Here is an 87058-nt window from a genome sequence, read left to right as displayed (position 1 = left end):
CCGATCTCGCGACCGGAACTTTATCTTACTACAACTTTCACTGTTGTTGCAAGTGAAAGTTTTTGGTAATTTGCTGACCACCTTATCGACGGCAGGAAACTTATCTTACCACTTTCATTTGCTTGTTGCAAGTGGTAATTTTTAACCGCCACCTCGCGGCGACATCTGTTATGTTAACATATTTGTTATCGTGTTGCAAGTGGTTATTTATACTTTTTATGAATGTCCTGCGTTAAAAGAAAAAATACCAACAATGTATAAGGTTTTTAAGTCTTCCTGTGCAGGTCCCAATACTGTCCCGTAGTATTGTCCCGCATATCCAAAGTTGCCAGCAGCATGTCTGCAACTTGCTGCAGTTCTTTATCAATTTCAGGAACAGGCAAATTAACGAAAAGGGCGATACGACAATTATCCATATACCTATTCCCCAAGCTTTTAATGAAATACCGGATCACTTGCAAGCCTTGTAAATTAATAAAGATGGCCCTTCCCCGATTCCGGTTCAAGGGCCATCTTAAATGCTTGATATACAGTCAATTATTTAATTAAACTAACAGCTTCTGATGGTACATAGGTTTTCACACCGTTATCTACGGTTAAGCCGCTCATTTCAACTTTTTTGCCGTCCACAATGGCGATATTGGTATTGAACGGCAGCTCGACTTTCGTGGAACCCTTTGTAACCACCAGGCTAAAGTTTCCGTTTCCGTCGTCTACTTTTTCAACCTTGGCGCCTTTGACTTCAAAGGCAGCCTTTGCATCAACAAAGAGCTTTTTCGTAACTTCGTCCAGGCTTACCCCAAGAACTTTCTCCATGTATCTTGCTACATCCGTATTTTCAATCACTCCTGTGGGACGTTCAACACTACCGGGAGCATAAACGTACAGCACCACATCTTCGCCGGTGTGACCGCCGGTGGTCCAGCCGATATGAGCGCGTTTACTGATGATAGGACCAACGGCATAATTCATGCTGCCGGCTTTTGCTTCTTTAATGGTTTTGATCTCTTCTTCCGTTAAATCGGTAATGCCGAAATAAGTGGCCATGACTTCCTTAATGTTGCTCCTGTTGGCATTAAACTTGGACTCAAGGCCTTCGCCGGTTAATTTCGCTTTCTTTAAAGGAGCGATAAAGGCGGAGAGGGGCTCTTCGTCATAGGTCTTGGTGGTGGCTCTGTCGCCGATGGAGATGCCGCCGTTGCCATGGTCTGTTACAGCGATGACAACCGTATCTCTATTTTTCTTGGCAAAATCCAATGCTGTTTTTACTGCCTTGTCAAAGGCCAGGATGTCACTGATTACACCAATGGGATCATTGGCATGGGCAGCCCAGTCAATTTTACTGCCTTCTACCATTAAGAAGAAGCCGTCTTTATCCTTGGATAGCACTTCGATAGCTTTGGCAGTCATTTCAGCCAGGCTTGGCTGCTCGGCGGGGTTGCGGTCCATATCATAGCTTAAGCTGGTGGGAGAAAACATCCCCCAGATTTTATCGGACTTTGAGTTTTTCATAGCTTCAGGGGTTGTTACATAGTCATAACCCAAGTTTTTAATAATGGAAATTAAATCAGTCTTGTCTTTTCTCCCTTCGGGGCTGAGGAATTTAGATCCGGCGCCCAGCACCACATCAATGCGGTTATAAACCTGCTGTTCACTTAAGTCATCGTAGTTTTTACGGCTGGGAAAGTGAGAAGAAAAAGCCGCAGGGGTCGCGTGCATAATCTCGGAAGTCGCCACCAAGCCGGTTGCCTTACCGGCCAGTTTTGCCGCTTCCAGGATGGTGGCCACGGGTTTCTTTTCATCCCCTTTGGCAATGGGAGCTAAACCGAGCATGTTGGCTGCATCCGGGAGAACTCCCACGTAACCGGTGTGAGATTTATGTCCGGTGGCAAAGGCGGTGCCGGCGGGAGCGGAATCTGCAATGGGCGCATCAGCGGAATAGGTTCTGACCAAACCGCAGGCCATTTCGTCCATGGCCAGGGGAGTGCCGCCTTGGTACCATCTGGCCAGGGTTGTACCGGCCACAGACATGCCATCGGGAATTAAAATAATTACGTTTTTGGCCTTTTGGCCGGCTTCGGCCGGGACCTGCCCGATCCACAGGAACATGCTGAGGAACATGCACAGGGACAGGGCCAAAGCGATACTTTTTTGAGAAATATGTTTCAAGATGAGCGACCTCCTTTTTGAAAATATCTGATATTCATTTTAAACAGCAATTGTTAAATTGTCGGTGGATTTTCTTTAGGGAATTTTTATAATCCGGTTAGAAGAATGTTAGAGATGTAAATAAAGGTTTAATGAGTTGATTGTAAAAGGACAGGGCAGAGTCGCATCCCTTATCTCAAAAGTTTAAAAATAAAACCCAGTGTGCAGTTCGGTAATCTTTTAAGCGAAAACTATGGTAAGATAATTTTCAGCAATTCTATAAATCTACGGGGGTTTGAAGCAATGTTGCTGGATCATGCGCAAGGAATGGTCTTCCGTCCGCCCAGCGAGGCCAATAGTTTTATTTTGCGGATTACGCTGGGCTGCTCGCATAACGCCTGCACTTTTTGCGCCATGTATCGCGGCATTCAATTTCGCACCCGCCCGTTGGAGAAAATTCGTTGTATTGTTGAAAATGCTGCTCAGCGTTCCCCTGATATAAGAAGGGTATTTCTGGGTGACGGCTATGCCCTAATGCTTCCACCAGAAAACTGCTGTCCATCCTAGCCGGGCTGCGAGGCTTTTCCCAAACTTACCCGCGTTACCTGCTATGGAGGTCCCAAGGACATCCTCAGCAAAACGCCTGAGGAATTAAAAGCACTTAAGGAGGCCGGACTGAAAATCATTTACCTGGGTGTGGAAAGCGGCGATGATGAAGTCCTTGCGGGGATCAATAAAGGGGTGGGTGCGGCTGAAATGGTTGCCGCCGGGAGGAATGTGCTTGCCCGGGGATCAAACTTTCTGTCTTGGTGATTCTGGGTCTCGGGGGGAAAACCGGCAGTTATCGGCACGCCACAGGCACCGCCCGGGTTATCAGCCACATCAGCCCGACTATGTTGAGTACACTTACGTTAACGTTATATGACGGTACCACGCTAAAAGAAGCTGCGGACCGCGGCGATTTTTTACCTCTGACGCCCTACGAAACGATGGTAGATTTAAAAGAATTGATTTGCCATATTCGGGTTGCAAACCCTTGTATCTTTCGCAGTGATCATATCTCAAATTTGCTTCCCTTGGCCGGTGTATTGAACAAGGACAGGGATAAAATGCTGCAAGAGATTCATGAGATTTTAGATTTCCTCAAAGATAAACACAATGGGTAAAGAAAAAGTTTTAACCCCACCGCAACGGGTGGGGTTTAGTAAGATATTCTATACGATTTACCTGCGCCAAATATTGCGAAATGAAATGTCCGCCAGTAAATTCTGGCCGGTTTCCCGGCGCTTTTTCATGATGTATCCGATGAAGGCCCCAAGAAAGCTTTCCCAGATCATGGCCACTGCTTTGGCATCCGCTTTGCGCAGTTCTGCCAGCATATTGGAGAGATGTGTTGTTATTTCATCAGTACTGGTCAATCAACCACCGCCTTTAAAATAGCCTACTGTTTATTTTGCAGGAGGTAAAAACAAGGGTCCTTGTCCACTATACCTGCTTGGATGGCTGAAAACAGACGTGACCTGGGTCACGTCTGTTTTCAAATTACAGATGTCGTTCTAAGTTTTCCTTAATTCTTTGAACCTGTTCCACCATTTGGGGGCTGACTTCAAACAGAGATTTCCCGTTCAGGTCAGCGTAAACCGCCTTAGGCTCATAGGGAAGTACACCCAGAATAGGAAGAAAATCTAAAGCCTGCCGGATGCTTTCTTCCTGCCCCGGACGGACCTTGTTGGCCACCGCAAAAACCCTTTGTACGCCCAGGTCTTTGGCCAGTTTGACCGTGGCTTTCGCCGTCTGAAAACTTCGCTGCCCCGGCTCCACCACCACCACAAAGGCATCCACTCCCCGGGCAGTGCCTCGGCTCATATGTTCCAGTCCGGCTTCCATATCTACAATTACGGTGTCGTTTTCTTCCAGAACCAGGTGATTCAGCAAAGTTTTTACGAAGGTATTTTCGGGGCAGTAACAACCGCTGCCACCGGTGGCAGTAAGCCCTAACTGGAGAAGTTTAACCCCTCCCCTTTGTACAACATATTTTTCAGGAATGTCATCCACTTTTGGATTTAGGGTAAACCACTGGCCGCTGGTACCCGGCTCTGCCCCTGTTCTTTCCTTAATAAGTTTTCTGTCTTGAGTAATGGTGGTTACCTGTTCTAATTCCTGCGGCGTAAAACCAAGAGCCATACCCAGGTTGGCATCTGGATCAGCGTCTACAGCCAGGACTTTTTTTCCTTCTTTAGAATAGAGGTGACACAGTAGGGCTGATACGGTAGTCTTGCCTACCCCTCCCTTACCTGAGATTGCAATTTTAAGACCGCATTGTGCTGACATTCATATATCACCTTCTGTGATGTTAGTTTAGACCTAGAGCCTGTCGCTTCATTTTAATTCTATTTAAAATAATTTCGGCTGCTTTAACGGGGTCTTCCTCGTAGATTAACTTACCCCCAAACAGGCCGTCGGTCGTAACCGGGAAGTTCTCCTTATCAGAGGTAAGCACGTTTACCACTAGTGCCGAACCGCTGACCTGTGGATCCACACCGACGTGAACATCCACCCCGTTGGCGATAAAGAACGTGCCAATGGATAATGCCTTGGGGTGATGTGTTTCTGGACAGGAACCGGCTACGGGCAGGTCTTTTATCGCTACGCCAAGGTAATTAGCGAGGGCGGTTAACAAATCCGCCACCCGAGAGTTGTCAACACAGCTGCCCATATGGAGCGCTGGGGGTAGAGCAGGCAAACCATTGGCCTGACCGATGACAGTTAAGATATTTCTCAGGCTATCCCCAGCATACTTTAATCCATCCGGAGATAACAACCCAAATTTCCCCAGGGAGTGGGCTGCACAGCCGGTAGCTACCACCAGAACATTGTTTTTGATAAGTTCCTTCACCAATGCAACGTTTCCACTGTCCTGTTTTACCCGGGGGTTCGTACATCCCACCAGAGCCACAGCCCCGAGAATTTCACCGTTTGCGATTGCCTCTACCAGGGGCTTAAGGGGGTCAACAGCATTCACTGCTTTGAGGGCTTCTACGATTTGTTCAACAGAGAAACCGGCGTATGCTTCGGTAACTTCCTGCGGGATGTTAATTTTCTTTGGGTCTCGCTTCTTAAAGTTGTTAATGGCCCGCATCACAATCTCTCTGGCCGCCTCATCGGCCCTCTCGGTGGTAAACTCCACATGGGTAGCACCGGCAATTTTAGCGTAGGGCAAGGTGGTAATAATTTCCGTGTGATAACAGCTTGCTACTGTCTGTATTCCAGGCATAATACACTGGATATCCACCACCATGGCTTCTAATGCTCCAGTTAAAATGGGCATTTCCTGACTAGCATAGTTCGTAGCTACCGGTACGCCTTTTCTCATAAGCAGTTCATTGCCGCTGCAGCACACGCCAACTACGTTAATTCCCTGGGCCCCTGCTTCCTTGGCTTTATCTGTAAGTTTCCCCGCCCATTCAACCACCTTTTCTGCCAGTAGCGGAATATGTCCGTGTACCGAGAGGTTCACCATTTCTTCTCTAATGACACCAAGACGATACTTAGCCTTCACCGCCCGGGGTGTGCCAAACAGTACATCCTGCAAGTCAGTGGACATATGCAGACCGGCAAATCCATCCACCAACCCCATGGTTACCGCGCCCAGTAAAAGGTTAGCGGGGTCCGCATCACCACCCATAACGGTCCGGGCCATTGCTTTGGCAATTTCCAGGTGAGCATTGACGGGCAGTAACCCCAGCTTCTCCCAGTTTTCAATAGATTTTGCTTGACCCCTTAATTTTAACCAGTTCATGGTTCCATGCTGTTTTTGAAAATCCTCCAACGCCTTGTGAGCTACTTCTCTAGCTAACTGATTAATGTTTTTACCTTCAGTGACCAGCCCCAGTCCTTCCGCAATTGACTTAAGTTTTTCCTCATCTTGTATGGTGTAAGGAGCTTTACCCTCCGCAACTTCCAGGATGGCATGGGCCACTTCCCTAGCGTGTTCGGCATGGCTGGCAGCACCCTCTGTAATGTTGACAAGAAAATTTCTAGCTACAATAGTATCAACATTACTACCACATATACCTGCCTGTGGTCCTTTTCCACCAGGGGCAATGCGACAGGGCCCCTCCAAGCAGTGTTTACAACAGACACCGGTGGAACCAAAACCGCAACGGGTCATTTTAGATGCCCTGTCAAAGGCCGTGTCGATTCCCTCATTACGAGCTTTGACCAGCATTTGCTGAACACCGGTATCCATTGACAAATCCTTGACATCACGAAGTTCTTTCATTAGAAAATCCCCCATTTTTTCTTTGAATATACACCAGGAGATGGCGGGATTTCTGTAAAGTATTTTACGTTTTTATGAAATGTTTTGAATTTTGAAATATTTATTTTGAGACTTACATTATCAAAAACTTTGGTTTTGTTATTTCTCCCTCACTAAGGCCTGGTAGTTTTTAAGTCCCTGAATATCTTTGATAAGAATATTTTTATGTTGAATCTCAAGGAACCCCTGACTGGTCAGATCTTTAAAGAGATTCGCAAGTGTTTGACGTGTGCTGCCTATAATGCTGGCAATTTCCTCCCTGGTAAGATCAAGCTTAATAACGATCCCTTCACGGGTTGAAACTCCATGCTCCCTGGCCCAATCGATTAGCAATGAGGTTAATCTGACACGGGCCTCTTCAAAGACCAAACGCTCAATTACGTCCATAGATCCTTTTAGTGCATCTCCCAATACAGCAGCTAAACCAAACACCAGGTTTGGTATTTTCTTTAGCATATCTTTAAAAACATTCATAGGAATGGCCAACACTTTGACTGGTTCCATGGCCTGTCCAAAGGTACGGGTATGCCCGCTGTAAACATCGCCTGGGTTTAGAATCGTTAACGTAAATTCCTTCCCCATTGGGTAGCTTAAATAAACACGTATCCTTCCTTCAAGTACCAGGAGAATGAATTGGTTATATTTGTCAGGATAAAAAACAACTTCTTTACGGGCAAATGAATATTCCGTAAAGTAGTGTTGGTATTCCTGAAGATCTTCAAGCTGTATACTGCCAAACAACTCTGTATCTCTTAATCCCTTTAAACTCTTTATTATTATCACCTCTGGTTCATAATTGCAGTTTGTTATTCGGTTTCGCCGATTTTAATTCCGCCGTTTTCTGGTTTTCTCAGTTCGGCACTGATCCTTTTTAGGCCATAGGATGGGTGTTCCTGGACAAAAGCCAGGATAGCTTCTTCTCTATCAGGCGGCGTTTGATTAGGCCGGATACCTGGTACACGTTCTTTATCGTGCAATCCGACCTCGCCTTGTTCCTTATATCTAGCCCCCTTGTAACCGGGAAGATAATATTTCTTATTACAATTCGTTGTATTTCTATAATTTTCCTCTTTGGTAGGCAGAATATTCCATGTTTATATTTATGCCCTAAAATTATTAGTACCCATGGGTATAAAAAATAAACTACAAAAACAGAAAACCGGTCACGTGACCGGCAATCAAAGCAACAATTATTAACCAATACTGTTACATATTAACAATTGGGCGAAATCGTTGATACATGTATTCATTCATCTACAATATCATTGTTATTACTAAAAACCTATTCCTTCACATAACAGGCCACAATCTCGCCATAGTACATGACATGATAATCTCCTTTGGAGTAGGCCAGTTTTTTGATGCTTTCCGCCACTAAAGCAGGTTCCATGGACTGCTGGTAAATTACCTTGCATTCATAGTGTAAATCACATTCACCGATAACAGGAGTATTGACCACTTTACCGGGTTCCGGGGTGAGGTTGCATTCTTTAAATTTGTCAAACTCCCGGCCCGATTTGGTGCCGCAGAAAGCCAGCGCTTGCTTCAGGTCCTTGTTAACCGGGATACTTACGGTAAATTCTTTGGCGTTTTCTAACAGTTGATAGGTATACCTGGACTTTCGAACCATCACTACAAAGACCGGCTTTTGCCAGATGAAGCCGATAGTACCCCAGCCGATGGTCATGGTGTTGAGTTTATCTCCGTCTTTTACGGTCAGGAATGCGCCTTTGGGTAGTTGCTCCAGCAGTTCCTTCAGGTGGTCGTTGTACTTGACATCTTCTTTCATTTTCTTCAACTCCTCCTCTATAACTGGACAGGCAGGTAATTCTTTAGCTTGACAGCATTCCGGGTGATTGCACAGGCCAGCGCATAGACTTCAACACCGGCTGCGGCGGCCTGGCGGAGGGATTGGGCAAAGGGCGGGTCGGTGGCATGGTTGGGGGAAAAGAGGACGGCATCATCCCGTTGCACCACAAAAATTACCGCTGCCCGGAAGCCCTCTCCCGCCGCACGGGCCAGTTCCAGCAGGTGTTTGGCGCCCCGTTCCGAAGGGGCGTCCGGAAATTTGGCTATGCCTTTATCAACCAGGGTGACGGATTTTATTTCGATCAGACACCTGCCGGTATCCCCTTTCAGGTAGAGATCAAAACGACTTTCACCGTAGCCCACTTCTTTTTTAATTTCGGAATAGCCGGTGAATTCTCCCAGGGCCCCGCTGGCCAGAGCCTGATACATGAGCCGGTTGGGCAGCAGGGAATCCACTGAAACCAGTGTTTCTCCGCAGCAGGCCAGGTGAATACGGTATTGGGTACGCTTGCCCTGGGGCATAGGGCTCACATAAACAGTATTGCCAGGAAAAAGCATTTCCTTCATTCTACCGGAACTTGGCACATGGGCGGCATAACTTTGCCCTGCCACTTCCACCATTCCTACAAAACGGTTTATTCTCTCCAGGAATGTCCCTTGCACCAGCTCCGGCAGCGGGATGCCGATCTCTCTGGCCTGGTTACTGAGTCCACTCAAATTCCCAGTTTCCAATGCGGACAATGTCGCCTTCTTTCACCCCGGCATCCACCAGTCCTTGCTCAAGGCCCATCAATTTCATAATCCTCTGCAGGCGTTCCACCGCTTCTTCCTCTTCCAGGTAGGTCATGGCCACGTGCCGTTCAATTTCTTTACCCGTGACACGCCAGTTGCCGTCCATATCCCGTTTAATGTTAAACCGCCCCTCCGGCTTAAAGACCGTCACCCGTTCCTCCTCCGGCTGTTCCGGTTCAATTTTGGGCAGTTCCTCCAGCAACTCAGCTACCCTTTGTATTACCGCATGCAACCCCTGGCCGGTGGCTGCCGAAACGGGAAAAATTTCATATTGCCCGCCGAATGCTTCTCTGATACGGGCCAGATTTTCCTCCGCCTGGGGGATTATGTCCATTTTATTGGCGGCAATGATTTGCGGCCTTTGGGCTAACCGGGGATCGTAAAGCTCCAACTCCCGGTTGATAATTTTAATATCTTCCACCGGGTCCCGTCCTTCGGTGCCGGCAGTATCCACCACGTGAATAAGCAGGCGGGTGCGTTCGGTATGACGTAAAAATTCATGGCCCAGGCCAACCCCCTGAGAGGCCCCTTCTATCAGCCCCGGTATATCGGCCAGCACAAAACTGCGGTCTTCCCCAGCTGAGACCACACCCAGATTGGGCACCAGCGTGGTAAAGGGATAGTCGGCAATTTTGGGCTTGGCTGCGGAAACCCTCGAAATAAACGTGGATTTCCCGGCATTGGGGAAACCAATGAGGCCCACATCGGCAATGAGCTTTAATTCCAGCTCAACCCAAAGTTCTTCCCCCGGTTCACCCTTTTCGGCAATTCTGGGCGCCTTGTTGGTACCCGAGGCGAAGTGTACATTTCCCCGGCCCCCCCGGCCTCCCCTGGCGATGACAACTCGCTGCCCGTCTTCCACCAGGTCGGCAATGAGACGGCCGGTCTCAGCTTCACGCACCACTGTGCCGGCCGGCACTTTAACAATCAGGTCTTCTCCGGCGGGACCGTTCATGTTTTTTCCCATGCCGTGTCCGCCGCGCTGGGCCTTAAAGTGTTTCTTGTACCGGAAATCTTGCAGTGTATTGAGTCCTTCGTCAGCTACAAAAATAACATCTCCCCCGCGGCCGCCGTCGCCGCCCCAGGGGCCTCCGAAGGGAACGTATTTTTCGCGGCGCATAGCAATGCAACCATTGCCGCCGTCACCGCCTTTGACATAAATTTTCGCCCTGTCATAAAACATTGTTTTGCATCACCCAGTAGTATTATTTACCGTCTTTTCCTTCCTAAGCCTATTCTTTTCAGAAAGTCTCTCTTTTCCTTTATGCAGCTTACGGGTTATTTGAGGAACGCCGTGGAAAGACCATATAGATTTCTACTTCTTTGTCTGTCACAGCCAGCCTGGCGCTGCTGTTGTAGGGCGCCAGTGACTGGGACAGGGCCATTTGTTCTTCAGCATCTTTGACCACTTCCGCCGGAATCCCCGGAAATCCCAGTTTTATGGTAATTTTTCTTTCTCCTTCGCTGATGGTCAGCTTCATACGACGGTCTGTCACTTCAGGCGGCGCCAGAAATTTCAGAGCTTGCTTAAAGCAGCAATCCAGAGCAGCGCCAACCACCTGGCCCGGCACATCCAGGGAGGCCATGTTGGTTTCAATGTCCATTTTGAAATCCACCTGGCATTTGGCGGCTTCGTTATTGGCAATCAGCAAAACAGCCTTGACCTCCGGGGGCTTGAGCCGGGTAATCCTGCTCAGTCGCTCATATTCACCGCAGACCTGGTTGATATAATCCCTTACCCGTTCCCCTTTATTCAGCTGGAGCAGACCGGATATCACCTGCAAATGATTCAAAAAGTCATGCCTTTGAACCTGTATCACTTCCAAAAGACCTTTGATTTCCATTGGTCATACTTCCTTTCAAGACTGTTTGCCAAGATATTCGACAATTGGGTTTATTTCCCTCCTGACGAAGGCATTAAAAAACCAGCCTGTACCTGCAGGCTGGTTTTAAAATTTACTGAGCAATAACTTCAGGAACCACGATGCTTACTTGCTTCTTGTCCCGACCTTTACGCTCAAACTTAACAATACCGTCTACTTTGGCAAACAGGGTGTCGTCGCCGCCGCGACCGACATTGGCACCGGGGTAAATTTTAGTGCCCCGCTGTCTTACCAGGATGCTGCCGGCGGTAACAAATTTACCGTCGCCTTCTTTTACCCCAAGTCGTTTGGCTTCTGAGTCACGACCGTTACGTGAACTGCCTACGCCTTTCTTATGAGCCATAAAGTCTCACCTCCCTATCGGTGACCGGATAAAAACTAAGCTTCAATCTTTTCAACAACCACCTGGGTGAAAGGCTGGCGATGGCCTTTCTTACGGCGGTAATTTTTCTTGGGCTTATATTTGAATACAATGATCTTCTTGCCTTTGCCGTGGCGTACAACATCCAGAATTACTTTGGCGCCTTCCACTTTGGGAGTGCCAATCTTCACCTGGCCGTCCTTTTCCACCAGCAGAACATCGGTTAATTCAACCTTCTGACCTGCCTCGGCATCCAGTTTTTCAATGTACAGGGTGTCGCCTTCCTGAACCTTGTACTGCTTACCACCGGTAACTATAACTGCGTACATACCTACACCTCCCCCTCTATTAGGACTCGCCATCAAGGTACCTGCTTGAGCCGGGTTTAAATGACCTCTGCTGAGCGGTATGCAGGCAAAAAGACACCTACAGCTCTATATTCTATCACATTTGAGATATTTGTCAATCTAATCAATTCTTAAATTAATCTGGCCTTCGCATAGGTTCGGTGCACCTTGACGATTTCCACTGAAACAATTTCCCCCACCAGGGCGCCGCCGCCCTCAACATCGATAATAAAGCCGTCCAGCCTGGCAATGCCGTCGCTGGGGTTTGATATATGGGGTTCTTCCACCTTCAACTCGATAATCTCGCCGGCCTTTACGGGTACGGTCTGGGAAGAGATTTCTTCCTGGTCGGACAGGGGCTTGATGGTGACCTGTTCTAAATGATGGGTGGCAGACCCGCGGATGTAAAGATTTTTGCCGGTTTTTTGCTCCAGTTCTCTCAAATTTACCCCACCGGCCCCGATTAACCTGGCTGCCACAACGGGGTTGGCTTCTACCAGAATGGTATCGGCCGCCGTCTGGCGGGCCAGTTGGTAAATTTGGGTTTTTAACTGGATGCTCACCGTCTCCTCGGAAAGAACCTTTCCCCTGCCTTCACAATAGGGACAGGGTTTCTGCACCACCTCTGCCAGGGAGGGCCGGACCTTTTTGCGGGTCATTTCCACCAGCCCCAACTGGGTAATGCCAAGAATATTGGTTTTGGTTTTATCCTTTTTGATTTCTTCCTCCAGGGTGGCCAGCACCTGATTGCGGTGTTCTTCTTCCGCCATATCTATAAAATCAACGATAATGATGCCGCCGATGTTTCTCAGGCGAAGCTGCCGGGCGATTTCCACCGCCGCGTCCAGGTTGGTCTTTAAGACCGTGTCCTCCAGGGTGGTGCTGCCCACATACTTGCCGGTGTTGACATCCACCGCCGTCAGGGCTTCCGCCTGGTCGATCACCAGGTAGGCGCCGCACTTTAGCCAAACCTTTCGTTTCAGGGCCTTTTCCAGTTCCGCGGCAATGCCGTAATCCTCAAAAATATTTTCTCGTTCATCCAGGAATACCTTCTGCTTAAGTTTGGGATCAATCATGTCCAAAATTTCCAGCGTTTTTTCATATTCACTGCGGGAATCCAGAGTGAGACGATCCACATCTTCGCTGAAAATATCCCTTAGCATCCGCTGGACCAGTTCTAAATCCCTGTGCAGCAGGTTAGGGGCGGAGCTGTTGGCTGCCCGGCTCTGGATTTTGCGCCAGAGTTTGCTTAACAGCAGGATATCCTGTCGAAATTCTTCTTCATCCACCCCTTCGGCCACCGTACGGACAATGACGCCCATCCCTTCCGGTTTTACCCGGGCGGCCAGCTCCTTCAGCCTTTCACGCTCTTTTTCCGATTCAATGCGGCGGGAAATACCGATATAGTCAACGGTCGGCATTAAAACCAGATACCTGCCGGGCAGCGTAATATGAGTGGTAACCCGGGGCCCTTTGGTGCCAATGGGCTCCTTTACGATCTGAACAATGATTTCCTGTCCCTGCTTGAGAATGTCGCCGATGTTTACATGCAAACCCGGCTGATTGGCTGCTTCCGGATTGCGGGCCGGCTGCGCGTCTTCTACATAAAGAAAGGCATTCTTTTCCAATCCGATATCCACAAAGGCTGCCTGCATGCCTGGCAGGACATTCTCCACTTTTCCTTTATAGATATTGCCCACCAGTCGCTGGTTGTGGGAACGTTCTATGTATACTTCCATGAGAACTCTGTCTTCCAGCACGGCAACCCGGGTTTCTTCTTCCTGCACATTAATAACAATTTCTTTTAACATAGCGATTTCCTCTCCTGCCCCGGCGCCTAGACCTCCCAGAGAGAGACAAGCCCGGCGTCACCCTCGGCATACAGGGCGGTACGGCGAATGCGGAAATCCTCCGGATCCACGGGTACCCCCCCGTCCCTGGACAGCTTAAGTAAAACTTCTTCGGGACGAACATTCCCTGTACTGCCGATTAAAAGTTCCATATTTATTTCTAGTATATGCCCTTTTACTCCACCTGCCAGCCTAAAAATTCCCGGGCGAATGTCAACTTCTTTCCTTTTGCCTTTAACTTCCCTGATCACCGTAATTTCCTGTTTATCCATCAGGCCATCAATGGCTGCCTTCAGTTCTACCTCCGAATACCCGGCGGGCAGCGTCGCCGTGGCCCGGTAGGCAGCCCTTGAGACCCGGGACATTAAGGCAGGAGCATGGTCGGCCACTTCTTTGATATCCAAAATCGTATACCCCTCGGGGAGATTGACCTCCAGCCGGCGGGCAATCTCAGCCGGTTCCAGATACTCCTTCAGCTCCATGTCCATGTATTCCTCCAGTCCCGCCACCCCAACGGGCAGCGGGGCGGCAAAACTAAACTTGGGGTGGGGGTTAAAGCCCTCGGAAAAGGCCACCGGGATCCCTGCCCGCCTGGTGGAACGGTCAAAAAAACGAACCATATCCAGGTGGGAGCTGTAGCGGGCCGGGCCGTCTTTGCTAAACTTCACCCTGTATCGGGGCAATCTCCGCACCTCCCAGAATAGTTGGTTTAATTTCTAAGGTCGGGCACAGGCCGCAGCCAGGACATCTGCCGCTGCGGCAGTCCACCGTTGGCTGGCCGGCCATGGCTTTCTTATGTTCTCTGATTAAAAACCGCTTGCTGACTCCCGCTTCGATATGATCCCAGGGCAAAACTTCATCGTAGCTGATTCTTCTGTAAGCATACCACCTGGGGTCAATCTTTTCTTCCGCAAATGCTTCCATCCACAGGCCGTAGTCAAAATGCTCGGACCAGCCGTCGAAGCGGGCGCCTTTGGTCCAAGCGCTCTCCAGCACCGCACCCAGGCGCCGGTCACCCTTGGCAAAAACAGCCTCCAGGAAACTGGTCTCCGGGTCGTGCCAGTTATAGGTGATGCTTTTATCCCTCAATTTTTCCTTGAGGTATTTTTGTTTATCTCTCAGTTCCTGCAAAGTGTTCTGGGGTTCCCACTGAAAAGCGGTATGAGACTTGGGTACGAAGGAGGAAGTGCTGACCGTTACCTTCAGCCGTCCCCTGGGCACACCGCATTCCCGGCCGATCTGAACCACTTTTTTGGCCATATCCGCAATACCGTCCAAATCTTCATAAGTTTCGGTGGGCAGGCCGATCATGAAGTACAATTTCACCGATGACCAGCCGTTTTTAAAGGCTGAACTGACGGCATCCACCAGGTTTTGCTCGGTCACATTTTTATTGATGACATCCCGCAAACGCTGGGTGCCGGCCTCCGGAGCGAAGGTCAGGCCGCTTTTTCTCACCTTTTGCACCTCTTTGGCCAGGTCAATGGAAAAGGCATCCAGTCTGAGGGAGGGCAGCGATACATTAACTCCCCGCTCCCCGTAAATGTCCAACAGGTTCTTCACCAGCGGAGCCACCCCGGTATAATCCGCGGTGCTTAATGAGGTCAGGGAAATCTCGTCGTGACCGGTGCTGGAGATCATTTCTTCCACCTGGCGGATCAGGGTCTCGGGTTTTTTCTCCCGGACAGGCCGGTATAAAACCCCTGCCTGGCAGAAGCGACATCCTCTGGTGCAGCCCCGCAACACCTCCACCATAGCCCGGTCGTGAACGACACCCATAGAGGGTACGATGGGGTTGGTAGGAAAGTCCACATTATCAAAATCCCGCACAACTCTCTTACCAATCCTGCCGGGAACCCCTTCTTTCATGGGGGTTACCGATGCAACGGTGTTGTCATTGTTGTATTTCACCTCATAGAGAGACGGGACATAGATGCCCGGAATGGTTTGGGCAAACTTCAGCAGCATTTCCCGGCGGTTCGCGCCCCGCTGCTTCATTTCTTTATAAGCATCAATCAATTCGTGGATGACCTCTTCCCCTTCGCCGATGACGAACAGGTCAATAAAATCAGCAAGGGGTTCCGGGTTAAAGGCGCAGGGACCCCCGGCAATCACCAGGGGCATGGTATTGTCCCGGTGGGCTGAGCGCACCGGCAGCCCGGCCAAATCCATCATGTTTAAGATGTTGCTGAAGCTCATTTCGTACTGTAAAGTGAAGCCCAAAATATCGAAATCTGCCAGGGGACGTTGGGATTCCAGGCTGAATAATAAAAGCTTCTCCTTACGGAGTTGTTCTTCCATGTCAACCCAGGGGGCAAAAACCCTTTCCATCAGGGCGTCTTTTCTTTTGTTCACCACATGGTAAAGAATCTGCAGGCCCAGGTGGGACATACCCACCTCGTACACATCGGGAAAGGCAAATGCCATCTTAACGGCCACCTGATCCCAGTCTTTTTTTACCGCATTCCACTCGCCGCCGACGTAACGGCCGGGTTTTTCAACCCGGGCAAGGATTTTCTCCAATTTATTCATGATCTACTGCCTCCGTTTATGCACGTCCGTTAGAACACTCATCTCTATTATTACCATTTATGTTCGGAAAAATATTCCTTTTTTATTTTTCTACGCTCATATAGGTAAATCCTTCAAAGCTTGTGGGTATTCCTTTGAGACAGGTTGTTGGCCCTTAGCCATTAGCCTTTAGCCATTGGCTTTTAGCGAACAGCGAAGAGCCAATGACTAACTGCCAGTACAGGCATGTAGGCAAGTATCAATATACTTACTCTCCTTTTGGCTTAAGAATGGCGCCCAGGGGATAGTCCATTCCATAGGTAAATAAGGCGTCAACCACCTGTACTTCACTGATTTGACCCAGGGTTTCCATCTGACGGTCTAACAACAGAATCAAATGAAACTTCTGGGGTACAAACAAACGCACAATTTCTTTCAAGGGAACGTCTTCCCGGGCCGCCAACTGCTCTGCCGGCAACACACCCGCCCTGGACAGTTCCTCTTTCTTTTGGGCCAGGTGGCGGATAAACAGGTAAGGCGCCAGGTTTTTTTCTTTGGTGGCCGCATACAGGACGAACAGAGCGATGATTACCACGTCCAGTCCCACAAATCTGTGGAGCGCTCCCACAATGCCAAGGCAGGCCACCCCCACTGCTATAACCTGTCCCATTCTGGCCGCCATCAAAGTGGCCTCGGATAACCCCACATGGACAGACAGAAGGGAGCGGAGGATTCTGCCCCCGTCCAGAGGAAGGGCGGGCAAGAGGTTAAAGAAGGCCAGCATAAGGTTGGTTTGTAGAAAAAAGGGGCCCAATTCTTCTGACCATATGCCATAATTTTTCAGTCCCATGGCCAGCCCCATCAACAGCAGGTTGGAAGCCGGCCCCGCCAGGGCCACCGCAATCTCTTTGCCAGGTTCCACACTCATTTCCCCGCCCATCCTGGCCATGCCGCCAAAGGGTAAAATTTCAACGTCAATGACCCGAACTCCCATGAGCCTGGCCGCCAAGGTGTGGGCCAGTTCATGAAACAATACCAGGGAGAAGATAATCAGGCCCTTTTCCAGAACGCCTGCCACAAAGTATAACCCCAGGAGAAACAGAAACAGCAGGTTGAAATGCAGATCGATGCCCCAGAGGCGACCCACTCTCATTGCTTAGAACTCTCCTGATCCTGCTGATCCGGTGTCAAGTGAATCTTCTTAAGCGGATCAACCAGTTTATCATTTTCCCTCACTTCGAAATGCAAAACGGGTTCTCCTTCAGTTGGTTCCGCCACTTTGCCTATGACCTGCCCCGCCTGTACCCGGTGGCCCTCCCTGACAGAAATCTCGGTTAACCCGGCATACAGGGCATATTCTCCTTTACGGTGCTCAATGAGCACAAACTCCCCGTAGGTGCGATCATGGCCAAGGCGGCTGACTGTACCGGGTTGTACCGCTTTTACCGGCGCCCCTGCTGCAGCGCTGATATCAATGCCGGGGCTGAACCGTTCCAGATTGTCCTCCGGACTTTTCACCCAGCCAAATTCCTGCACCACCCGTCCGGACACGGGGACGGCCCAGGCATCCCCCTTTGCCGGGTCAGCCGTGGTTGGTAATACCGGGCCGGTTAATTCGTTATTAAACATAGGCCAGTCCATATTCACGGTTTGCAGGCCGATGGCAATGGCCTTATCCAGCACGGGCGTTACGTCCCACTCGGTGGTTAAGGCCACTCGCAAACCCTCCCTAGCCTGTTGACTCCAGGGATGGGACGATTCTTTAATCAACAGTAACACCGCCAGAATTCCCAGTGCTGCCACAACACGATAGAAGGTTTTCCAACCTTTACTGCCCGGTTTTTTGCGTTTCCACCGGCTGCCGGATTGATAAATGCTGCTCCAATCATCAGGTCCGTAATTATAATAGCCGCTTAAAGGGTCCCTGCTTTTCTTTTTAAACCGGTCTAAGCTAATCCTTCCTATCTTCATTTTTAAATCCCTCCCAAGGGTATTTCTTTATAGGTCCCGGTACGACTAGTACAGTATATTTTTCGGGAGGGACAAATATGACAAGCCCTGGTTGGCTTGCGGGTATTTCTTTTAGGTCAGGCCGTCAGCCATCAGCCATCGGCCTTCAGCCTTTTGGGGTTTGTTTATGGCTGTTAGCTATTAGCTGTTGGTCATTGGCTTTTTGGTGGTACTAACCTTTTGTGTAACCTATAAAACAACAAAAACAGTCCAGTCAGTGAGACCGGACCCATAAGGAATACATTCAATAAAGCTGAAGGCTGATGGCTGATGGCCAGACCCCAAAGGAATACCCCAAAGCTAAAACAAAATCTTCTGCCTGCGCATATACACGTTCAGCAGAACTCCTATAGCAATCATGTTGGTCATCATGCTGCTGCCGCCGTAGCTGAAGAGGGGCAGGGGTACACCAGTTACCGGCATGATACCGGAAACCATCCCCACGTTAATGAGAATATGAAAGGCAAACATGGCCACTACGCCGGTGGACAGTAAGGCGCCGTTTAAATCCCTGGCCTGGGAGGCAATGCGAATGCCGCGATACAGCAAAATGAAAAACAGGAGCAGCAGGGCGCTGACGCCGATAAAACCCATCTCCTCGCCGACCACCGAGAAAATGAAGTCTGTATGCTGTTCCGGTAAAAAGTTTAGCTGGTTTTGGCTGCCGTTATAGATACCTTTGCCTTCCAAACCGCCGGATCCGATGGCAATTTGGGATTGTACCACGTGATAACCGGCGCCGTGCCACTGTTTCCAGGGGTCGATAAAGACCAGCAGGCGGTCCAATTGATATTCCTTCAGGGGAATCCACAGGCCAAACTTAAAATGTGCCCAGACCCAGCCAATGGCAAAAGCCCAGCCTCCCACAAACAGGCCTGCCACCAATTTGGGATTGGCGCCGGCCACATACAGCATGGCAAACATAATCCCAATAAATACCAGGGATGTCCCCAAATCCGGCTGTTTGAGAATGAGCAGCATGGGAACCCCGACATGGATAAAGCACGGGATTAAATCCTTAAAGGTATTTAATTTTCCCTCCCGTCGGGTTAAAAAATCTGCAAAGGTGACAATGATAAAAATTTTGGCAAACTCCGAAGGCTGCAACAGAAAGGGCCCTAAATTAATCCACCTGGTAGCGCCCTTGGCGCTGTGGCCGAGGGGAGACAAAACAACCAGCAGCAACAATATGTTCAGGATATAAATTGTTTTCCGGTGCCGCCGAAAGTCCTCATAGGGTACTGACAAGATAAATGCCATTATAATTAAACTGAGGATAACGAAAAAAATCTGTTTTTTTACAAAGGTACTAAAAAACAATTTCGTGTATTTAAGAAATGACGTTCCTATCGGTTCACTTGCAGCTTCACCGTTTAGTCCCGGCGCATCTTTGTTCCAGATTTCCTGCTGCTGCCGGAAATCCATGGGACTGTTCACAAGGGTAGCGCTGCTGATAATCACCAGACTGAAGCAGATAATTAAAAAAACGGCAATTAATAATGTATAATCAAGGTTTTTTAGAAACCGTTTGTCTACCATTTGATGAGTTCACCCCCTGTCAATACCCTAACCTTATAGATTATATAATACTTCTGATTGAAATAAAAGGCCCGGAATTTGACTATGGGGTATTCCTTTGGGGTCGGGCTGTTGGCTGTTGGCCGTCAGCCGTCAGCCATAAACAAACCCCAAAAGGCTGACGGCTGGACCCGAAAGAAATACCTGTAAGACAAAAAAGAGACGCTGTTTGCATCTCCTTTACTTAAGCCAGGCTTTTAGCCCGTTTCATTCGTTTTACCGGAATATTGGCAACCAGAGCAACCTGCTGGTCGTTGCTGTCCAGGCTGACCTCCAGCGCTTGTTCGTCAATTTCCATATAATTCGAAATGACTTTAATGAGGTCGTTCTTCAGGGACGAAAGTAGATCGGGTGAAACATTGGCCCGGTCGTGTACCAGCACCAGCCTTAATCTTTCTTTTGCCACGTTTTTGCTGCCCGTAGACTCACGACCAAAAACCCTGCTTAGAAATTCTAACACTCCGGTACCCCCTTTCCTACTTAAGTCCGATCATTTTCCTTAAGGCACTGAACAGACCGCTTTGCTCCTCCAGATTCATTAAAGGTACGTTTTCTCCCAGGATACGACGGGTAATGTTGCGGTAAGCCTGACCGCTCTGGGATTTTTCATCCCTTACGACGGTCTCCCCTTTGTTGGTGGTTACAACAACCTGCTCATCTTCCGGCACCACACCCAGCAGGTCAATGGCCAGGATTTCATTCATATCGTCAATGCTCATCATATCGCCACGGTTTACCATCTTGGGACGGTACCGGTTGATGATGAGTTTTGGTTCCCGCAGTTCGGCCGCTTCTAAAAGCCCGATAATACGGTCGGCGTCCCGCACGGCGGACACTTCCGGGGTCGTCACTACAATGGCTTTATCCGCCCCGGCAATGGCGTTTTTAAAACCCTGTTCTATGCCTGCCGGGCAGTCAATAATTACATAGTCAAATTCCTTTCTCAGTTCCTCACAAAGTTCCTTCATTTGGTCGGGGTTTACCGCTGTCTTGTCTTTGGTCTGGGCGGCAGGCAACAGGTGCAGGCCCTCGCAACGTTTGTCTTTGATCAAAGCCTGACGAATACGGCAAACACCGCTGGTAACATCCACAATATCAAAAACAATGCGGTTTTCCAGTCCCAGTACAACATCCAGGTTGCGCAAACCGATATCGGCATCCACCAGACACACCTTTTTTCCGTGGGAGGCCAGTCCCATCCCCAGGTTTGCGGTGGTGGTGGTTTTGCCCACGCCACCCTTGCCGGAAGTGACTACGATGACTTCACCCATATTTTTAAGTCCTCCTTACTATGCCAAGCATTTTGCACCGAATGAAGCTGCTAGCCGAATTACAGTGTCCCGTTACCTGATTACAGAATTAAAGGTTTCTATCGTCACGACACCGTTTTTTATCCGGGCCAATTCCGGGTAATCCGGGTCGGATGATTCATCCTCCGGCGGTCGGGTGATGTGGTTGCCGATTCTTAACTGAGTTGGCCTGAGTCTAAAGGCCAAAATAATGGCATTGGTGTCTCCTTTGGCGCCGGCATGGACAACTCCTCTCAGTGAGCCCATGACGATGATATTGCCGGAGGCAACAACTTCCGCTCCGGGGTTTACATCTCCCAGTATCACCACGTTTCCGTCATGATAAATGCTCTGTCCGGAACGCAGGGTTCTTTGAACTAAAACGGTATTCTCATCCACCAGTCCTTCTAATTCCACCGGAAAACTGCCAGGGGATGGATTGCTTGCAGTGGAATTAAACAGTGTCTCTTTAGTCAAAATAATTCCCTCCCGCTTACCCTATACTTCAATTCTACGCTGAAGTACCAAATCCTTCTAAAGATGGATAAAAAAAAGAGGCGGTTAGCCCCAATATTATGAGATAATTAGACAATATAGTTTATTCCGGGCTGTAGGCCGTTCTTTGCGGCACATTCTGCACGCCGAAATAGGCAGCAAACAAATCTCTGGCCACCGGGCCCGCCGCTGACCCTCCGTGGCCGCCATAGTCAATGACGGTGGCCACCGCCACCTCCGGTTTGTCGTAAGGGGCAAAGGCCACAAACAAGGCATGGTTATCATGACCGAAAACCTCACCGGTTCCGGTTTTGCCCGCCACTTCTACCGGAAAACCACTGAAAATGCCGGCAGCGGTACCCACGGTGGTAACCATCCGCATACCCTCCCGGGCCACCTGCAAGGCCTCCGGCTTAACACCCACCTGCCCTATTTTTTGTGGTTTGAATTCCTTGATCACTTTACCGTCCGGGCTGACAATCTTTTCTACCAGGTAAGGCTTCCAGCGGGTCCCATTGTTGGCGATGGCAGCTATATAGTTTACAAGTTGGAGAGGCGTATACAGGTTGTAACCCTGGCCAATGGACATATTCAAGGTATCATAGACCTGCCAGTCCAGATCCCACTTGTACTGGTCGTACTGGTTTTGCACCGCCCGCAGTTCCCTTTGTTTGGCCTTTTCCAGTTTTTCTCTTTCCGCCGGATCTGTGGCGCTGGCCAGCAAGGGTTTGTATTTTTCTTCTATGGCTTTAAATTTGGGGCCATAAATGGCGTCCAAATAAGCTTTGTTGCGTTTGTATTTGTATTCCGGTGTCGGAACAATGCCGGCGGGTTCACCGGGAATTTCTATGCCTGTCCGCTCACCGAAACCAAACTTCCGGGCATACTTGCCGATCAAATCTACACCCAGCAGCCGGTGTCCCAGATACCAGAAGTAGGTGTCACAGGATTCCGAAATGGCCTTGCGCATATCCACCCTGCCATGACCTCCGGGTTTCCAGTCGTTGAAGGCCCGGTTGCCGAAAAGATAATGGCCCGGGTCAGCAATGGACCAGGAAGGGTCCACTTTTCCGGTGTCTACACCGGCGATGGCCAGAATCATCTTAAAGGTGGAGGCCGGTGGATAGAGCTGCAGGACACGGTTGGGCAGCGCGCCGCTTTTTTGTAAATCCTCCCATTGTTTCTGGCTTAAACCTTTAATCCAAATGGATGGTTCGTAGGTGGGATAACTGGCCATGGCCCGAATGGCCCCGGTCCTTACATCCATCATCACTGTAGCGCCGCCCCTGGCCTCATACCCCTGCTTGCGCATCTCCAGCACCTGTCTTTCCAGGGAGGCCTCGGCGGTTTTCTGCAATTCCGCGTCTATGGTCAAAACCAGGTTGTTGCCGGGAACCGGTTCCTTGATGCCAAGGTCCCTGACCGGGCGGGCCTGGGCATCCACTTCCACCTGCCTGGCCCCGTCTTGTCCCCTCAGGTAGGGTTCAAAGGCATTTTCCAGCCCGTCCTGCCCGTACATGTCCCCCAGCCGGTAGCCTTTATCCTGGTTTCTCTTTAATTGTTCCTGTTTAATCTCCTGCACATAACCCAGCACGTGGGAAAGCATCGATTTAAAGGGGTAACTCCTCACCGGCTCCACATCAATAACCACCCCGGGTAAATCCAACCGCTGCTCTTCCAGGACGGTAATGGTCTCCAGCGGAACGTCCGTGGCCAGTCGCACCGGCTGGTACATCCTGAGCTGCTGTTCCTCCAATTTTTTCATTATTTCCTTAGGATCCATGCCCAGTATGCTTGCCACCCTGTTGACCACCCGGTCGGTATCCTTTAAGCCCAGATAGACCAGGGAAACCGTATAAACGGGCTTGTTGCCCACAATTTTTACTCCCTTGCGATCGTAAATCTCACCCCTGGGAGCGATAATGGGGTTTAACCGCATGTGGTTTTGCTTGGCTAGGGTTTCAAAGCGTTCCGTTTCCAGAAGCTGCATATAAGCCAAACGACTAATCAAAACCGTAAAGATGAAGATAATAAGATAGAGGAGCACACGGGTCTTTTTTTCAATAATCTTCCTTTCCATTAAACTCCTCCCAAACAAATTGTATATTAAGGTTCTCTTTCCCTCAGCCAACCCTTTTCATAGGAGCTGTAAAACTTCCAGTAGGTCAGGGGGACCATAAGGCCCGTGTAAATGGCGGATGGCATAATCACCTGGCCCAGGGCAAAGAAAGGGGCCACTTCAATATTCAGGTAAAACAACAAAACATAGCAGGCAAGCTGATTGAGAATCCCCACCATAAAGGTTACCAGGGATACGATGATCACGCTCTCCTTATAAAACCGGGCCTCTGCCAGCCCCACCAGGTAACCCGCCAGCATTTTGGTGAGGGCGTTTAACCCGATATAACTGCCGGAAAAAATATCCTGAGCAAGACCTGCCAGAAAACCCAAAAAAGCCCCCTCCCGAGAGCCCCGGAGGAAGCCATTGAACACAACCAGCATTAAAATCAGGTCGGGTTTTACCCCTGCCACCTGAAGAAAGGTAAATATGGTAGATTGTAACAGCAGCGCTATGATTATTAACAATAAAAAAACAATAGAACGCATTAATTACCCTCCGTGGGAGGAAGAATATCCGGGTTATAGATGGTCGTAATCACCAGCACTTCCTCCAGACGGTGGAGGTCCGCAAAGGGCACCACGGTGGCGGTCTTAAACAACCCCGTTGGCTCATTGGAAACACCGGTAATTTTGCCAATGGGGATCCCCTTGGGAAAGGTGCCGCCAATGCCTGAGGTAATAATGGTTTGACCATCAAACAACTGGGTATCCTTGGGCACGTGGATCAGTCTGGTCTCTCCGGTACCGGCGGTTGTCCCCTCCAGCACCCCGGGAACACGGGTTTCCTGAACCATTGCCCCCACCCCGCTGCGGGGGTCGGAAATTAACATCAGTTGGGAGGTATTTTGGGATACCGCCACAATCTTACCCACCAGGCCCGAAGGTGTTACCACCGGCATATTTTTTACTATACCATCCTTACTCCCCTTGTTCAAGGTGACAATACCAAACCAGTTTCCGGGGTCGCGACCAATGACTGCTGCGGTCCTGACGCTGAAATTTTGCTTGTACCGGTCCTGGTATTGCAGAAGTTCCTTGAGACGTTTGTTTTCTTGCTTTAACTCTTCCTGCAAATAGAGCTGCCCCTTTAAAAGAGACACTTGTTCCTTCAATGCTTTATTTTCTTCAGACAGCCTGCCCAGGGAAGAAATGAATTCTGTCCCATTGCGAAAGGTCTCAGCAATTCTTACCAGCGCTCCCTGGACCGGGGCCAGGCTGTCTTTGATGGCTGCTTCCATCGGTGTAAGCTGGGGACGCTCCAGGTGGGTAAAACGCATCACCAGCAGGGTGATCCCCACCAGAACAGACAGCAGAAAAAAATTCTTATACGATACAAACCGGGGCAAACCTTCTCACACCCTTAGGCCAACTTTTTCGGTTGGATTAATACACGTCTTAGGACATCAATATTTTCCAGTACCCTGCCTGACCCGTAGGCCACTGCCAGCAAGGGTTCTTCGGCCAGATGAACAGGCATACCCGTTTGATCGCTGACCAAGCGGTCCAGACCCCGGAGTAAGGAGCCACCGCCGGCCATCACAATACCCCTGTCCATAATATCCGCTGCCAATTCCGGAGGCGTCTTTTCCAGGGTAACCTTAATGGCTTCCAGGATGGCCGCCACGGGTTCGGACAGGGCCTTATAAATTTCCGTCGAGGTGATTTGCAGGGTTTTCGGCAAACCAGTGACCAGGTCACGCCCTCTTATTTCTTCAGTTTCCTCCACTTCCAGCGGGTAAGCGGTACCAATATTAATTTTAATTTGCTCGGCGGTACGTTCACCGATCATTAAGTTGTAAGTCCGTTTTACGTGCTGGATAATGGCATCGTCCATTTCATCACCGGCGATGCGGATGGACTTGCTGGTGACAATGCCGCCCAGGGAGATGACCGCCACTTCGGTGGTGCCGCCACCGATGTCAACGATCATATTTCCCGTGGGTTCATGAACCGGCAGCCCGGCGCCAATGGCCGCCGCCATGGGCTCTTCAATGAGATAAGCCTCCCTGGCCCCGGCCTGCAGGGCAGCCTCCCGGACAGCTCTTTCTTCAACGGCGGTCACGCCGGAGGGCACACTGACAACCACCCGGGGCTTGACGATAAAGGAGCGTCCCCGGAGGGCCTTGTTAATAAAGTACTTTATCATGCTCTGGGTAACGTCGAAATCAGCAATGACCCCGTCCTTCATGGGGCGGATGGCCACAATGTTCCCCGGGGTACGGCCGATCATTTGCTTGGCTTCCTCCCCCACTGCCAGAACATGGCCTGTTTCTCTTTGAATGGCCACCACCGACGGCTCCCTTAGGACAATGCCTTTGCCCTTCACATAAACCAGAGAGTTGGCGGTGCCTAAATCTATTCCCATATCCTTGGAAAACATACCAAGTCTCATTATTTCGTCCTCCTTAGGGTTTGTTAAATAAGTCCTTTGGATTTCATGCTGGCAAATCTATTATCTCCAATTACGATGTGGTCTAGGACATCGATCCCAATAATTTGTCCCGCTTCAACCAATCTTTTGGTGAGGGCGATATCCTCCCTGCTGGGTGTGGGATCACCGCTGGGATGATTGTGTACCAAAATCAAGGAAGCTGCACTGCGGCGGATGGCGGTTTTAAACAATTCCCTGGGATGTACCATGGAAGAATTCAAAGTCCCAATGGAAATGGTCTCCCTGGCAAGCACCTGGTTTTTGGTGTTCAGGAGCAGGGCTTGAAAATACTCCCGGTCCTTATCCCTTAAATCTTCCATCACCAGAAAACACACATCCTCGGGACACCGGATCACCGGTCTTTCTTCGGCAGGCAGGGCTGCCAGTCTCTTACCAAGTTCAAGGGCAGCCTTTACCTGGACGGCCTTGACCGGACCCACTCCTTTAATTTCGCTTAATTCCTCAATGGTGGCTTGAGCAAGGGCCCGCAAGTCCTTAAAACGGCTAAAAATTTCGGCCGCCAGTTCCATGGCAGAAGCCCTGGCCGTACCGGTGCGCAGCATAATGGCTAGTAAATCAATATCAGAAAGGTTTGCCGCCCCCTCTTTAAGCATACGCTCCCTGGGACGCTGTTCCGGGGGTAATTCACGCATTACGGGATAAGTCATACAATTTCGACTCCAAACATTTTTAAAATATCTGCCAGTTTAGCAACAGGCAAGCCAACCACATTAAAATAACAGCCCCGGATGCCTTCAATAAAAACCGCGGCCTTCCCCTGCACGGCGTACGCGCCGGCTTTATCCATCGGCTCGCCGGTGTCCACATAACGCTCAATTTGTTCTAACGTCAATGGTTTGAACCGCACAGCGGTAACCTGGTGGGTCACCACCGATTGGCCGGTGGTGGCATCTATGACCGCCAAACCCGTATATACCTCGTGGCTTCTACCCTGTAAGCTTTTCAACATCTGCACGGCTTCCTCGCGGTTCGCCGGTTTTCCCAGGGGTTTGTCCCCCAGAACCACAATGGTATCGGCGCCGATAACCAATCCCCTGGTGCATTGGGCAGCCACCGCCGAAGCCTTTCGTTCCGCCAATTTTTCTACTAGCTGGGCTGCAGGCATATTTTCAGCCAGTGTCTCGTCCACTTCACTGACCCTTACCTCAAATTCCAGCCCCAGGTTGGCAAGAAGCTCCTGGCGCCGGGGAGATGCAGATGCAAGAATGATGGGCCGCACAAGGTTAACCCCCTATGAATCCAATCAATCATCTATAACTTCCGATAGGCTAAAAATCCTAATATCATTCCCAGCCCGGTAACAGGCCCCAGGGACATTGTAATGCCGAAAGATACCTGCAGAAAATGCAAGTTAAAGGTGGTATTGTTTAATCCTATGGTTGTAAAATTTTTTAAAACAGGCAAGTAGTGCGCCATTGCCTGTCCCAGCGCACTGCCGATTACACCGCCCGCAAGAAGCAAGATGATTAAAGTAACCGGACCTTTGCCCGTTCTAAAAGTCTTACCCATGCTTTCACCTGTCAGGAAAGGATTGGAATTACTTCTTATAAGTTTATCATCCACCCTTTTATCTGACAAGCAATTACAGATACTTTAGTTGTCCCCGGTAAACGGAGAAATATCCGTTAAAATGTTGAAGGTGGGCAAAGCCCACCAATTATAAAATCCTTTTACTTTTCTCTCAGCGCCAGGTTAAAGGTTAAAATTTCCAGCTTAACCGAGAGGTCAACATTCCGAACTTCTACATGGTCGGGTACGTTGAGAGATATCGGTGCAAAGTTCAGGATTGCCTCCAAGCCGGCCTTCACCATAATGTCGGCAATTTCCTGGGCTGCTTTGGCCGGAACGGCAATAATTCCGATACGAACATTATTCTCTTTTACCACCCTTGGCAGGTCTTCCAGGGGAAGCACCTCCAAATCAGCGATACGCTTGCCGATCTTGGTCAGGTCATTATCAAAGACCCCCACAATGGTAAAACCCCTGTCTTTAAATTCCCTGTACGTTACCAGGGCGGAGCCGAGGTTACCAGCCCCCACCATGACCAGGTTCCACGGCTCGGATAAACCCAGAATTTTTACGGTGTAGCGGATTAAGTCCTTAACGTTATAGCCCACACCCCGGGTTCCGAACTCGCCAAAATAGGCCAGGTCTTTACGAACCTGGGCCGGACTTACGCCGACACCCTCGGCGATGTCACCGGAAGATACTGTGGTAATCCCTTTTTTGTCTAATCTTTTTAAAAACCTGGAGTATATCGATAACCTAGTTATGGTTGCTTCCGGAATCTTTAGCGCTTTCACCAGATCCCCTCCCTTTTATCCGAAGATATTATTGTATTTTTTCATCCCTGTTAATTTTTTAATTAATTTATATTTTATATTATAGTAGCAAAAGTTCAGGTTGCAAAGGGCATTTGTGAATCTTATGACATTACTTTTTTATGCAAAGTTCAAACTTTGTCGCTTATATGACAAATATGTGTTGCTTTTCAAGACAGTTTTCGACATTATTGCATATATTATAACACTTTTGTAGTATTTTTTACTTAAGATAATTTTCATATTGACTTGTGCCTGATTGTTTTTTCACATATTTTATTTTGATAGAGATTTTGACTTTATACATCCTTTTGCCTGCCGGTTTAAAACAAATAATCACTCCGGTTTACCTGTCCGAAGTGATCATACAGAAGAAAGTCCCAAAACTGAGCGGGCTTCCGCCACCATGTATAAAGAACCGGTGATACAAAGAATGTCATCCTGACGGGCTTTATCCAGAACCGTTTTTACTGCTTGCCGCACATCTTCTATGATCATTACATCCTCAAGGTATTTTTTTACATAATCCGCCAGTTTGGTCCAATCCCCGGCCCTGGGGTGATTGGAGCGGGTCACGACCACCGCTTTGGCCAGCGGGGCCAATTCCGCCACCACCTTGGACCTTTCTTTGTCTGCCAGCATACCCAGGACAAAGATCAATTGACGATCGGGAAAGTATTCCAGCAAAGCCTGCCTCAATGCCCGGGCTCCGGCATGGTTATGGGCGCCGTCCAATAGCACCGTGGGATTTTTTCTTACAACCTCCAGCCGTCCGGGCCAATGAACCCTTTGCAATCCTTCAACCACGGCAGCGGCAGGGACCGGGTGCCCGCCATTGGAAAAAAGCATTTCCACTGCTGCCACCGCGGTGGCGGCATTGATTCGCTGGTGCGACCCAAGCAGGGGAAGCTGAATGTGGTAGTGGTTGTGCAATCCTTTTATTTTAAATTGTTGGTATCCGCCGTTGTTGTCCCGCGGTTGAACAGAGGACCAGGTTACGTCCTTGCCCACCAGGATCAGTCTGCTTTGATTGGCTTTTGCCGCCTGCCAAATCACTTCCAGGGCAACCCCTTCGGCAGCGGTGACCACCGGGACACCCTTTTTGATGATGCCGGACTTCACCCGGGCAATTTCCTCAACGGTGCTGCCCAGGTGGTCCATGTGATCCAGGGTTACATTGGTGATGACCGAAACCAGCGGGGTTACCACGTTGGTTGAATCGATGGCTCCCCCCAGCCCCACTTCCAGGGCTACGTAGTCTGTTTCTTCCATGGCAAAATAAAGGAGGGCCAGGGCGGTGCTGACTTCAAATTCGGTGGGATGTTCGAACCCTTCGGCCACCATGTTGTCCATGTGCGGGCGGATCTCTGTGAGGAGTTGAGCCAATTTGGCTTCAGCAATTGGCCGGCCGTTGATGAGGAACCGCTCGGTGTAGCTGTGCAGGTGCGGGGAGGTGAACATGCCGGTCTTGTAGCCTGCCGCCCTTAGGATGCCGGCAATCATGGCGGTGGTGGAGCCTTTGCCGTTGGTGCCGCCGACATGGATGATGTTCAGGCGCCGGTGGGGATTGCCCAGCCGCCGCAGCAGTTCCTGGATACGGCCTAAGCCCAGGTTCATACCGAATTTGGTCAGGCCTTTAAGGTAGGTGATTGCTTCGTCGTAGGTCAATGGGGGTGGGTCCTTTCCTTTGTTCTGGTTGGTTGTCTATTTCTATTTATGAATACAGTGTCCCTTTCCTTTTGGGTACGCCGCTCTAAAGAGTTAGTGTCCGTCATTCTCGATCAGGAAAAACTTAATGGCTTCCTTAAAATTCTCCACGGCCTCTTCCATGGTTGCCCCCCGGGAAGCACAGCCCGGCACATCCGGGGTTACGGCATAGAAACCACCGTCCTCATGGTCTTCATGCACCTGTACCCGAATCCGCACCTTGATCTCGCCTTCCAATCCACCCTTGGGCAAGGGGGACAGGATTTCCTCAAATTGAAGTGGTATCTTAATCACCTCTCCCTACTGGGCTTATAGGCTGTTCTTTTGGGTTAGCCCATAAGTCTAACTTAACATCGCCAGGCGGTCTTGCAAAGCATTGGCTTTCATGGTGAGCTCCTGCTCCTTGGCCCTTTCCTTTTCAATGACGTCCGCCGGGGCTTTGGCCAGGAAGCCCTGGTTGTTCAGTTTGCCTTGCACCCGGGCAAGGTCGGCTTGGACAGCTTTCAGTTCTTTGTTTAAGCGGGCCATTTCTTTGTCCAGGTCAATGAGCCCCTTGAGGGGTACGAAGATCTCAACGCCACGGGTTACGGCACTGGCGGACTGGTCCGGTTTTTGCTGCAGTTCAGCCAGCACCTTCACTTCGGCATTGGCCAGCCCCTGGATATAGGCGGTGTTTCTTTCCAGAATGCCGCGGCATCCTGCATCACCGGATACCAGCACGGCCTCGGCCCTTTTGCCGGGAGGCACGTTCATCTCGCCCCGGATGCGGCGAATGGCGGTGATTACTTCAATCAGCACGGCCATTGCCGCCTCGGCGGTTTCATCCTGCAGGCTTTCATCCGGGGTAGGCCATTGGGCCAGCATGATGCTTTCCCCCCGGTGGGGCAGTTTCTGCCAGATTTCCTCGGTGATGAAGGGCATGAAGGGATGGAGCAGTTCCAGGGTCTCCCTTAATACCTGCACCAGTACCTGCTGGGCGGTGACCCGGTCCTCCGGTGTGGTTTTGCCAAACAGACGGGGTTTCGCCAGTTCAATGTACCAGTCGCAGAACTCGCTCCAAATGAACTCGTACAGCACACGGGCTGCTTCACCCAGTTCGTAACGCTCCAGGTAGTCGGTTACCTGGGAAACAGCGCTCTGCAGGCGGCTTAAAATCCAGCGGTCCGCCAGGGTATAGGGGCCGCCTTGGGCGGCAGGGTCGTAATCCCCCAGGTTCATCATAACAAAGCGGGAAGCGTTCCATAACTTGTTGGCAAAATTACGGGCGCCGTCCAGCCGTTCGAAATGGAAGCGCAGGTCGTTGCCGGGGGTGTTGCCGGTGATCAGCATAAACCGCAGGGAATCGGCGCCGTGGCTTTCAATAACATCCAGGGGGTCCACCCCATTGCCCAGGGACTTGCTCATCTTGCGTCCCAGGGAGTCCAACACCAGTCCGTGGATAAAGACTTCCTTAAAGGGTTCCTGATCCATGAAGCGGAGCCCGGAGAAAATCATGCGGGCCACCCAGAAGAAAATAATGTCGCGCCCGGTGACCAGCACCGAAGTGGGGTAAAAATGTTCCAGCTCGGGCGTCTTGTCAGGCCAGCCCAGGGTGGAAAAGGGCCACAGGGCAGAGGAGAACCAGGTGTCCAGCACATCGGGGTCCTGCTCCATCTTACCGCCGCATTTGCTGCAACCGGTTACCGGGGTAATGGAGGCCACTGTTTCATCACAATCCTGGCAGTAGTAAACGGGTATGCGGTGCCCCCACCAGAGCTGGCGGGAAATACACCAGTCACGGATGTTCTCCATCCAATTCAAATAAATCTTGGTGAAGCGTTCCGGAATAAAGGTAATACGTCCGTCTTTAACAGCCTCAATGGCCGGCTCGGCCAGGGGTTTCATTTTTACGAACCACTGTTTGGACAGCATGGGTTCAATGGCAGTGCTGCAACGGTAGCAGTGGCCCACAGCGTGGCTGATGTCTTCCACTTTCACCAGGGCGCCCATGGCTTCCAGATCACGGACAATTTGCTTGCGGCATTCCCAGCGGTCCATGCCCTGGTATTTACCGGCATTTTCATTCATTTTGCCGTATTTGTCAATGACCACCACCTCGGGCAACCCGTGCCGGCGGCCGATTTCAAAGTCGTTGGGGTCGTGGGCCGGCGTCATCTTCACAGCGCCGGTGCCGAAGGTGGGGTCGCAGTAGGCATCGGCGATCACCGGCAGTTCCCGTCCCACAATCGGCAGGATCAGGGTTTTGCCCACCAGGTGCAGGTAGCGGTCATCCTCGGGGTTGACAGCGACAGCCACGTCTCCCAGCATGGTTTCCGGGCGGGTGGTGGCAATCACGATATATTCTTCGGGATTGTCCTTGGCGGGGTATTTAATGTAATAAAGCTGGCCGGGCCTGTCCAAGTGCTCCACTTCAATGTCGGAGATGGTGGTCTGGCAATGGGGGCACCAGTTGGTAATATAGTAATCCCGGTAAATCAGCCCCTGCTCGTACAGGCGAACAAACACTTCCAGCACCGCCTTGGAGCATCCTTCATCCATGGTAAAGCGCTCCCGGTCCCAGTCGCAGGAGGCGCCTAGGCGGCGCAGCTGGGTGGTAATGCGGTTGCCATACTGTTCCTTCCAGTTCCAAACCCGCTCCAGGAATTTTTCTCGGCCCAGGTCATATTTTGACAGGCCCTCTTTGGCCAGTTGTTCTTCCACTTTGGCCTGGGTGGCGATACCCGCGTGGTCGGTGCCCGGAACCCACAGGGTGTTGTAGCCCTGCATGCGGCGCCAGCGGGTCAAGATGTCCTGCAGTGTATTGTCCAGGGCATGGCCCATGTGCAGTTGTCCGGTGACGTTCGGCGGCGGCATCACAATGCAGAAGGGAGTCTTATCCTTCTCTACTTCCGCGTGAAAATACTTGTTGTTTTCCCAGTGACGGTACCACTTGCCTTCCACCTCCCTGGGATTGTACACGGTTGGAATGTTGTTCTCGGTCACGTAGAATCACTACTCCTTTTTGGCGGTTGGTTGTTGGCTATTGGCTGTTGGCTTTTGGCCTTTAGCCATTGGCTTTTGACAAAAGGTAGTATTCAGAATAAAAAACACTCCTTAATACTATGCTTAAAGCCAATAACCAAAAGCCAATGGCCAATACTAACGGCCAATAGCATTAAAAAAGCTCCCGTCCAAATCAAGGACGGAAGCTGCTTTCCGCGGTACCACCTTGTTTCCACCCACAACAAAGCAAAACATTGATCGGGTGGCAACTCACAGGGCTGTAACGGGCCTGCCCGTCCAGGCCTACTGGTGGTTCAGCCTGGCGTCTCCGGGGCGACATCCTGGGGTTTTGGACAGAAGGCCTTGCAGCCACGGGCCTTCCTCTCTGCGACCAAAGGGTCCCGGAACTCCCCTTCTTCGACTTTGCCTACCCAATAGTTTAATAATTTTCAGAGTCTGTGTCAACCAAACCTACTTGCGAGAGCTCAGGTATCTTCTGCGGACAGCACGCTTTCTTACAGCAGGCAGGTTGACCCCGATAACACCGCCTACCGCTCCCAGCACGGCCATGGCCAGGTTTATTAATACCGGGTCCAAAACCGGTAACCCCGTCAGAGCCCCTGCCGCCACAAAGAGCATGCCGTAAATCAACCCGGTCATGCCCCCGTGCTGCCAGCCCCGGATACCTGCCGCAGCCCCGGCTCCCATTCCCCCGACGGCTGCGGAAACCAGAATGGTGAGCAAGACAGCCGGGGAAAAATGATAGACCGGTTGGTTGGTGACCACCACCACAAACCCCATCATTAAAAATACCGACAGGGTGACACTAAAGGCCTGTACCAGGCCTGTCCCCACTGCCCCCCTTTTAAAGGGCCTGTCCCCTTTTACACCATGCTTATGCCACTGCACAAAGGTTAATCTGCCCATCTTTTCCGGACCCCCTTAAAAAAATTCTCTTACATATGTATGCCCGCTTCCCAAAATTATGCCCATCAAACCAAAATATGGTTATTAAATTGAATCACTTAAATAAACATAGTAGTGGATTGGATTGCTTGGGTTGAAAGGGGTTGATCTTTCTTGAGAAGGCCTTGGAAATGGTTTTTGCTTGTGCTGCTGGCAGCCATTGCAGCGGGTTTAGGAACACACGGGGTCAGGACCTATCTCCTGTACAGTAAAGAGCCGGCAAAACCGGACATCGTGAAGGTCGCAGAAACAGAGCGTTCCTTGCTGGCGCTGCCGCATTATATCGCCCTGGCCCAAGGTTTTTACCGGGAGCAAGATCTCCGGGTGGAATCCTCTGTGCTGAAGGAGGCGGCGCAGGAAGAGTTGAAGCTGAACGATCAGGCAGATGTGTTGTTGGGTAACCTCAGCCAGGCATTATTCACCCGTCCGCTGGGAACCGGGGCGGACCTGGTGGCCTTTGCAGGGTTAGCCCGCAAAGAGGGCTCCTTTCTGTTGGGACGTGAGGAAACCCAGCCCTTTTCCTGGGACCGGGTGAAGAAGAAAAGTATCCTGGGGGATGCGCCGGATACCCAGTCCAACATCATTTTGGAAGAAGCCCTCAAACAAAACAAATTGATCCTGCAGCACCAGGTCATTATCATTCAAAACCTGCCGCCGAATTTAAAAGAAGGCGCCTTTCAGGCCGGTTTAGGACATTTTGTCCAGATGTCAGAACCACAGGCCACCTTGATCGAGCAGAACGGTTTTGGCAAAACCGCTGTCTTCCTGGGGACAGCCGTGGGTCCTGTGCCTGCCCTGGCCCTTATGGCGCCGGCATCTTACCTGAAGGGGCACAGCAGGCAATGCCAGAAGCTGGTCAACGGCCTGTGCAAGGGGATGCTCTGGCTGGATTATCATACCCCGGTGGAAGCGGCCAGAGTGGTGGCCCCCTATTTCCCCGACCTGGACCGTCAGACCTTGACCAAAATTATTGAGCGTTACAAAAAGTTGGGCCTTTGGGATAAAAGTCCGGTGATCCCGCAAGAGGACTATGAAAATTTACAGAATTATGTTAAAAGAGCCGGCGAATTGACCAACCCGGTGAACTATAAAGACGGGGTCTATACAAAGTTTGCCAGGAAGGCCGCCCGGACGGTGGAATATGTCCCGCCGGAAAAGGAAAAGGAAAAGACCTGGTGGGAGAAGATTAAGACGCTGGACTTTAAGTAGTTGGCGGAAAAAGGATTCTACCGCATAATAAATAATCGAAAAGATGCCGGGTACACTATAAGGGAACCTGGTTTCCTGGCGGAGGTGCTTCCCTTGCGTGTTGCCATCATCGGCGCCGGAGTATCGGGTCTGGCCTGCGCCCATGAGTTAGAACGCCTAGGCATATACCCGGATATTTTTGAAGAGCGCCCCCGTTGCGGGGAACTCTTTCCCCATGTGGCAGGCATCCTGCAGCTGATGAACCGGCCTGTGCGGGACCAATTGGAGTGGTTAAAAAAAGAATATCATTTAGAGATCCATCCCCTGGCCACCTGGAAGAAAATCACGATGAATGCTCCCAGGGTCAAAAGGGTTGTCCGGTCGGGCAATTTTGGCTATTTCTTGGAACGGGGGCAGGGACCGCGTTCCCTGGAGACCCAGTTGGTCAACAGCCTGAAAAGCCGGGTCAATTATAACTGCCGGGGTGATTACTCGGCATTGGCCGGGGAATATGACTATGTGGTGGTGGCCACCGGCAACCGGCAGGTTGCCGCAACCCTCGGTATTTGGAAAGATATCTTTAGCACCATGGTTCGGGGGGCTGTTGTTCAAGGTAAGTTTGACCCGGAAGAACTGATTATGTGGGTGAATACCGATTATGCCCTGGGGGCCTATGCTTATTTAACCGCCTTTAGCCCCACCAGGGCCAGCCTGGTGTTAATCCACGCCAATGCCAAACCTGGGGAAACGGAGAGGCACTGGGTTACTTTTTTAAAGAAGGAGAAACTTGATTATCACATCGAAGAAAACTTTTTGCTGGAACACGTCGCAGGTACCGCTTACCCGCACCAGGTAGGAAACATTCTTTTGGTGGGGGCTGCCGGTGGTTTTATGGAGTCTTTTTTAGGCTTTGGCACGGTATCCTCCCTGCGCAGCGGTGTCCTGGCGGCCCGGGCCATTAGGGGAAACCGGTGCTTTACAAAACTGGCCGATAAGTTGGACCAGGAAATGAGAAGGTCTGTTCGTTTGCGGGAAATTATCAATACAATGGAAAATAAAGATTATGACCGCTTGGTGACAACCGCCACTTCTCCTATTATTAAACAGTTATTCTATAACACAAATTTCCCTGTACTAAAATACGCCGGTGATATTTTAGAACTGGTGCGAGCTTCCGTGAACTGGGAGAAAAAAAGCATCTTACCCACCAAACGTTCCAAATAGGGGGTCAGACCCCCCGTAAAAAATGTCGAAAAAACCGCTGGCGTTTGACCAGCGGTTACTCTTTTTCTACCGACCTTTGACTGACCGTGTTATGTATCCAATTTTTTATAACTCCCAGCAGTTCATCCCGGCCCCGGCCGGTTTCGGCGGAAAAGGGGATCAGTTGATGTTCCGGGGCTAAAGGAAGGGATTTTTTGATCACTGCCTGCTGCCTGGCCCACTGGTTGTTGGAGATTTTATCAATTTTGGTGGCCACCACCACCGTAGGCAGCCTGTAATGCAGCAGCCACCCGTACATTTGTTTGTCCTGGGAAGTGGGGGTATGGCGGCAGTCCAAGAGCAGGAACACCCCTTTCAGGGGCTCTCTGTTCTTTAAATACCCCTCAATCATTTTTCCCCACTTGGCCCGCACTTCATCGGGCACCCTGGCATAGCCGTAACCAGGCAGGTCTACCATGACAAATTGGTCATTAATTTTAAAAAAATTAATCAGTTGCGTCCTGCCGGGGGTGCTGCTGGTTCTGGCCAAGCCCTTACGGTTGACCAACCTGTTGATTAAGGACGACTTGCCCACATTGGAGCGGCCCACAAAGGCCACTTCGGGTAAATTCCCCGGGGGATAACCCCCGGGGTTCACTGCACTGGTTAAAAACTCAGCGGCAACAATCTTCACGACGGTAAATGGGTTCCTCCTTGCTGCTGGACTTCCTGGTGATCCATGGGGGTAAAGTGAGGATTGTCAATGGTGGCCGCCGCTTCAGGCTCCACCACGTCGGTTTGCACCACTTCCTTTTCCAGCAGGGCAATTTCCAGCACTTGATCCATGTGATCCACCAGTTTAAATTCCAGCTGCTTTTTAATGTTGTTCGGAATATCTTCCAGATCCTTTTTATTGTCCCTGGGCAGTATAATCACTTTATTGCCGGCCCTGTGGGCAGCCATCACTTTTTCTTTAATGCCGCCCACCGGCAGTACCCGCCCCCGCAGGGTGATTTCGCCGGTCATGGCCACATCGTGGCGCACCTTGCGGCCGGTGAGCACCGAGGCCATGGCAGTGGCCATGGTAATCCCCGCCGAGGGACCGTCCTTGGGAATGGCCCCCTCGGGAATGTGAATGTGCAAATCCCACTTTTCAAATAACTCCTGATCAATGCCCAAATCCTGGGCCCGGCTGCGCACGTAGCTGTAGCCCGCCTGGGCGGATTCTTTCATCACTTCGCCCAGTTTGCCGGTCAGGGTCATACGACCGCTGCCTTTATAGGTGGTCACTTCAATTACCAGGGTGTCGCCGCCCACTTCGGTCCAAGCCAGGCCGGTAACGGTGCCAACCTCATCATTTTGCTCAGCCACCCCGTAACGGTAACGGGGAATTCCCAGGAACTGCTCCAAGTTCTGAGCGGTAACCTTCACTCTTGCCGCCTCCCCTGCCACAATTTTCTTGGCAGTTTTACGGCAGATGGTTGCAATTTTGCGCTCCAGGTTACGCACACCGGATTCCCGGGTGTACTCCCGGATCACTTTAAGCAGGGTGTTGTCCGAAACACTGATCATGTCTTCGGACAGGCCATGTTCCTTGATTTGTTTGGGTAGCAGGTGACGTTTGGCGATTTGCAGTTTTTCATCTTCAGTATACCCAGAAATCTGAATAACTTCCATCCGATCCAGCAATGGACGGGGGATTGACCACATGTTGTTGGCGGTAGTAATGAACATTACATTGGAAAGGTCAAAGGGTGTCTCAATGTAGTGATCGCTGAAGGTGCTGTTTTGTTCAGGATCCAGCACTTCCAGCAGCGCAGAAGCCGGATCCCCCCGGAAATCGCTGGCCATCTTATCAATTTCGTCCAGCAGGAAGACCGGGTTCTTGGAACCGGCGGTGCGCATGCCTTGAATGATCCGTCCGGGCATGGCGCCCACATAGGTCCGGCGGTGTCCACGGATTTCAGCCTCGTCCCGGACGCCGCCCAGGGAAATGCGAATAAACTTGCGGTCCAGCGCCCGGGCAATGGAACGACCCAAAGAGGTTTTTCCCACACCCGGCGGTCCCACCAGGCACAGGATGGGACCCTTCATCTTCTTGGCCAGCTTACGAATGGCCAGGTATTCAATAATTCTTTCCTTGGGGTCTTTCAACCCGTAATGGTCAGCGTCCAACACCTCCTGGGCGGCTTTAATATCGATACGGTCCCGGGTGCTCTTGCTCCAGGGAAGGCTAAGGAGCCAGTCCAGATAATTGCGCACTACCGTGGCCTCCGCAGCCATGGGAGGCATTTTCTCCAAACGCTCCACTTCTTTGAGGGCCTTTTCCTCGGCCTCTTTGGGCAGTTTGGCCTTGGCAATTTTTTCTCTCAGTTCTTCACATTCAGCTACCCGTTCGTCCTTTTCGCCCAGTTCCTTTTGGATAGCCTTCATTTGTTCCCTCAGGTAGTATTCCTTCTGGGTTTTTTCCATTTGCTTGCGGACCCTGATGTTGATTTTCCGCTCCAGTTCCACAATTTCCAGCTCCCTGGCCACAATGGCGCAGAGTTTTTCCAACCGCTCCACGATATCAACGGCTTCCAGCACCTTTTGCTTATCCTCGATACGCAGCGCTAAGTGGGAAGCGATAATATCGGCCAGGCGCCCGGGTTCTTCCAGGTTTACCACCGAAACCACGGTTTCCGGGGGTATGCGCTTGGATAGTTTCACATATTGTTCAAACTGGTAAACCAGGCTCCGCATAAGGGCTTCAATTTCAGGGTTTTTCTCAAATTCTTCGGCGTACTGTTCAATTTCCACCCTGAAATAGGGTTCCAGATGATAGTATTTATTTATTTTGGCCCGGGCAATGCCTTCCACCAGCACCCTGATGGTACCGCCCGGAAGTTTTAGTAATTGCTTAACTTCAGCTACAGTTCCTACCTGGTAAATGTCGTCCGCTGTGGGTTCATCGGTCTGCGCTTCCTTCTGGGTCGCCAGGAAGATCATTCTGTCCTGCACCATGGCTTCTTCAATGGCCTGTACCGATTTCTCCCGACCCACATCCAGATGAATCACCATATAGGGAAAAACCAGAATGCCCCGCAGAGGAAGCAGAGGTAGAGATTTCATTACGGAATTCACTGCTACACCTCCTTGTATACTCCAATCATATGATCATTAACTAGTGAACCAGAATACAGTAATCATAACATAAAAATTAAGAATCTCGCCACAACAATAATTCCCAGTAACGGAAAAAACCCAGCAATAGCTGGGTTTCTTAAGCTTGCAGAAGCCAATTTGTTATTCTCCGCTTACAGGATGTTTCATAATTCGCAATTATTTTATACATGATCAGGATTTGGCAGCTTCCTGGGACAAAAAGGCTGCAGCAGGTATTTCCAGTGCCGCCGGGACCGGTTGCCATTTGGGCTCCTCTGCCAGAGACTGGCCTATTAAGGCTCCTTTGATCACCTCGTCCAGTGTTTCTACCGCTACCACGGTAATGTCCTCCATGTTTTTAAATATTTCCTGGTAATTTTCTTCGGGAATAAAGACTTTTTTAACTCCGGCCTGGCGGGCTGCCTCCACTTTGGCCACAATGCCGCCCACCGGTTTCACCAGCCCCCGGATAGAGATTTCACCGGTCATGGCCACGGTATTGTCCACCGGGATTCCCTTAATGGCAGAGTAGATGGCGGTGGCAATGGTGACCCCGGCCGAGGGCCCGTCCACCAGGCCGCTGCCCAGGAAATTAACGTGGATATCATAGTTTCTCGGGTCTACATCCATCACCCGCCGCAGCACCGTGACAACATTCTCCACCGAGCTGCGGGCCATGCTCTTGCGGCGTATCCTTTTGCCGCTGCCGCCGATTTCTTCTTCCTCAACCACGCCGGTAACGGTAATTTTGCCCGCTCCTTCAGCCGCGGGGATAACGGTGGCCTCCACCTCAGAAAGGATACCCATATTGGGGCCGTAGACCGCCAGGCCGTTCACCACGCCAACTTGGGGCTGCGGGTTGATCTTCCGTTCCGGTCGCGGGGTGTACTGGCCGCTGTGGATAACCCACTCGATGTCCCGTACCAGAATTTCTTTTCTTCCCTCGGTAAGGGCAATGCCACCGGCAATTTGAATGATGTTAACCGCCTCGCGGCCATTGGTGGCATAGCGTTTTATCACATCTAAAGCGCCCTCTTCCAACGGGAAACCGATTTTCTGGGCCGCGTTGGCCGCGATTTTTTCAATTTCATCCGGCAGCAGAGGCCGGAAGAAAATTTCTAAACACCGGGAGCGGATGGCCGGGGGAATTTCTTCCGGCGTCCGGGTGGTTGCCCCCACCATGCGAAAATCGGCCGGCAAACCGTTCTGAAAAATATCATGAATATGGGTGGGAATGTTGGTGTCTTCGGAGCTGTAATAAGCGCTCTCCAAAAAGACTTTACGGTCCTCCAACACTTTTAACAGTTTATTCATCTGGATTGGGTGCAGTTCCCCGATTTCGTCAATGAAAAGCATACCCCCGTGGGCCTTGGTGACAGCGCCGGGCTTGGGCTGGGGAATCCCCGCCATCCCCATGGGACCGGCACCCTGATAAATAGGATCATGCACCGACCCAATCAACGGGTCGGCAATGCCCCTTTCATCAAAACGGGCCGTAGTGGCATCCAGTTCGATAAACTTTGCGTTTTCCTTAAAGGGTGAGTTGGGTGATTTTTTGGCCTCTTCCAATACCAAGCGGGCTGCAGCCGTTTTACCCACCCCCGGGGGACCGTAAATAATAACGTGTTGCGGGTTGGGACCGCAGAGGGCAGCCCTGAGGGATTTAAGCCCTTCTTCCTGACCAATGATTTCGCTGAAGTTTTTGGGTCTGGTTTTCTCTGCCAGCGGTTCGGTTAAAGAGATGGACCGCAGCCGCTGAAGCTTCTCCATTTCTTTACGGGACTCTTTTTCCACAGCTGTCTTATTACCCTGCTGGGCCTTCAGCAAATTCCAAAAATAAAGTCCGATGACCACCGCAAAGAATACCTGTATAAAGGTGAGAAAACCCCCAAGACTGGTAAGCTCCCCCATAGCAATGCCTCCTTTAGGTTGAGTTCCTTTTTGTATTATTACTAAAAAGGCCAGGTTTTACACATGCTAACGGGTATTTCTTTTGGGTCGGCCATTAGCCTTTAGCCTTTGGCCATCGGCTTTTTGACTTTGGGGTATTGCTTGCTGTTCCTGTTGTTTAACTTACTCTCATTTCTTATAGGTTTAGTTTACTAAAAGCCTATCAAGTCAGAGCAAAACCAGAAAAGGCTAATAGCTAATGGCTAGAATCGGCATAACAACTCCCATAGAAAAGCAAAAACACGGAGCCTAAACTCCGTGTCGAAATCTGTACTAATCACGCCGTTTCTTCCTTTTTCTTCTTATTATCCATTGTAATAAGAAGCGGTTCACCCTTCTTGAGGATGGCTTCCTTGGTGATGATGACTTTTGAGATATCCTTGCGGGAAGGAATGTCATACATGATGTTTAACATGACCTCTTCCATGATGGCGCGGAGGCCGCGGGCGCCGGTATTGCGTTTGAGGGCCTCTCTGGCCACCTCACGCAGAGCGTCCGGCTGGATTTCCAGGGTTACGCCGTCCAGCTCGAACAGTTTTTCATACTGTTTGGCCAGGGCGTTCTTGGGTTCGGTCAGAATGCGGACGAGAGCCTCTTCATCCAGGGCATCCAAAGTGACAATGACAGGCAAACGTCCCACAAATTCGGGAATCAAACCAAATTTGAGAAGGTCTTCCGGCAAGATGTTGGCCAGGATCTCACCGATTTTTTGTTCCTTTCTGGTCTGGATCTCTGCACCGAAGCCCATTTGCTTCTTGCCGATGCGGTTTTGAATGATTTTTTCAATCCCATCGAAGGCGCCGCCGCAGATAAACAAAATGTTGGTGGTATCCAGTTGGATGAATTCCTGGTGCGGGTGCTTGCGGCCACCCTGGGGCGGAACGCTGGCAACTGTACCCTCCAGAATCTTCAACAGGGCCTGCTGTACTCCTTCGCCGGAAACGTCCCTGGTAATGGAAGGATTCTCGGACTTACGGGCAATTTTATCAATTTCATCGATGTATACAATGCCCTTTTCGGCCTTCTCAACATCATAATCCGCAGCTTGAATAAGCTTAAGCAGGATATTCTCAACGTCTTCACCGACATATCCTGCCTCGGTTAAAGAGGTGGCATCTGCGATGGCAAATGGCACGTTTAACAAGCGAGCCAGTGTCTGGGCCAGCAAAGTCTTACCACAACCGGTGGGACCGAGCATGACGATATTGCTCTTGGAGAGTTCAACATCTTCCACTTTGCCCCCGAGGTTAATCCGCTTGTAGTGGTTATAGACCGCCACGGCCAGTTGTCGTTTGGCGTTTTCCTGGCCGATGACATACTGGTCTAGAATAGCCTTTATTTCTTTGGGCTTTGGTAAATCGCTCATATCCAAGCCGAGGTCGTCGCTTAACTCTTCTTCGATGATTTCATTGCACAATTCAATGCACTCATCGCAGATATATACTCCGGGTCCGGCTACAAGCTTTTTAACTTGGTCCTGCAGTTTGCCGCAGAAGGAGCACTTGAGCTGGCCTTTCTCGTTAAACATATTTCCACCTCTTTTATCTTTACTTCCTATACGGCATCACCTCATCGATGATCCCATATTTTTTGGCCTCTTCAGCGGACATGAAGAAGTCCCGCTCGGTATCTCTGGCAACCTTTTCTAAAGACTGCCCGGTGTGATAGGCCAATTTTTCGTTCAACAGGTCTTTCATGCGCAGGATTTCCCTGGCATGAATATCGATATCTGTGGCCTGGCCCTGTACCCCGCCAAGTGGTTGGTGAATCATAATTCTTGCCATCGGCAGTGCGTAACGTTTGCCCTTTGTTCCGGCAGCCAGCAGGAAAGAACCCATGCTGGCTGCCTGCCCCAGGCAGATGGTGGATACAGGAGGTTTAATGTATTGCATGGTATCATAGATGGCCAGTCCGGCCGTAACAACACCGCCCGGTGAATTAATGTAAAGGTGGATATCCTTTTCAGGATCCTCCGCTTCCAGGAACAGAAATTGAGCGATGACCAAGTCTGCCACATGGTCGTCAATGGGGCCGCCGATAAAAATAATACGATCCTTTAACAGTCTTGAGTAAATGTCGTACGCCCGCTCGCCCCGGTTAGTTTGTTCCACAACAATTGGTACTAAACCTGACAAGTCCCTCGCCTCCTTGATCTATTTAGATCTTTGTAATTTGCGGCTTTCCTTGGGCTTACTTTTCCAATATATTCAATTTAAGCTCTAGTTGTGTCTTCAACTATGTTGGCATTTTCCACCAGGAAGGAGATCACTTTGCGGCGGGCTATATCTTGAGATATATGCCCCAGTTCACCCTGTAATTCCAGGGTTTTGCGTACAATTTCCGCATCCTGTTTTACATAGGTAGCAATTTTTTGAATCTCTTCGTTAATTTCTTCTTCGGATGCCTGGATGTTCTCAGCCCTGGCAATGGCATCGAGAACCAACTCGTTCTTTACGGTTTTTTCAGCATCCGGTCTCATGCGCTGGCGCATGTCATCAATGCTGGTATTGGTATATTTGAAATATTGGTCCAGGTTGATTCCCTGCTGGGCCAGGCGATGGCCTACGTTGTTCAGCATTTCATCAACCTTTTGATCCACCATGATCTCAGGGATTTCTACACTGGCATTGGCGGCGACGGCTTCTACCACGCCGTTTTCCACTGCAGATTTCGCCCTGGTCTCGGCAGCTTCCTTTAATTTATTCCGAATGTCCGACTTTAATTCTTCAAGGGTATCAAATTCACTGACATCCTTGGCAAATTCATCATCCAGCGGAGCCAATTCCTTGCGTTTAATTTCTTTTACGGTTACTTTAAAGGTTGCAGGTTTACCGGCCAGGTTCTCCGCGTGGTATTCTTGGGGGAAGGTTACGTTGACATCCTTTTCTTCGCCCACTTTCACACCGATGAGCTGGTCTTCAAAGCCTGGAATAAAGGCGCCGGAACCGATGGTCAGGGAATAATTTTCAGCGTTGCCGCCTTCAAAGGCTTCGCCGTCTACATAACCGGTAAAATCAATGATGGCAACGTCGTCCTTTTGCACTTCCCCCTCTTCAATGGTAACCAGTTTGGCATGACGGTTTTGCAGGCGCTCCAGTTCCGCCTGTACATCTTCATCGGAAACGTCCGTGGCAGGACGTTTTACTTCTAAACCTTTATATTCACCAAGGGTTACCTCCGGTTTGACCTCTACGGTGGCTTTGAAGATAAGAGGTTTGCCCGGTTCTCCCTGCACAATGTCAATCTTGGGCTGGTCGATGGGTTCGGTTTGTGTTTCCTTAAGGGCCTGCATGTAGGCTTCGGGAACGATGATTTCAGCAGCTTCACCAAACAGGGTCTCTTTACCCACATAACGCTCAACCAATGATCTGGGCGCTTTTCCTTTCCGGAAGCCGGGAATGTTCACCTGTTTCACAATTTTCCGGTAGGCCTGATTCATGGCCTGATCCACTTTTTCGGTCTCTACCTCAATTTCCAAAAGGACGGTGTTTTTTTCTATCCTTTCTGCTGTGGCCTTCATCAACATTGTTCCTCCTTAGATACATGTTTTGTTTGATAGAGTTTTTATTCTACTGAAATTACACCCTCCCCTGGCTGATGTAATTATAAACCTTGTAGTATAAACCAAATACAGATACGACACTGTGTTTAGTTCTACGAAGGGTTGTCCAACTCCTGCCGGAGTCGGAATCATTTCCAGCCAAAAAGGGTAATTTTTTCCAGTTGCCTCAATAATTAAAATACCAGGGCATAACCCTGGCCACTCTATATCATCCCAATTATACCATAATGTTTTGGGTTTGCAAAACATTTGCAGAGAATTACTTTATTAGTTAGGTATTTATTTAATATTTTGTATACATTAATTAGATAATTGAAAAAACACAGAATATTGTGTTAATATAAATGTAACGGAGGATTACGAATGATGTCAAATACTTGCCCTATTTGTCATAAACAAGCATACAAAGTATTGGAATGCGCCGTCTGCGGTGATGAGGTATGCCCGTCATGTAATGAACAATGCAGCCTTTGCGGGCAATGGGTCTGCCACAGGCATGTCATTTGCGTCTACAAAAAGGTTCACATATGTACCGATTGTTATGCCAATCAACTGAATAACTCTGACTGAGCCGGAAGTGTTCTTTCGGCTTTTGTATTTCTTTTACCAGGTCACCTTTCCATACACTCTTACGTACTATGGAATAAGATTCTGAGTATGGGAGGTTAGACCCTATGTCCGATAAATTAAAAGAAACACAAAATCCGGAGGCCGTCAGCGAACAAGACGCCACCATTGCTTCTTCCGGATTCTTGAGCAGGCGCGGCTTGCTTGCCGAGTTTGAATTCCAAACTCTGCAGCCCACTAATACCAGCGGCGCAACATCCATTCCCCTTACCACAACACCGACGACCATTGCTTGTCTAACGGGCGACGATGCCTTAAACATTTTAGATGTGTGCAGTCGGGTATGGTTAACTGCCACGGTTGGCTGGCAGGCGATCAATAATGCTGATGGAGAAGAAAAGGTAGACATTTTGTTCAAAATTTTTCGTGATGCCCCGGTTACCGGTTCATTGATTTTCAGCTGCCGCCAGAGCGCTGATGCTGATGAAGATGATCTCGCTACTACAACTTTCACGCACGTTGATTTGCCCTTGCTGCCTATTGACCCCTGTGATAAACACTGCCACAAAAAAGTTAGTTATTTCCTGACGGCAGAACTTCCTTTAGCCGGGAGCCAGGCCAACGTGATTGGACCCATCACGTTCACAGGCGCACAGATTTTACCCAATCCAAAATAAGACCAAAGGGCCAAAAAAAACAAAAAGCCCGGGGACAATATCCTCGGGTTTTACTCATTCTGGTGCGGATGAAGGGACTTGAACCCCCACGCCTTGCGGGCACCAGATCCTAAGTCTGGCGCGTCTGCCAATTCCGCCACATCCGCATATATTTTTGTAATTTTGTAATATAGACAAAATGGTGACCCATCCGCGACTCGAACGCGGGACACCCTGATTAAAAGTCAGGTGCTCTACCGACTGAGCTAATGGGTCACGTAAAAGATGGCTGGGGCGGCTGGATTCGAACCAACGAATGCCGATTCCAAAGACCGGTGCCTTACCGCTTGGCGACGCCCCAGTATAATTTATTTAAATGTTATGGGGTGGATAATGGGACTCGAACCCACGACCCCCAGAGCCACAATCTGGTGCTCTGACCAACTGAGCTATATCCACCACAACAACTCGCGGACTCGCACAAATTATATTACCAAACTGTTTAGATGTTGTCAAGCGTTATTCCAACATAGTATTTTTTGTAACCTGTGGTTGCTTTTTCTAACACTACGTTCGCATTACCATGAACAATTACTTATTATATGCATGTTGATTTTCGTTGTCAACCGGTCTGATAAAAAATAACCACAAATTCAAGTCAAGAACCGTCCCCAACTTGAATTTGCTTGATTCATAGTAATTGTTTAATAATGCTCCGGGCTTCTTCCACCGTAACCGGTGTTTTGGGCTGGCACAGGTCGGGAAAAGGCGCAAAGATTTCCGTAACTGTGGGCAGCTCCAGTTCCGCTTCCTGCACGATGGTTTTATCTGTCAGCAATGCCGGTTCGCCCTGGGTCAAGACCCTGCCCCGGCAGAGGATGATCACTTTGTCTGCCCAGCGGGCGGCTAGATCAACATCGTGTGTGGCGGTAACGATGGTTTTCCCCTGCCGGTTCAGCCGGTTCAACAGTTCAAACAAAGCCCGTTTGCCCGCCGGGTCCAAAAAGGCCACCGGTTCGTCCAGGACAATGATATCCGGGTCCATGGCCAGCACCCCGGCAATGGCAACCCGCTTTTTCTGGCCGTAACTCAGGTGGTAGGGGACTTTGTGACCGTACTGCTCCATGTTTACAAAGCGCAGCGCCTGGCGAACCTTTGCTTCCAATTCCTCTCCCCGCAGTCCCTGGTTAACGGGGCCAAAGGCCACATCCTCCCAGACGGTGCCGGAGAAAATTTGATCGTCCGGATCCTGAAAAACCAGGCCCACTTTACTTCTCAACCATTGTTCATTGTGCTGGTTGACAGTTTTTCCCAGGACCCTCACTGTCCCCTGCTGGACTAAATGAATACCGTTAAAATGCAGCAGCAGGGTGGATTTGCCCGAGCCGTTGGGACCCAAGATGGCTACTTTCGTCCCCCGCTCCACGGTAACGGAACACCGGTCCAGGGCCCTGGTGCCATCTTTATAGGAGAAGGACAGTTTTGTTACTTCAATAGCGGGCTCCATTGAATCCCTCCCATATCCACCAGCTTAATGGCCCAGGAAACGGTAATCATGGCGGCCCCAAAGCTGAGGTCTAATTTTTTTATCCGGTGACAATGACCGCAGCATTTGTACCGGCCGGTATATCCTCTGGACAGCATGGCCAAATAAACCCTTTCCGCCCTTTCATAGGACCGTAGAAAAAGCATGGCCAGGGTACTGCCGATGGTTTTTACGGTATGCCTGTCCCAAAGACCCCGGCCGGGTTTGAATCCCCGGGCTTTCCTGGCAGTCTGCATGCGGTTCAGTTCATCCATGACCACCGCGATGTAGCGCACCGTGAAATCAATCAATAAAATAAGGATTTTGGGAAATTTAAGGTGATTCAGAGCATGGGTCATCTCCCGCAGGGATGTGGTGGATGTGAGGAAGGCCATACCCAAAAAAGCGGTCAACATACGCAGGCAGGGGAGAATTGCCGCTTCCCAACCTTCTTTGGTAACCGCTAATTTAAATGCACCCAGTTGGAGGGTCCATACAGGTTCGCCGGGGGTGACAAAGGGAATAACAGAAACCATAACTCCACCGAAGGGCAGAATAACGGCCAGCCTTTTGACCAGGTGTACCGGGGAAATCCCTGCTATCAATGAGATCCCCAGCAGCAAAAAGGCTGTGGTTAATAACAGTGTTTTGTCCTGCAGCGTGGTGGCGTTGATGATAAAAATCACTACGGCAATCATCTTCACCCTGGCATCCACACCTCTAATCCAGATCCCGGCAGACGGTTTGTCCTCAATGCCCTGCATTTTTTACCCCCGCAGTTCTCTTTTTTTAACCGGAGCAATCCTGTTTTTTTACCAGAATTTTTTTCATACCCATGATTAGACCAAAGGTAAGTACCACCCCGATGGCGCCCGCAGTCCCGGTGGCCAGAAATTCACTTTTAATGCCCGGCATACTGTAATCCGGGATCGGGGAAGCAAGGACTTCTTTCCCCTCGGCCCTCTGAATAAAATTCAGGTCTTCCGCCACCCTCTCCAACCCGTCCGGGTGAGGGGAAGCAAAGGGCGACAAAAAAACAGCCACAAGCAAAGCAATGAACAACCCGGCCAGTAGTTTTTTATTCACTGCAAACATCCCCTTTCCTCAACCAGTTGGGAGAAAAGCCTGCGTTAAGGACGGCCAGGACCACCGCAGCGGTAATAACACCTTCCCCAATGCCAATCAACGCATGAACCCCCAGCATGGCCGGCAGTACCACGGCAAAGGGAATCCCCGACAGGGCAAGTTCGGCGCCGGTCATGAATGCCGCAGCCATTACAGAGGCCCAGGACGCGGCAAAGGAGGCCAGGACAACGCCGGTCTTCCCTTTTACTAACCGGCTTAAAGGACCGTACAGGCCGGCGGATACCAGCACGCCAACGACGCCCATGTTTAAAATATTGGCCCCTAGGGCGGTCAAGCCACCGTCCTGAAAAACAAAACACTGAATCATCAGCACCGTTGCCAGAACAATCACGGCACTCCAGGGGCCCAGCAGGGCTGTGGCCAGGGCTGCCCCCAGCAGGTGTCCGGATGTTCCCCCGGCAATGGGAAAATTGACCATCTGGGCGGCAAAGATAAAGGCTGCCATCACTCCCAGCCGGGGAACCTGCCGGTCACTGAGTTGTTCTCTGGTTTTGGCGATGCTGTAGCCAAGGGCCCCTGTGCTTATGACCGTAGCGGAAACCCAGGTTTTGGCATCTAAAAAACCGTCCGGAATGTGCATATAGATCCCTCCTTGGTAAAAGGTTTAACCCGGGCTTTTCTTGGATTGCTAAAAGGTGAAATAAAAAAGCCATTCAGGTCCCGGTCTTCCGGTTCAGCAACCTCCGTGGCTTTGTTGACAAAAACATGCAAAGAAGCGGTGCGGGGGTGTACTTTGAATTCCCTTTAGTTATTTTATTCTCTGGAAACTTCAATATTCCTGCATTATGAGAGGTAAGGAGCGAAAAGCGTGGAATATTTTCTTACTTTATCCCTCTCTCTTGACAGATTTCACTATATATAACTCTTCCTGTTTGGGGAAACATTGGATGGCAATCACGCCGGCTAAAATCATGGAACAGCCCGCAAGCTGCAGGGGATACAACGATTCCCCCAGGACCAGGAAAGCCACCACCGCTGCCACCACCGGTTCCAGGGTACCGGTCAACCCGGTGATGACCGGTGTCAGGTAGTTTAAGCCGCAAAAATAAAAACCAAAGGGCAGAACGGTGGCAAACACCGCGATGTAGAGGAAGAATAACCACTCGGTGGCGCTGTGGCCCGCCATGGCAATCCAGGGTGGCTGAAAAATATTCCAGACCAGCGCCCCAAAACCAAAACAGTATAAAAGCATGGTCCAGGGGTTCAGGGTGGTCAGGCCCTTCTTGCCGTAAAGGGTATAAAAGGCCAGGCTTGCCGCAGAAACCAAACCGCTTACCAAACCCGGCAGGTTGACTGCCAGCCCCCCTCCCGGGGCGCCGTTCACAATCAGGTAACCGCCCCCGGCGGTGAGCAGCAGGGCCAGCAGTTTAGCAGGGCCCATTTTCTCTCCCTGAAACAAAAAGGCGTAGGCAGCCACAATACCCGGCGCCAGGTACTGTAAAAACACCGCCGTAGCCACGTTGGTCTGGCTGATGGTGAAGAGGTAACTGAACTGAACCAGCGCAATGCCGGCAGTCCCCAGGACCGCCAAGTAGGGTAGATCGGTCTTTTTTACCCGCAATAAATGGGGTTTCCAGAGGGCCAGGTAGGCCAGCAACACCAGGAAGGATAAGGTGAGCCGAATGGTAACCAGGTGCATGGGGTTCACCTGCCGGTTAAATAAAATTTTGGCCACTGTCCCGGAGATACCCCACAGGGACGTAGCCCCTACCAAGAAGAAAAACCCTTTAACAGACGTCTTCAAACTTTACACCCCCTGAGGGTATTGTAACAGATTCCCTTTTCCGTGGATAAATAAGTTGCCCTTTGACGGACAAAAGTTTATTCCTGGGTGACAGTGATGGACAAATTCTGCTATTATTAAAGCTATGTACGTTTTTATCAAAAGGAGGTTCGTTCCTTGGTTCGTTCAGAGATACGTTCAGAATTAAAAGAAGGGATCCAGGCGGCCCTGCCGGTGGTTTTTGGTTATTTCCCTATCGGCATGGCCTTTGGTGTTTTAGCAGTACAATCGGGGATGACAACCTTCGAAATTTTTTTAATGTCCCTACTGGTATATGCAGGTTCTGCCCAGTTCATCGCAGCGGGCCTGCTGGCGGCCCAGGCTTCCATCGGCACCATTGTCCTGACCACTTTTTTGGTCAACTCCCGTCATCTATTAATGACCGCTTCCCTGGCCCCTTACGTGAGGAACATCAACGCTAAGCTTCTGTCCCTGCTCAGCTTTTGGGTCACCGATGAAACCTATGCCATCTCCATGGGGGCGGTGGTAAAGCAGCAAAAAAGTAAATGGTATTTTTGGGGGTTGTTCATTACCTCCCATTTGGCCTGGCTTTCCAGCACGGTGCTGGGCTCGGTGATGGGGAATTTCATCCCGGAACCCCAAAGGTTTGGCCTGGACTTTGCGCTGCCGGCCATGTTTATCGCCCTGCTGGTCCTGCAGGTAAGACACAAAAAGGCTATAGCCGTCATCGTAATCTCTGCGGCTTTATCCATCGGTATCAAACTGAACCTGGCCGGCAGCTGGAACATCATCCTGGCCACCGTTATTTCAGCTACGATAGGAGTGTTGATTGACAAATGGATGGAAAAGTCCTCACAGTCATTATCGGCATGATGATTGTTACCTATATTCCCCGCATGCTGCCTCTGGCCATATTGTCCCGTATCAATATTTCCAAGGGATTGCTGAACTGGCTGAGTTATGTCCCGGTGGCGGTGCTGTCTGCTCTGCTGGCCCCGGAAATCCTGATGAAAGACGGGCAGCTCCAGATCAATCTGTCAAATACCTATCTGCTGGCGGCCATTCCCTGCTTTATTGCCGGTTTTTACAGCAAGAGCATCTTTCTAACGGTGGTCACCGGCATGGTAACGGTGGTTTTGCTGGACAAATTCATATAAAAAAGCCGGTCCACGGGGGCCGGCAGATTAAGAGTTTTAATGTTGCTTTCAGTAATTTTTTCACCTTCATTCATTCCATTACCAAAAGCTTTGTCCCCTCCACAGGGGAGTAGTTTAAATGCAAGGCATGCTCCACTTTGTCATCAAAGGCCTGATCGTGGGAAACCAGCAGCAGTTGTTCAAATTTGCACTCCTGCTGTGCTTTGCTGATGGCCTCGGCCAGCATGACCCTGCTCTCGGTATCCAGGCCGTAGGTAGGCTCATCGAAGGCACAAAAACCGGCGGCGGAAAATTCCTTCACCAGGGCCAGCTGCATGGCCAGGGCGGCTTTCATTTGCTGCCCGCCGGACAGGCTGGCAAACCGTTTTTCCCCGGAAACCGTGGTGACGGTCAGGCAGTAATCCCCCGAACGCCAGTGAAACTGGGCTGCTTCGTTGCTCATGGAATTGTAAATGGCCTGGGCCTGGGCGGCCACCCGGGAGGTCAAGTTCCTGGCCACCGGCTCCTGGGCGTTTTTCAGCACATGCCGGGCCTTTTCCAAAATGGTTTCCTGAGCCTGCAGCCGCAGCAATTCCTTTACCTGTTCATCCCTTTGCCTGTGTAACCGGTTCAGCCGTTGGACCCTTTGCATCTGCTCCTCCACCGCCCTGACCGCCTCGTCCAGCTTGCTGGTGGCCTCTCCCAGGTCCAGGTTGGCCCGGGCATGGGCATCTTTTAACTCTTTATGTTGATCGGGATTGTAGGCAGCTTCGGCTGCCTTGAAATTTTGCTCGGCCACTGCCAGTTCGGCCTCTGCTTCCCGGAGGCTGCTTTTGCATTGTTCCAACCTGTCCAGGTACTCTTGTATTTTTTCAGCCACCGGTTGGTTTTGCAGGTATTTGGTGTACCCCGGCAGGTGGCGGCCCTTCAGCCGGTTTGCTGCCGCCAGTTTTTCATCCAATCCTGCAAAGGGCTGCAACGTATGCTCCAGTTCCTGAATTTGCTGCTGTATGTCGGCAACGGATGCTGCAAGGTCAGCAGCTTTCCTTGCCGCCTCTTCGGACCTTTGCAAAAGCAGCTCAATATCCCTGGCCAGCGCCTGGAGGGCCCTGTCCTCGGCATCCAATTCTTTCCTGCGGGCCACCCGCATGGTCATGTTTTCCTGGGCCGCGTTGTACTGCTCTTCCACCACAGGTTTCCATGTTTGAAAACACCGGTACACAGACATTTGCAGGTCTTTCATTTCCTGCACGGCCGCCCGGTAAGCAGCAGCATCAAACTCTCCGGTCGCCTCCAGCCCCTTGAGCCTGGGCGGCTTTTCACCGGTTTTCAGTTCCAGGACCAGTTTTTCCGCAGCCACCCGCCCGGCGGGGTCCTCCAACTGGTGATACAAACCGGCAATGCTCTTCCCAAGCTGCCGGACCCTGGCCTGTTTCTCCACCTGTTCTCTCTCCAAAGCCAACCATTTTTCCAACTGTGCTCTGGCCTCGGCCACCAACCGGAGTTTTTCTTGATGTTCTTCAGCCGCAGCCTTTATTTTGAGGTTGAGAAGGGCTAAATCTTCCCTGGCCTTATTGGGGTCAAACTGGCTGCAGGCGGTGCCCAGGAGGGGGCACCGGCCGCTGGACAGCCTCTCCAACTGTTGTTCCAGAATGGCCTTATCCTGTTTGGTCCTTTCTAAAAGGTCCCGGCATGCACGTTCCCGGACCTCGGCCTGTTCCAATTGCTCTTTGGCCTGTGCCACCTGTCCGGGTATTTGGTTGTCAATAAAGTGAAGAGTTTGCTCCATTTCCGCAAGTTGGTCAATGGCCGGTTTGTTCACAGCACTCATGGCCCTGAGCCATTCCACCACCTGCACCAGGCAATTCTTCAGTTCTGCTGCCCGTTCCTTGGCCCGCAGGGCGTCTGCCTCGCCGGCTTCGTACCGGGACACCTGCTGCTGCCAGGCTGCCAGTCTCTCTTGATACTCCCGATCCTTACTGACGGCGCTTTCTCTGTCCCTGGCTGCCTCAAGCCTTCTTGCTTCCAGGTCCCTGGTTAAAGCTGTTTCTTCCTTCTGGAGAGAGGTGAGTTTTTTATGTAAACTATCACGGGTGGCCCGCTGTTTTTCCAGGTGGCTGATTTGTTTCTCCAGCATAGTGAAAGCCTGGTAATCCTCCCGGGTTTGCCCCAGGATTTCTGCGGCCCGCCTGGCCTCTTCAACCCTGGCCGAGGCCACGTTTACCTCTGCCCTGGCTTGTTCCGTTTTCCCCTTGGCCTCGCCCACCTTCAGCATGGCTGTCTGGTATTGATTCAACAGGAGATCATACTTTGCCAAATCCCGGGCCGCCCCGGCCAGCCGTTCCCGGCATTGCTCCACCAGCAGTTCCAGGGCAGCCCTTTGCTTGAGACCTTCCTCCAGCTTCGCCGGCGCATCCTCCAGTTGGGCAATCTGGCCCTCCAGCCCGCTGATGACGCTGCGCTGGTTGGCAATGTCCTGCCGGATTTCATCACAGGGTTGCTTTAGATAATCAAAACACTGGCGGAAAATGTCCACATCCAACAGGGGGTCAAAGTGGTTTTTGGCATCACCGGGCTTCAGGTCAAAGGGAAGGGTAAAACGGCCCTGTTTTACCCCCAGCAGGCTGTGAAAAACCTCCGCCAGACGTTCCGGTTTGTCCACACCGGCCAGGTTGGCCAGAAAAGCCCTGACCTCTTGATCCCCTTCGGCCTCGATGAAGTCGTCATCCTCCCGCACAACTTTCCAGCGCCTGCCCCCGTTGCCCACATCCCTTTCAACCCGGTAAAGGCAGTCCTGGTGCCAGACCCAGACATCGATTTCCCCGGACTTGCTGCCATTTCTTAACAAATAGGTATTTTTGGCCATCCTGGCGTTGCCTCTGACGGGCTCGGCATCAAACAAGGCATAGCCAATGGCTTCAATGAGCGTACTTTTGCCGGCTCCGTTCTTGCCGGCAATCCGGTTGATACCCGGCTCCAGGTGGACGGTAATCCCCTGGCCGCTGTCACCCTCGCCATAGCTTTTTATGTTTTTTAACCTTATTTTTTGTATCCACATCAGGCATCACCGTCCTTCGCTGCGGCCACAGATCTTTCCGGCGTTTCCTCCAGGACTTCTGCCAGCAACTGCTCCACCAGCGGGTGGGCCTGCAGCCTTTCCCTGATTTCCTGGGCGGAAGCCCGGTTGCGCACGTCTTCCTTAAACCGGTAGAACAGCCTGGCCAGCAGGTCCGCCTGTTGTTCCAACCCCGGCAGCGGGTTTTGCAGGACCACCTCATGGATGGCGGACAATTCAAGGTCCTCCCTGGATGGAGCTGCATGAACAGTTCCCGCCGGGGAACCTTCGCCGGCAGCCAGCTGCAGCCCGCCGGAAATCACCTCCACAGCCTTCACCGGCAGGCTTTCCTGTAAATAGACTGCCAGGGCTTCGGTATCCAGCCGGATCCGGCCCAGGTTGACCGCGCCGGTCAATTCCAACCTCACTGCATCCTCCGGCGCCGCGCCCAACGTCCGCAGTGTTCTCTCAATGTCTGTCTGAATGGCGTCCATGGCCCGCCTGGTTTTGTTGCTGTGGGGAGAACAGTCATAGCGTAGACTCAGGACCTTTCTCTTGGGGACCTCTATGATTTCCGCCCTCCGCAGGGGGCTTGTGTGAGACGGGTCTATTTCCACCACCGCCATGCCCCGGGGTTGTCTATCATAACGGCACTCTTCCAACCGCACATGTTCCGGGGAGCCGGGGTTGACTGCCCATCCCCCGTGGTTCATGGGTTTATGAATGTGGCCCAGGGCCAGATAATCCACGCATTCATGGAGGAACTCCAGGTTCTCTCTGGAGAACCCGCCGCCTTCCTGGACTATATAATCGGGACCGGCATGCAGCAGCATGATGAGGGCCCCGGCCCCGGCATCTTGCCGCCAGCCTGTCAGGGTTTCAGCAATCAAGCGGGCCCTTTTAACGGTGCCGGCGCCCAGATAGCCTGCGCCCACAATGCGGACTCCCTTAAAATCAATATAGGAGCCCTGTCTCCTCTGATCATCCCAGGGCGTAATGACCGGCCCCTGGGATGTGAAAGGAATGGATAGCAGATGCAGCAGACCGATATCGTTTAAATACTTTACCCAGGTGTGGGACTCTCCGGTAACGGTGGCCCGGTCATGGTTGCCTTCGATGGCAAAGACGGGAATACCGGCTTCTTTGAGAGGGGCCAGACAGGCCGTGGCCTGCTGTAAAACAGGGGGCTGGATGCTGGGAGAATCGTAAAGGTCTCCGGCGATAAGCAGGGCATCAGCCCTTTGTTCAAGGGTATAACGGACAATAAAATGAAGCGCCTGTGCAAAATCCGTATCCGGCAGTTTACCGCCCAGGCGCTGCCGACCCAGGTGAATATCGGAACAATGAATAAATTTTACTGTTGGCATAGACTGCACTCCTCAAGGAACTGTACTGGTTCAATTATAACCAACCGACCGTCCTATTGCCAGGTTCTCTATTTCATGCAAAAATGCCGAGAAAACAAAAAACCCTCCACCTTGGGAGGGCTTTTTTGTCTTACTTGTTTTCTACCGGCGCTCTGTCACGGAACAGGGTAGGAATTAAAATGAGGCCGGAAATACCTACTAAGCTGTAGATAATTCTGCTGAGCAAAGAGGATTCACGTGCCGCATCCCCACCGAGCAGGGCAGCTACCAGGTCCCAGCTGAAAAGCCCAACCAGCAACCAGTTTATTGCCCCTACAATAACCAGCACCAAGGCGATTCTGGATAACATTTCCATCGTCATCACTCCTTGAATAAAAAATATGATTACGATGAGTATTGTTACCCAATTTATTAATTGTTATACGCTTTTCCAAAAAATGGTGCTGCTATTCAAATATTTCTTCCACCAAAGCTCTGTTATTATGCATCGGCTCCGGCATGATTTTGAAAGAAAACTCCACGGTATCCCCTTCTCTGGCCTCCGGGGGCAGGAATTGCCGGGGGACGTTCCACATGATTTTACCGTCCGTCTCCAGTACGGCCCATTTTTCTTCAAAGCGGTCAATGACTGCTTTCACCGGTCCTCCCTCCTCACGCCCGTTTCTTTTTCCTCCGCGGCAGCTGACCTTGCAGTCTCAACTTCAATTTTCTTCCCGTCAGTGGTCATTACAATTGTACCCGCCTTGTCAGTGCGGTAAACCTTAATTCTGGCGGCTGCCAACCTTTGCAGCGTCTCCCGGTGGGGGTGCCCGTAGTCATTTTTGCGCCCCACGGAAATGACCGCCATTTTCGGGGAAACCGCCTTTAAGAACCTTTCACCGGTGGAAGAACTGCTGCCGTGATGGCCCACCTTAAGAACATCCGCTTTCAAGTTGCAGCCATTATTCAGCATCTCCTGTTCTGATACCGCTTCGGCATCTCCCGTGAAAAGAAAGCGGCTATCCCCAAAGGTCACTTTGCAAACGATACTGTAATCATTAAGTTCTTCGTAGCGGGTGCCGTTGGGGGCCAAAATCTCCACCCGGGCCTCCCCCAGCGAGAAGCTTTGTCCTCCCCTGGCAGCGGTGACCCTCAGGTTTTTCTCTTTGACCGCCAGTAAAACATCCCTGTAGGTTTTGGTATTGTGATTTACCTTCGGCAGGTAGACTTTGTCCACGGCAAAGGTTTTTATCACATTATCAAGGCCCCCGATGTGGTCTTCGTGGGGGTGGGTTCCCATGACAACTGCCAGTTTTTTAATTCCCAGTTGTTTAAGGTAGTCCACCACCCTGTCCCCGTCATCATTATTGCCGGCATCGATCACCATGCTCTCTTCACCCGCCTGCACCAGGATGGCATCTGCCTGCCCCACGTCAATAAAGTGAACCTTCATAATACCTGGTTGCATTTGGGGCGGGCCTGTCTTTACGGTCTCCCGGGCTGCCTGGCTGCAGCCGGAAGTAACAAGCATGAATAATAAAGACGCAAGAATAATAAACCTTTTCATGGTCACCTCTCCCTTGTCTTTATGTAACAAAACCTATTATACCATTAACCGGGAACAGGTGTATCCCAAGATTCGCCAGACATTTTCCCCCGGTGGCATGAAAGTATGATAAAATCGTGACACTTTTGTAACATTTATGAGACTGGTTTGTAAAACTTTCTGGTTATCATATAAACAAAAAGAAAGGAGCTGAGACCATGAACAAACGTGTGATCCTGGTGGGTCTGCTGATCCTGGCGGTGGTCGCTCTCACAGTTCCCGCCGCCTTTGCGGCCGACGATGCCAATGCTCAGGCCAAAGCATGGTTTGACCAGATGTTTGCCGCAAAAAAAGCCTGGATTGATCAGGCAGTAAAAGACGGCCGACTGACACCGGAACAAGGGCAAGCCTGGAAACAGCACTTCGATCAAATGAAGGAATTCCGGGCCAAGAACGGTTATGTTTGCCCCGGCGGTGGCTTCGGTATGGGCCCCGGCGGTAAAGGCATGGGCGGCGGACGCTGGATGAACACCCCGCCGACACAACCCCAATCCTAATCGTAAAATGAATCAACGGTCCCCAGCGGGCCGTTGATTTTTTAGCGGCCGGTTTTTAAAAAGGCGGCAACTCCCCGTCCAATGGCCCCTGCCAGTTGTTCCTGGTAGTCCGGGTCCTGCAGCCTTTCTCTTTCCTCCGGGTTGCAGAGCCAGCCGGTCTCCACAATGATGACTGGTATGGTTAAATGCTTAAAGAGATAAAAGTGATCTGCCCTTGGTTTTTTAGGCGGCATGCCGGGCAGCTTGTTAATCTGTCTTTGAATTTCCGCCGCCAGACGGGCGCTGCCGGGATTGTCCGCGTCATAATAAATGACGGCTCCCCTGTCCTGGCCCAGCCCGGTATTGACATGGATGCTGATAAAAACCTCCCCGCCAAATTTGCTGGCCGCTTCGATCCTCCGGTCCAAATCCTGCCGCTCGGCTTCCTTAGAATAAACACCGTGCTTTGTAAAATCAACGTCTTTATCCCGGGTAAACCTTACTTTGCATCCTGCCGCATGCCTGGCTACACGTTTGGCAATGGCTAGGTTAATATCCTTTTCCATAACACCCGCCCGGCAGGCCCCGGGATCGGTGCCGCCGTGCCCGGGATCAATAATAACGGTAGGCTGTTCCAGGGGTTTTCGTTGGGGTTTGTCCTGTCTGTTTTGGGCCTCTGACTTGGCTGCCATTCCCTTTAAAAAAAATCCCAGGGGTAAAAGAATCATTATAAGACCAATCCAGACCCAGTGATGTCCATGTTTTTTATAGGGGCCTTTTATGTACATTTGCCGTATACCCTTTACTGTCTTTAAATTTTGCCTTTTCTAGTTTAGCTTTTTAGAAGGCCTGTAATACATAGAGGAACGAAAAAAGCACTGCGTGGGCAGTGCTTCTGCCATGATTCCCGGATTACAGGAACCAAATGAGCAGTGCAATAATCGCTATGATGAGCAGGAAGAGAAAAACGCAGCAGATAATTGGCAGCCAGTAGGTAGTGGAGCAGGATTCTGCATAAGGCATCGTATCAACCCCTTTTTTTCTACCAATCTATGAAAAAATTGATTCAGTTGTGATGCTTAAAAATTTTCTTAGGCAAGCTAAATATAAACAACCCTGCCAAAAAGCGGCAGAATGCCTTAGGCTTGACTATGTTCTTTAGCCGGTGAAAATTCCTTTATACTCCTGCTGGCCCACTTAATATCATTGGCCACCACAGATACATACATAAAGGCGTGTAAAAAGTCGGCGCCGGTCAGCCTGCTGTGCCACTGGTCGATAAAATAACTTAATTCCTCCCAAAATTGTTCATTAACCTGTACCGGCGCCAGGGGTTTTCCCTGCAAAACATGCTGATACAAGTCTTCATTTAATTTCACAAAGGAGTTGATGCCCCTCTCCAACATTCCTAAAACCATGTAAAACTCATCGGAAATAGGGGGGTCTCCCCTCTCCCTTCTCCATGCCAACCGCTGCAAAGTAGCGCTGTACACTTCCTGGCTTTTATAAAAAAGCTTCACATTAAAGTCCAGGTATTTTTCCCATAATTCCTGCACTTCTGCGGGGACATGTTTTAAATAACGGTTTTGCTCCTTGTGCAGTTCAAACAAGTTTCTGGTTGTTGTCAGGAAGTCTTTGATCGCCGCCCGCTTCATTTCATAGTCTGCCGCACTCATTGGCTCAAGTTTTAAAAAACCGTTCACCAGCTCCACAAAAAACTTTGCCGATAATTCATTAAATTTACCCAGATGGGATAAAAAGCTGTTGCTGTAACGGGGCTGGGATAAAAAACTGTTTATAATGAGGGCGGCGCCTAACCCGACAAAGATAACATAGGACCGAATAAGGGCATGGTTCAGAAAATCATGACGCGGCGCGTCCAGCACAAAAATCCCGGCCACAACCCCCATCGAAACACCTTGTTTGAGTTTTAATTGCACGTTGGTTGTTATAATAATGATTGTTGCCAGCCCAATGATCAGGGGCCCGGTGCCAAATGTATAACCACAAATGACGGCGATGACCACCGAGATGACATGAGTTAAAACTTGCTCCACAGCGTTTCGAAAGGAACGAAAGATGGATGGCTGGACATTAATTACGGCGCTTACAGCTGCAAAGACCTTCGGTTCCAATTTCAACAGGGTGCAAATATACATGGCCAGAGCGACGGCTATTCCCGTTTTCAGTATTCTGGCGCCCACAAAGGGAAAGGTTTTATTCATAGGCATCTCAATGAAGTGATTTCTCCTTTAAGACTTGTGAAATACAGCGGGCAAGGTTTGTAAACCCACGAAAACCCAGAAAAGATTGATCTGCCTCTGACAGTGAAAAATAAGGAATTTCACTGTTGTCTTGCAGGATCTGGTCGTGATCTCCGATAATCAGGTGAATCCCGTATTTTTTAATTAGCTTTTGCAACGACTCCGGTGTCCTATATTGCTTATTGTGTGGGGGATTTATAACAGTCATCCCCAAATCATCCAGTATACGGCCGGCGATCTCCCTGCGGTAGTCATCTAATAAGAGATATGCCTTTTTTCTGTAGAGTTCTGCACCATAGAGGTTGATACCATCGGTAACGGAAGCGAGACCCCTTCGAATCACTTGTTCGGTTTTAGACGAAGAGAGTCCCATGACCGTCCCTATATCTCTCAAGGCCCCCGCCGTTTCAGAGGGACCCAAAAAAGAAACAGTTAAAAAGGGACGGTCATACCTGTTCTGAATTCTTTTTTGTATTGTTACTTCGCTGGCAAGCAAATGGTAAATGTTGATATTTGCTCTTTGTAAAACAGTTGAATTCATTCGTTCCGGCGGGAGATAATTGGCGGTAATACCCAATTCAAGCAACAACTCTTGAACGGTATATATCTCTTCCTGGTTTCGAAAGTCGCCAAACAGGTTTGCCATCAATTGTAACTTCTTTTTCGAGGAGAAATCAACCTTCAGCCCTTCCATTGTGTCACCTCCGAAAAATGTTAGAAACAAAAAAGACGCTGATCATCATCTCAGCGCCTTTGCTTGATGGTTTTATTCTCTTTGTTAAATTATATCACCCGCCCACCGGTCCATCAATCAGGTTCTGTAACAAATACTGTATATTCTTTCCGGGCTCCTTATCAATAAAAAAATCGCTAACCCAATGGATAAGCTTCTGCCTTTCGGCGGGAAAATACCTGTATTTCCCTGTACCCTATCTTTCTGGCCAATGCAACGGCTTGGGAAAAATCCGCCCCCACGTCCTTCGGGCAGTGGGCATCTGAACTGATAACGATGGGAACACCCTGTTTATGGCAGGCCTCCAGCAGCAACGGGTGAGGGTATATTTCCCCCACCGGTTTTCTTAACCCGGCAGTGCTGATCTCGATGCAGGTGCCGTTTTCGGCTAGGGTCTTGGCGACCCGGGCATATAGTTCCGCGAGAAACTCCCTGTCCTTCGGCACATACTTAAAGATCTTTGCCAGATCAAGATGACCGACAATGTCAAACAGCCTGCTTTCTGCTAAACGTTCAATACGATCAAAGTAAGCCAGCCAAATGTCCTCAACTTTTCTTCGGTCCCATTCCTGCTTCATTTCCGACAGGTCAATTCCCCATTCATCGATCCAGTGCACGGAACCTATGACATAATCAAAGGGATAGCGGTTGATAAATTCTTCAATTTCTTTTTCCTTACCCGGGAAGTAGTCCATCTCAATGCCAAACTTAACCCTGACCCCTTCCTGCCGGGCCTTCATAATCATCGAAAGATACTCTTCCATCCTCTGGTTCTGCCGGGGCTCCACCCAGTCATTCCAGAAGATATGCCTGGTTTCCACAAACCTGTAGGCATGCTCTGAGATCCCCCACTCGTCAATGCCTGCCGCCCCGGCCTGCCGGGCAAATTCAAACAACCAGTCTACGGTGTAAGGCCCCTGCTCCACATGAATATGATAGTCCGTTAACATACTTCACCCACCTTGCAGTCTTATAAAGCCAATCATATAGGCAGTGAGGAAAAAAATCAATAAAATTGGCCTGCATGCCCGTTAATGAATGCCGCCTTTGTCCAAATTTTTTATCTTTTTGCCGGGGTTATCTGGTAAAATAAAACTACCTTACGCAACTTTCAGATTGGAGGCGTTGTCGATGTCCCACCTTACCAAAGAATGTCTGGTAAACCTCCTGACCAGGGTTCGAGAAGACATACAAAAAGAAAAGCAAATCCCGCCTGCATCCCTCTCAAAGGAAGAACAGGAACTGCTGAAGATGTATATTCCCATGCAGTTGGGAGAAGAAAGCGCCAAGAAAATGATGGAACTGCTGAATGAAATACGGGAGGGAAAGCGGCCTCCTCTTTCTGAGCAGGAAAGAATTGAGCTGAATCAAAAAAACATGGAGGAAAGCTTAATTAATTTTCTTAGCAAGTTATCTACGGCCAATCAAGATGAACTGGAAGCAATCCATGAAATGTGCGAACGCATACGGGCCAGCCGCTGCGACTTCTAAATTGACGTTTTCACGGAATGGTTATTACGTGAGGTTATTATAGAATAACAACTTTTTTATAATTTTCATTTGACTTTACCTGAAGATTTCGTTACAATAAATGAGTTGCCGCGGGATGGAGCAGTTGGTAGCTCGTCGGGCTCATAACCCGAAGGTCGGAGGTTCAAGTCCTCCTCCCGCAACCAGTTCCGAAAACTCTGCTAAAGGGCAGAGTTTTTCTTTTCTTCCCAAAAGGAAAAACCTCCGAGCGGGGAGGTTAAGGTACGTGTTATAAGTTCAGGCAGTCTTGCAAACCACTTTTACTTTCACCTGGTTGTCGGTTGGGCTGTCTAACAAATATACAAGACAGGGGTTTTCCGGGTTCAGGTTGTATTTAACAATCTCTTCCCAAATCTCGTCAGTCAACTGGCTGGATGGCAGGTCAACGGTTCCGGACCGGTTCTCGTTACACACCTTGCTCACCAAATCTGCGAATAAGTCACACTGTTTATTCACATTCATCTCCAGCTCCATCCAACATCCTCCTATGATTTATTTGTTTGGGTGAAACTTAAATTTCCCCCTGTGTTTATTATTTCAAATTTAACATACAACTTCAATATTCTTTGGGGTTTGAGGGTTGTCTAATTGATGACAAATAAATGACAGAATTCTTTTTGTTATTAAACCATATTACATAATAACAGGGAAAAATCTGATTTATTGACTTTAGTTATTGTATCATATAAAATCATTACTGCCCGGTGCAAATAAAACCGGTGAAATATCGTCTTGTGTTTTGTTGATCGGTGTGTTAAAATATCATGTGTTGGTTCAAGAAATGTCCCAGTAGCTCAGCTGGATAGAGCAACGGACTTCTAATCCGTAGGTCAGGGGTTCGAATCCCTTCTGGGACGCCAGTAAAATCAAGGCTTCTAGCGATTTCGCCAGAGGCTATTTTTTTATATTGGTGCCCGACTTCTCCAAACACCTCACCAAACAGCACACTTCTCTCTAATTTATCGACTGCCTTTTTGGCATACCGGCATAAGGTGTGTATAAATGTCCGAGGCAATACCAATCCCTGCATGACCCAACCGCTCACAGATAAGTTTCAGGGATTCCCCTTGTTTTAGCAGCAGACTTGCATGTGGTGTGGCGCAGGCTTTTTAGCCCCTTCCCCCTTTTTCAGCTTGCTTCAGCAATATCTAAAAAGATTTCGTAAATTATTGCAAAAATCCTCTATAATGTATAAGGCTCAAAGAAAAAGAAAATAAAAAAGCGGCAAACTCCGCAGTTATTTAACCGTACTTATTTTCCAGAAAGAGTTCAAAAGACATGAATAAACCCGTACCACTGTCATAGTGATACGGGATACTTTTTAGGGAATTTATAAAAGCTACTGCTTGCTTTACTAAGAGTGCTAATCACTAATTTTACTGTTATTTCATTCCTGGACAATATTTCTGCGCATAGCTGGTAAACAGTTGAAGGTGGTGTTGCTCATCCATGATGATTCTTTCCAGTAGCTCTTTAATGTAGGGGTCATCAATCATTTGCTGGTGCATCCTGTAATTCCGGATCGCCATTTTCTCCGCCGCAATATCGGAGGCCAGCCTGTCACAGATGTTCTGCCCGTAGTACACAAAGGATGCATTCCAATAAACAGGTTGGTTATGGGTTAGTGTTCGGTACTCGGGCTCAACCCCCAGCATACGGATGGTTTCGCCAAGCAATTCAAGGTGATGCATCTCTATAATAGAAATACATTCTTCCAACTCCGCTAAATCTTCATATTTTTCCTCAAAGGTCAGGTAATGATAAAAGTATTGGTTAATCGCAGTCATTTCGCTCACTGCACCCGCGTAATCCTCCAATATAAGCATGGCATAATAATGATTGGGACGAACAACCCTAGGCTCTGGATACGGAGCAGGCAACGCACACCAACGGTTAACATGTTCTGCGCCTGAAATGCTCAAGGATTTATTCTTGATGTCATCACACAAAGGGTACTCCCCTCCTTCCAACTTTGTTTTTAAATTATTTATACAGAGATTGAAAAGGAATATTACAAAAACAAATTTTCCTTATTTTGCATAAATGTATGTGCTGGTCTCGGAGTAGTTAGTTAAAAGACGTCAAAATCAATGCGACCTTCATTTTTATGGTCGCCTTGATTTACTATATACTCTTAACCCTGTCATCCCTATCTGGCGTCTTGATTTTTCTTTCCATTTGTAGATAAGTAGCCCCAGTGCCAGCAACGCCGTACCCAGGGTGGTCAACTGGGCTGCCTTCAAACCGCCGGTATGATGAACCAGAACCCTGACATGATGATAGAGGCCATGAGTTCCCCCGATGCAAGCCAATCAATGACCAAAATCATGAGCTCTGAAAAAATGATGCCCGTCATGATGGACATGATGCACAACTCCGATATGCAGAAAAACATGGTGAAGATCATGAGTGACCAAAAGACCAGAGAAGCTATGGTCAAAATCATGTCCGACCCGTCCATGATGCAGCCTATGATGGAAATAATGGCCGCCCCCCAAATGAAAGATACTTTCATGGCCATGATGAAGGACCCCAAACTAATGCCGATGGCCAAAGAAGCAATGGGTATAAAATAATTACCTTTATAAAGGAAACAGGCTCCCACTGTGTGAGAACCTGTTTCTTATTTTTTCCCTGTTTTATCCTCATGAGTATTTTCTTTATCCTCACAACAGTTCTTTTTGCCGGGCAACTGCCCGGTAGTCCCGTGGTTACGGTGACTGTGGCCGCCGCATCAGCCGCCACCCCGGAACATCATCGCTATCATTAAAACAATCAACAGCAGTGGCAGGTAATTGGTAATGTTCTCCACCCTAAGACCTCCTTTTATGCTTATAAATGATCTTGGGTAAGTTTAGCCCCTGTTTTTATAACAGGGGCTATGTAGTTACTGTATTGTTTTTATGCTTCCTGATGGGCATGACCATCGGCGCTTTCCATTCCGACAAAGTTACCGTGCCAAGTGTGATACCAGACTTGACCGGTGGCACTGTTGACACTGAGCATGCCAACGATTTTTCCGTCTTTAAGAGTGTGCAGAGTGTAGTAGCCATAAAATTCATGGGGTTCAGCCGCAGTCTCACCGGAATTGTTTCCCTTTAAAAAATCGTTGGCAATTTTTATAGAATCCTCCGGTGAAACAGATGGCTTATCACTGGTCTCTGAACTGTAACCCATCATCATACCGCCCATATGCCCGTACTTGACATTCCACATCATATTGGGCCCCATTTCCGGGCTGATGGAGCCGGTATGCTTATCCAAAATAAACTCTTGGGCATACTTGCCACTTTGGTCTTCCCTTGTCTCCACATAAAAGTGGGTATCAAACTCCATCACTTCCGCCAAGGAAATGCCCTCTAGTCCTGAAGTTTTTAAATAGTCATTGACCAACTCCTCTGCCTTTTCAGAATCTACCGGCTCCTTCAGGGCAATACCGCCGTTGCCCATCATGTTGCCGTGGATGCCCATCATAGAAGAACCCATCATTCCCATTCCAGGCAGTCCCTGTCCCATTCCCCAGCCCCCAAAGTTCTCCTTGACATTGGCGGAAGTTAGAACAGGTATGGATAACAAAAGTGTCACGATCAATATAATCCTGATACCAGCAGTTTTTTGTTCAAAACGATCCCCTCCTTTGCTTTATGGCTTTATCATAACAACCAAGTTTTACAAAAACAGCACAGCCGTTTAACGTTTTTGTGATAATTTTGCCGCAAAATGGAAATAAGGTTTCCATATCTCCCTAGAATTAAAGCTTTGGTCCTGCAAAACAAGGTCCGTGAAGTATTACAAAAATGTGATATTCATGCCATAGTTTTGTAAACTTTTATTTATATAATCAATTCATAAACCCATTACAGGAGGTTGATTATACAACAGGCCAGTTTAGATAATCTTAGGGCCGCCTAAAGATAAAGCGATCTGTAGAGAAAGAAAGACCCGCGGTATCACCTTTCATGATTTGCCCTTAATAAGGGCACTTTTTAAAATCAACCCCTTATGGGAACAATAGAAAAAACTTAAAGGAGGAATGCGTTATGCCAATGATGTACGGTGGCTATGGTATGGGATGGTTTGGGGGGATTTTTATGATGTTGATCCCGCTGGCTCTGTTAGGTCTGGTTGTCTATTGGGCGGTAAACTCAGGAGTAAAAAGTGCACTTAAGGAAGGTTCATCGTCCGGTGCCCTAGATATTTTAAAGTCCAGATATGCCCGGAACGAGATAACTGAAGATGAGTACAAAAAACTTAAAGAAGAATTATCCCGGTAGTAAAATTATTCTTGGTTTCGGGAGGATAACCATGATTAAGAAATATCCGGCCTGTCAACACTGCCAGTGCAGTTCATGCAAGTCTACAGGAACCTGCCGGGGATGCGCCACTGGAGTGATTCACTGTAAAGGCAAGATACAGGCCGACGGTGTGGTTTAGCACCGAGGAAACTATCTATGTACATCAGCAAAGTAACCTCACCAGGCAGGCCCTATGGCCTGCCATCTCTCGCAAGAAAGGTGTTGGGGAGGTAGCACCAATGAAATTTAAGCTTATCACCAAAATCAGCCTAGGCATTACCGGCATTGTGTTGGTCTTTTCCACCGCCCTAGGCTACACCTTTGTAAAAGGAACAAATCCCGGCAGCCACATAAGCATGACCAGAGTTAAAGAGTTAAAAAGTAAAGCCAGAGAGCAGAACTCACATGCTCTCTGGTTTTTTGGGTACTGCTGAATATTAAGTAATACTACCGGGGACTATAACTCTGACTTAAAAATGAGGGGTGGTGGGAAAATGCAAAATAAGCAGCAGTTGGCCCAGTGTATCCAAACCTGCACCAAAGCAGCCAACGATCTGCGTAGTTCGGCTAACGGGATTAATAACGCCGGTGTAAGGGAAATGCTTACCTTAGGTGCCAGTCATATCGAGATGTGTATCCGCCAGTGCGAAAGCCTCATGCGGATGCCTTAAAAACTTTTAATTGGAACTTATCGGAGGTGAAATCAACAATGCAATCTGCCCAAACAATTCAACAGTGTATCCAGACCTGTCAGCAAATCTCGGCCCAATTACGGAACATGGCCAACACCGAACCAGACCCTATGGCAAAAAACAAGCTAATCGAAGGCGCACACCATCTGGCTCTCTGTATAGAGGAATGTAATTTTTCCCTACAGCAGATTCAGAGCGGTATGGCTTAACGTAAAGGGTTTGTACAAAAGCGTACCATTGTTAGGTGCGCTTTTGTCTCACTTCAAGAAAATATATCTGGCCATATTTATCAGTGCTAAGGAATGAAGCACTGAGTCATAGGTAATTTTTATTGTCTCTTTTTTCCATTAGATATATTCGTTATAATTTTTTATCTCAAAGCAAAGTATTGATAACATATCGAAATACAATAATCAAATGACTGAGGAACTTAAAAACTGGTTGATGAGTTTAACTAAACCAAAAGCCAGGCAGCAATAAACCCTTGCTCCTGGCTTTTGGTTTTTTATACTTTAACACCATTGTCAAAAAACTGTGGTTTACGCCACAGGCCCTAAGCCCTAAGTGATTTGGCCCCTTATTCTTTGAAAATCGTCCAGAGAAATTTCCCCTTTGGCCAGCCGGGTTTTTAAAATCTCCTGCGGTGCTGTGCCGCCGGTTTTTCTTCCAGTGGCCCGTTCTCCTATAGCCAACAGAGCCCATATCACCAGAATCACCGGTAATGCCATACCTAAAATCATGACAAGGGACCAGAGAAAACCTGTAATGCCACCTGCAAACGTCATCATCATAGTGTTCACTCCTTTGTTGTAGGTTGATTGATTTCTTAATCATAGAATAACAAAGAAGTTTAACAAAGCCATAACAACAGTTTCACATTTTTGTAACAAGTTCGATATGTAAAAATGTATATGATGCCTGGTATGGTGGAAGCTTCAGAAGGTTAAAAAAGAACAGGAATAGTCAAAATACAGGCATAGACCCGGGAAATGTCCCGGGTCTGTTGTTGTTATTCCACGCCTAAGTGGTTAACCGGCAGCACGATGTTAAAGGTGGTTCCTTCGTTTGGCTTACTTTCTACATTTATCTGTCCCCCGTGGCCCTCCACAATTCTCTTGACGATAGCTAGCCCCAAACCGGTGCCGCCCTGTACCCGTGTGCGAGACTTGTCCCCTTTGTAAAATCTCTCCCAGATCATGGGCAGATCCTCCGGTGCAATGCCCTCACCTGTGTCGCTGATGCGCAGGTGCACCTGATTAGCTTTAGTGGTCACACAGACGGAGATTTTGCCTCCAGCGGGAGTATGTCGGATGGCATTGTCGATTAAGTTTATCAACACCCTTTCAATGCGGTCGCTGTTGCAGGTGACCAAAGGTAGCTTCTTTTCTATGTTGATTTCCAAGTGAAGACCTTTTTCGACAGTTAGTTGAGTGAGCTTTCGCTGTACCCGGTCTATAATCTCCCGCAAGTCACAGGGTTCCTGGTCAAAATCAAAGTGTCCCTCTTCCATGCGCTTTAAATCCAGCACCTCATTGACCAGCCGCTTAAGGCGGTTGATTTCGTCTAAAATGTTCTGTAGATATTCATCTCGCTCCTTTTCGGTCTTAACCAGCCCATCGATCAAGGTTTCGGTGAATCCCTGCATAACCGCCAGGGGGGTTTTGATTTCGTGGGCCACGTTGGTGACAAACTCCCGGCGGATTTGTTCCTGTTGTTCCAGTTGGCTGATTTTTTCCTGCAGCCGGGAGGCCAAGGTATTGAGGGAGTTGGCCAGCAGACCTATTTCATCGTTGGTCTGGATGTTCACCCGCTGCTGATAATTGCCGCTGGCCATTGCCAGGGCCGCTTTGTTCATTTTCACCAGGGGTTTAGAAATAAACCGGGAGAAAATCAAACTTAACAGGGCGGCCAGGGCAATGCCCCCGGCGGCGGTGTAGATGGTCAGCATCTGCAATCGTTTCAGCTCGTCTGCCAGGGGTTCAAGGGGGGCATGGATAATGACCGCCCGGTAAATATTATCATGGTCCTTAAAGGGAATGCCCACCGACAACACGTCGGTTTTAAAGAAAGGGTTATTGCCCTTGAGTACCACCGCTTGGCCTTGGTACAGTTTTTGTAGATCCCCCATGTTCAAGGGGCCGTGGTGGGGATTACTCATATCCATCGGCATATCCTTGGTGCTAATGCCCATACCCTGGCAGCTCATAACAATACCCATCTCATTTAAAATCATCACGTTGGCGTTATACAACCCGGCAATCAGGGCTACCTTGTTGTCCAGGGCGACAGGATCCTCTTCGGAACGGGCGATGTCCGCCACCTTATTGCCCAGGTTTTTCAGTTGCTTGGCCTGTTGTTCATAGTACAGCCCTTCCATAAAGCTGGTCTGGGCCGCCCCGGCTATACCGATCACCACCAGCACCAAAATGGTCATGATGACCCATAGTTTGGTGACAATGTTGTTTAGCTTCATGCTTCCACCTCAAATTTATACCCCACGCCCCAGACGGTTTTAATGAAGTTGCCGGCACCGGCGGCCCGCAGCTTGTCCCGCAGCCGGTTGACGTGGGTGTCAACGGTCCTCACATCCCCGTAGTAGTCAAAACCCCAGACCTCCTCCAAAAGCTGCTCCCGGCTGTAGGCTCGCCCGGTGGACTTGGCTAACAGTGCCAGGAGTTCAAACTCCTTGGGAGTCAGGGTGACAGGCTTATCCTTAACCAGCACCTCCCGGCTGATTAAATCCATACACAGGCCGGGGAATTTTAATAGATGCCCCTCTTTTTTCTCTTCGCTGCCCACCCGTCGCATGACCGCCTTAATCCGGGCCACCAGCTCCCGTGGGCTAAAGGGCTTGCCCATATAGTCATCGGCTCCGAACTCCAAGCCTAAAATGCGGTCCACCTCTTCGTTCTTAGCTGTCAGCATGATGATGGGCACCTTGGATACCTTGCGGATTTCCTGGCACACGGTGACACCGTCTATTTTGGGCATCATGACGTCCAGCACGATTAAATCCCAGGACTCGGCTCTAAACTTCCGCAGGGCTTCCTCGCCATCCACCGCTTCCCCCACATGGTATCCTTCATTGGTTAAATAAATGCCAATAACCTGACGAATTTTATCTTCATCATCCACAACCAGCACACGAAACTGGCGCATGAATATCCCTCCTTTAAGATATGCCTCCCCTGCAGAGACAAGGGTTGGCTACTATCTATAGTAAAGCTAACAACAAACCCTTGTCAAAGCATTCAAAGGATTATCACAAAAATGTTAAACTTACGAGAAAAATTAGTAACACTTGCTTGTTATGATGGTTTAGTAAAATATAAACAAAATGTGATATTGATGAAACAGTTTTGTAAAATGTCTTTGCTATAGTAATAACTGTAAAGAACAACACCCCGACGGGAGGTGAACCAAATGTTTACCAAACACTGGATGCTCCCCGCAGTGGCCCACTGCAAGGGTGGTTGCTGAAAGATGGTCCTGGGCAGGATGGTAAACTGTCCCTTCCAAGCATTATCGAAAAAATATATTTAATTTGGAGGAATGAAGAATGAAACGTAAACTAATTGCCGGTATTGTAACTGTAGCCCTTGGTGCCCTGATGGTTCCCGCAGCCTTTGCTGCTATAGACAACAACCAGCCTGATAATGCTACCAACACCGTAAACAACTCCAAGAACCAGCAATTCTTTAACCAAATGTTTGACCAGCACAAAACCTGGCTGGACAAGGCCGTAAAGGACGGCAAGATTACCGAAGAACAGGCTAAAACCTGGAACCAACACTTTGAGCAAATGAAGGACTTCCACAGCAAAAACGGTATGGGCCCCATGATGAACGGTGGCATGATGAACATGATGGGTAATGGTTCCGGTATGGGTCCCGGCATGATGGGCAACGGCACCGGCATGGGCCCTGGTATGATAGGTAACTTCAACACCCCCACCAGCAATTAACAGTACTTTCATATAACTTCATACTTGAATCCCCAACAACCCCACCGTTGTTAAGAAGAGCACGAACTACCCGTAGGGCGTTTGTGCTCTTCTTTTGGTTGTCCTGGTCTGATCCAATCGAGTAGGAGGGGGTGATTAACCCCCGTCCTCTCACACCACCGTACGTACCGTTCGGTATACGGCGGTTCATGTTGTGCAACGAAGTTCGTTGTATCTTTCGACTAAACTTCTAAGTCCTTGTTCTCGCCAGAAGGTGAGTCCGAGGGTTTTTGCCGCCGACTTCCTTCAGATTCCACCTCGCGATGGACACCCTTGTCTTAAGCTACGGCTACTGCTACCTTCACCGTTCGGGACTTTCACCCTATAGATAACGCCCATGCCGGGCGCACGAAAAAAGAGACTGAAAAACCAGTCTCTTTTTTCTATCTTGTCTTATAAATTTAGTTTAGCACTTTCCGTAATATCCAACAATCTAGCAAGCATTACCGTTGCTTCAGCCCTTGTGGCTTGTTTGCCAGGAGCAAATTTAACCTTTTGTTCAGAGATTATCCCTTTGACAATTCCCAAAGCACTGGCAGTTGCAACACTCTGCCTGGCCCAAGGAGAGATGGAACCGGCATCAGTAAACAACCCCAGAGAAGCATCATTTTGACCTATGCTGATCCCCTCATTTTCCAGTGCATTGGCAATCATGGCTGCCATTTGCTCCCTGGTAACGTACTGGTTGGGCTTGAAGGAACCGTCATGGTAACCCCGGACAATTCCTGCCTGGAACGCCTTGGCAATACTTTCGTAATGCCAGTCTTTTTCCGTAACATCACTGAATGTAATTGTCGCCTTCTCGTTGAGTCCCAGCAACCTCGACAACAGGGTGGCTAACTCGGCTCTTGTAATGTTGGCATCCGGTCTAAAGGAGTGGTCTTGATACCCGCCTATGATCCCCCGGGCAGCCATTCTTTCAATATCTTTTTGGCCCCAGTGCCCTGTTACATCAGAGAAATTCTTCTCCGGTTTGCTGAGAACAGCGTATTTACTAAAGTGTGGTGTGCTGAAAGTAAGTACCTGACCGTTCGTATTATGAATAGCGTGCATCGGCTCCCATTTAGATTCACTTTCATTATAATAGAAGACATCCAACCGGTGGTGGGTACCATCCAACCACAAGTCAGATTTTACCGGCAGGGATACTCTTACTGATTGTTTTAGAGGATTCTTTTCGGTATTCCCATCACTCTTGATTTCCATATTGATTTCAAAAACCTTACCAATCAATTGGTAGTCAGTTTGGCTAACCAATTCCACTGCCTTACCATCAGCCAGTTCCTCTACTTTGAATTCCAACTTGGCGTTCTCGGGAAAGTCTATGGCAGCCGGGTTCAGAACGACCTTTACATCCTGAACTGATATAATAAGTTCCTTACCGGTTTCTATCAACTGTTTATACTGGTCTCCAGTGAGGACTAAACTCTTTTGCCCCACCGGCGCAACCAGTGTTACAGTTCCCTGGGAAAGATTAATAGCCTCTTTTATTTCCCGGTCGGTAAAGGTAGTTTTCGTCACGTCAGTATTGGTCCCGGAATTTGCAGAGTCTGATGAACTGCTACTCCCCCCGGAACTGCCGCCCGAAGAACGCCTGGCAATACTTAAGTTCAATGTTTGACTAAAGGTATGTCCTAAGAAATCTGTGACGGTAACTTCAAAGGAATAGTCGCCGCTATTGGCAGGGGTACCGGAAATAACTCCTGTCACTGTGTCCAGCGTTAAGCCTTCCGGTAAGGTCCCACCGGTTATGGCCCATGTCAAGGGCTCTTTCCCGCCGGTTGCCTGCAGTTCTGTTGAATAAGCTGCACCTTCGGTACCAGTTGACAGTGAGGTGGTTACTATTTCCAGCTTTAAAACCATCTCGATGGGGTCAAGAATAACGTCATCATCTCCTACTTCAATGACCTCTGGAGCAGTATAGTCTTCATACCCCTCTGCCATCACGGTCATACGATAAAAGCCAGGTACCACCTTATGGGTAAACTCCGTTATATCCCCGTTGGATATCACCTTAAGAGGCATGACCATTACATCTTTATTCTCCGGTTTCAGATAGACAGATGCAGTAACCCCTTCTGGCAAACCTAAAATGGTTCCGGTTACCCGTACCACGTGTATATCCTCAACTGTCATATCACCAGCCACCTGAACAGGTTTCATCATAGCAGTGGCACCGTTTATTAACATGCACAGGGTGTATTCACCTGTAGGAACATCCGAAATGCTAAACGCTGTTTGTCCTATCTCAAGATCCTGTGAAACAACTGTTTTCCCGGTGCATTTAGACAGCATGATCTTCACGGTATCTTCCTCTGAGATCCCGTAAACAGCACCGCTGACAGTATAAGCTTCAATTTCCTCTTCATCAACGGCCTCAGTAACCGGTTCTTCTGTTGTCTCCACGTTTGCCCCCTCTTCCACGCTTGAGGTATCATCAGACGGGGTGCCATTGTCTTGGCTGGAGTCGATGCTATCTAAGTTTTCATCTTGATAGACTGCTTCCTCTACCGATGGGTCTGAGGTGTTTGCTGAACCAGCTTCAGTGCTGACGTCACTTTGCTCTGTCTGAGGAGTCTGTCCGGGATCTTCCGCCAGGGCTGGTTGAGCACTACTAAATGAGAAAATGTTTAACAACAAAAGCAACGTCATAACAATGGAACCGGACCTAATATATGACCGGAAACCACTTTTGTACACAAGCCTTCCTCCTTTTATTTTATTTTCAAAGAGCTGGATACATACAATACTTTCTTTGCTACCCCCCCTTGACCTAGTTAAATCTGTCATCTTGACCAATTCTAACATGCGATTTTTACAAATCTTTTTCAAAGCTATGACATTTCTGTGATATTTAGGTCTGCAGAGAAAAATTAAACCAAATGATAAAGCAACAACAAAAAAACCTTTTGACCCAAATGATTTTGTATTTTCATTGAGATACCCCACCTAAAGCGATGCTCTTTTTACGAAATATTTAACGAAGTAGGTTCATCTAGGTGAATTCTCTTGTATCCAACCTCAAAAGGGTAGTTCATTTTGCCATAAAAAAATGACAGAAGGGATTATCCACATGGATAGAAAAAGCATCCTCTTGGCTGACGATGAGTCCGATATTAGAGAGGTCGTTACAAAATACTTAAATCGTGAAGGATTCTCTGTGGAGCAAGCTGTGGATGGTGCGGAAGCACTGGCACTTTTTTATAGGAAAAATTGGGATCTCGTTATTCTGGATATCAGGATACCTAACACTGACGGTATTAAAGTCTGTCAAGAAATTCGAAAGATATCACAAGTTCCAGTGGTTATGCTTACCGACTTGAATAATGAAACAAATCGTATTCAAGGCCTTGAAATCGGTGCAGACGATTGTGTTGGTAAACCTTTCAGCCCAAGGGAATTGGTTGCCAGGATTAAGGCCATTCTTCGTCGTTCAACAGCAGCACGTTCCGCAAAAAAAAACAGAAATTCATTATCCGGGGGTTAGAATCAACTTGTTAACCAGAACGGTCACTGCCAACGGACAGGAAATCCACCTTACACCTAAGGAGTTTGACCTGCTGGTTTTGATGTCCCAAAATGCCGGTCAGGTTTTTACCCGGGAATTTTTACTGGAAGAAGTCTGGGGCGTAGATTACTTCGGTAATCTACGAATTGTGGATACCCTAATTAAACGTTTGAGGGAAAAATTCAAATCCCTGAATATTCCCTCTGATATTAATACTGTTTGGGGAGTGGGGTATAACGAATGATATATAAAATCCTTCCTTACGACGGGAGGATTTGTTTTTTTGATCTAAGGTTTGGTGTTGCACCTGGTTTTTAACAAAAATGAAAATATTACATAAATGTCTTAATTTTGTAAAAGGTTTGTGAAAATTGATTGGTACAATTCATTACAAGAGCTGGATATAAAAGCCGGAACTAAGTTTATCGCGAAAAGGAGTGGTGATTATGGTCAATCTCCCTTAGACAAACCTCATAAAACAGCTAGAATCTTGCAAGTAAACATAATTCAAAAAAGGAGTGTTTTTGATGAAAAAATTAAGAACTGGTATTATAACTCTCACAGTAGCTAGCAGTCTTTTGGTAGGAGGAGCATTTGCCAGCGCAGCTCCAATGGAAGGAAAAGGGCCTAGCGACCATAGCAAAAAGCCTGGTAGTACCCAGGCCCAAAAAGGCAGTTCTGAAGCTAAAGAAGCCATGTCAAGCAAGAAAGCAGATATGACGGCCAAAAAAGAAGCTATGGCTAGCAAAAAAGAAGAAATGAAAGCTAAGAAAAAAGCTATGGCTGAAAAGAAAGAGCAGCATAAAAAACAGGTTGTCACTGACACTCTTCACGGGGTAGAAACAACTGAAGATGGGCAACAAGTACTGATGATAGGTACAGGCGATAATGCCGCAGAAATTTTACTGACTGAAAACACCATCATCCTGGTTAACGGAGAAAAGACCGATGCTTCTAGCCTGGTAGCAGGTGCTCCGTTAACTGTTATTAAAAACAAGGCCGGTGAGGCTTTCTTGGTAATACAATTGCTTCAACCAGCTAGTGAAAACCAGACAACCGAAGGAGATACCTCCCACGATGAGGGCACTACAACTCCTGATGATACAAACACAACCGATACCGAAAATGCGGATACCGTTTCAACCGTTGAAAGTGAACATACCCATTAATTCTAACTAATTAAAACTGTTGTAAAGGATAGGTTAACCACCTATCCTTTATAACATGACCTAGATGAATAGTGGTATAATGTCAATAAACTTCAAGTAAAATAAAGGGTCAGGAGGTCTCTATGCCAAACACTGTATTTCTTAATTTAGAAAGGCTGGATTTTGACCGTCGGCTGGATCTGTCACCCATCGAAAAACTTACCACGGTTACCAAATACGATGCCAGCACCGACCAGGAGATACCGGCCAGGGTGCAAAACCAGGATATCGTCATAACCAAAGAATTGCCGGTGGGCAGGGATTTGATTGCGCAGTTCCCTCCCTCGGTGAAACTCATCTGTGAAGCCGGTACCGGTTTTAACAACATCGATCTGGCCGCTGCCAGGGAAAAGAATATTACGGTCTGTAATGTGCCGGGCTACAGTACCGAAGCGGTGGCAGAGCTGGTCTTTGGTTTTATCTTAAACTTTGCCAGGTCCCTGTCCCAGCAGCAGTGGATGATTAAAGGGGGAGATTTCACTAACTTCGAGCAGGACATTCAAACCGCCAACTTTGAGGTGCAAAACAAAACCCTGGGCATTGTTTGCGGCGGTTCCATCGGGCAGCAGGTGATGAAACTGGCCCTGGCCTTTAACATGAATATCCTGGTTTACAATCGCACACCCAGGGACTGGGGCGATCCCAGAATACAATCGGTGTCCCTGGAGGAACTGCTGCGGCAAAGTGATTTTGTTTCCATCCACTGCCCCCTGAACGAAGACACCAAATACCTGATCAACCGGGAACGGTTACAGTTAATGAAGCCCACCGCCTACATTATTAACACTTCCAGGGGGCCGGTAATCAAAGAAGCTGATTTAATCGAAGCCCTGCAAAAGGGACGCATCGCCGGCGCTGCACTGGATGTACAGGAAAAGGAGCCACCGGATCAGGATAATCCCCTATTCAAAATGGATAATGTGCTACTAACCCCGCATATCGGGTGGAAGACCCTGGAATCCAGGCAAAGACTGATCAATCTCATGGCTAAGAATATTGAAGCTTTCCTCCAGGGTAAACCCATCAATGTTGTGAGTTAAACGAAAAGGCTTGCGTGGCAAATCTTTGCTGTCCAAAGAGTTGCCTAACGCAAGCCTTATCCTTTTTTCTTCATTTTGTCTTCACCTGACCAATGGCAGGAATACCGGGGGATAAATTTGCAAGTTGTTAGAAAAAATATCCCTCAAGGAGGGATAAACCATTGAGCAGTTTGGAATTTGGAGCAAGGGTTGCTTTAGAGGTTTGTCTTGGTGTGAAAAAAGGTGAAAAGGTACTGGTGGTTGCCGACGAGGGCACCAGAACTGTGGGGCGGTCCCTGTGGGAACAGGCGATTTCCCTGGGGGCGGAAGCCATGTTGCTGGAAATGCTGCCTCGATCTGTCAACGGCGAAGAACCCCCGGCAGCCGTGGCGGAGGCAATGAAACAGGTTGATGTGGTGGTGGCGGCCACCACGAAGTCCCTTTCTCATACCAGGGCGCGGCGGGAAGCCAACCGGTGCGGCGCTAGGGTGGCTTCTCTGCCTGGTATTACGGGGGAAATGCTGTCCCGCACCATGACGGCAGACTATCAAAAAATCAGTGACTTGAGCGCCCGCATAGCAGATTTGTTGAGCAGAGGGAATGAAGCACGCATTGTCACCCCCGCAGGTACGGATTTAACTATGTCCCTGCAGGGCAGGGCCGCTCATCCGGACACCGGTATGTTGCAGGGAAAGGGAATGTTCGGCAACCTGCCCGCCGGGGAGGCTTACATCGCCCCTGTTGAGGGAACTGCCAACGGTACCCTGGTTATTGACGGGGCGATGGCCGGTGTAGGAATGCTCAAGGGGGAAATTATACGAATTACGGTACAGGACGGTTATACTGTGGGGATTCAGGGGGGCCAGGGTGCCAAGGTCCTGGAAGACCTGCTGAAACCCCTGGGTAAAGAAGCCGGCAACATTGCAGAATTAGGCGTGGGCACCAACGACAAGGCCATCATTACAGGCAATGTCCTGGAGGATGAAAAGGTTCTGGGCACCGTTCACGTGGCCCTAGGCAACAGCATCAGCTTCGGAGGGACGGTAGATGTGCCCATTCATTTGGACGGTATCCTCTTAAAACCGACACTCATCGTAGACGGGCAGGAAATCTTAAAGGAAGGAAAAATGCTGATCTCATAACAAAAAGGTGGTGCGTATGATGGCCGATGCAACAAAGGCAAAGCAGGATGTCGTAGAAGAAAGCGGCATGCTGGAAGGGGCCTACGGGGGAATACCCGGAGACCGGTATGTCCCCTTTGTTTCCCCCGAAAGGTCTGTGGTGGAATTCACCGTCCGGGCGCTGGTAATCGGCGCCGTGCTTTCGGTTCTCTTTGGTGTCGCCAACACGTACCTGGGGCTGAAGGTGGGCTTGACAGTCAGCGCCTCCATCCCAGCCGCGGTGTTGGCCACAGGTCTCTATAAGTTGTTTTTCCGGAGCGGCAATATTTTGGAAAGAAATATTGTCCAGACAGTGGCTTCCTCCGGGGAAAGTATTGCCGGGGGTATTATCTTCACCATTCCCGCCCTTTTACTCTGGGGAATGGATATCAGCGTTCTCACCGTGGTCATTGTTTCCGCCCTAGGGGGCCTCATCGGGATCCTGTTCTTTGTACCCCTGAGAAGATATCTCACGGTGGAGGAACACGGCAACTTAATTTACCCTGAAGGGATGGCCTGTGCAGAGGTGCTGGTCTCCGGAGAAAAAGGCGGCGCCGGGGCCGGATTGGTCTTTACCGGCATCGCTGTGGGCGGTTTATACAAACTGTTCTCCGGGGGTTTGCTGGCCTGGAATGAAACCCCCGAATGGAAACTGCCCTTTCTTTCCAATGGACTCATCGGAGTAAATGCCCTGCCGTCCCTGTTGGGAGTAGGATTTATTGTGGGCTATGATGTGGGCAAATTCATGCTGGCCGGCGGTTTGGTGGCCTGGATGCTGGTCATTCCTTTAATCAGCTATTTCGGCCACGCGGTACCCAACCCCATTTTCCCCAGCACGGTACCCATTGCAGAGATGGACGCCTGGGGTATCTGGAGCAAATATGTCCGTTACATCGGCGCCGGCGCCGTGGCCGCCGGAGGCTTTATCTCTCTGGCCCGGTCCGCCCCCACCATTATCCGGTCCTTCCGGGCCGCTATGACCGGTCTTGCTCAGACCAGGGGCGGGGATACCGAAAGGCGGACAGAAAAGGATCTTTCTTTGGCAGTGGTCATCGGTGGGACCCTGCTGGTGGCGCTTCTCATTATTTTCCTGCCCCAGGTGCCGGGCGGCATCGTGGGCGCTCTGCTGGTTCTTATCTTTGGTTTTTTCTTTGCCGCAGTTTCCAGCCGTATCACCGGTATTGTCGGTGTCTCCAACAACCCGGTGTCCGGTATGACCATTGCTACCCTGCTGGTGGTCAGCGCCATTGTCAAGGGCCTGGGATGGTCCCCTGAAACCGGCATGGTGGTGGCCATCACACTGGGCTCCATCGTATGTGTGGCCATAGCGGTGGCCGGCGCTACGGCCCAAAACGGCAAAACCACCTTTATCCTGGGCGGCACGCCAAAGTATGTGCAGATCGGACAGTACGTCGGGGTCCTTGCCTGTGCTTATTTCGTAGGCGCCATCATCGTTATGCTGCACGGCGCTTATACAATGGGCTCCGCCGACTTACCCGCACCCCAGGCGACCCTGATGTCTATGGTGACAAAAGGCGTTATTACAGGAACCCTGCCCTGGGAGTTTGTTATCATGGGGCTGATTGTGGGGGTGGCCATTTTTGCCATGGGCCTGCCGGTGCTTCCCTTTGCCCTGGGATTTTACCTGCCCCTTCATTTAAGTATGGGCATTCTGGTGGGGGGCATTGTGCGCATCCTGATTGAAAGGGGCGTCGGAGCCAATGAGCTGAAGGACAAGGTTGAGCGGGGCGTCCTTATTTCTTCGGGCCTGATTGCAGGCGATGCTTTAGTTGGCATCGTGATCGCCTTCTTTGCCTACATCGAGTACAACATTGCCTTCCTCAAGGGTACCGCCCTGGCTGCCAGCAACTGGTTCGCTTTGGTGATGTTCCTTCTGGTGGCATGGTTTACCTACTGGTATACCAACCGGCAAGACGTGAGAAAAAATTTAAAGGTATAAAAAGAGTGAAGGGCCGGTTTTTAAATAACCGGCCCTTCCTGCATTCCGGTGGCTTCCAACCCTGCCGCCAAAGCAGGGCTTTACGATATTACATCCGCACCAGGTTACTTGCCTTTAATATCTCATAAATATCTTTGTCTGCCGGTCTCTGCGGGCAGTTGGCCAGGTTTTTGGCCTGCAGGGTTTTAGACACAAACTTAGCCGCTTCTTCGGCAGTGAGTTTTAGATTGACCGGCGGCAATACTTTGGTCAAGACCTCCCCCACTTCTGGCAAATTGGTACAACCCAGCGCCTTCACCACCTGTTGTACCCTGTCCGGGGCGTCCTGGGCCATAAATTCTAAGGACGCCTTCATAATGACCCCGTTGGCCAGGCCATGGGGCAGGCCCTTAAAATAGGTTAACGGGTAACCCAGGGCATGGATCACCCCGGTGGCGGTTTGGGCAATGACCATACCCGCCAGCATAGAGGCGTAGAGCAGTTCTTCCCTCTCCTCCAGGGAAATGTTGTCCGGGTTGAGGGTTTTTAACAACCTGCCAAGGAGGCGGATGCTCTCCAGGGCCAGCAGGTCGGTAAATGGCGTGGCGCGGTTATTGATAAAGCCCTCAACGCTATGGGACAAGGCGTCTACTGCAGTGTTGACGGTGACGGCCCAGGGCAAATTCAGCAGGTAGCGGCCATCCAGGAATGCCAGTGCAGGAAACAGCTTTTCCCCTGCAATGGACATTTTTGTCTCCGCCCAGTCCACTGTGAGGATGGCATAGGGGGTCACTTCACTGCCGGTACCGGCGGTGGTGGGTACGGCCACCACCGGGAGCGGCTCATTGGACCATTTTTTCGCCATTAAATCCTGTTGGCTGACCTCGTTCACCGCCAACACCGCCACGGCCTTGGCAGCGTCCAGGGGGCTGCCCCCTCCGATGCCGACAATAAAGTCCGCCCCCATTTCCCTGGCCCTTTGCCCGCCCCGGTATACGGTGGCCAAACCGGGGTTTTGCTCAACCTCATTGAAAATCTCCACCTGGATCCCTTCCCTGGTTAAGGCGGCGGTCATCTCAGCCAGGGAACCGTTTTTTTCGGAGGAACTGCCTCCCGTAACAATCAAAGCTTTTTTTCCTAAAGCGGCCAGCTCGCTGCTGTATTTATCAACACACTTCTGACCAAAAAAGATTCTGGTGGGACAGCGGAAATTAAATTGCATGTTGAAACCTCCTGTATCGGTATTCGTTTTTTGTCTTACCATATTTTATCTCTGATGGGGCAAAATATTAAGAGGGCATGGATCATTCCATTCACACAAAAAACCCCTTAAAAGGGGTTGGTATACAGAAAGATATTTTCGGTTCAAAGGAACTGAATTGGGGGTTTAGAATTTCTGTCTTGATATGGGGAACCAGGGATTTTTTAAGCCAGACGGTCCTTGATTCAGTCTTGCCCGGAAAAACGGTCAGATACAACGCCTCAAAGGTTAAATACTCATTGTTGACGCCAATGGAACTGAGTTTCAGCATGCCGCTAAAGGTTTTATGGCTGTTGTTGATAACCGTTACGATAACCTGCTGTTCTCCTTTATCATTTTCAATATCCAGATGATCGATAAACACCTTAATTTTACTCACGTCCGTAACGGCCGCTTCCTTACCGTATAATTTCACGGAATGGGCAAAAAGAAAATATAAAGAAAACATGATGAATATGACCAGGATATACTGCCATCTCCCTCTCATAATTTAACCCCCCGCTTTTCATCTATTGGTGACGAGAGTTAAATTATTTCTCTGGTTGTCTCTATTGTAACATAAAAAAAGGCAAAATAGCACCATAAGCAAAGAATTCTGTATTGTATGCAGTCCCTCGAATTAAAAAACAACCGAAGAAATGTCTAAAATTCTGATTGACAAATGTACACACTTGTCTTAAAATCTACATTGTTTAACTTAATAAGTGGTTATTAAACACCTTCTTATCCAGAGCGGCTGAGGGACTGGCCCTGTGAAGCCCGGCAACCTTCTTAGATTTCTTAGATTTCTAAGAAAGGTGCTAATTCCTGCAGAAGATTTTTTCTTCTGAAAGATAAGAAGAGGACGTAGAAACTATGGCCTCTTCTGGTCTGTCAGAAGAGGCCTGATTTTTTTTGGGGAAGGTTGATGCTGGTGATACAAATCAAGGACTTGACGAAAATTTACCGGTCCGGCGCCGGTGAGGTGAAGGCCCTGGACCATGTGAGCCTGCGGGTGCGCAAAGGGGAAATTTACGGCATTATCGGTTATAGCGGCGCCGGGAAAAGCACCCTCATCCGCTGTGTCAATATGCTGGAAAAACCAACCTCCGGCAGCATAAAAGTGAACGGTCAGGAAATGACCTCCTTAAACGAAGGTCAGCTAAGGGTTGCCCGCCGGAAAATCGGCATGATTTTTCAGCACTTTAACCTGTTATCCTCCCGCACGGTCTTTGACAATGTGGCTTTTCCTCTAGAAATCAGCGGTGTGCCGAAAGCCGAAATCAAAGACAAAGTAACCAGACTGCTGGGCCTGGTGGGCCTGGCTGATAAAGCCGGGGCATACCCCTCCCAGCTTTCCGGGGGGCAAAAACAACGGGTGGGCATCGCCCGGGCGCTGGCCAACGATCCCATCGTTTTGTTATGCGACGAAGCCACCTCCGCCCTGGACCCGGCCACCACCGATTCGATCCTGGCGCTGCTTAAGGACATTAACCGCAAACTGGATCTGACCATTTTGATGATTACCCACGAAATGAAAGTGATCTCGGAAATTTGCGATTCGGTAGCGGTCCTTGAGCAAGGGAAAATCATTGAGGAGGGCCTGGTGATTGACGTCTTCACCCAGCCCAAGCACCCCACCACCCGGCGCTTTGTACAAACCATTATTCAAACGGATATTCCTGATCATATCAAAAAGCCCCTGCTGCAAAGGGGACAGGGACAAATCATCCGGGTTTCCTTTATCGGGGACTCCGCCGCCGAGCCGGTGATTTCCACTCTGGTAAAAAAATTTGATATTGATATCAACATTCTCTACGGCAATATTGATCAAATCCAGGATACCCCCTTTGGGATGTTGATGATTGAATGCATGGGTTCCCGGAGCAACTGTCACAGGGCCGTAGACTACCTGCGCCAACTGGGCTTAAGAATTGAGGTGTTAAAAGATGCTGAATGATTTGTTCACTCATCTAACCAGCATATCTCCGGAACTGATCAAAGCATCCTGGGAAACGCTGTACATGACGGTTGTTTCCGTTATTTTTGCGTCGCTGTTGGGAGTTCCCCTGGGCGTGATTCTGGTGATTACCGATAAGGGCCATATTAAAGAAAATCTGGCCGTAAACCGGGTATTGGGCGCCATCATCAATATTTTCCGTTCCTATCCCTTTATTATCCTGCTGCTGGCCTTGGTTCCCTTCACCCGGTTACTGGTGGGCACCACCATCGGCACCACGGCGGCCATTGTCCCCTTAACCGTTGCCGCCGCTCCCTTTGTGGCCAGAATGGTGGAAAGTTCCTTGAAGGAAGTTAATAAAGGGGTCATTGAGGCTTCTCTGGCTATGGGGGCCAGTACCTGGCAAATTATCTGGAAGGTATTGCTGCCCGAGGCGCTGCCCGGCATTATTTTAGGCACTACCATTACAACCATTGCAGTGATTGGCTACTCCGCCATGGCCGGAGTGGTGGGAGGAGGTGGTCTGGGGGACCTGGCGGTGCGTTACGGTTACATGCGGTTTGACTCGGTGGTCATGGTAACCACTGTCATCATACTGGTAATCGTTGTGCAAGTTATTCAATCCTTTGGCAATTTCCTTGCCAACAAATTCAATAAAAATTAAGGAGGAGACCAAAAATGAAAAAAAGATTGGTATTTGTACTGGCCTGCCTGTTCAGCCTGTCCCTGTTGCTGACCGGCTGCGGCGGTCAAAAGGAACCTGCCAAGCAGGAAGCAGCCCGGGACAGTAAGGTATTAAAGGTGGGCGCCACCCCGGTTCCCCATGCGGAGATTTTAAAGGTGGTAAAGCCCCTGCTTGAGAAAGAGGGTATCCAATTAGAAATCGTGGAGTTCAATGACTATGTACAGCCCAACCTGGCCCTGAACGACAAGCAGTTGGATGCCAATTACTTCCAGCACCTGCCCTACCTGGAGGATTTTAATAAGCAAAAGGGACTGGATCTCACCTACACCGCCAAAATCCACTTCGAGCCCATGGGCCTGTATTCCAAAAAAGTAAAATCCGTAACCGAATTCAAAGCAGGGGACAAGATCGGGATTCCCAACGACCCCACCAACGGTGGGCGTGCCCTAGCGGTACTGGAGAAGGCTGGCCTGCTGAAGCTTAAAGAGGGGGTAGGCATTAACGCCACCGTCAGAGACATTGTAGAAAAGAAAGTGGAGGTGGTTGAACTGGAAGCCGCCCAACTGCCCCGTTCCGTTGAAGACCTGGCCGGCGCCGTGATCAACGGTAACTTTGCCGCCCAGGCCAAATTTACTCCCGCCGATGCCCTGGTGGCAGAAGATGCCAAGTCCCAAGCTGCGGATACCTACGGCAACATTCTGGCCGTCCGTAAGGGTGACGAAAACCGTGAAGAAATTAAAAAACTGACGGAAGCTTTGCAGTCCCCCGAAGTGAAGAAATTTATTGAGGACACTTACAAAGGCGCCGTGGTGCCCACTTTCTAATATAAAGGCCCCCAACCCGGGGGCCTTGCTCATTAATTGGTCAACTCCTTATACAACTTATTGATGGAACTGCTTTCGATCCTGGAAATAAAGGATCTGGAGATGGCCAGTTTTTTGCCTACTTCCCGCTGGGTAAGTTCATGTCCCCCGTCCAGGCCATACCTGAGTTTAATCACCATTTGCTCTCTGGGCGTCAATTTTTGAATGGCCATTTCCAGTTTTTCAACTTCTAGGTTCTTTTCCACCAGCTCATCCACCGGGGTGTCATCAGCGGTCAGGGTGTCCTGCAATTCCAGCGCCGTTCCGTCTTTATCATAGTCTAGGGGCTCGGAGATGGAGATACAGTTTCTCTCATTCTTCTGTTTGCGCAGCAGCATGAGCATTTCATTTTGAATGCAAACCCCGGCATAAGTGGAAAACTTTCTTGACCTGGCCATGTCAAAGCTCTCCACCGCTTTAATCAAACCCACCACCCCACACTGAAACAAATCCTGTTTATCAACCCCGTTGTCCTTTAATTTGTTAGCAATTTTGGCAACCAACCGCAGGTTTCTTTCTATTAATATTGTTTTGGCCAGCTTGTCGCCCCTGGCCATTTTCATAAGCAACTCTCTTTCCTCCTGTGGCGTCAGGGGCTCCGGCAGGCTGCCCGAGGAAATATAAGAGACCAGAATAATTAAGCCGTTTATAACGGACAAGGCAATCAACGTTAATATTCCGGGTGTCAAACAGCATCCCCCCATAGCAAAAAAATAGGTCTACATTATGCTACGGTGTACCCGTCGAAAAAGTGCTTGGTTATCTTTAAAAAATTTTTGGAAAGTTTTGGCGTAGGATTTAATTCAGAAAGAAGGACAAAATATGAGGTAGAAAATATGAAGCGAGAAGGGCCCGGCTCCGGCAGCGGGTAAAGCGTTATCTCCACAAGTTCAAGGAATACTATGCGATTATTTTCACGTGTTTGTTAATTTTTCTTTAATTACTTACTTATTTTTAACAATGATCGTCTTCATATGTTATACTCTTTGATGGACAAGAAATAAATTATCTCCTTGGGGGGGACTGTATGTTTTTTAAGAAGACTGATATCTTCTTTGAGACCTTTAAGGCAATCGCAGAAAACCTGAACCGGGCAGCAGTGGAGTTTCGTGAGGAAATTCATAATCCCAGTCCCGAAAAAAAAGGGCTGACCAATATTCAGGACTATGAAAAAACAGGGGACCGGCATACTCACACCATTATCAAAGAATTAAACAAAACCTTTGTGACTCCCCTGGAACGGGAAGATATCATGAACCTGGCCGTAAAATTAGATGACATTTTGGACGGCATTGAAGCAACCCTCATCCGGATGGATATTTACGACATTAAAGACATGAATATTTTCATTAAACGAAATGCTGAAATCATTCTGGAACAATGCCAGGAAGTGCAAAAGAGTATCGACAAACTGGTAACCAAAAAATACCTGGATATCCGGGCCCACGCCGTTAAGATTAACGAGCTGGAAAATGAAGCTGACCACCTGTTCAACAATAGCCTCCGGGAGCTGGTTTCTTCCTGCACCGATGCTATTGAGTTTGTTAAATACAAACAAATTTACGAAATGTTGGAGGAAATCACCGATGCCTGTGAGGACGTAGCCAACATTTTGGAGAGTATCTTAATGCGAAATTCCTAATTTAGAGGATGGCAGATAAATGGAACAGCATGCAATTATCATAGCCGTTGTAATTTTGGCGTTGAGTTTT

The 87058-nt window shown here is 49.4% G+C and carries 90 protein-coding genes, 6 tRNA genes and 1 riboswitch (1 of these 97 running past the window's edge); of the genes, 28 read left to right on the top strand and 68 right to left on the bottom strand.

Annotated elements, in window-relative coordinates; genetic code table 11:
* Nucleotides 1-266: 266 nt before the first annotated feature.
* Both BUB67_RS16320 and BUB67_RS03160 read right to left on the bottom strand, forming a co-directional pair.
* Nucleotides 267-416 carry a hypothetical protein gene (locus BUB67_RS16320; RefSeq protein WP_159431802.1) on the bottom strand — a complete coding sequence of 50 codons (150 nt, stop codon included), beginning with the start codon at nt 414-416 and terminating at the stop codon, nt 267-269.
* A 121-nt stretch (nt 417-537) separates the two neighbouring features.
* Nucleotides 538-2169 carry an alkaline phosphatase gene (locus BUB67_RS03160; RefSeq protein WP_073235596.1) on the bottom strand — a complete coding sequence of 544 codons (1632 nt, stop codon included), beginning with the start codon at nt 2167-2169 and terminating at the stop codon, nt 538-540.
* A gap of 282 nt (nt 2170-2451) precedes the next feature.
* On the opposite strand from BUB67_RS03160, the gene BUB67_RS16795 reads away from it, so the two are divergent.
* Together BUB67_RS16795 and BUB67_RS16790 are read left to right on the top strand one after the other, a co-directional pair.
* Entirely contained in the window at nt 2452-2715 is a 264-nt protein-coding gene (locus tag BUB67_RS16795; RefSeq protein ID WP_238456934.1) for a radical SAM protein, read from the top strand.
* Between the two features lie 239 nt (nt 2716-2954).
* Nucleotides 2955-3314, top strand: a complete 360-nt coding sequence (locus BUB67_RS16790) for a hypothetical protein (RefSeq protein WP_238456933.1) — start codon at nt 2955-2957, stop codon at nt 3312-3314.
* Nucleotides 3315-3371: 57 nt separating this feature from the next.
* Here BUB67_RS16790 and BUB67_RS03150 read toward each other — a convergent pair whose 3' ends face one another.
* The 32 genes from BUB67_RS03150 to BUB67_RS02995 form a co-directional block, all read right to left on the bottom strand.
* Nucleotides 3372-3566, bottom strand: coding sequence for a hypothetical protein (locus BUB67_RS03150; RefSeq protein ID WP_073235592.1), 195 nt, complete (start codon nt 3564-3566; stop codon nt 3372-3374).
* A gap of 124 nt (nt 3567-3690) precedes the next feature.
* Nucleotides 3691-4479, bottom strand: coding sequence for an ATP-binding protein (locus BUB67_RS03145; RefSeq protein WP_073235589.1), 789 nt, complete (start codon nt 4477-4479; stop codon nt 3691-3693).
* A gap of 22 nt (nt 4480-4501) precedes the next feature.
* Entirely contained in the window at nt 4502-6430 is a 1929-nt protein-coding gene (gene cooS / locus BUB67_RS03140; RefSeq protein WP_073235586.1) for an anaerobic carbon-monoxide dehydrogenase catalytic subunit, read from the bottom strand.
* 138 nt (nt 6431-6568) lie between these two features.
* The gene (locus BUB67_RS03135; protein WP_238456932.1) at nt 6569-7210 is read right to left on the bottom strand and encodes a Crp/Fnr family transcriptional regulator; all 642 of its coding nucleotides are present in this window, start codon (nt 7208-7210) and stop codon (nt 6569-6571) included.
* Nucleotides 7211-7275: 65 nt separating this feature from the next.
* Complete coding sequence (locus BUB67_RS17140; RefSeq protein WP_274377218.1) at nt 7276-7551, bottom strand: helix-turn-helix domain-containing protein; 276 nt, start codon at nt 7549-7551, stop codon at nt 7276-7278.
* 200 nt (nt 7552-7751) lie between these two features.
* A complete protein-coding gene (locus tag BUB67_RS03125; RefSeq protein WP_073235580.1) occupies nt 7752-8258 on the bottom strand; it encodes a flavin reductase family protein in 507 nt (168 codons plus the stop codon).
* Between the two features lie 17 nt (nt 8259-8275).
* Nucleotides 8276-8995, bottom strand: coding sequence for a DNA/RNA nuclease SfsA (sfsA, locus tag BUB67_RS03120; RefSeq protein WP_073235577.1), 720 nt, complete (start codon nt 8993-8995; stop codon nt 8276-8278).
* Nucleotides 8979-10253: a GTPase ObgE gene (obgE, locus tag BUB67_RS03115; RefSeq protein WP_073235574.1), complete on the bottom strand. Its 1275-nt coding sequence runs from the start codon at nt 10251-10253 to the stop codon at nt 8979-8981. Before obgE ends, sfsA begins: the two co-directional genes overlap by 17 nt.
* Nucleotides 10254-10341: 88 nt before the next feature.
* Nucleotides 10342-10914: a Spo0B domain-containing protein gene (locus BUB67_RS03110; protein ID WP_073235570.1), complete on the bottom strand. Its 573-nt coding sequence runs from the start codon at nt 10912-10914 to the stop codon at nt 10342-10344.
* Between the two features lie 112 nt (nt 10915-11026).
* Nucleotides 11027-11296 (bottom strand): 50S ribosomal protein L27, encoded by a 270-nt coding sequence (rpmA, locus tag BUB67_RS03105; RefSeq protein ID WP_073235567.1) that lies wholly within the window; start codon nt 11294-11296, stop codon nt 11027-11029.
* A 35-nt stretch (nt 11297-11331) separates the two neighbouring features.
* On the bottom strand, nt 11332-11643 hold the full coding sequence (gene rplU / locus BUB67_RS03100; RefSeq protein ID WP_073235564.1) for a 50S ribosomal protein L21: 312 nt from the start codon (nt 11641-11643) through the stop codon (nt 11332-11334).
* A gap of 149 nt (nt 11644-11792) precedes the next feature.
* Nucleotides 11793-13472 carry an Rne/Rng family ribonuclease gene (locus BUB67_RS03095; protein ID WP_073235562.1) on the bottom strand — a complete coding sequence of 560 codons (1680 nt, stop codon included), beginning with the start codon at nt 13470-13472 and terminating at the stop codon, nt 11793-11795.
* 26 nt (nt 13473-13498) lie between these two features.
* Complete coding sequence (locus BUB67_RS03090) at nt 13499-14203, bottom strand: TIGR03936 family radical SAM-associated protein (protein WP_238456930.1); 705 nt, start codon at nt 14201-14203, stop codon at nt 13499-13501.
* Nucleotides 14169-16043 carry a TIGR03960 family B12-binding radical SAM protein gene (locus BUB67_RS03085; RefSeq protein WP_073235556.1) on the bottom strand — a complete coding sequence of 625 codons (1875 nt, stop codon included), beginning with the start codon at nt 16041-16043 and terminating at the stop codon, nt 14169-14171. Before BUB67_RS03085 ends, BUB67_RS03090 begins: the two co-directional genes overlap by 35 nt.
* A gap of 247 nt (nt 16044-16290) precedes the next feature.
* Nucleotides 16291-17175: a M50 family metallopeptidase gene (locus tag BUB67_RS03080; protein WP_073235553.1), complete on the bottom strand. Its 885-nt coding sequence runs from the start codon at nt 17173-17175 to the stop codon at nt 16291-16293.
* Nucleotides 17172-17993: a murein hydrolase activator EnvC family protein gene (locus BUB67_RS03075; protein WP_073235550.1), complete on the bottom strand. Its 822-nt coding sequence runs from the start codon at nt 17991-17993 to the stop codon at nt 17172-17174. Before BUB67_RS03075 ends, BUB67_RS03080 begins: the two co-directional genes overlap by 4 nt.
* Before the next feature lie 339 nt (nt 17994-18332).
* Complete coding sequence (gene rodA / locus BUB67_RS03070; RefSeq protein WP_073235548.1) at nt 18333-19571, bottom strand: rod shape-determining protein RodA; 1239 nt, start codon at nt 19569-19571, stop codon at nt 18333-18335.
* A gap of 223 nt (nt 19572-19794) precedes the next feature.
* Nucleotides 19795-20070 (bottom strand): cell division topological specificity factor MinE, encoded by a 276-nt coding sequence (gene minE / locus BUB67_RS03065; protein ID WP_073235546.1) that lies wholly within the window; start codon nt 20068-20070, stop codon nt 19795-19797.
* A gap of 16 nt (nt 20071-20086) precedes the next feature.
* Entirely contained in the window at nt 20087-20881 is a 795-nt protein-coding gene (minD, locus tag BUB67_RS03060; protein WP_073235543.1) for a septum site-determining protein MinD, read from the bottom strand.
* 72 nt (nt 20882-20953) lie between these two features.
* A complete protein-coding gene (minC, locus tag BUB67_RS03055) occupies nt 20954-21376 on the bottom strand; it encodes a septum site-determining protein MinC (protein WP_073235540.1) in 423 nt (140 codons plus the stop codon).
* 121 nt (nt 21377-21497) lie between these two features.
* Nucleotides 21498-23474 carry a penicillin-binding protein 2 gene (mrdA, locus tag BUB67_RS03050; protein WP_073235537.1) on the bottom strand — a complete coding sequence of 659 codons (1977 nt, stop codon included), beginning with the start codon at nt 23472-23474 and terminating at the stop codon, nt 21498-21500.
* 26 nt (nt 23475-23500) lie between these two features.
* Entirely contained in the window at nt 23501-24001 is a 501-nt protein-coding gene (mreD, locus tag BUB67_RS03045; protein WP_073235533.1) for a rod shape-determining protein MreD, read from the bottom strand.
* On the bottom strand, nt 24001-24861 hold the full coding sequence (gene mreC, locus BUB67_RS03040; RefSeq protein WP_073235529.1) for a rod shape-determining protein MreC: 861 nt from the start codon (nt 24859-24861) through the stop codon (nt 24001-24003). The genes mreD and mreC overlap by 1 nt, the downstream gene beginning before the upstream one ends.
* Before the next feature lie 14 nt (nt 24862-24875).
* Nucleotides 24876-25907, bottom strand: coding sequence for a rod shape-determining protein (locus BUB67_RS03035; RefSeq protein WP_073235525.1), 1032 nt, complete (start codon nt 25905-25907; stop codon nt 24876-24878).
* A 23-nt stretch (nt 25908-25930) separates the two neighbouring features.
* Nucleotides 25931-26614, bottom strand: a complete 684-nt coding sequence (radC, locus tag BUB67_RS03030) for a RadC family protein (RefSeq protein ID WP_073235522.1) — start codon at nt 26612-26614, stop codon at nt 25931-25933.
* Nucleotides 26611-27186, bottom strand: a complete 576-nt coding sequence (locus tag BUB67_RS03025; protein WP_073235519.1) for a Maf family protein — start codon at nt 27184-27186, stop codon at nt 26611-26613. Before BUB67_RS03025 ends, radC begins: the two co-directional genes overlap by 4 nt.
* Nucleotides 27187-27218: 32 nt before the next feature.
* Nucleotides 27219-27476, bottom strand: a complete 258-nt coding sequence (locus BUB67_RS03020; RefSeq protein WP_073235642.1) for a DUF4321 domain-containing protein — start codon at nt 27474-27476, stop codon at nt 27219-27221.
* Between the two features lie 161 nt (nt 27477-27637).
* Nucleotides 27638-28270, bottom strand: coding sequence for a redox-sensing transcriptional repressor Rex (locus BUB67_RS03015; RefSeq protein WP_073235516.1), 633 nt, complete (start codon nt 28268-28270; stop codon nt 27638-27640).
* Between the two features lie 381 nt (nt 28271-28651).
* Nucleotides 28652-29956, bottom strand: a complete 1305-nt coding sequence (locus BUB67_RS03010; protein WP_073235513.1) for a bifunctional folylpolyglutamate synthase/dihydrofolate synthase — start codon at nt 29954-29956, stop codon at nt 28652-28654.
* A 93-nt stretch (nt 29957-30049) separates the two neighbouring features.
* Nucleotides 30050-30289 (bottom strand): type II toxin-antitoxin system HicB family antitoxin, encoded by a 240-nt coding sequence (locus tag BUB67_RS03005; protein ID WP_238456929.1) that lies wholly within the window; start codon nt 30287-30289, stop codon nt 30050-30052.
* Nucleotides 30290-30337: 48 nt separating this feature from the next.
* Nucleotides 30338-32977: a valine--tRNA ligase gene (locus BUB67_RS03000; RefSeq protein WP_073235509.1), complete on the bottom strand. Its 2640-nt coding sequence runs from the start codon at nt 32975-32977 to the stop codon at nt 30338-30340.
* A gap of 471 nt (nt 32978-33448) precedes the next feature.
* Nucleotides 33449-33904, bottom strand: a complete 456-nt coding sequence (locus BUB67_RS02995) for a TIGR04086 family membrane protein (RefSeq protein WP_073235506.1) — start codon at nt 33902-33904, stop codon at nt 33449-33451.
* A gap of 153 nt (nt 33905-34057) precedes the next feature.
* Here BUB67_RS02995 and BUB67_RS02990 point away from each other — a divergent pair, with 153 nt between their 5' ends.
* Both BUB67_RS02990 and BUB67_RS02985 read left to right on the top strand, forming a co-directional pair.
* Complete coding sequence (locus BUB67_RS02990; RefSeq protein ID WP_073235502.1) at nt 34058-35152, top strand: ABC transporter substrate-binding protein; 1095 nt, start codon at nt 34058-34060, stop codon at nt 35150-35152.
* 84 nt (nt 35153-35236) lie between these two features.
* Complete coding sequence (locus BUB67_RS02985) at nt 35237-36355, top strand: NAD(P)/FAD-dependent oxidoreductase (RefSeq protein ID WP_238456935.1); 1119 nt, start codon at nt 35237-35239, stop codon at nt 36353-36355.
* Between the two features lie 55 nt (nt 36356-36410).
* Here the strand turns inward: BUB67_RS02985 and yihA are convergent, their stop codons facing one another.
* The 6 genes from yihA to tig form a co-directional block, all read right to left on the bottom strand.
* A complete protein-coding gene (gene yihA, locus BUB67_RS02980) occupies nt 36411-37028 on the bottom strand; it encodes a ribosome biogenesis GTP-binding protein YihA/YsxC (RefSeq protein WP_073235499.1) in 618 nt (205 codons plus the stop codon).
* Complete coding sequence (lon, locus tag BUB67_RS02975) at nt 37025-39457, bottom strand: endopeptidase La (RefSeq protein ID WP_073235496.1); 2433 nt, start codon at nt 39455-39457, stop codon at nt 37025-37027. The genes yihA and lon overlap by 4 nt, the downstream gene beginning before the upstream one ends.
* Before the next feature lie 213 nt (nt 39458-39670).
* On the bottom strand, nt 39671-41389 hold the full coding sequence (gene lonB / locus BUB67_RS02970) for an ATP-dependent protease LonB (RefSeq protein WP_073235493.1): 1719 nt from the start codon (nt 41387-41389) through the stop codon (nt 39671-39673).
* A gap of 316 nt (nt 41390-41705) precedes the next feature.
* Nucleotides 41706-42956, bottom strand: coding sequence for an ATP-dependent Clp protease ATP-binding subunit ClpX (clpX, locus tag BUB67_RS02965; protein WP_073235489.1), 1251 nt, complete (start codon nt 42954-42956; stop codon nt 41706-41708).
* A 19-nt stretch (nt 42957-42975) separates the two neighbouring features.
* The gene (gene clpP, locus BUB67_RS02960) at nt 42976-43563 is read right to left on the bottom strand and encodes an ATP-dependent Clp endopeptidase proteolytic subunit ClpP (protein WP_073235486.1); all 588 of its coding nucleotides are present in this window, start codon (nt 43561-43563) and stop codon (nt 42976-42978) included.
* Between the two features lie 77 nt (nt 43564-43640).
* Nucleotides 43641-44948 (bottom strand): trigger factor, encoded by a 1308-nt coding sequence (gene tig / locus BUB67_RS02955; RefSeq protein ID WP_073235483.1) that lies wholly within the window; start codon nt 44946-44948, stop codon nt 43641-43643.
* 716 nt (nt 44949-45664) lie between these two features.
* Here tig and BUB67_RS02950 point away from each other — a divergent pair.
* Nucleotides 45665-46234: a hypothetical protein gene (locus tag BUB67_RS02950; RefSeq protein ID WP_073235480.1), complete on the top strand. Its 570-nt coding sequence runs from the start codon at nt 45665-45667 to the stop codon at nt 46232-46234.
* A gap of 60 nt (nt 46235-46294) precedes the next feature.
* Here the strand turns inward: BUB67_RS02950 and BUB67_RS02945 are convergent.
* The 9 genes from BUB67_RS02945 to BUB67_RS02905 form a co-directional block, all read right to left on the bottom strand.
* Nucleotides 46295-46380: transfer RNA gene (locus BUB67_RS02945), tRNA-Leu, on the bottom strand.
* 33 nt (nt 46381-46413) lie between these two features.
* Nucleotides 46414-46489: transfer RNA gene (locus tag BUB67_RS02940), tRNA-Lys, on the bottom strand.
* Nucleotides 46490-46499: 10 nt separating this feature from the next.
* Nucleotides 46500-46574 (bottom strand) — tRNA-Gln (locus tag BUB67_RS02935).
* Between the two features lie 21 nt (nt 46575-46595).
* Nucleotides 46596-46672 (bottom strand) — tRNA-His (locus BUB67_RS02930).
* A 232-nt stretch (nt 46673-46904) separates the two neighbouring features.
* Complete coding sequence (locus BUB67_RS02925; protein ID WP_073235477.1) at nt 46905-47720, bottom strand: ATP-binding cassette domain-containing protein; 816 nt, start codon at nt 47718-47720, stop codon at nt 46905-46907.
* Nucleotides 47699-48502 (bottom strand): cobalt ECF transporter T component CbiQ, encoded by an 804-nt coding sequence (gene cbiQ, locus BUB67_RS02920; RefSeq protein ID WP_073235474.1) that lies wholly within the window; start codon nt 48500-48502, stop codon nt 47699-47701. The genes BUB67_RS02925 and cbiQ overlap by 22 nt, the downstream gene beginning before the upstream one ends.
* 25 nt (nt 48503-48527) lie before the next feature.
* Nucleotides 48528-48824: a PDGLE domain-containing protein gene (locus BUB67_RS02915; RefSeq protein WP_073235471.1), complete on the bottom strand. Its 297-nt coding sequence runs from the start codon at nt 48822-48824 to the stop codon at nt 48528-48530.
* Nucleotides 48817-49464, bottom strand: a complete 648-nt coding sequence (locus tag BUB67_RS02910) for an energy-coupling factor ABC transporter permease (protein WP_073235464.1) — start codon at nt 49462-49464, stop codon at nt 48817-48819. Before BUB67_RS02910 ends, BUB67_RS02915 begins: the two co-directional genes overlap by 8 nt.
* 246 nt (nt 49465-49710) lie before the next feature.
* Entirely contained in the window at nt 49711-50628 is a 918-nt protein-coding gene (locus tag BUB67_RS02905; RefSeq protein WP_073235457.1) for a DMT family transporter, read from the bottom strand.
* 156 nt (nt 50629-50784) lie between these two features.
* Between BUB67_RS02905 and BUB67_RS02900 the strand changes: the two genes are divergently transcribed.
* Both BUB67_RS02900 and BUB67_RS02895 read left to right on the top strand, forming a co-directional pair.
* Nucleotides 50785-51501 (top strand): AzlC family ABC transporter permease, encoded by a 717-nt coding sequence (locus BUB67_RS02900; RefSeq protein ID WP_073235454.1) that lies wholly within the window; start codon nt 50785-50787, stop codon nt 51499-51501.
* Nucleotides 51465-51785 (top strand): AzlD domain-containing protein, encoded by a 321-nt coding sequence (locus tag BUB67_RS02895; RefSeq protein WP_073235452.1) that lies wholly within the window; start codon nt 51465-51467, stop codon nt 51783-51785. The genes BUB67_RS02900 and BUB67_RS02895 overlap by 37 nt, the downstream gene beginning before the upstream one ends.
* Nucleotides 51786-51855: 70 nt before the next feature.
* Here the strand turns inward: BUB67_RS02895 and BUB67_RS02890 are convergent, their stop codons facing one another.
* The 5 genes from BUB67_RS02890 to BUB67_RS02870 form a co-directional block, all read right to left on the bottom strand.
* A complete protein-coding gene (locus BUB67_RS02890; RefSeq protein ID WP_073235449.1) occupies nt 51856-54822 on the bottom strand; it encodes an AAA family ATPase in 2967 nt (988 codons plus the stop codon).
* Nucleotides 54822-56186 (bottom strand): metallophosphoesterase family protein, encoded by a 1365-nt coding sequence (locus BUB67_RS02885; protein WP_073235446.1) that lies wholly within the window; start codon nt 56184-56186, stop codon nt 54822-54824. Before BUB67_RS02885 ends, BUB67_RS02890 begins: the two co-directional genes overlap by 1 nt.
* A gap of 130 nt (nt 56187-56316) precedes the next feature.
* Nucleotides 56317-56541 carry a DUF378 domain-containing protein gene (locus BUB67_RS02880; RefSeq protein WP_073235443.1) on the bottom strand — a complete coding sequence of 75 codons (225 nt, stop codon included), beginning with the start codon at nt 56539-56541 and terminating at the stop codon, nt 56317-56319.
* A gap of 91 nt (nt 56542-56632) precedes the next feature.
* Entirely contained in the window at nt 56633-56824 is a 192-nt protein-coding gene (locus BUB67_RS02875) for a DUF3006 domain-containing protein (protein ID WP_073235440.1), read from the bottom strand.
* Nucleotides 56821-57732, bottom strand: a complete 912-nt coding sequence (locus BUB67_RS02870; RefSeq protein ID WP_073235437.1) for a ComEC/Rec2 family competence protein — start codon at nt 57730-57732, stop codon at nt 56821-56823. Before BUB67_RS02870 ends, BUB67_RS02875 begins: the two co-directional genes overlap by 4 nt.
* Before the next feature lie 197 nt (nt 57733-57929).
* On the opposite strand from BUB67_RS02870, the gene BUB67_RS02865 reads away from it, so the two are divergent.
* Nucleotides 57930-58268, top strand: coding sequence for a DUF2680 domain-containing protein (locus BUB67_RS02865; RefSeq protein WP_073235434.1), 339 nt, complete (start codon nt 57930-57932; stop codon nt 58266-58268).
* 41 nt (nt 58269-58309) lie between these two features.
* On the opposite strand, the gene BUB67_RS02860 is transcribed toward BUB67_RS02865, so the two are convergent.
* The 4 genes from BUB67_RS02860 to BUB67_RS02845 form a co-directional block, all read right to left on the bottom strand.
* Nucleotides 58310-58975: an N-acetylmuramoyl-L-alanine amidase family protein gene (locus tag BUB67_RS02860; protein ID WP_238456928.1), complete on the bottom strand. Its 666-nt coding sequence runs from the start codon at nt 58973-58975 to the stop codon at nt 58310-58312.
* 411 nt (nt 58976-59386) lie between these two features.
* Nucleotides 59387-60472, bottom strand: a complete 1086-nt coding sequence (locus tag BUB67_RS02855; RefSeq protein ID WP_238456927.1) for an FUSC family protein — start codon at nt 60470-60472, stop codon at nt 59387-59389.
* Nucleotides 60473-60479: 7 nt separating this feature from the next.
* Nucleotides 60480-61205: a nitrogenase component 1 gene (locus BUB67_RS02850; protein WP_073235424.1), complete on the bottom strand. Its 726-nt coding sequence runs from the start codon at nt 61203-61205 to the stop codon at nt 60480-60482.
* 176 nt (nt 61206-61381) lie between these two features.
* Nucleotides 61382-62194, bottom strand: a complete 813-nt coding sequence (locus BUB67_RS02845; protein WP_073235422.1) for a histidinol-phosphatase — start codon at nt 62192-62194, stop codon at nt 61382-61384.
* A 181-nt stretch (nt 62195-62375) separates the two neighbouring features.
* Here BUB67_RS02845 and BUB67_RS02840 point away from each other — a divergent pair, with 181 nt between their 5' ends.
* Nucleotides 62376-62735 (top strand): hypothetical protein, encoded by a 360-nt coding sequence (locus tag BUB67_RS02840; protein ID WP_073235419.1) that lies wholly within the window; start codon nt 62376-62378, stop codon nt 62733-62735.
* Nucleotides 62736-62844: 109 nt separating this feature from the next.
* Nucleotides 62845-62920, top strand: a tRNA-Met gene (locus tag BUB67_RS02835).
* Nucleotides 62921-63011: 91 nt separating this feature from the next.
* Here BUB67_RS02835 and BUB67_RS02830 read toward each other — a convergent pair.
* Nucleotides 63012-63248, bottom strand: coding sequence for a hypothetical protein (locus BUB67_RS02830; protein ID WP_073235416.1), 237 nt, complete (start codon nt 63246-63248; stop codon nt 63012-63014).
* A 309-nt stretch (nt 63249-63557) separates the two neighbouring features.
* On the opposite strand from BUB67_RS02830, the gene BUB67_RS02825 reads away from it, so the two are divergent.
* A tRNA-Arg gene (locus BUB67_RS02825) sits at nt 63558-63634 on the top strand.
* Nucleotides 63635-64156: 522 nt separating this feature from the next.
* Here BUB67_RS02825 and BUB67_RS02820 read toward each other — a convergent pair.
* Complete coding sequence (locus BUB67_RS02820) at nt 64157-64723, bottom strand: ferritin-like domain-containing protein (RefSeq protein ID WP_238456926.1); 567 nt, start codon at nt 64721-64723, stop codon at nt 64157-64159.
* A gap of 366 nt (nt 64724-65089) precedes the next feature.
* Here BUB67_RS02820 and BUB67_RS02815 point away from each other — a divergent pair, with 366 nt between their 5' ends.
* On the top strand, nt 65090-65350 hold the full coding sequence (locus tag BUB67_RS02815) for a hypothetical protein (protein WP_200798110.1): 261 nt from the start codon (nt 65090-65092) through the stop codon (nt 65348-65350).
* 325 nt (nt 65351-65675) lie between these two features.
* Here BUB67_RS02815 and BUB67_RS02810 read toward each other — a convergent pair whose 3' ends face one another.
* The gene (locus BUB67_RS02810; RefSeq protein ID WP_238456925.1) at nt 65676-66359 is read right to left on the bottom strand and encodes a hypothetical protein; all 684 of its coding nucleotides are present in this window, start codon (nt 66357-66359) and stop codon (nt 65676-65678) included.
* A 455-nt stretch (nt 66360-66814) separates the two neighbouring features.
* On the opposite strand from BUB67_RS02810, the gene BUB67_RS02805 reads away from it, so the two are divergent.
* From BUB67_RS02805 to BUB67_RS16315, 4 genes are all read left to right on the top strand, one after another.
* Nucleotides 66815-67048, top strand: a complete 234-nt coding sequence (locus BUB67_RS02805) for an SHOCT domain-containing protein (RefSeq protein WP_073235413.1) — start codon at nt 66815-66817, stop codon at nt 67046-67048.
* A 31-nt stretch (nt 67049-67079) separates the two neighbouring features.
* On the top strand, nt 67080-67208 hold the full coding sequence (locus tag BUB67_RS17135; protein WP_274377217.1) for a hypothetical protein: 129 nt from the start codon (nt 67080-67082) through the stop codon (nt 67206-67208).
* Between the two features lie 100 nt (nt 67209-67308).
* The gene (locus tag BUB67_RS02800) at nt 67309-67503 is read left to right on the top strand and encodes a hypothetical protein (protein WP_073235410.1); all 195 of its coding nucleotides are present in this window, start codon (nt 67309-67311) and stop codon (nt 67501-67503) included.
* A 60-nt stretch (nt 67504-67563) separates the two neighbouring features.
* Complete coding sequence (locus tag BUB67_RS16315) at nt 67564-67740, top strand: hypothetical protein (protein ID WP_159431801.1); 177 nt, start codon at nt 67564-67566, stop codon at nt 67738-67740.
* Nucleotides 67741-68321: 581 nt separating this feature from the next.
* Here BUB67_RS16315 and BUB67_RS02790 read toward each other — a convergent pair.
* From BUB67_RS02790 to BUB67_RS02780, 3 genes are all read right to left on the bottom strand, one after another.
* Nucleotides 68322-68552 carry an SHOCT domain-containing protein gene (locus BUB67_RS02790; RefSeq protein ID WP_073235404.1) on the bottom strand — a complete coding sequence of 77 codons (231 nt, stop codon included), beginning with the start codon at nt 68550-68552 and terminating at the stop codon, nt 68322-68324.
* A gap of 218 nt (nt 68553-68770) precedes the next feature.
* Entirely contained in the window at nt 68771-70234 is a 1464-nt protein-coding gene (locus tag BUB67_RS02785; protein ID WP_073235399.1) for a sensor histidine kinase, read from the bottom strand.
* Nucleotides 70231-70920 carry a response regulator transcription factor gene (locus tag BUB67_RS02780; RefSeq protein ID WP_073235394.1) on the bottom strand — a complete coding sequence of 230 codons (690 nt, stop codon included), beginning with the start codon at nt 70918-70920 and terminating at the stop codon, nt 70231-70233. Before BUB67_RS02780 ends, BUB67_RS02785 begins: the two co-directional genes overlap by 4 nt.
* 400 nt (nt 70921-71320) lie before the next feature.
* Here BUB67_RS02780 and BUB67_RS02775 point away from each other — a divergent pair, with 400 nt between their 5' ends.
* Nucleotides 71321-71725, top strand: coding sequence for a DUF2680 domain-containing protein (locus BUB67_RS02775; protein WP_073235390.1), 405 nt, complete (start codon nt 71321-71323; stop codon nt 71723-71725).
* A gap of 432 nt (nt 71726-72157) precedes the next feature.
* On the opposite strand, the gene BUB67_RS02770 is transcribed toward BUB67_RS02775, so the two are convergent.
* Nucleotides 72158-74464 carry an S-layer homology domain-containing protein gene (locus BUB67_RS02770; RefSeq protein WP_073235386.1) on the bottom strand — a complete coding sequence of 769 codons (2307 nt, stop codon included), beginning with the start codon at nt 74462-74464 and terminating at the stop codon, nt 72158-72160.
* 373 nt (nt 74465-74837) lie between these two features.
* On the opposite strand from BUB67_RS02770, the gene BUB67_RS16785 reads away from it, so the two are divergent.
* The 6 genes from BUB67_RS16785 (at nt 74838) to BUB67_RS02745 (ending at nt 80619) form a co-directional block, all read left to right on the top strand.
* Entirely contained in the window at nt 74838-75251 is a 414-nt protein-coding gene (locus tag BUB67_RS16785; protein WP_238456924.1) for a response regulator transcription factor, read from the top strand.
* A 7-nt stretch (nt 75252-75258) separates the two neighbouring features.
* The gene (locus BUB67_RS16780; RefSeq protein WP_238456923.1) at nt 75259-75516 is read left to right on the top strand and encodes a winged helix-turn-helix domain-containing protein; all 258 of its coding nucleotides are present in this window, start codon (nt 75259-75261) and stop codon (nt 75514-75516) included.
* Between the two features lie 283 nt (nt 75517-75799).
* On the top strand, nt 75800-76441 hold the full coding sequence (locus BUB67_RS02760) for a hypothetical protein (protein WP_073235384.1): 642 nt from the start codon (nt 75800-75802) through the stop codon (nt 76439-76441).
* Between the two features lie 122 nt (nt 76442-76563).
* Nucleotides 76564-77520 carry an NAD(P)-dependent oxidoreductase gene (locus BUB67_RS02755; protein ID WP_073235381.1) on the top strand — a complete coding sequence of 319 codons (957 nt, stop codon included), beginning with the start codon at nt 76564-76566 and terminating at the stop codon, nt 77518-77520.
* Nucleotides 77521-77681: 161 nt separating this feature from the next.
* Nucleotides 77682-78641: an aminopeptidase gene (locus BUB67_RS02750; RefSeq protein ID WP_073235378.1), complete on the top strand. Its 960-nt coding sequence runs from the start codon at nt 77682-77684 to the stop codon at nt 78639-78641.
* Nucleotides 78642-78660: 19 nt separating this feature from the next.
* Complete coding sequence (locus BUB67_RS02745) at nt 78661-80619, top strand: OPT family oligopeptide transporter (protein WP_073235375.1); 1959 nt, start codon at nt 78661-78663, stop codon at nt 80617-80619.
* An 88-nt stretch (nt 80620-80707) separates the two neighbouring features.
* On the opposite strand, the gene BUB67_RS02740 is transcribed toward BUB67_RS02745, so the two are convergent.
* Together BUB67_RS02740 and BUB67_RS02735 are read right to left on the bottom strand one after the other, a co-directional pair.
* Nucleotides 80708-81820: an iron-containing alcohol dehydrogenase family protein gene (locus BUB67_RS02740; protein WP_073235372.1), complete on the bottom strand. Its 1113-nt coding sequence runs from the start codon at nt 81818-81820 to the stop codon at nt 80708-80710.
* Between the two features lie 91 nt (nt 81821-81911).
* A complete protein-coding gene (locus BUB67_RS02735; RefSeq protein ID WP_073235368.1) occupies nt 81912-82346 on the bottom strand; it encodes a hypothetical protein in 435 nt (144 codons plus the stop codon).
* Nucleotides 82347-82579: 233 nt separating this feature from the next.
* A riboswitch (SAM riboswitch) is annotated at nt 82580-82699 on the top strand.
* Between the two features lie 73 nt (nt 82700-82772).
* Between BUB67_RS02735 and BUB67_RS02730 the strand changes: the two genes are divergently transcribed.
* From BUB67_RS02730 to BUB67_RS02720, 3 genes are read left to right on the top strand one after another with little or no spacing between them, the layout of a single operon-like run.
* Entirely contained in the window at nt 82773-83798 is a 1026-nt protein-coding gene (locus BUB67_RS02730; protein WP_073235627.1) for a methionine ABC transporter ATP-binding protein, read from the top strand.
* Nucleotides 83788-84462 (top strand): methionine ABC transporter permease, encoded by a 675-nt coding sequence (locus tag BUB67_RS02725; protein ID WP_073235365.1) that lies wholly within the window; start codon nt 83788-83790, stop codon nt 84460-84462. The genes BUB67_RS02730 and BUB67_RS02725 overlap by 11 nt, the downstream gene beginning before the upstream one ends.
* Nucleotides 84463-84476: 14 nt before the next feature.
* The gene (locus BUB67_RS02720; protein WP_073235360.1) at nt 84477-85307 is read left to right on the top strand and encodes a MetQ/NlpA family ABC transporter substrate-binding protein; all 831 of its coding nucleotides are present in this window, start codon (nt 84477-84479) and stop codon (nt 85305-85307) included.
* A gap of 32 nt (nt 85308-85339) precedes the next feature.
* Here the strand turns inward: BUB67_RS02720 and sigK are convergent, their stop codons facing one another.
* Nucleotides 85340-86035 carry an RNA polymerase sporulation sigma factor SigK gene (gene sigK / locus BUB67_RS02715; protein WP_073235357.1) on the bottom strand — a complete coding sequence of 232 codons (696 nt, stop codon included), beginning with the start codon at nt 86033-86035 and terminating at the stop codon, nt 85340-85342.
* 338 nt (nt 86036-86373) lie between these two features.
* Between sigK and BUB67_RS02710 the strand changes: the two genes are divergently transcribed.
* The gene (locus BUB67_RS02710) at nt 86374-86988 is read left to right on the top strand and encodes a DUF47 domain-containing protein (RefSeq protein WP_073235354.1); all 615 of its coding nucleotides are present in this window, start codon (nt 86374-86376) and stop codon (nt 86986-86988) included.
* 19 nt (nt 86989-87007) lie between these two features.
* Nucleotides 87008-87058 carry the start of an inorganic phosphate transporter gene (locus BUB67_RS02705; RefSeq protein ID WP_073235351.1) on the top strand. 948 nt of this gene lie beyond the right edge of the window, so the window shows 51 of its 999 coding nt (coding positions 1-51); it begins with the start codon at nt 87008-87010; the stop codon falls past the right edge of the window.

The sequence above is a fragment of the Desulforamulus putei DSM 12395 genome (assembly GCF_900129195.1).
GTDB classification, from domain to species: Bacteria; Bacillota; Desulfotomaculia; order Desulfotomaculales; family Desulfotomaculaceae; genus Desulfotomaculum; species Desulfotomaculum putei.
The sequence above is the reverse complement of the archived record's forward strand: the minus strand, read 5'-3'. Positions and strand labels throughout refer to the sequence as shown.

Excerpts from the sequence above, each read along its gene's own strand:
- BUB67_RS02830 (WP_073235416.1), bottom strand. The coding sequence starts at position 63,248 with ATGGAGCTGGAGATGAATGTGAATAAACAGTGTGACTTATTCGCAGAT.
- BUB67_RS02710 (WP_073235354.1), top strand. The coding sequence starts at position 86,374 with ATGTTTTTTAAGAAGACTGATATCTTCTTTGAGACCTTTAAGGCAATC.
- mrdA (WP_073235537.1), bottom strand. The coding sequence starts at position 23,474 with ATGGAAAGGAAGATTATTGAAAAAAAGACCCGTGTGCTCCTCTATCTT.
- obgE (WP_073235574.1), bottom strand. The coding sequence starts at position 10,253 with ATGTTTTATGACAGGGCGAAAATTTATGTCAAAGGCGGTGACGGCGGC.
- BUB67_RS03145 (WP_073235589.1), bottom strand. The coding sequence starts at position 4,479 with ATGTCAGCACAATGCGGTCTTAAAATTGCAATCTCAGGTAAGGGAGGG.
- BUB67_RS03110 (WP_073235570.1), bottom strand. The coding sequence starts at position 10,914 with ATGGAAATCAAAGGTCTTTTGGAAGTGATACAGGTTCAAAGGCATGAC.
- BUB67_RS02800 (WP_073235410.1), top strand. The coding sequence starts at position 67,309 with ATGAAATTTAAGCTTATCACCAAAATCAGCCTAGGCATTACCGGCATT.
- BUB67_RS02910 (WP_073235464.1), bottom strand. The coding sequence starts at position 49,464 with ATGCACATTCCGGACGGTTTTTTAGATGCCAAAACCTGGGTTTCCGCT.
- lonB (WP_073235493.1), bottom strand. The coding sequence starts at position 41,389 with ATGGGGGAGCTTACCAGTCTTGGGGGTTTTCTCACCTTTATACAGGTA.
- BUB67_RS16320 (WP_159431802.1), bottom strand. The coding sequence starts at position 416 with ATGGATAATTGTCGTATCGCCCTTTTCGTTAATTTGCCTGTTCCTGAA.
- minD (WP_073235543.1), bottom strand. The coding sequence starts at position 20,881 with ATGGGTGAAGTCATCGTAGTCACTTCCGGCAAGGGTGGCGTGGGCAAA.
- radC (WP_073235522.1), bottom strand. The coding sequence starts at position 26,614 with ATGACTTATCCCGTAATGCGTGAATTACCCCCGGAACAGCGTCCCAGG.
- tig (WP_073235483.1), bottom strand. The coding sequence starts at position 44,948 with ATGAAGGCCACAGCAGAAAGGATAGAAAAAAACACCGTCCTTTTGGAA.
- BUB67_RS03035 (WP_073235525.1), bottom strand. The coding sequence starts at position 25,907 with ATGAGACTTGGTATGTTTTCCAAGGATATGGGAATAGATTTAGGCACC.
- BUB67_RS16785 (WP_238456924.1), top strand. The coding sequence starts at position 74,838 with ATGGATAGAAAAAGCATCCTCTTGGCTGACGATGAGTCCGATATTAGA.
- BUB67_RS02720 (WP_073235360.1), top strand. The coding sequence starts at position 84,477 with ATGAAAAAAAGATTGGTATTTGTACTGGCCTGCCTGTTCAGCCTGTCC.
- BUB67_RS02870 (WP_073235437.1), bottom strand. The coding sequence starts at position 57,732 with ATGAAAAGGTTTATTATTCTTGCGTCTTTATTATTCATGCTTGTTACT.
- BUB67_RS03095 (WP_073235562.1), bottom strand. The coding sequence starts at position 13,472 with ATGTTAAAAGAAATTGTTATTAATGTGCAGGAAGAAGAAACCCGGGTT.
- BUB67_RS02735 (WP_073235368.1), bottom strand. The coding sequence starts at position 82,346 with ATGAGAGGGAGATGGCAGTATATCCTGGTCATATTCATCATGTTTTCT.
- mreD (WP_073235533.1), bottom strand. The coding sequence starts at position 24,001 with ATGCGTTCTATTGTTTTTTTATTGTTAATAATCATAGCGCTGCTGTTA.
- BUB67_RS02740 (WP_073235372.1), bottom strand. The coding sequence starts at position 81,820 with ATGCAATTTAATTTCCGCTGTCCCACCAGAATCTTTTTTGGTCAGAAG.
- BUB67_RS03125 (WP_073235580.1), bottom strand. The coding sequence starts at position 8,258 with ATGAAAGAAGATGTCAAGTACAACGACCACCTGAAGGAACTGCTGGAG.
- cooS (WP_073235586.1), bottom strand. The coding sequence starts at position 6,430 with ATGAAAGAACTTCGTGATGTCAAGGATTTGTCAATGGATACCGGTGTT.
- BUB67_RS02865 (WP_073235434.1), top strand. The coding sequence starts at position 57,930 with ATGAACAAACGTGTGATCCTGGTGGGTCTGCTGATCCTGGCGGTGGTC.
- BUB67_RS03080 (WP_073235553.1), bottom strand. The coding sequence starts at position 17,175 with ATGAGAGTGGGTCGCCTCTGGGGCATCGATCTGCATTTCAACCTGCTG.
- BUB67_RS02775 (WP_073235390.1), top strand. The coding sequence starts at position 71,321 with ATGAAACGTAAACTAATTGCCGGTATTGTAACTGTAGCCCTTGGTGCC.
- BUB67_RS02855 (WP_238456927.1), bottom strand. The coding sequence starts at position 60,472 with ATGAATAAAACCTTTCCCTTTGTGGGCGCCAGAATACTGAAAACGGGA.
- BUB67_RS02780 (WP_073235394.1), bottom strand. The coding sequence starts at position 70,920 with ATGCGCCAGTTTCGTGTGCTGGTTGTGGATGATGAAGATAAAATTCGT.
- BUB67_RS02880 (WP_073235443.1), bottom strand. The coding sequence starts at position 56,541 with ATGGAAATGTTATCCAGAATCGCCTTGGTGCTGGTTATTGTAGGGGCA.
- rpmA (WP_073235567.1), bottom strand. The coding sequence starts at position 11,296 with ATGGCTCATAAGAAAGGCGTAGGCAGTTCACGTAACGGTCGTGACTCA.
- BUB67_RS02860 (WP_238456928.1), bottom strand. The coding sequence starts at position 58,975 with ATGATTCTTTTACCCCTGGGATTTTTTTTAAAGGGAATGGCAGCCAAG.
- BUB67_RS02950 (WP_073235480.1), top strand. The coding sequence starts at position 45,665 with ATGTCCGATAAATTAAAAGAAACACAAAATCCGGAGGCCGTCAGCGAA.
- BUB67_RS16795 (WP_238456934.1), top strand. The coding sequence starts at position 2,452 with ATGTTGCTGGATCATGCGCAAGGAATGGTCTTCCGTCCGCCCAGCGAG.
- BUB67_RS02755 (WP_073235381.1), top strand. The coding sequence starts at position 76,564 with ATGCCAAACACTGTATTTCTTAATTTAGAAAGGCTGGATTTTGACCGT.
- BUB67_RS03075 (WP_073235550.1), bottom strand. The coding sequence starts at position 17,993 with ATGAAGATAGGAAGGATTAGCTTAGACCGGTTTAAAAAGAAAAGCAGG.
- BUB67_RS02815 (WP_200798110.1), top strand. The coding sequence starts at position 65,090 with ATGACCAAAATCATGAGCTCTGAAAAAATGATGCCCGTCATGATGGAC.
- BUB67_RS17135 (WP_274377217.1), top strand. The coding sequence starts at position 67,080 with ATGATTAAGAAATATCCGGCCTGTCAACACTGCCAGTGCAGTTCATGC.
- cbiQ (WP_073235474.1), bottom strand. The coding sequence starts at position 48,502 with ATGCAGGGCATTGAGGACAAACCGTCTGCCGGGATCTGGATTAGAGGT.
- BUB67_RS02925 (WP_073235477.1), bottom strand. The coding sequence starts at position 47,720 with ATGGAGCCCGCTATTGAAGTAACAAAACTGTCCTTCTCCTATAAAGAT.
- BUB67_RS02895 (WP_073235452.1), top strand. The coding sequence starts at position 51,465 with ATGGATGGAAAAGTCCTCACAGTCATTATCGGCATGATGATTGTTACC.
- rodA (WP_073235548.1), bottom strand. The coding sequence starts at position 19,571 with ATGGTAGACAAACGGTTTCTAAAAAACCTTGATTATACATTATTAATT.
- clpX (WP_073235489.1), bottom strand. The coding sequence starts at position 42,956 with ATGTTTAACGAGAAAGGCCAGCTCAAGTGCTCCTTCTGCGGCAAACTG.
- BUB67_RS02805 (WP_073235413.1), top strand. The coding sequence starts at position 66,815 with ATGCCAATGATGTACGGTGGCTATGGTATGGGATGGTTTGGGGGGATT.
- BUB67_RS02745 (WP_073235375.1), top strand. The coding sequence starts at position 78,661 with ATGGCCGATGCAACAAAGGCAAAGCAGGATGTCGTAGAAGAAAGCGGC.
- BUB67_RS02890 (WP_073235449.1), bottom strand. The coding sequence starts at position 54,822 with ATGTGGATACAAAAAATAAGGTTAAAAAACATAAAAAGCTATGGCGAG.
- BUB67_RS03020 (WP_073235642.1), bottom strand. The coding sequence starts at position 27,476 with ATGGGTAAGACTTTTAGAACGGGCAAAGGTCCGGTTACTTTAATCATC.
- BUB67_RS02790 (WP_073235404.1), bottom strand. The coding sequence starts at position 68,552 with ATGATGATGACGTTTGCAGGTGGCATTACAGGTTTTCTCTGGTCCCTT.
- BUB67_RS02725 (WP_073235365.1), top strand. The coding sequence starts at position 83,788 with ATGCTGAATGATTTGTTCACTCATCTAACCAGCATATCTCCGGAACTG.
- BUB67_RS02785 (WP_073235399.1), bottom strand. The coding sequence starts at position 70,234 with ATGAAGCTAAACAACATTGTCACCAAACTATGGGTCATCATGACCATT.
- BUB67_RS02760 (WP_073235384.1), top strand. The coding sequence starts at position 75,800 with ATGAAAAAATTAAGAACTGGTATTATAACTCTCACAGTAGCTAGCAGT.
- BUB67_RS02885 (WP_073235446.1), bottom strand. The coding sequence starts at position 56,186 with ATGCCAACAGTAAAATTTATTCATTGTTCCGATATTCACCTGGGTCGG.
- BUB67_RS02995 (WP_073235506.1), bottom strand. The coding sequence starts at position 33,904 with ATGGGCAGATTAACCTTTGTGCAGTGGCATAAGCATGGTGTAAAAGGG.
- BUB67_RS16315 (WP_159431801.1), top strand. The coding sequence starts at position 67,564 with ATGCAAAATAAGCAGCAGTTGGCCCAGTGTATCCAAACCTGCACCAAA.
- BUB67_RS02840 (WP_073235419.1), top strand. The coding sequence starts at position 62,376 with ATGTCCCACCTTACCAAAGAATGTCTGGTAAACCTCCTGACCAGGGTT.
- BUB67_RS02850 (WP_073235424.1), bottom strand. The coding sequence starts at position 61,205 with ATGGAAGGGCTGAAGGTTGATTTCTCCTCGAAAAAGAAGTTACAATTG.
- BUB67_RS02845 (WP_073235422.1), bottom strand. The coding sequence starts at position 62,194 with ATGTTAACGGACTATCATATTCATGTGGAGCAGGGGCCTTACACCGTA.
- rplU (WP_073235564.1), bottom strand. The coding sequence starts at position 11,643 with ATGTACGCAGTTATAGTTACCGGTGGTAAGCAGTACAAGGTTCAGGAA.
- BUB67_RS03085 (WP_073235556.1), bottom strand. The coding sequence starts at position 16,043 with ATGAATAAATTGGAGAAAATCCTTGCCCGGGTTGAAAAACCCGGCCGT.